This window comes from Rhodococcus maanshanensis NBRC 100610 (assembly GCF_001894865.1).
Lineage (GTDB): Bacteria > Actinomycetota > Actinomycetes > Mycobacteriales > Mycobacteriaceae > Rhodococcus_G > Rhodococcus_G maanshanensis.
On record NZ_BCXA01000029.1, the window covers coordinates 1 to 114185 of the forward strand.

At 69.6% G+C, this 114185-nt stretch carries 109 protein-coding genes (1 of these 109 running past the window's edge); 71 read left to right on the forward strand and 38 right to left on the reverse strand.

Annotated features, from left to right (window positions below):
• Nucleotides 1-88 precede the first annotated feature (88 nt).
• The 8 genes from RM1_RS14720 (at nucleotide 89) to RM1_RS14755 (ending at nucleotide 9083) form a co-directional block, all read left to right on the forward strand.
• The gene (locus RM1_RS14720) at nucleotides 89-763 is read left to right on the forward strand and encodes a TetR family transcriptional regulator (protein ID WP_072752441.1); all 675 of its coding nucleotides are present in this window, start codon (nucleotides 89-91) and stop codon (nucleotides 761-763) included.
• Between the two features lie 121 nt (nucleotides 764-884).
• Entirely contained in the window at nucleotides 885-2045 is a 1161-nt protein-coding gene (locus RM1_RS14725) for an acyl-CoA dehydrogenase (RefSeq protein WP_072752292.1), read from the forward strand.
• 68 nt (nucleotides 2046-2113) lie between these two features.
• Entirely contained in the window at nucleotides 2114-3304 is a 1191-nt protein-coding gene (locus RM1_RS14730; protein ID WP_072752294.1) for a sensor histidine kinase, read from the forward strand.
• 1 nt (nucleotide 3305) lies between these two features.
• The gene (locus RM1_RS14735) at nucleotides 3306-4001 is read left to right on the forward strand and encodes a response regulator (protein WP_072752296.1); all 696 of its coding nucleotides are present in this window, start codon (nucleotides 3306-3308) and stop codon (nucleotides 3999-4001) included.
• Between the two features lie 168 nt (nucleotides 4002-4169).
• Nucleotides 4170-5021: a type IV toxin-antitoxin system AbiEi family antitoxin domain-containing protein gene (locus tag RM1_RS14740; protein WP_083576733.1), complete on the forward strand. Its 852-nt coding sequence runs from the start codon at nucleotides 4170-4172 to the stop codon at nucleotides 5019-5021.
• A gap of 158 nt (nucleotides 5022-5179) precedes the next feature.
• Complete coding sequence (locus RM1_RS14745) at nucleotides 5180-5935, forward strand: ABC transporter ATP-binding protein (RefSeq protein WP_072752298.1); 756 nt, start codon at nucleotides 5180-5182, stop codon at nucleotides 5933-5935.
• Nucleotides 5929-8379, forward strand: a complete 2451-nt coding sequence (locus tag RM1_RS14750; RefSeq protein WP_072752300.1) for an ABC transporter permease — start codon at nucleotides 5929-5931, stop codon at nucleotides 8377-8379. The genes RM1_RS14745 and RM1_RS14750 overlap by 7 nt, the downstream gene beginning before the upstream one ends.
• 203 nt (nucleotides 8380-8582) lie before the next feature.
• Complete coding sequence (locus RM1_RS14755; RefSeq protein WP_245816353.1) at nucleotides 8583-9083, forward strand: pyridoxamine 5'-phosphate oxidase family protein; 501 nt, start codon at nucleotides 8583-8585, stop codon at nucleotides 9081-9083.
• On the opposite strand, the gene RM1_RS14760 is transcribed toward RM1_RS14755, so the two are convergent.
• Both RM1_RS14760 and RM1_RS14765 read right to left on the reverse strand, forming a co-directional pair.
• The gene (locus RM1_RS14760) at nucleotides 9067-9771 is read right to left on the reverse strand and encodes a TIGR03089 family protein (RefSeq protein WP_072752445.1); all 705 of its coding nucleotides are present in this window, start codon (nucleotides 9769-9771) and stop codon (nucleotides 9067-9069) included. The genes RM1_RS14755 and RM1_RS14760 overlap by 17 nt on opposite strands.
• Before the next feature lie 38 nt (nucleotides 9772-9809).
• Nucleotides 9810-11336: an LCP family protein gene (locus RM1_RS14765; RefSeq protein WP_083576734.1), complete on the reverse strand. Its 1527-nt coding sequence runs from the start codon at nucleotides 11334-11336 to the stop codon at nucleotides 9810-9812.
• Nucleotides 11337-11442: 106 nt separating this feature from the next.
• Here RM1_RS14765 and rfbD point away from each other — a divergent pair, with 106 nt between their 5' ends.
• The 5 genes from rfbD (at nucleotide 11443) to RM1_RS14790 (ending at nucleotide 16592) form a co-directional block, all read left to right on the forward strand.
• On the forward strand, nucleotides 11443-12303 hold the full coding sequence (gene rfbD / locus RM1_RS14770; protein WP_072752303.1) for a dTDP-4-dehydrorhamnose reductase: 861 nt from the start codon (nucleotides 11443-11445) through the stop codon (nucleotides 12301-12303).
• A gap of 10 nt (nucleotides 12304-12313) precedes the next feature.
• Nucleotides 12314-13207, forward strand: a complete 894-nt coding sequence (locus RM1_RS14775; RefSeq protein ID WP_072752450.1) for a glycosyltransferase family 2 protein — start codon at nucleotides 12314-12316, stop codon at nucleotides 13205-13207.
• Nucleotides 13197-14291, forward strand: a complete 1095-nt coding sequence (manB, locus tag RM1_RS14780; RefSeq protein ID WP_072752305.1) for a mannose-1-phosphate guanylyltransferase — start codon at nucleotides 13197-13199, stop codon at nucleotides 14289-14291. Before RM1_RS14775 ends, manB begins: the two co-directional genes overlap by 11 nt.
• Before the next feature lie 43 nt (nucleotides 14292-14334).
• Nucleotides 14335-15120, forward strand: coding sequence for an SGNH/GDSL hydrolase family protein (locus RM1_RS14785; RefSeq protein WP_072752307.1), 786 nt, complete (start codon nucleotides 14335-14337; stop codon nucleotides 15118-15120).
• Between the two features lie 176 nt (nucleotides 15121-15296).
• A complete protein-coding gene (locus tag RM1_RS14790; protein ID WP_072752309.1) occupies nucleotides 15297-16592 on the forward strand; it encodes a hypothetical protein in 1296 nt (431 codons plus the stop codon).
• A gap of 104 nt (nucleotides 16593-16696) precedes the next feature.
• Here RM1_RS14790 and RM1_RS14795 read toward each other — a convergent pair whose 3' ends face one another.
• Genes RM1_RS14795 through cofD form a run of 3 tightly spaced genes read right to left on the reverse strand, consistent with a single transcriptional unit; the run spans nucleotide 16697 to nucleotide 19556 of the window.
• Nucleotides 16697-17245: an NUDIX hydrolase gene (locus tag RM1_RS14795; RefSeq protein ID WP_072752311.1), complete on the reverse strand. Its 549-nt coding sequence runs from the start codon at nucleotides 17243-17245 to the stop codon at nucleotides 16697-16699.
• On the reverse strand, nucleotides 17242-18585 hold the full coding sequence (locus tag RM1_RS14800) for a coenzyme F420-0:L-glutamate ligase (protein WP_072752313.1): 1344 nt from the start codon (nucleotides 18583-18585) through the stop codon (nucleotides 17242-17244). The genes RM1_RS14795 and RM1_RS14800 overlap by 4 nt, the downstream gene beginning before the upstream one ends.
• Entirely contained in the window at nucleotides 18582-19556 is a 975-nt protein-coding gene (cofD, locus tag RM1_RS26850; protein WP_072752314.1) for a 2-phospho-L-lactate transferase, read from the reverse strand. The genes RM1_RS14800 and cofD overlap by 4 nt, the downstream gene beginning before the upstream one ends.
• Before the next feature lie 475 nt (nucleotides 19557-20031).
• On the opposite strand from cofD, the gene RM1_RS14810 reads away from it, so the two are divergent.
• A complete protein-coding gene (locus RM1_RS14810; protein WP_027500199.1) occupies nucleotides 20032-20265 on the forward strand; it encodes a WhiB family transcriptional regulator in 234 nt (77 codons plus the stop codon).
• A gap of 28 nt (nucleotides 20266-20293) precedes the next feature.
• Here RM1_RS14810 and RM1_RS14815 read toward each other — a convergent pair whose 3' ends face one another.
• Nucleotides 20294-20788 carry a metallopeptidase family protein gene (locus RM1_RS14815; protein WP_072752316.1) on the reverse strand — a complete coding sequence of 165 codons (495 nt, stop codon included), beginning with the start codon at nucleotides 20786-20788 and terminating at the stop codon, nucleotides 20294-20296.
• A gap of 81 nt (nucleotides 20789-20869) precedes the next feature.
• On the opposite strand from RM1_RS14815, the gene RM1_RS14820 reads away from it, so the two are divergent.
• The 18 genes from RM1_RS14820 (at nucleotide 20870) to secA (ending at nucleotide 41266) form a co-directional block, all read left to right on the forward strand.
• Nucleotides 20870-21262: a DUF3499 domain-containing protein gene (locus RM1_RS14820; RefSeq protein WP_072752318.1), complete on the forward strand. Its 393-nt coding sequence runs from the start codon at nucleotides 20870-20872 to the stop codon at nucleotides 21260-21262.
• A 71-nt stretch (nucleotides 21263-21333) separates the two neighbouring features.
• Nucleotides 21334-22698 carry a phosphomannomutase/phosphoglucomutase gene (locus RM1_RS14825; RefSeq protein ID WP_072752319.1) on the forward strand — a complete coding sequence of 455 codons (1365 nt, stop codon included), beginning with the start codon at nucleotides 21334-21336 and terminating at the stop codon, nucleotides 22696-22698.
• A 59-nt stretch (nucleotides 22699-22757) separates the two neighbouring features.
• The gene (locus RM1_RS14830) at nucleotides 22758-23870 is read left to right on the forward strand and encodes a tobH protein (RefSeq protein WP_072752321.1); all 1113 of its coding nucleotides are present in this window, start codon (nucleotides 22758-22760) and stop codon (nucleotides 23868-23870) included.
• Nucleotides 23870-25102 carry a mannose-6-phosphate isomerase, class I gene (manA, locus tag RM1_RS14835; RefSeq protein WP_072752323.1) on the forward strand — a complete coding sequence of 411 codons (1233 nt, stop codon included), beginning with the start codon at nucleotides 23870-23872 and terminating at the stop codon, nucleotides 25100-25102. The genes RM1_RS14830 and manA overlap by 1 nt, the downstream gene beginning before the upstream one ends.
• Before the next feature lie 103 nt (nucleotides 25103-25205).
• Entirely contained in the window at nucleotides 25206-26735 is a 1530-nt protein-coding gene (locus RM1_RS14840) for an amino acid permease (protein WP_072752325.1), read from the forward strand.
• Nucleotides 26736-26959: 224 nt separating this feature from the next.
• Complete coding sequence (locus RM1_RS14845) at nucleotides 26960-28174, forward strand: alkane 1-monooxygenase (RefSeq protein WP_072752327.1); 1215 nt, start codon at nucleotides 26960-26962, stop codon at nucleotides 28172-28174.
• Between the two features lie 2 nt (nucleotides 28175-28176).
• Nucleotides 28177-28341, forward strand: coding sequence for a rubredoxin (locus RM1_RS14850; RefSeq protein ID WP_072752452.1), 165 nt, complete (start codon nucleotides 28177-28179; stop codon nucleotides 28339-28341).
• Nucleotides 28341-28514, forward strand: a complete 174-nt coding sequence (locus RM1_RS14855) for a rubredoxin (protein WP_027500191.1) — start codon at nucleotides 28341-28343, stop codon at nucleotides 28512-28514. Before RM1_RS14850 ends, RM1_RS14855 begins: the two co-directional genes overlap by 1 nt.
• The gene (locus RM1_RS14860) at nucleotides 28511-29749 is read left to right on the forward strand and encodes an NAD(P)/FAD-dependent oxidoreductase (RefSeq protein ID WP_072752329.1); all 1239 of its coding nucleotides are present in this window, start codon (nucleotides 28511-28513) and stop codon (nucleotides 29747-29749) included. The genes RM1_RS14855 and RM1_RS14860 overlap by 4 nt, the downstream gene beginning before the upstream one ends.
• Nucleotides 29750-29757: 8 nt before the next feature.
• Nucleotides 29758-30396, forward strand: coding sequence for a TetR/AcrR family transcriptional regulator (locus tag RM1_RS14865; protein WP_083576735.1), 639 nt, complete (start codon nucleotides 29758-29760; stop codon nucleotides 30394-30396).
• 67 nt (nucleotides 30397-30463) lie between these two features.
• Nucleotides 30464-31945, forward strand: coding sequence for an adenosylhomocysteinase (gene ahcY, locus RM1_RS14870; protein ID WP_027500188.1), 1482 nt, complete (start codon nucleotides 30464-30466; stop codon nucleotides 31943-31945).
• 11 nt (nucleotides 31946-31956) lie between these two features.
• Nucleotides 31957-32598 carry a dTMP kinase gene (locus RM1_RS14875; protein ID WP_072752333.1) on the forward strand — a complete coding sequence of 214 codons (642 nt, stop codon included), beginning with the start codon at nucleotides 31957-31959 and terminating at the stop codon, nucleotides 32596-32598.
• A 65-nt stretch (nucleotides 32599-32663) separates the two neighbouring features.
• Nucleotides 32664-33341 carry an MtrAB system response regulator MtrA gene (gene mtrA / locus RM1_RS14880; protein WP_072752335.1) on the forward strand — a complete coding sequence of 226 codons (678 nt, stop codon included), beginning with the start codon at nucleotides 32664-32666 and terminating at the stop codon, nucleotides 33339-33341.
• The gene (mtrB, locus tag RM1_RS14885; RefSeq protein WP_072752337.1) at nucleotides 33338-35071 is read left to right on the forward strand and encodes an MtrAB system histidine kinase MtrB; all 1734 of its coding nucleotides are present in this window, start codon (nucleotides 33338-33340) and stop codon (nucleotides 35069-35071) included. Before mtrA ends, mtrB begins: the two co-directional genes overlap by 4 nt.
• Nucleotides 35068-36819 carry an MtrAB system accessory lipoprotein LpqB gene (lpqB, locus tag RM1_RS14890; protein ID WP_072752339.1) on the forward strand — a complete coding sequence of 584 codons (1752 nt, stop codon included), beginning with the start codon at nucleotides 35068-35070 and terminating at the stop codon, nucleotides 36817-36819. Before mtrB ends, lpqB begins: the two co-directional genes overlap by 4 nt.
• A 30-nt stretch (nucleotides 36820-36849) precedes the next feature.
• Nucleotides 36850-37509 (forward strand): ComF family protein, encoded by a 660-nt coding sequence (locus RM1_RS14895; protein WP_072752340.1) that lies wholly within the window; start codon nucleotides 36850-36852, stop codon nucleotides 37507-37509.
• A 171-nt stretch (nucleotides 37510-37680) separates the two neighbouring features.
• Nucleotides 37681-38355 carry a ribosome hibernation-promoting factor, HPF/YfiA family gene (gene hpf / locus RM1_RS14900; protein ID WP_027500182.1) on the forward strand — a complete coding sequence of 225 codons (675 nt, stop codon included), beginning with the start codon at nucleotides 37681-37683 and terminating at the stop codon, nucleotides 38353-38355.
• A gap of 112 nt (nucleotides 38356-38467) precedes the next feature.
• On the forward strand, nucleotides 38468-41266 hold the full coding sequence (gene secA, locus RM1_RS14905) for a preprotein translocase subunit SecA (protein WP_072752342.1): 2799 nt from the start codon (nucleotides 38468-38470) through the stop codon (nucleotides 41264-41266).
• Nucleotides 41267-41272: 6 nt separating this feature from the next.
• On the opposite strand, the gene RM1_RS14910 is transcribed toward secA, so the two are convergent.
• Nucleotides 41273-41785, reverse strand: a complete 513-nt coding sequence (locus RM1_RS14910; RefSeq protein ID WP_072752344.1) for an Rv3235 family protein — start codon at nucleotides 41783-41785, stop codon at nucleotides 41273-41275.
• A 171-nt stretch (nucleotides 41786-41956) separates the two neighbouring features.
• Between RM1_RS14910 and RM1_RS14915 the strand changes: the two genes are divergently transcribed.
• The 6 genes from RM1_RS14915 (at nucleotide 41957) to RM1_RS14940 (ending at nucleotide 48141) form a co-directional block, all read left to right on the forward strand.
• Nucleotides 41957-42373, forward strand: coding sequence for an HAD-IA family hydrolase (locus RM1_RS14915; protein WP_072752346.1), 417 nt, complete (start codon nucleotides 41957-41959; stop codon nucleotides 42371-42373).
• Nucleotides 42373-43740, forward strand: a complete 1368-nt coding sequence (locus RM1_RS14920; RefSeq protein ID WP_072752347.1) for a WS/DGAT/MGAT family O-acyltransferase — start codon at nucleotides 42373-42375, stop codon at nucleotides 43738-43740. The genes RM1_RS14915 and RM1_RS14920 overlap by 1 nt, the downstream gene beginning before the upstream one ends.
• 9 nt (nucleotides 43741-43749) lie before the next feature.
• On the forward strand, nucleotides 43750-44256 hold the full coding sequence (locus RM1_RS14925; RefSeq protein ID WP_072752348.1) for a DUF6912 family protein: 507 nt from the start codon (nucleotides 43750-43752) through the stop codon (nucleotides 44254-44256).
• A gap of 74 nt (nucleotides 44257-44330) precedes the next feature.
• Nucleotides 44331-45446, forward strand: a complete 1116-nt coding sequence (locus RM1_RS14930) for a ferredoxin reductase (protein ID WP_072752349.1) — start codon at nucleotides 44331-44333, stop codon at nucleotides 45444-45446.
• 105 nt (nucleotides 45447-45551) lie between these two features.
• The gene (locus RM1_RS14935) at nucleotides 45552-46778 is read left to right on the forward strand and encodes a fatty acid desaturase family protein (RefSeq protein WP_072752350.1); all 1227 of its coding nucleotides are present in this window, start codon (nucleotides 45552-45554) and stop codon (nucleotides 46776-46778) included.
• Nucleotides 46779-46899: 121 nt separating this feature from the next.
• A complete protein-coding gene (locus tag RM1_RS14940) occupies nucleotides 46900-48141 on the forward strand; it encodes a fatty acid desaturase family protein (protein WP_072752351.1) in 1242 nt (413 codons plus the stop codon).
• 338 nt (nucleotides 48142-48479) lie between these two features.
• Here RM1_RS14940 and rsgA read toward each other — a convergent pair whose 3' ends face one another.
• Complete coding sequence (gene rsgA / locus RM1_RS14945) at nucleotides 48480-49385, reverse strand: ribosome small subunit-dependent GTPase A (RefSeq protein ID WP_245816355.1); 906 nt, start codon at nucleotides 49383-49385, stop codon at nucleotides 48480-48482.
• Between the two features lie 101 nt (nucleotides 49386-49486).
• A complete protein-coding gene (gene aroA, locus RM1_RS14950) occupies nucleotides 49487-50791 on the reverse strand; it encodes a 3-phosphoshikimate 1-carboxyvinyltransferase (protein ID WP_072752353.1) in 1305 nt (434 codons plus the stop codon).
• A 38-nt stretch (nucleotides 50792-50829) separates the two neighbouring features.
• Here aroA and RM1_RS14955 point away from each other — a divergent pair, with 38 nt between their 5' ends.
• Nucleotides 50830-51615 carry an SOS response-associated peptidase gene (locus RM1_RS14955; protein WP_072752354.1) on the forward strand — a complete coding sequence of 262 codons (786 nt, stop codon included), beginning with the start codon at nucleotides 50830-50832 and terminating at the stop codon, nucleotides 51613-51615.
• Here the strand turns inward: RM1_RS14955 and RM1_RS14960 are convergent.
• Both RM1_RS14960 and ybaK read right to left on the reverse strand, forming a co-directional pair.
• Nucleotides 51583-52596, reverse strand: coding sequence for an LLM class flavin-dependent oxidoreductase (locus RM1_RS14960; RefSeq protein WP_072752356.1), 1014 nt, complete (start codon nucleotides 52594-52596; stop codon nucleotides 51583-51585). The two genes, RM1_RS14955 and RM1_RS14960, sit on opposite strands and share 33 nt — an antisense overlap.
• 108 nt (nucleotides 52597-52704) lie before the next feature.
• Nucleotides 52705-53199: a Cys-tRNA(Pro) deacylase gene (gene ybaK, locus RM1_RS14965; protein WP_072752358.1), complete on the reverse strand. Its 495-nt coding sequence runs from the start codon at nucleotides 53197-53199 to the stop codon at nucleotides 52705-52707.
• Between the two features lie 181 nt (nucleotides 53200-53380).
• On the opposite strand from ybaK, the gene RM1_RS14970 reads away from it, so the two are divergent.
• Both RM1_RS14970 and rsrA read left to right on the forward strand, forming a co-directional pair.
• The gene (locus RM1_RS14970) at nucleotides 53381-54055 is read left to right on the forward strand and encodes a sigma-70 family RNA polymerase sigma factor (protein ID WP_072752360.1); all 675 of its coding nucleotides are present in this window, start codon (nucleotides 53381-53383) and stop codon (nucleotides 54053-54055) included.
• On the forward strand, nucleotides 54052-54330 hold the full coding sequence (gene rsrA, locus RM1_RS14975) for a mycothiol system anti-sigma-R factor (protein WP_072752362.1): 279 nt from the start codon (nucleotides 54052-54054) through the stop codon (nucleotides 54328-54330). The genes RM1_RS14970 and rsrA overlap by 4 nt, the downstream gene beginning before the upstream one ends.
• 122 nt (nucleotides 54331-54452) lie before the next feature.
• Here the strand turns inward: rsrA and RM1_RS26180 are convergent, their stop codons facing one another.
• Both RM1_RS26180 and RM1_RS27245 read right to left on the reverse strand, forming a co-directional pair.
• Nucleotides 54453-55088, reverse strand: a complete 636-nt coding sequence (locus tag RM1_RS26180) for a hypothetical protein (protein ID WP_072752364.1) — start codon at nucleotides 55086-55088, stop codon at nucleotides 54453-54455.
• Nucleotides 55089-55320: 232 nt separating this feature from the next.
• Nucleotides 55321-55395 carry a 50S ribosomal protein bL37 gene (locus RM1_RS27245; RefSeq protein WP_115967926.1) on the reverse strand — a complete coding sequence of 25 codons (75 nt, stop codon included), beginning with the start codon at nucleotides 55393-55395 and terminating at the stop codon, nucleotides 55321-55323.
• 95 nt (nucleotides 55396-55490) lie between these two features.
• On the opposite strand from RM1_RS27245, the gene RM1_RS14985 reads away from it, so the two are divergent.
• Complete coding sequence (locus RM1_RS14985; protein ID WP_072752366.1) at nucleotides 55491-55706, forward strand: biotin/lipoyl-binding carrier protein; 216 nt, start codon at nucleotides 55491-55493, stop codon at nucleotides 55704-55706.
• 17 nt (nucleotides 55707-55723) lie between these two features.
• On the forward strand, nucleotides 55724-57235 hold the full coding sequence (locus RM1_RS14990) for a sensor histidine kinase (protein WP_072752368.1): 1512 nt from the start codon (nucleotides 55724-55726) through the stop codon (nucleotides 57233-57235).
• Between the two features lie 76 nt (nucleotides 57236-57311).
• Here RM1_RS14990 and RM1_RS14995 read toward each other — a convergent pair whose 3' ends face one another.
• Together RM1_RS14995 and RM1_RS15000 are read right to left on the reverse strand one after the other, a co-directional pair.
• The gene (locus tag RM1_RS14995; RefSeq protein ID WP_027500159.1) at nucleotides 57312-57566 is read right to left on the reverse strand and encodes a WhiB family transcriptional regulator; all 255 of its coding nucleotides are present in this window, start codon (nucleotides 57564-57566) and stop codon (nucleotides 57312-57314) included.
• Nucleotides 57567-57852: 286 nt separating this feature from the next.
• Nucleotides 57853-58809 carry a diacylglycerol/lipid kinase family protein gene (locus tag RM1_RS15000; protein WP_072752370.1) on the reverse strand — a complete coding sequence of 319 codons (957 nt, stop codon included), beginning with the start codon at nucleotides 58807-58809 and terminating at the stop codon, nucleotides 57853-57855.
• A 100-nt stretch (nucleotides 58810-58909) separates the two neighbouring features.
• Here RM1_RS15000 and RM1_RS15005 point away from each other — a divergent pair, with 100 nt between their 5' ends.
• On the forward strand, nucleotides 58910-59272 hold the full coding sequence (locus RM1_RS15005) for a hypothetical protein (RefSeq protein ID WP_072752372.1): 363 nt from the start codon (nucleotides 58910-58912) through the stop codon (nucleotides 59270-59272).
• Nucleotides 59273-59275: 3 nt separating this feature from the next.
• On the opposite strand, the gene RM1_RS15010 is transcribed toward RM1_RS15005, so the two are convergent.
• Together RM1_RS15010 and RM1_RS15015 are read right to left on the reverse strand one after the other, a co-directional pair.
• Nucleotides 59276-59749 (reverse strand): GNAT family N-acetyltransferase, encoded by a 474-nt coding sequence (locus tag RM1_RS15010; protein WP_072752374.1) that lies wholly within the window; start codon nucleotides 59747-59749, stop codon nucleotides 59276-59278.
• 22 nt (nucleotides 59750-59771) lie between these two features.
• Entirely contained in the window at nucleotides 59772-60359 is a 588-nt protein-coding gene (locus RM1_RS15015) for an acid phosphatase (RefSeq protein ID WP_072752375.1), read from the reverse strand.
• 72 nt (nucleotides 60360-60431) lie between these two features.
• Here RM1_RS15015 and RM1_RS15020 point away from each other — a divergent pair, with 72 nt between their 5' ends.
• Nucleotides 60432-61226 carry a ParA family protein gene (locus RM1_RS15020; protein ID WP_072752377.1) on the forward strand — a complete coding sequence of 265 codons (795 nt, stop codon included), beginning with the start codon at nucleotides 60432-60434 and terminating at the stop codon, nucleotides 61224-61226.
• 18 nt (nucleotides 61227-61244) lie between these two features.
• Here the strand turns inward: RM1_RS15020 and RM1_RS15025 are convergent, their stop codons facing one another.
• Together RM1_RS15025 and RM1_RS15030 are read right to left on the reverse strand one after the other, a co-directional pair.
• Nucleotides 61245-62459, reverse strand: a complete 1215-nt coding sequence (locus RM1_RS15025) for an Rv3212 family protein (RefSeq protein ID WP_072752379.1) — start codon at nucleotides 62457-62459, stop codon at nucleotides 61245-61247.
• A gap of 9 nt (nucleotides 62460-62468) precedes the next feature.
• Nucleotides 62469-64076, reverse strand: a complete 1608-nt coding sequence (locus tag RM1_RS15030; protein WP_083576737.1) for a DEAD/DEAH box helicase — start codon at nucleotides 64074-64076, stop codon at nucleotides 62469-62471.
• Nucleotides 64077-64394: 318 nt separating this feature from the next.
• On the opposite strand from RM1_RS15030, the gene RM1_RS15035 reads away from it, so the two are divergent.
• Nucleotides 64395-65075, forward strand: a complete 681-nt coding sequence (locus RM1_RS15035) for a ferritin-like fold-containing protein (RefSeq protein ID WP_072752381.1) — start codon at nucleotides 64395-64397, stop codon at nucleotides 65073-65075.
• A 111-nt stretch (nucleotides 65076-65186) separates the two neighbouring features.
• Nucleotides 65187-65420: a DUF3107 domain-containing protein gene (locus RM1_RS15040; RefSeq protein WP_027500150.1), complete on the forward strand. Its 234-nt coding sequence runs from the start codon at nucleotides 65187-65189 to the stop codon at nucleotides 65418-65420.
• A 96-nt stretch (nucleotides 65421-65516) separates the two neighbouring features.
• Here the strand turns inward: RM1_RS15040 and fasR are convergent, their stop codons facing one another.
• Nucleotides 65517-66161, reverse strand: a complete 645-nt coding sequence (gene fasR, locus RM1_RS15045) for an HTH-type transcriptional activator FasR (RefSeq protein WP_027500149.1) — start codon at nucleotides 66159-66161, stop codon at nucleotides 65517-65519.
• 253 nt (nucleotides 66162-66414) lie between these two features.
• Between fasR and RM1_RS15050 the strand changes: the two genes are divergently transcribed.
• Nucleotides 66415-67542: a DUF3152 domain-containing protein gene (locus RM1_RS15050; protein ID WP_072752383.1), complete on the forward strand. Its 1128-nt coding sequence runs from the start codon at nucleotides 66415-66417 to the stop codon at nucleotides 67540-67542.
• Nucleotides 67543-67551: 9 nt separating this feature from the next.
• On the opposite strand, the gene RM1_RS15055 is transcribed toward RM1_RS15050, so the two are convergent.
• Nucleotides 67552-67998 carry an acyl-CoA thioesterase gene (locus RM1_RS15055; protein WP_072752385.1) on the reverse strand — a complete coding sequence of 149 codons (447 nt, stop codon included), beginning with the start codon at nucleotides 67996-67998 and terminating at the stop codon, nucleotides 67552-67554.
• A 125-nt stretch (nucleotides 67999-68123) separates the two neighbouring features.
• Between RM1_RS15055 and moeZ the strand changes: the two genes are divergently transcribed.
• Both moeZ and RM1_RS15065 read left to right on the forward strand, forming a co-directional pair.
• Complete coding sequence (gene moeZ / locus RM1_RS15060) at nucleotides 68124-69308, forward strand: adenylyltransferase/sulfurtransferase MoeZ (protein ID WP_072752456.1); 1185 nt, start codon at nucleotides 68124-68126, stop codon at nucleotides 69306-69308.
• A gap of 57 nt (nucleotides 69309-69365) precedes the next feature.
• The gene (locus RM1_RS15065) at nucleotides 69366-70214 is read left to right on the forward strand and encodes a TIGR02569 family protein (RefSeq protein ID WP_072752387.1); all 849 of its coding nucleotides are present in this window, start codon (nucleotides 69366-69368) and stop codon (nucleotides 70212-70214) included.
• 4 nt (nucleotides 70215-70218) lie between these two features.
• On the opposite strand, the gene RM1_RS15070 is transcribed toward RM1_RS15065, so the two are convergent.
• Entirely contained in the window at nucleotides 70219-70896 is a 678-nt protein-coding gene (locus RM1_RS15070; protein ID WP_072752389.1) for a FadR/GntR family transcriptional regulator, read from the reverse strand.
• A 173-nt stretch (nucleotides 70897-71069) separates the two neighbouring features.
• On the opposite strand from RM1_RS15070, the gene RM1_RS15075 reads away from it, so the two are divergent.
• The 8 genes from RM1_RS15075 (at nucleotide 71070) to RM1_RS15110 (ending at nucleotide 82478) form a co-directional block, all read left to right on the forward strand.
• On the forward strand, nucleotides 71070-72242 hold the full coding sequence (locus RM1_RS15075) for an MFS transporter (protein ID WP_072752458.1): 1173 nt from the start codon (nucleotides 71070-71072) through the stop codon (nucleotides 72240-72242).
• A 263-nt stretch (nucleotides 72243-72505) separates the two neighbouring features.
• Nucleotides 72506-73885, forward strand: a complete 1380-nt coding sequence (locus RM1_RS15080; protein ID WP_245816364.1) for an MFS transporter — start codon at nucleotides 72506-72508, stop codon at nucleotides 73883-73885.
• Nucleotides 73882-76023 (forward strand): molybdopterin oxidoreductase family protein, encoded by a 2142-nt coding sequence (locus tag RM1_RS15085; protein WP_072752392.1) that lies wholly within the window; start codon nucleotides 73882-73884, stop codon nucleotides 76021-76023. Before RM1_RS15080 ends, RM1_RS15085 begins: the two co-directional genes overlap by 4 nt.
• On the forward strand, nucleotides 76020-77540 hold the full coding sequence (locus RM1_RS15090) for an FAD-dependent oxidoreductase (protein WP_072752394.1): 1521 nt from the start codon (nucleotides 76020-76022) through the stop codon (nucleotides 77538-77540). The genes RM1_RS15085 and RM1_RS15090 overlap by 4 nt, the downstream gene beginning before the upstream one ends.
• Nucleotides 77537-80047, forward strand: coding sequence for a nitrite reductase large subunit NirB (gene nirB, locus RM1_RS15095; RefSeq protein ID WP_072752396.1), 2511 nt, complete (start codon nucleotides 77537-77539; stop codon nucleotides 80045-80047). The genes RM1_RS15090 and nirB overlap by 4 nt, the downstream gene beginning before the upstream one ends.
• 108 nt (nucleotides 80048-80155) lie before the next feature.
• A complete protein-coding gene (gene nirD, locus RM1_RS15100; protein ID WP_027500139.1) occupies nucleotides 80156-80575 on the forward strand; it encodes a nitrite reductase small subunit NirD in 420 nt (139 codons plus the stop codon).
• Nucleotides 80572-81732 (forward strand): uroporphyrinogen-III synthase, encoded by a 1161-nt coding sequence (locus tag RM1_RS15105; protein WP_072752398.1) that lies wholly within the window; start codon nucleotides 80572-80574, stop codon nucleotides 81730-81732. The genes nirD and RM1_RS15105 overlap by 4 nt, the downstream gene beginning before the upstream one ends.
• Nucleotides 81732-82478, forward strand: coding sequence for a sirohydrochlorin chelatase (locus RM1_RS15110; RefSeq protein WP_083576739.1), 747 nt, complete (start codon nucleotides 81732-81734; stop codon nucleotides 82476-82478). Before RM1_RS15105 ends, RM1_RS15110 begins: the two co-directional genes overlap by 1 nt.
• Before the next feature lie 10 nt (nucleotides 82479-82488).
• Here RM1_RS15110 and RM1_RS15115 read toward each other — a convergent pair whose 3' ends face one another.
• Both RM1_RS15115 and RM1_RS15120 read right to left on the reverse strand, forming a co-directional pair.
• Nucleotides 82489-83169 (reverse strand): response regulator, encoded by a 681-nt coding sequence (locus tag RM1_RS15115; protein WP_072752400.1) that lies wholly within the window; start codon nucleotides 83167-83169, stop codon nucleotides 82489-82491.
• Complete coding sequence (locus RM1_RS15120; RefSeq protein WP_245816357.1) at nucleotides 83166-84230, reverse strand: sensor histidine kinase; 1065 nt, start codon at nucleotides 84228-84230, stop codon at nucleotides 83166-83168. Before RM1_RS15120 ends, RM1_RS15115 begins: the two co-directional genes overlap by 4 nt.
• A gap of 258 nt (nucleotides 84231-84488) precedes the next feature.
• Between RM1_RS15120 and RM1_RS15125 the strand changes: the two genes are divergently transcribed.
• On the forward strand, nucleotides 84489-84926 hold the full coding sequence (locus tag RM1_RS15125; RefSeq protein ID WP_072752404.1) for a DUF6223 family protein: 438 nt from the start codon (nucleotides 84489-84491) through the stop codon (nucleotides 84924-84926).
• Nucleotides 84927-84952: 26 nt separating this feature from the next.
• Here RM1_RS15125 and RM1_RS15130 read toward each other — a convergent pair whose 3' ends face one another.
• Complete coding sequence (locus RM1_RS15130) at nucleotides 84953-86722, reverse strand: NTP transferase domain-containing protein (protein ID WP_072752406.1); 1770 nt, start codon at nucleotides 86720-86722, stop codon at nucleotides 84953-84955.
• A 79-nt stretch (nucleotides 86723-86801) separates the two neighbouring features.
• Here RM1_RS15130 and RM1_RS15135 point away from each other — a divergent pair, with 79 nt between their 5' ends.
• Nucleotides 86802-87305, forward strand: coding sequence for a VOC family protein (locus tag RM1_RS15135; RefSeq protein WP_072752408.1), 504 nt, complete (start codon nucleotides 86802-86804; stop codon nucleotides 87303-87305).
• A gap of 7 nt (nucleotides 87306-87312) precedes the next feature.
• Here RM1_RS15135 and RM1_RS15140 read toward each other — a convergent pair whose 3' ends face one another.
• Together RM1_RS15140 and RM1_RS15145 are read right to left on the reverse strand one after the other, a co-directional pair.
• Nucleotides 87313-87657 carry a zinc ribbon domain-containing protein YjdM gene (locus RM1_RS15140; protein ID WP_072752409.1) on the reverse strand — a complete coding sequence of 115 codons (345 nt, stop codon included), beginning with the start codon at nucleotides 87655-87657 and terminating at the stop codon, nucleotides 87313-87315.
• Between the two features lie 9 nt (nucleotides 87658-87666).
• Complete coding sequence (locus RM1_RS15145; protein ID WP_072752411.1) at nucleotides 87667-88896, reverse strand: NAD(P)/FAD-dependent oxidoreductase; 1230 nt, start codon at nucleotides 88894-88896, stop codon at nucleotides 87667-87669.
• Between the two features lie 128 nt (nucleotides 88897-89024).
• Here RM1_RS15145 and RM1_RS15150 point away from each other — a divergent pair, with 128 nt between their 5' ends.
• The 3 genes from RM1_RS15150 to RM1_RS15160 all read left to right on the forward strand — a co-directional run bounded on the left by RM1_RS15150 (nucleotide 89025) and on the right by RM1_RS15160 (nucleotide 92148).
• Entirely contained in the window at nucleotides 89025-89888 is an 864-nt protein-coding gene (locus tag RM1_RS15150; protein ID WP_072752413.1) for a tryptophan 2,3-dioxygenase, read from the forward strand.
• A gap of 113 nt (nucleotides 89889-90001) precedes the next feature.
• Entirely contained in the window at nucleotides 90002-90910 is a 909-nt protein-coding gene (locus RM1_RS15155; RefSeq protein WP_143069481.1) for an amidohydrolase family protein, read from the forward strand.
• A complete protein-coding gene (locus RM1_RS15160; protein ID WP_072752417.1) occupies nucleotides 90907-92148 on the forward strand; it encodes a kynureninase in 1242 nt (413 codons plus the stop codon). The genes RM1_RS15155 and RM1_RS15160 overlap by 4 nt, the downstream gene beginning before the upstream one ends.
• Nucleotides 92149-92151: 3 nt before the next feature.
• On the opposite strand, the gene RM1_RS15165 is transcribed toward RM1_RS15160, so the two are convergent.
• Genes RM1_RS15165 through RM1_RS15175 form a run of 3 tightly spaced genes read right to left on the reverse strand, consistent with a single transcriptional unit; the run spans nucleotide 92152 to nucleotide 93648 of the window.
• A complete protein-coding gene (locus RM1_RS15165; protein ID WP_072752419.1) occupies nucleotides 92152-92553 on the reverse strand; it encodes an ACT domain-containing protein in 402 nt (133 codons plus the stop codon).
• A gap of 12 nt (nucleotides 92554-92565) precedes the next feature.
• Nucleotides 92566-92862, reverse strand: a complete 297-nt coding sequence (locus tag RM1_RS15170; RefSeq protein WP_072752421.1) for an MGMT family protein — start codon at nucleotides 92860-92862, stop codon at nucleotides 92566-92568.
• Nucleotides 92863-93648 (reverse strand): alpha/beta hydrolase, encoded by a 786-nt coding sequence (locus RM1_RS15175; protein ID WP_072752460.1) that lies wholly within the window; start codon nucleotides 93646-93648, stop codon nucleotides 92863-92865.
• Nucleotides 93649-93728: 80 nt separating this feature from the next.
• Here RM1_RS15175 and RM1_RS15180 point away from each other — a divergent pair, with 80 nt between their 5' ends.
• Nucleotides 93729-97031, forward strand: coding sequence for an ATP-dependent helicase (locus RM1_RS15180; RefSeq protein ID WP_092667891.1), 3303 nt, complete (start codon nucleotides 93729-93731; stop codon nucleotides 97029-97031).
• The gene (locus RM1_RS15185; RefSeq protein WP_072752464.1) at nucleotides 97028-100402 is read left to right on the forward strand and encodes an ATP-dependent helicase; all 3375 of its coding nucleotides are present in this window, start codon (nucleotides 97028-97030) and stop codon (nucleotides 100400-100402) included. Before RM1_RS15180 ends, RM1_RS15185 begins: the two co-directional genes overlap by 4 nt.
• Before the next feature lie 30 nt (nucleotides 100403-100432).
• Here RM1_RS15185 and RM1_RS15190 read toward each other — a convergent pair whose 3' ends face one another.
• On the reverse strand, nucleotides 100433-100813 hold the full coding sequence (locus RM1_RS15190; protein WP_072752466.1) for a DoxX family protein: 381 nt from the start codon (nucleotides 100811-100813) through the stop codon (nucleotides 100433-100435).
• Between the two features lie 120 nt (nucleotides 100814-100933).
• Between RM1_RS15190 and RM1_RS15195 the strand changes: the two genes are divergently transcribed.
• Complete coding sequence (locus tag RM1_RS15195) at nucleotides 100934-102001, forward strand: potassium channel family protein (RefSeq protein WP_072752423.1); 1068 nt, start codon at nucleotides 100934-100936, stop codon at nucleotides 101999-102001.
• Nucleotides 102002-102039: 38 nt separating this feature from the next.
• Nucleotides 102040-102924, forward strand: a complete 885-nt coding sequence (nudC, locus tag RM1_RS15200) for an NAD(+) diphosphatase (protein ID WP_072752425.1) — start codon at nucleotides 102040-102042, stop codon at nucleotides 102922-102924.
• A 7-nt stretch (nucleotides 102925-102931) separates the two neighbouring features.
• Here nudC and RM1_RS15205 read toward each other — a convergent pair whose 3' ends face one another.
• Nucleotides 102932-103189, reverse strand: a complete 258-nt coding sequence (locus RM1_RS15205) for a mycoredoxin (protein WP_072752427.1) — start codon at nucleotides 103187-103189, stop codon at nucleotides 102932-102934.
• An 88-nt stretch (nucleotides 103190-103277) separates the two neighbouring features.
• On the opposite strand from RM1_RS15205, the gene RM1_RS15210 reads away from it, so the two are divergent.
• Both RM1_RS15210 and RM1_RS15215 read left to right on the forward strand, forming a co-directional pair.
• Nucleotides 103278-105422: an ATP-dependent DNA helicase UvrD2 gene (locus RM1_RS15210; protein ID WP_072752428.1), complete on the forward strand. Its 2145-nt coding sequence runs from the start codon at nucleotides 103278-103280 to the stop codon at nucleotides 105420-105422.
• 506 nt (nucleotides 105423-105928) lie between these two features.
• Nucleotides 105929-106207 carry a WhiB family transcriptional regulator gene (locus tag RM1_RS15215; protein WP_051636997.1) on the forward strand — a complete coding sequence of 93 codons (279 nt, stop codon included), beginning with the start codon at nucleotides 105929-105931 and terminating at the stop codon, nucleotides 106205-106207.
• A 22-nt stretch (nucleotides 106208-106229) separates the two neighbouring features.
• Here the strand turns inward: RM1_RS15215 and RM1_RS15220 are convergent, their stop codons facing one another.
• The 3 genes from RM1_RS15220 to RM1_RS15230 are packed head-to-tail and all read right to left on the reverse strand — an operon-like array spanning nucleotide 106230 to nucleotide 108905.
• Nucleotides 106230-107144 (reverse strand): exodeoxyribonuclease III, encoded by a 915-nt coding sequence (locus tag RM1_RS15220; protein WP_072752430.1) that lies wholly within the window; start codon nucleotides 107142-107144, stop codon nucleotides 106230-106232.
• A gap of 32 nt (nucleotides 107145-107176) precedes the next feature.
• On the reverse strand, nucleotides 107177-107695 hold the full coding sequence (locus RM1_RS15225) for a nitroreductase family deazaflavin-dependent oxidoreductase (protein WP_425528716.1): 519 nt from the start codon (nucleotides 107693-107695) through the stop codon (nucleotides 107177-107179).
• A 37-nt stretch (nucleotides 107696-107732) separates the two neighbouring features.
• Nucleotides 107733-108905, reverse strand: a complete 1173-nt coding sequence (locus RM1_RS15230; protein ID WP_072752470.1) for an aromatic ring-hydroxylating oxygenase subunit alpha — start codon at nucleotides 108903-108905, stop codon at nucleotides 107733-107735.
• Nucleotides 108906-109079: 174 nt separating this feature from the next.
• Between RM1_RS15230 and RM1_RS15235 the strand changes: the two genes are divergently transcribed.
• On the forward strand, nucleotides 109080-109697 hold the full coding sequence (locus tag RM1_RS15235; RefSeq protein WP_072752432.1) for a TetR/AcrR family transcriptional regulator: 618 nt from the start codon (nucleotides 109080-109082) through the stop codon (nucleotides 109695-109697).
• A 15-nt stretch (nucleotides 109698-109712) separates the two neighbouring features.
• On the opposite strand, the gene RM1_RS15240 is transcribed toward RM1_RS15235, so the two are convergent.
• The 3 genes from RM1_RS15240 to RM1_RS15250 all read right to left on the reverse strand — a co-directional run bounded on the left by RM1_RS15240 (nucleotide 109713) and on the right by RM1_RS15250 (nucleotide 113412).
• The gene (locus tag RM1_RS15240) at nucleotides 109713-111053 is read right to left on the reverse strand and encodes an ABC1 kinase family protein (protein ID WP_072752434.1); all 1341 of its coding nucleotides are present in this window, start codon (nucleotides 111051-111053) and stop codon (nucleotides 109713-109715) included.
• Nucleotides 111050-111940: a hypothetical protein gene (locus RM1_RS15245; protein ID WP_072752435.1), complete on the reverse strand. Its 891-nt coding sequence runs from the start codon at nucleotides 111938-111940 to the stop codon at nucleotides 111050-111052. Before RM1_RS15245 ends, RM1_RS15240 begins: the two co-directional genes overlap by 4 nt.
• Before the next feature lie 98 nt (nucleotides 111941-112038).
• Nucleotides 112039-113412, reverse strand: coding sequence for a zinc-dependent metalloprotease (locus RM1_RS15250; protein ID WP_072752437.1), 1374 nt, complete (start codon nucleotides 113410-113412; stop codon nucleotides 112039-112041).
• Between the two features lie 90 nt (nucleotides 113413-113502).
• Here RM1_RS15250 and RM1_RS15255 point away from each other — a divergent pair, with 90 nt between their 5' ends.
• A protein-coding gene (locus RM1_RS15255) for a YlbL family protein (RefSeq protein WP_072752439.1) crosses the window boundary here: on the forward strand, nucleotides 113503-114185 show its 5' portion. Its footprint extends 340 nt past the window's final position; the window shows 683 of its 1023 coding nt (coding positions 1-683); it begins with the start codon at nucleotides 113503-113505; the stop codon falls past the right edge of the window.

Consider the following 114185-nt stretch of genomic DNA (forward strand, 5'->3'; position numbering starts at 1 on the left):
CCTAGGCCGCTCCGCGGCCCGTGCGCGGTTGACGGGTGCAGGGACTCGTCAACCGCGCACGGGCGGCGCAGCCGCCTACGCTGTGCTCATGCCCGACGACACAGACCGGTTCCGTCTCCACGTGGTGTCGGAGGCGTTGCGGCTCTTCTCCGAGAAGGGCTACGAGGCGACCAGTGTGGACGAGATAGCCGAGGCGGCCGGCATCTCGCGTCGCACCTTCTTCCGGCAGTTCCGCTCCAAGGAAGACGTGGTGTTCGCCGACCACGAGATCCTGCTGGCCCAGGCGCAGGAATACCTCGCCGCCGACCATGACGATCCGTGGGACGCGGTCTGCGACGCCGCGATGATCGTCTTCGAGCGGTTCTCGCAGTGGAACGACATGGCCACCCGGCGCTACGCGGTGGTGCACGAGGTGCCCGCGCTGCGGGACCGGGAGATCGTGACCGGATTCCGGTACGAGCGACTGTTCGTCGACTACCTGCGTCGCGCGTTGCCCGGTGAGCCGGACCTGTCGATGGTGCAGTTCTCCGCGTCGGTGACCGCCACCCACAACTACCTGCTGCGCCGGATGGTCCGCGACGGAGCCGAGGCCACCTCCGAGGACCTGCGCGCGGCATTGGCCGACATCCGGCGGGGTGTCGGCAGGCGCGACGCCCCGGCCGCCGACGGGGACGGCGAGATGGTGGTGGCGGTGTTCCCGCGCGGCACCGCGCCGCGCCGGGTGGCGGAGCTGCTGCGTCGCAGGCTCGAGGAGGACGAGTAGGGGTGGCACTCGGTGCCGCAGTGTGGCACGTCTTACCGGCGACTCGTCGGGAGTGTGCGGTATGATGGCCCGTGAATGGCACTGAGTGCCGCGCCCCGAGACGTCTACGAGGAGCAACCAGATGGCTGGCAACCCCGACTTCGACCTGTTCAAGCTCGCCGACGAGCACGATGAGCTGCGGGCAGCGATCCGCGCGCTGTCGGAGAAGGAGATCGCGCCCTACGCAAAGGATGTCGACGAGAACTCCCGGTTCCCCGAGGAGGCTCTCAAGGCGCTCGTCAACTCGGGCTTCAACGCGATCCACGTCCCCGAGGCCTACGACGGCCAGGGCGCCGATTCCGTGGCCACCTGCATCGTGATCGAGGAGGTGGCCCGCGTCTGCGGTTCGTCCTCGCTGATCCCCGCCGTGAACAAGCTCGGCACCATGGGCCTGATCCTCAACGGCTCGGAGGAGCTCAAGCAGCAGGTGCTCCCGTCGCTCGCCGCGGGCGAGGCGATGGCCTCCTATGCGCTCTCCGAGCGCGAGGCGGGCTCCGACGCCGCCAGCATGCGCACCCGCGCCAAGGCCGAGGGTGACGACTGGATCCTCAACGGCTCCAAGTGCTGGATCACCAACGGCGGCAAGTCGACCTGGTACACCGTCATGGCCGTGACCGACCCCGACAAGGGCGCCAACGGCATCTCCTCCTTCATGGTCCACAAGGACGACGAGGGCTTCGTCGTCGGCCCGAAGGAGAAGAAGCTCGGCATCAAGGGTTCGCCCACCGCCGAGCTGTACTTCGAGAACTGCCGCATCCCCGGCGACCGCATCATCGGCGAGCCCGGCACCGGCTTCAAGACCGCGCTGCAGACCCTCGACCACACCCGCCCGACCATCGGCGCCCAGGCCGTCGGCCTTGCGCAGGGCGCGCTCGACGCGGCCCTGGCCTACACCAAGGACCGCAAGCAGTTCGGCAAGTCGATCTCCGACTTCCAGGCCGTGCAGTTCATGCTCGCCGACATGGCGATGAAGGTCGAGGCCGCTCGCCTGATGGTGTATACCTCCGCCGCCCGCGCCGAGCGCGGCGAGAAGAACCTCGGCTTCATCTCCGCGGCGGCCAAGTGCTTCGCCTCGGACGTCGCGATGGAGGTGACCACCGACGCCGTGCAGCTGTTCGGTGGCGCCGGTTACACCACCGACTTCCCGGTCGAGCGGATGATGCGCGACGCCAAGATCACCCAGATCTACGAGGGCACCAACCAGATTCAGCGTGTCGTGATGTCGCGCGCGCTGCTCAAGTGAGCTGACGTATGAGTCGACCTGTGGCCGGTGAGCGAGCTCACCGGCCACAGGTGTTTACGCTGGGGTCCATGCCCCGATTCCCGCTGAGCGAGCGCTGGTACCGCTGGAGCGCCGATCACGCCGTCGGGATCGACCGCACCGTCGCGGCGTTCTTCGCGCTCATCGGTCTGGCGGCGTCGGTCGGCCTGGGGCCCGTCGATGTGGTGATCGCGTTGGGACTCACGGTGCCCCTGGCCTGGCGCCGCCTCCGGCCGGTCGCGGCCGCCGCGGCGGTGGCGTTCTTCTCGGTGGCGTATCTGATCGTCTCGGGTGATCAGACCAATCTCGTCATGCCCGGCATCTGCGTGCCGATCGCGCTGTACGCGCTCGCGGCATACGGACCGAGGTGGGCGAGCGGCTGGGGCCTGGCCGCGGCCATCGTCGGTGTGACCGTGGCCGGCTTCCGGTATTTCGGCGGCGAGCAGTCCACGTGGCAGGCCCACGCGTTCCTGATCGCGTTCCTGATCGTGTACATCACCGCGGTGTGGGCGTTCGGCGACCTGCGCCGGGTGCGCAACCAGGAGCTCGAGGGACTCACCGAGCGGGCCCGGCTGCTCGAACTGGAGCGGGCGCAGGAGGCGGAGATCGCCGCCATCAACGAGCGCACCCGGATCGCGCGGGAGATGCACGACATCGTGGCGCACTCGCTGACCGTCGTGATCGCGCAGGCCGACGGCGGTCGGTACAGCGCGGCCGCCGACCCCGCAGCTGCGGTCACGGCGCTGGAGACCATCTCCCAGACCGGGCGGCAGGCGCTGACGGACATGCGTGCGTTGCTGTCCGTGCTGCGCGAGGACCGGCCGCGTGAATATTCCTCGACCCCAGGGGTTTCCGATATCGACACGCTGATCGAGGAGGTCCGCAAGGGTGGCCTCGGCGTACAGCTCACCACCGACGGCGAGCGGCGCGTGCTGTCCACGGGCGCCGAGCTGACGGCGTACCGGATCGTGCAGGAATCGCTGACCAACGTGCTCAAGCACGCGGGACCCGCGGCCAGTGTCGAGGTCACCGAGCGCTGGACCGACGAGGCACTGGAACTGACGGTCGTCGACGACGGCAGGGGAGCGTCCGGCGCCCTGGTCGCACCGTCCGCGGGCGGGCAGGGTGTGCTCGGGATGCGCGAACGGGCAGAGTTGTACGGCGGCAGCTTCGAGGCCGGACCCGCCCCTGGAGGCGGTTACCGGGTGCACACCGTGCTGCCCTATTCGAGAGGTGAATGACATGTCCGATGCCGCAACGGGTCCGATCCGAATCGCGATCGTCGACGATCAGCAGCTGGTCCGCGCCGGGTTCCGGATGGTGATCGATTCCCAGCCCGACATGAGCGTCGAGGTCGAGGCCTCGGACGGTGAGCAGGCGCTGCGCGAGCTCGCGCGGGTTCCGGTCGACGTGGTCCTGATGGACGTGCAGATGCCGAACCTGGACGGCATCGAGGCCACCCGTCGCCTGACCGCGCTCGAGCACTCGCCGAAGGTGGTGGTGCTCACCACCTTCGACAACGACGAGTACGTGGTGGCCGCGATCTCCGCGGGTGCCAGCGGCTTCCTGCTCAAGGATGCGCAACCGGAGGACCTGCTCGCCGCGCTGCGAACCGTGTACCGAGGCGACGCGGTGATCGCCGCGCGGTCGACCCGTCGGCTGCTCCAGCACGTGGGTCCGATGCTGGCAGGCACGTCAACGGTCGAGCGCCCCCAGCTGCCCGAGGACCTGACGCCAAGGGAGGTGGAGGTGCTCGAGGCGATGGCGCACGGATTGTCGAACACCGAGATCGCGACGAAGTTCTTCGTCTCAGAGGCGACCGTGAAGACGCACGTGGGACGCGTGCTGGCGAAGACGGGGTCGCGGGACCGGGTGCAGGCGGTGGTGTTCGCGTACCAGACCGGGCTGGTGCAGCCGGAGGATCTGCTCGGCGGGTAGCCCGGAGTCACGTCACAGTCTGTGAGTGAAATGCGCGAAACCTCGCGAAACGCGCACAGAGTGTGGGCTCGGTCCGGGTTGTCCACACCCGGGACTGCATCCACAGGCCGTGGCATTCGCCCAGGGCGCCGCTGATGGACATCCCACACAGGGCGCGAAGGTCGTGCCATGAACCCCTTCGGAGTACGGACCCGAGTCGAACTGCTCGAGGCGGGTGTCGCGAGCAGCACCATCCACGACCGGTGCCGCAGCGGCCGGTACACGCGGCTGGCGCCGGGCATCTACTGCATCTGTGAACCCACCCCGCACGCACTGTGCTCGGCGGCGGTCCTGTGGCAACCGACCGCGGTGCTGAGCCACCGCACGGCTGCCTGGATCTGGAACATGCTTCCGGCTCCCAGCATCATCGAAGTCTCCGTGCCCGCCCATGTCAGCGTCCGACCACCGAGTTGGCTTCGGCTATACCGTCGAGCGGTCGCGGCCGAGAACGTCACGTCGGCATGGTCGATGCCGACGGTGGATCCCGAACGCGCCATGCTGGATTCGGTGGCGGTGCTGCCGCGACACGAGGCCGACGTCATGGTCGATGGGCACATCCGGACCAACGTGAACGCAAGAAAGCTGCAGCTGATGTGCGACGAGGACGCCGGACGGGTCGGGGTCCGGGAGCAGCGGAGGCAACTGTATGTGGCCGCCGGCTGGGCGGCCTCCGAACCGGAGCGGAAGTTCGGCCGCGCGCTCGCCGCGCGTCGTTGCAAGCTGGTGCCGAACCACAGCGTCGGCGCGTACTACTGTGACTTCGTCGACGAGCGCTCCCGAACGATCGTCGAGATCGATGGCCGCGAGTTCCACAGCGAACCCGAGGTGTTCCGAAAGGATCGGCGCCGCCAGAACTGGCTCGTTCTCCACGGTTGGCTGGTGTTGCGGTACGCGGCGTATGACGTGTACCAGCACCTGGACGAGATTGCGGATGAGACGGTGCGGGTGGTGAGGAAACGCAGACGGGCGCGTCCGGACTGAGCGCACACTCTGTGTGCAACTCGACAGCTTTCGCGCATTCGAGGGACAGAGTGTGAGAAGAATCCGGGCCCCGTCCTACCCAGGTATGACGACCTCGCCTCGAGGATCCGTCCGCACGCCGACGCGCCGAGACGGCGGTCGTTCGTAGCGTCGAGGACATGAATGCACCCACCATCACACGAACCGCCGCGGTCCGCGCCGTCGGCCTGAGCAAGAGCTACGGCGAGGGAGAGGCGGCCGTGCGCGCCCTCGACGGCGTGCACACCGAGTTCATGGGCGCGGCCTTCACCGCGATCATGGGACCCTCGGGGTCGGGCAAGTCCACGCTGATGCACTGCCTGGCAGGTCTCGACACGGCGACGTCCGGTCTGGTGTACCTCGGGGACACCGAGTTGACCGGCCTGAGTGACCGCGAGCTGACCGAATTACGCCGTCACCGAATCGGATTCGTGTTCCAGGCCTTCAACCTCCTGCCGGTGCTCACCGCGGAGGAGAACATGCTGCTGCCCATGCGTCTGGGCGGGGTGGACCCGGATCCGGAGTGGATGGCGGAGATCGTCGGACGACTGGGGCTCACCGAACGACTCGGACACCTGCCACACGAGCTCTCCGGCGGCCAGCAGCAGCGCGTCGCGGTCGCAAGGGCCCTGCTGCCCCGGCCCGACGTCATCTTCGCGGACGAGCCGACGGGAAACCTCGATTCACGATCGGGCACGGAGGTTCTCGAGTTGCTCCGCTCCAGCGTCCGGGAGTTCGGGCAGACGGTCGTGATGGTCACCCACGACCCGGTGGCGGCGTCCTATTCGGACCGGGTGGTGCTGATCGCCGACGGGCGGATCGCCGGTGAGATCGACCGCCCCACCACCGATTCGGTGATCGAGACGATGCGCGAACTCGGGGCGAGGGCATGCTGAGGCTCACCCTCGCGCAGGCGCGCGCGCACTTCGGGCGGTACCTGGCCGCGATGCTCGCGGTGCTGATCGCGGTGGCCTTTGTCGTCGCGACCCTCGTGCTCAGTTCGACCGCCACCGCAGGCGTCACCAATTCCCTTGCCGGACAGTATCGGAGCACCGACTTCGTGGTCTCCGATCTCGGGGACGGTCTGCAAGCCCAGCGGGCGGCGGACGCGGTCCGCTCGGTGCCGGGGGTGCGGGCGGTGACCACCGACATGTCCACCCCGGTGAAGGTGACGGCGCCGGGTTCGGACAAGTCGTTCGGCGGGGCCACCTCGGTGGCCGCGGATGCGGACCTGCGCTGGCAGAAGCTGGCGGACGGTCGCTTCCCGAGTGCACCGGGCGAGATCGCGGTCGGCTCGAACTCGGATCTGCCCATCGGAACCCGCGTCGCGGTGACGGCCATGGGCGAGAGCACGGGCCCGGATGCCGGCGAGGCCACCGTCGTCGGCACGGTGGACCTCGACGGCACCGCGCAACGTATGGACGGGATCTCGGTCTATGCGACCGCGGCCGACATCGAGGCATGGACCGACGGCCAGGCCGCCAGGGAGCTGCGTGTCGCGGGCGGCGACCGCGACGCCGTCGCCGCTGCGCTCCCGCCCGGAGCCACGGTGATCACCGGGGCCGACAAGGCCGACGAGGTCTCGGCGAGGTTCCTCGGCAGCAGCGACATGCTGCGCAACGTGCTGCTCGCGTTCGGTGCGCTCGCGGTGGTGGTGTCCGGGCTGGTCATCGCCAACACGTTCGCGGTGCTGCTGGCGGCGCGCACCCAGGAGCTGGCGTTGCTCCGCTGCGTCGGCGCGACGAGCGACCAGATTCGCCGCAGCGTCCGCATCGAGTCGCTGGTGGTGGGCCTGCTGGCCTCGCTGGCCGGGCTTGCGACGGGCGTGGCCCTTGCCGCGGCCGTGACCCGGGTCGCTGGCGCGCTCGACGTTCCCATCCCGCTGGACGATCTCGCCGTCTCGCCCACCGCGCTCGCGGTCGGCCTGCTGGTCGGGGTCGTGGTCACCTACCTGGCGGCGGTCGCTCCGGCGCGGTCGGCCACCGCCGTGTCGCCGCTCGCGGCCCTGACCCCTGCCGAGGCCAAGCCCGAACCGATGGGGGCGTCGCGCTTGCGACGGTTCGTCGGTGTCGCGGGCCTGGTCGGCGGAGGCGCGGTATTGACCGCCGGTGTGCTGGGAAAGCAGGTGCTGGCGGCGGCAGGCGGTGCGCTGGTCTTCTTCGTCGCGGTGGTCCTGCTGTGCCGATACATCGTGCCGCCCGCGGTGGCGGCGTTCGGAAAGGTGCTGGGACGTGTGTCGGGTCCGTTGGGGGATCTGGCGGCGGGAAACGCGGGCCGCAATCCCCGCAGGACCACGGCCACGGCGACGGCGCTGCTGATCGGCGTCTGCGTGACCGCGACGATGATCGTCGGGATCGCGACCGTCAAGGCCAGCGCCCCGAGCGCGCTCGACGAGCAGTTCCCCATCGACGTCTCGGTGTCGGGCGAGGCGGGTTCCGCGCTGCCTGCGACGCTGGGCGAGCGGATCGGCGAGGTGGATCGGGTGACCGCGGTGGCGGCGCTCTCGAGCGGCGACGTGACCACCGGTTCCGGGCAGGAGCTGACCGTGATCGGGGTGGATCCGGCGGATGCGGCCGCGGCGCTCCGTGTGTCGATCACGCTGCCGCGGCCCGGCCAGATCGCGGTGTCGCCCGAACAGCTCGAGGAGTTGGGGGCGCGCGCGGGGGAGTCGATCGACGTCCGCGGTGACGGCGCGGTCCGGAGCCTGACGGCGGTGGCCGGAGTGGACGGGCAGCCGCCCCTGATGGTCCGTGCGGACCTGGCGGCGGTGACGGCGAACGCGGCATCGGATTCGCTGTGGGTCCGATTCGCGGATGATCTCACCGACGACGAGATCGCGACCGTGCAGCGGGAGGTCACCGCGCTGGCCACCGACAGCGTGCCGACCGCGGAGATCGGCGGGGCGGTGGCCATGCGGGCGGCTCTGAACTCGGTCCTGGACACCATGCTGATGATCGTGGTGGGGCTGCTGTCGGTGGCGATCCTGATCGCGGTCATCGGGGTCGGCAACACGATGGCGCTGTCGGTGATCGAACGCAGGCGAGAGAGCGGTCTGTTGCGATCGATCGGTGTCACCCGCGCGGGACTGCGAACGCTGCTGATCTACGAGGCGGTCCTGGTGTCGGTGGTCGCGTCGGTGCTCGGCGTGGTGCTCGGGCTGGCCTTCGGGCTGGCGGGTACGGCCTCGGTGTTCGGTGTCGACGACCTGGTGCTGCCCTCGCTGCCGTGGCCGGAGCTGGCGGCCACGGTGTTGGTCGGCGGGATCGCCGGGGTGATCGCGGCGCTGCTGCCTGCGAGGAGCGCCGCCAGGGTGTCGCCCGTCGAGGCGATGGCGGCCTGACCTGGACGTGTGCCAGCGGGAGGCGAGTTCGCTGCGACGCGAGGCCCGGGCCGGTCGAGTTCGACCGGCCCGGGCCTCGCGCGGCCGGTCCCGGCCGGTTCCCGCGCGGTAACCGGGTGTCGCCGAAGTGCCTTCTTCCCCTTCCCTTTCCGCTGATCCATGCTGGTGTCGGTTACGAAAAGGTACCGAGACAGGAGATGGTCATGAAGGTGACGTCGTTTGCGGCGATCGAGGAAGAATTCGACGCGTTCGTCGGGTCGATCGTCTACTCCACGATGGTCACGGTCGACAGCAAGGGGCGGCCGAGGACGAGAGTGCTGATCCCGGTATGGGAGGTGGTCGACGGCCGCCCGCTCGGCTGGTTGGCCACCTATCGGACCCCTGTCAAAGCCGCGCACCTGCGCGGGAACCCGCACACCAACTTCTCCTACTGGGCGCCCGGCAACAATTCCGTGGCGATCGACACGGTCGCGGACTGGGTCGACGACGGCGCCACCAAACGCAAGGTGTGGGACCTCTATCGCCGGACCAGCCCGCGTGGGGCGGGATACGACCTGGGCAACTTCTGGCGGTCGCCCGAGGATCCGGAACTGCACGTGCTGCGCCTGGATCCCTGGCGAATCCAGGTGATCCGGGGGCGGGATCTGCGCAGCCGGATCTGGACGGCCGAGCCCGCCGGGGATCGGCTCAGCGTCGGATCGTGATCTTCTCGGAGGTCATCCGCCTGGTCATCGCGTCGTCGGAGGGGCGCGCGACCTGGACCAGCGAGGCGCCGACGGACAGGGTGGCGAGCAGACCCTCGATCAGTTCGGTCGCGGTACCCCACTCGGAGCTCGAGAGCACGCGATCCGCGCGGCCGATGGACTGGGCCGAGGCGGAGTCCGTTGCCGCGGTGAGCACCTCGGCGATCGACAGACCGTCGAGCGCCGACGATGCGCCGGAGTCCGGCCGGAACTGGTCGCCGTGCACGCGCACCGAGGTGGCGTAGTCGGTGACGCCGACCGGGAGCCCCTCGGCGGGGCGACCGAACGCGTCGAGCGAGAGCACCGCGACCTCGGGCGCGTCCTCGACCTCGGCGAGCCGGTCCGCCGAGACCAGGGCGAGCTCCGCGTCGTCCGCGGGCGCCAGCAGCACCTCGGCGCCGGCCCACCAGCAGCCGAGCAGCACGGCGGCGCTCTGCCAGTGCGCGGGGAGCAGCACACAGATCCGGGCGCCCGGCAGCAGGCCGAACTCGTCACGAATCAGGTTGGCGGTCTTGGCGGCCCAGTTGGCGAGGGTGAGGGCGGACAGTTCGATCCGCTCACCGCTGACGTCGTCGTAATAGGTGATGCGGGGGCCGGCCGGGTCCTGCTGCAGGATCGGATCGAGAAGGGCCGCAGTCAGGTTGGTCACGGATGTGTTCGGATCGGGCACTTCCATCGCCGTTCTCGCTAGTTGACGCACCGCGGGCCCTTGCTCCCGGCGTCGATCGCCGGTCCGGGGGGCGCGGGGGTGGGACTGGTGCCCATGTCGACGATATCCGAGGTGGGCCCCGCGGCGGAGTCCGAGCCGGGACCGGTGTAGTCGGCGGCGATCAGGACCTTCACGGCGCCGGTGGGCAGCGAGCTGTCGCCGACGATGGTCAGGCCGCCGAGGGCCGCCGCAACGGCTTTCGCCGCGTCGGACTCGGGGTCGGCCGTGAGGACGCGGCTCGTGCTCACCGTGGTGCCGGTGTTGTTCCCGACCTCGCCCTGCACGTAGCCGCGCTCGGTCAGTGCCTCCGACACCCGGGAGGCGAGACCGCCGATCCCGCTGTCATTGGACACGTCGACGGTGACCTTCGAGGTGTCGATCGACGGCAGCTCGCTGCCGGTGGTGGCCTCGCTGTCGCTGTCGCTGTCGCTGTCGCTGTCGCTGTCGCTGTCACTGTCGCCCACCAGTCCGGCGACGAAGGTGCGGACGGCCTTCGGGTCCACCTGCACGATCGACTCGCCGTAGTCGGTCATCGCGTTGAGGTCGACGACCGGGATGGTCTGGAACTTGACCTCCCCGCCCGCGAGGCCCTGCAGTTGCCGGGCGAAATCGATGATGTCCCAGTTGTCGTCGAGGACAACCGAACGCTGCACGGCGGAGGTGAGCTGCGCGAGCTTGCCGGGATTGCTCAACGTCTTGGCATTGAGGACCTCGTGCACCAGAGACGCCATGAAGACCTGCTGGCGGACGATGCGGTCGAGGTCGCCGCGCGGGAGGTCGTGCCGCTGCCGGACGAAGGACAACGCGTTCGACCCGCTGAGGGTCTGTTCGCCCGCCGGGAACTTCGCACCGGACATCCACTCGTCGACCGGGTTGTTCAGGCACACGTCGACGCCGCCAACGGCATCGGTGAGCAGGACGAATCCCAGCAACCCCACCTCGCCGTAGTGGTCGACCGTGATGCCGGTGAGGTTGGCGACCGACTTGATCAGGGCCTCGCGGCCGGCCTGGGTCGCCTCCTTGTCGGCCGTGTCCTCGGAGTCGCCGTCGTCGAGCAACCGTTGCCGCTCGGTGGCCCGGGTGGCCCCGAAGGCCGCGTTGATCTTCGAACGGCCGATGCCGGGGACCTCGACATACGAGTCACGGGGGATCGAGACGGCCGTCGCCGAGCTGCCGTCGGTCGGCACCCGGATGAGCACGATGGTGTCGGTGTTGTCGGCCTCGGCCTCGCCCGCTCGGAGCGAGGCCAGTTCGTCGGCGGAGAGCGGATTGCCGTGCGCGTCGGTGCGACTGTCGGTGCCGACCATGAGGATGTCCACCGCGCCGTCCTTGCCGCCGTCGCCCAACTCCAGTCGCGCGGTTGCGAGGTTCGACGTGAGCGCATCGACGCTGCGCCACGCGAATCCGGTGATGAGGAGGACGAGGACCGAAGCGGCGGCGACGGCGATCTGGCCCCGACCGAAGGCGGTACGCCCCGTCGTCGGAGCTTCCTCGTTGTCCGGCACCTGATGCCCCCTAACTCTGCATGTGGTTCACCCCGACCGTGGTCCAGGCTACTGGTGGGGACGCGTGGTTCCTGTGTCCGCGGACCGGCGTGCCAGACTTTCCTCTGTGAGAAAGATCCTTGTGACCGGGGCCGGTGGCCAGCTCGGCACGCAGTTGCTGCGCCGCGGTGCCGCGGCAGGTCTGGACGTTGTCGGATTCGGGTCGAGAGACCTCGACATCACCGATGGTGAGGCGGTCGACAGGTTCGTCGAGCCCGGCACCGTCGTCATCAACTGCGCCGCATACACCGCGGTCGATGCGGCCGAATCCGACGAGCAGGCCGCCGAGAGGGTGAATGTGCTCGGGCCGCGGAATCTGGCGTTGGCGACCGCGCGTGTCGGCGCCCGCCTGATCCACGTGTCGACGGACTACGTGTTCGCGGGCGACGCGGACCGACCGTACGAGACCGACGCGGCCACCGGTCCGAGGACCGCATACGGTCGGACCAAGCTCGACGGTGAGGGCGCGGTGCTCGCCGCGGACCCGACGGCCCTGGTGGTGCGGACCGCGTGGGTCTACACCGGCGTCGGCGCGGATTTCGTGGCCACGATGAGGCGCCTGGAGCGCGAACGTGACACGGTCGACGTGGTCGACGACCAGATCGGGTCGCCGACCTATGCGGGTGACCTCGCCGACGGTTTGTTGCAGCTGGCCGGTTCGCCCGCGGTGCCGGGCGGGGTGCTGCACGCGACGAACTCCGGCCAGGCGAGCTGGTTCGATCTAGCCAGGGCGGTGTTCGCCGGGGTCGGGGCCGACCGGGATCGGGTGCGCCCGTGCACCAGCGCCCAGTTCGTGCGGCCCGCGCCGCGGCCTGCGTACTCGGTGCTGTCGGGGGCGTCATGGGTCGGCGCCGGCCTGACCCCGCTTCGGCCGTGGCAGGAGGCGCTGACGGCGGCCCTGGCACAGTTGCCGCCGGCCAACGACTAGGGTTGCCGGCGTGAGTTCGCAGCTGGCCGTGGTGACGGTGACCTATTCGCCGGGCAAGCACCTTCAGAGTTTCCTCGACACCCTCGAGGGAGCCACGACCTTGCAGACCCAGGTCATCATGGCCGACAACGGGTCGACGGACGGTGCTCCCGAGGCCGCACTGGAACAGAATTCGAATGTGCGCCTGCTGCGCACGGGCGGGAACATCGGCTACGGCGGTGCCATCAACCGCGCGGTCGCCGAGCTGGACCCCGATGTCGAGTTCGTGGTGATCGCCAATCCCGATCTCCGCTGGGGCGCCGGATCCCTCGATCTGCTGCTCGAAGCGGCACAGCGCTGGCCGCGCGCGGGCGCCCTCGGTCCGATGGTGCTGGAACCGGACGGCAGCGTGTACCCGTCGGCGCGTCAGGTCCCCGGGCTCGTCTCGGGCGCAGGCCACGCCCTCCTCGGCAGCGTCTTGCCGTCCAATCCGTGGACCCAGCGGTACCGCCAGGAGAACGAGCAGGTGTCCGAGCGCCCCGTGGGGTGGCTCTCGGGATCCTGCCTGCTGGTGCGTCGAGCCGCGTTCGACTCGATCAACGGGTTCGATTCCCGGTACTTCATGTACATGGAGGACGTCGACTTCGGCGATCGACTCGGCCGCGCGGGCTGGCACAACGTGTTCGTGCCCTCGGCGGAGGTGACCCACGCCAAGGGACATGCGGCAGGGCGGCATCCGGAGCTGATGCTGCCTGCACATCACCAGAGCGCCTACCGCTTCCAGGCCGATCGGCATCCGCATTGGTGGCAGGCGCCGCTCCGGTGGGCGCTGCGCGGCGGTCTCGCGGTGCGGTCGAAGGTGGCCGTCGCCGCGGCGGTACGGAACAGGGCGAAGAACGAGGGGACTGCAGACGATGGTGAATGACCAAGTGGCGAGCGAACCGAACGTGGACGCGGTGGTTCTCGTCGGAGGCAAGGGCACCAGGCTGCGGCCGCTGACGCTCTCCGCGCCGAAGCCCATGCTGCCGACGGCGGGTCTGCCCTTCCTGCAGCACCTGCTGGCGCGCATCGGCGCGGCCGGGATCAAGCACGTCGTGCTCGGTACCTCGTTCAAGGCCGAGGTCTTCGAGGAGTACTTCGGCGACGGGTCGTCGATGGGTCTGGAGATCGAGTACGTCACCGAGACCGAGCCGCTCGGCACCGGAGGCGGTATCAGGAACGTGCTGCCCAAGCTCCGCGCGGACAACGTGATCGTCTTCAACGGCGACGTGCTCGGCGGCACCGACCTGCGGGCCGTGCTGGACACGCACCGGCACACCGAGGCGGACGTGACCATGCACCTGGTCCGGGTGGGGGATCCGCGTGCCTTCGGTTGCGTGCCGACCGACGAGGACGGCCGCGTCACGGACTTCCTCGAGAAGACCCAGGATCCGCCGACCGACCAGATCAACGCCGGTTGCTACGTCTTCAGGCGCGAGATCATCGAGAAGATCCCCGCCGGGCGCCCGGTCTCGGTGGAGCGCGAGGTGTTCCCCGGGCTGTTGGCCGAGGGTCGACGCGTCTTCGGGCATGTCGATGCGGCCTACTGGCGCGACATGGGCACGCCGGAGGACTTCGTCCGTGGGTCCGCGGATCTGGTGCGCGGCATCGCGCCCTCGCCCGCGCTGGACGGCCCGCGGGGAGAGTCGCTGGTGCACCCGGGTGCGGGCATCGCGCCGGGAGCGGTGCTGATCGGCGGCACTGTGGTCGGACGCGGCGCGGAGATCGGCGCGGGTGCGCGTCTCGACGGTGCGGTCGTCTTCGACGGCGCGGTCATCGAGGCGGGCGCGACGGTGGAGCGATCGATCGTCGGATTCGGCGCTCGGATCGGTCCGCGTGCGCTGGTGCGCGATGCGGTGATCGGGGACGGCGCGGACGTCGGTGCCCGCTGCGAACTGTTGCGTGGCGCGCGGGTGTGGCCGGGTGTGGCCCTGCCCGACGGCGGGGTGCGGTTCTCCACCGACGTGTGACCCCAGCCGGTGTGAGCTGGCCCATGGTGGCAAAATCTATGCGATGAATTCGCCGGAACCTGTCTTCAATCGCTACGTCGCCCTCGGGGATTCGTTCACGGAGGGACTCGGCGATCACGACCCGGATCGGCCGAACGGCCTGCGCGGTTGGGCGGATCGTGTCGCCGAGCAGCTCGCGGCGAAGGGCGAGGATTTCCGGTACGCCAACCTCGCGGTCCGCGGCAAACTGCTGGGGCAGATCATCGACGAACAGGTCGATCAGGCGCTGGCTCTGGGCCCGGATCTGGTCACGATCTACGGCGGCGGGAACGACCTGCTGCGCCCGTCGGTGGACATCGACGCGATGGTGGACCACTACGACGAGGCGGTCGGCAAGCTCACCGCGAGCGGGGCCACGGTCGCGATGTGGACCGCATACGACGCCGGATGGTCGGCGGTGTTCGGCAAGGTCCGCGGCCGCACCGCGATCTACAACGAACTGGTGCGCGAGGTCGCGGACCGGCACGGCGCGGTGGTGGTCGACTTCTGGCGTTTCGACGGCTACGACGACGAACGGATGTGGGACTGGGACCGCCTGCACATGTCGACTGCCGGGCACCAGAGGATGGCGGTCGAGACCCTCGACGCGCTGGGTGTCGGTCATACCCTCGAGGCCCCGGACCTGGGTCCGGCGCCGGAACTGAGCAAGGCCGAGCGGCGCCGGGTGAACTACGTCTGGACCAAGGATTTCGTCGGTCCGTGGATCGGGCGGCGGCTGACCGGTAAGTCGTCCGGCGACACCGTGGCGGCGAGAAGGCCTGTCCTGGAGCCGATCTCCGCGGAGGTGTAGCGGACTTTCGGCTATCGGTCACCGCACCCTGGGTGGAGCAGATCCAACCCGAAGGGGGTCATCGGTCATCCCTTGGGGAGGTGCCGGTGGGCCGGCGGCAGGACGAGGGTGGTGGGGGCCCACGAGGTGTTCCGCAATCCGAAGGAGTGCCCGGGGCTCTCTCAGAGGAAAGGCTCATGACGAACCCCGCCCCTATCAATTGGGCTGACGTCGTTTACAAGATCCGGTACGGGCAGGAGGGTTTCGCCAACGTGGCCGAAGCCGCCAGAACGCTCGGTATGTCGGTGAAGCAGGTTCAGGCGCAGCTGGAGGTGGCGCAGCAGCTGGGTGGCAGCAGCGGCAAACTCGCCGCCGAGATCATCGAAAGGTCCAACACCTCCGCGCTCAAGCGGGTCGCGCAGCGAGCGCTCGGTAAGGTCGTCGAAGGGACCGGCCGCGCATTCATGGGCGTCGCGAGCCTCAGCACCGGCTTCTGGGTGGTGCTCGCGATCGGTGCGGGCGCCCTCCTGGTCGGCGGCCTCGTCTACGCGAACAGCGGCGACGAGCCCGTCAAGCTCGGGCCGAGATTCGACCGCATGCCTGCCGCGGTGGCCGGTGAAGAGCAGGGCGGACAACCCGCGGTTGCGCCCGCGGCCGAACCCGGGTTCGCGCCGCCGGCGCCGCCCGCGCCCGTGAACGGTGCTGCCGTCCCCGGCGAGCCCGGCCACCTCGGCGCGCCTCCGGCCGTGCTCGTTCCGCTGCCCCCGAAGCCCGCACCGGCCGCCGAGCCTGGTCCAGCGGCCGCTCCGGCGCCTGCCGTGCCGGCTGCCCCCGCCCCTGCCGTCGACGGTCCCGCGGCCCCCGCTCCGGCGCCTGCGCAGGCAGCTCCGGCCCCCTCGGTCCCGATTCCCGATTCCCCGCAGGGTGGCAGCGGCTCGGCCATGGGCGGGCAAGCCGCGCCGGGACAGCTAGCACCCGCTCCGGCCGATCCCATGGCGGATCCCACGCATGACGGGAATGCCTTGGCGGGCGCCGGAGCCTCCGGTGCCGGCACCGGAGGGGACGACGGGAGCGCGCCGGCCCAGGTAGCGCCTGCTCCCGCAGATCCGATGTCGGGTCCCGGGCACGAGGGCACCGCCCCCGCGGGCACCGCGTCCGGTGATGCTGTGACCTCTGATTCGGGTGCCGGTGGCTCTTCGGATCCTGCCGCGGTGAGCCCACAGGCAGGGCCGGTGACGAGTGATGGTGTGGCGGACGGGCCTGGCGCCGGTGGTGACGTCGGAGGAACCGGGGCCGATCAGGGCGGGGCTGCGGCAGTTCCCAACGGGTACACCTACTCCGATCCTTATGCCGGGCTGCCCCGGGATGACGATGGGTGGGCCGTCGACGGCGATGGGAACTATGTCGACGCCGAAGGGTATGTCCCCGATCCTTCTCAGATCACTCCGTTGGACTCGACTGCGGATGGATCGGGTTCCGGAGCCGCGAACTGACCGATCCACCCGAGGCCGCTCGACATTTCGGCCTACCACCTACTGCCGGTCCTCTTCCTGCCGGCAGTAGGTGGTTGCCTACGCCCGCGCCGTGCACGGAGGTCTCAGCGCAGCGATGCCAGCGCCACCAGGTGATCGATGGTCTCCCGCTCGGCCGTCTCCGGAAGCGCGTCGACGGGCCACCACCGCAGATCGGTCGACTCGTCGCTGACGACGATCGGTGCGTCGTTCGGTGCCCACACGAGAAACCGCAGGTCCAGGTGTCGGGTCGGCACGCCCAGCGAACACGTGATGGGGTGTGTGTGCGCGGAGAGCAGGACCGGGTCGATCCGCAGGGCCTCGATGCCGGACTCCTCTGTTGCCTCGCGCAGCGCAGCGCCGACGACCGTCTCGTCGGACGCCTCGCAGTGACCGCCGAGCTGGATCCAGCGCCCGACCCTCGGATGCAGGGTCAGCAGCACCTGCCGTCCGTCCTCGCTCAGGACAAGGGACGACGCGGTGATGTGGCCGGGGGCGTGCTCGCGCAGGCAGCCGAGCGGCGCCGAGTCGAGGAACGCCAACATGGTGTGCCGCAGCGACTCGTCGGCGGTGCTCGGGGTCCGCCAGCCCAGCAACGCCTCGCGCGCCGATCGATGCAGGGACTGTGCGCTCACATTTCCACCAGCAGGTCGCCGGGCTCGTTCGGCACGCGCGGCACCAGGGGCTCGAGCGGATGACCGACGGCGATGGCGCCGAGGGCCTGCCAGTCCGCGCGCAGGCCGAGTTCGGCACGCACGAGGTCCGCCGCGAAGATGGTCGACCCGATCCAGCAGCTGCCGATTCCCTTGGTGGCCAACGACACCAGCAGCCCCTGCACGGCCGCGCCCGCGGCGACGGTGAACATTGTCTGTTCGGCCCTCGTCCTGGCCTCGTCGGGGTAGCTGTGCGCGCCCTCGGGCACGCAGAACGGGATCACCAGCTCCGGCGCATCGAACAGGATGTTGCCCCGGTCGAGCCGTGCGTTGATCTTCTCCAGGCTCAGCCCGTCCGCGGTGAGATCCGAGCGCCACTGCTCCCGCATCGCGTTCAGCAGTCGTCTGCGGGTCGCGGCCGTGCGGATCCACACGAAACGGACGGGTCGGGTGTGGTGCGGTGCCGGTGCCGTCAGGGCCTCCGCGATCGCCTCCCGAAGGGCCTGCGGATCGATCGATTCGGAGGAGAACTCGCGCACCGAGCGACGCAGCAGCAGGGCCTCGTTCCTGCCCCGCTCCAGTGCCTCTCCGGAGCCGAGCCAGAACAGGTCCTCCTCGCCCGGCCGCACCAGATCCCGTGCCACCGAACCGTCGTCCTCGAACTCGAACCCGCGGACCACGGCGATCGGCACGCTCCCGACCTTGCCCTTCACCAGATCGCCTGCGGCGGCGAGCTCGTCCGCGACCGCGACCTCCGTCACGTAGAGCTCGTTGCCCTTGGCATCGACGGATCCGGCGTAGCCGTGCAGCACGGGCAGACCGGAGGCGCCGATCGCGGCGTCCGTCTGCCCGACCCGCCACGCTCGCCCCATGGTGTCGGTGATGACAACGGCGACACTGACACCAAGCAGTTCGGCCAACCGTTCACGCAATAGCCGGGCGCTCGCGTCTGGATCCTCCGGCAGCAGAGCCAGTTCGGCCGGGTCCACGTTCGAACCGTCGATGCCCGACGCCGCCTGGATGATGCCCAGTTTGTTCTCGGTGATCAGGGTGCGGCCCTTGCGGGCGACGACCCGGACCGCTTCCTGGTCCACCAGGCGCCGGCGAACGGCATCGCGTTCGTCGGGATCGGTTGGAGAGGCCACGATTCGGCCCTCGACCTTGGAGACGACCTTGCTCGTCACGACCAGTACGTCGCCGTCGACCAGCCACGGCGCCTGTGCCGCGATCGCGGCGGCCAGGTCATCGCCCGGCCGGAACTCGGGAAGTCCTGGCACGGGAAGGATCTCGATGGAACCGCGGGCTCCGTGATCGCCGATCACACCGTGACCCCGGCCAGGCGCAGCGCGGCGCGCGCCATCTCGGCTGTCGTCTCCGGGTCGGTCATCAGCAGCGGGACCGCCTCGACCTGCACCCCGGGGACCTGCGCGGTGTCGGTCTCGTGGACGAGCCAGCCGTCGAGGATCCCGGTGTCCGAGCGGGCGCCGTAGTAGCGGCCGATCGCCTCGGCGGTGGTCTCCACCCCGATCACCTCCAGGCATTCGTCGGCCATGCCGCGCAACGGCTTTCCGTCGATGACGGGGGACAGGCCGACGACCTTCGCCTTGCCGGTTCGCAGCGCGCCCCTGATCCCGGGGACCGCGAGGACGGCGCCGACGCTCACCACCGGGTTGGACGGTGCCAGGAGCACCGCGTCCGCGTTCTCGATCGCGTCGATGACCCCTGGAGCCGGGGTGGCCTTGTCGGCGCCGACGTGCACGAAGCTGTGGGTCGGGACCTGGGCGCGGTGGCGGACCCACCATTCCTGGAAGTGGATCGCCCGCTGCTCGTCGTCGGCCGGATCGGTGATGACCACATGTGTTTCGCTGCGGTCATCGGTCACAGGGAGCAGTCGCACTCCTGGTTGCCAGCGATTGCACAGTGCCTCGGTGACCGCCGACAACGGATAACCGGTACGCAGCATCTGGGTCCGGATGAGGTGCGTGGCGATGTCGCGGTCGCCGAGGCCGAACCAATCCGGCTTCGCGCCGTACGCCGCGAGTTCCTCTTTCGCGTTCCACGTTTCGCCGACGTGACCCCAACCCCTCTCGGGGTCGATGCCGCCGCCCAGCGTGTACATGCAGGTGTCCAGGTCGGGACAGATGCGCAGACCGTGCATCCAGACGTCGTCGCCGACGTTCACGACCGCGGTGATCTCGTGTGCGCCCGCGGCATCCGATTTCTCGAGCAGGCTCCGCACACCTTGCAGGAAACGGGCTCCACCGACGCCGCCGACCAATACTGTGACTCTCACAGCTCAAGAGCCTAGGCGTCCTGCGCCGGTGCGGCGGACTTGCACCGGCAGATCGGTGACAGCCGGTGCGACACGCTGGTGACGCGCACGAATGCGCCGTCGAGGCGATTCCGCCGCGTGTGGTGGTAAGGGGAATTGCCCAACAGCTTGACCCCAGCGCTCGGTGCCGTGTCTAATCACAGGTATGTCATTCCATCTTCGCCACGCGAGATCAGTTGTGGCGAACCTTGATTCGAACGTTCGTTCGGGGTGGATGACATTGTCGGGGAACGAAAGTGACCGGAATTTTCTGCGCAATCCAAGGTGAGGAGGCGGAACGATGCCCAACCAGTACGAGGGATCACGACTTCTGAGCGCGCTTGATTACGAACCGCAGACCGATTTCACAGCGAACGCAGTGGAGGGTGTTGGCGAACTTTTGGGGGAGAGGGAGCCGGTACGGCCTCAGCTGAGCCTGGTCACCGGATTTGATGAGATGTTCGAGAACATCGAAGATCAGTGGCAGGAGCGCGCCCTGTGTGCGCAGACCGATCCTGAGGCGTTCTTCCCCGAAAAGGGCGGCTCGACCCGCGAGGCCAAGCGAATCTGCCTCGGTTGCGAGGTTCGCGACGAGTGCCTCGAGTACGCGCTCTCCAATGACGAGCGATTCGGCATCTGGGGCGGGCTCTCGGAGCGCGAGCGTCGTCGGCTCAAGCGTGGGATCATCTAGAGCCGAATCGTTTAGGGCTCAAGTACTTTCAGTCCTCCGGCTCGCCACCTAGCTCCGGGTCGATGACTTCGGGGTCGACCCCGAGGTAGGTGGCGACCTGCCGGACCAACACCTCGTTCAGCAGATCGACGAGGTCTTCCTGACGCTTGGCGCGCAATTCGAGGGGCCGGCGGAACAGGACCAGTCGCGCTCTTGTCGCGGCGCCGTGCCGGTCCACGCCTGCCGGTACCAGTCGCGAGAGCGGCACCGGTCCCTCCGCCACCACCTCCGGCGGCCAGGTGACCGAATCGGGGTCGAGCGCGCGGATCTTCGGCACCTCGTCGACGGCGATGTCGAGCTTGGTGATCCGCTCGTGCCAGCGGGCGTCGATCGGGGCGAACGCCTCCAGGACCAGCATGTCGAACTTCTCCGCCCTGCTGCGCCATGCGGGCACGCTCACCGGGAGCACTGGTCCGCGGATCCCGCGTCCCCGTCGAGCGGCCGATCGGGAGGTCAACGGTCGTCCGTGTCGGGCTCTGCGCATGAAGGTCAATCCTACCGACACCCATCGGCTTCCGGTGTGTCCGAGTAGGAGCCTGCGGGTCCGCCAGCTACCCTCATCTGCGTGAGAGCACTGCGTCGATGCTGCCGGCCTGGGTGTAAGAACCCCGCCGTTGCGACGCTGACGTATGTCTATTCGGACTCGACGGCAGTGGTCGGTCCGCTCGCCACCGTCGACGAGCCGCATTCCTGGGACCTGTGCGAGACGCACGCCTCCCGGATCACCGCACCGAAGGGCTGGGAGCTGGTCCGCTACGAGGGCGGTTTCTCCACCAGCACCCCGGACGAGGACGACCTCACGGCACTCGCCGAGGCCGTCCGCGAGGCCGGCATGCCCGAGCGTGGATCCGTCGATGCCGCGTCGTCGGGTTCGGTGGATACGGTGCACGCGCCCGCCCAGGCCCCGCGCACCGGTCGTCGCGGGCATCTGCGGGTTCTGCCCGATCCCACGAACTGACCCTCGTGGCACCTGGCACTAGGCTGGCGGTGCACCGATCAAGACCGTCCCCGAACGCAGGAGTTATCGCAGTGTCACGTCCCGCCGAATCCGTCCATGCCGTCATCAAGGCATACGACGTCCGCGGAGTGGTGGGCGAACAGATCGATGTCGACTTCGTGCGTGATGTCGGCGGCGCGTTTGCGCGCCTGGTCCGCGATGACGCCGGCCGCGTGGTCATCGGTTACGACATGCGGGAGTCGTCGCCGGAGCTCGCGAACGCGTTCGCGGGGGGCGTGACGGCCCAGGGGCTCGACGTCGTCCTGATCGGCCTCGCCTCCACCGATCAGCTGTATTTCGCTTCCGGGCTGCTCGATTGCCCTGGCGCCATGTTCACGGCGAGCCACAACCCGGCGAAGTACAACGGGATCAAGCTGTGCCGTGCCGGTGCCAAGCCGGTCGGTCAGGACACCGGGCTGGCGACGATCTCGGCAGAGGTCATCGAGGGCGTGCCCGGCTTCGACGGTGAGGCCGGGTCGGTCAGCGAGCAGGATGTGCTCACGGAGTACGCCGACTTCGTCCGCGGACTCGTCGACCTGTCGTCCATGAAGCCGATGTCGGTCGCGGTGGACGCGGGTAACGGCATGGGCGGGCACACCGTCCCCGCGGTGTTCGAACCGCTGCCGCTGTCGGTGGATCCGATGTACTTCGAGCTCGACGGGAACTTCCCGAACCACGAGGCCAACCCGCTCGACCCGAAGAACCTGGTGGACCTGCAGGAGCGGGTCCGGCTGACCGGCGCGGACATCGGCCTCGCGTTCGACGGTGACGCGGACCGCTGCTTCGTCGTCGACGAGCTCGGCAACCCGGTGTCGCCGTCCGCCGTCACCGCGCTGGTCGCGGAGCGGGAACTCGCCAAGGAGCCCGGCGCCACGATCATCCACAACCTGATCACCTCCAGGGCGGTGCCAGAGCTGGTGATCGAGCTCGGCGGCACCCCCGTCCGAACCAGGGTCGGGCACTCGTTCATCAAGCAGCAGATGGCGGAGACCGGGGCGATCTTCGGCGGCGAGCATTCGGCGCACTATTACTTCCGCGACTTCTGGGGCGCCGACTCCGGCATGCTCGCCGCCCTGCACGTGCTCGCGGCGCTCGGTGAGCAGGACCGCCCGCTGTCCGACCTGATGAAGAGCTACGAGCGCTACGAGGCCTCCGGCGAGATCAACTCGACGGTCGCGGACGCCGCCGAACGGACCGCCGCCGTCCTCGCCGCCTTCTCGGGCCGCACGAAGTCCGTCGACCGTCTCGACGGCGTCACGGTCAACCTCGGTCAGGGCGCGTGGTTCAACCTGCGCGCCTCGAACACCGAGCCCCTGCTGCGGCTGAACGTGGAGGCGCGGACGGTGGAAGAGGTCGATGCGCTGGTGGCTGAGATACTTGGTGTCGTGCGCGCCTAGCGGACACGGGAACAGCCGTAGAATTCTTGCCCCGGGCAGAGCGAGAGAGGAAGGACGCCATGACGGCTCCGTCACACCTTCTCGACCTCGATGATTCCGCCAGCGTCACCGCAGCCGATTCCGAGGGATCGCTGCGGTCCGCCGCGCTCGGTGGGGCGCAGGTGCGGGCCACCGCGGAGGCGGTCGGCGAGGGTGCCCTCGATCGGATCAGGGACCTCCGCCCGCGCAGCATCGTCCTTGTGACCGGCGGTGGCCGCGCAGGCCGCGCCGCGTCGGTGCTCACCAGCGCGATCGGCGCGCGGATTGGCGTGCCGATCCTGCATCTGCCCGCGGTCCCGCCGTGGGTCGGCTCGCTCGATGTCGTCGTCGTGGCGGGGGAGGACGCGGGGGATCCACGGTTGCTGACCGCGGTCGACTCGGCGCTGCGCCGGGGCGCCGAGGTGGTGATCGCCGCGCCGGACGAGGGGCCGCTCCGAGCCGCGGGGGCCGGTCGCGCGATGCAGCTGCCGCCGCGCATTCGCGTCGCCGACCAGCACGGGTTCCTGCGATACCTGTCCGCCGGTCTCGCGGTGCTGACCGTTCTCGGACCGTCGCGCACCGACAACCTGCTGCCCGACCTGCACGATCTCGCCGACGCGGTGGACGCGGAAGCGCTGCGCGGTCACCCGGCCAACGAGGTTTTCCACAATCCCGCGAAGTCGCTGGCGGTGCGCATGCGTGGACGCCGGGTGGTGCTCGCGGGCGACGGCCCGTCCACCAGTGCGCTCGCGCGGCACGGAGCCGAGGTACTCATGCGTACCGCGGGCGTGGTGGTCGCGGCGGCGGACCTCGGTGATGTGGTGGCCTCGGCCACACGATTCGCGTCCGGCGGATCCGCCGCGCAGGCCGCTGGATACGATCCGATCTTCCATGACGAGGAACTCGACGGTCCGCCACCGAGCAATCCGGTGCGGGTCTTCGTGCTGTCGAGCGCGGCCACCAAGGTCGCGACATCACGCCGGATCGCCGTCCTGACGGATGCCGAGCTGGTGCTCGCCGTGGAGGACGACGAAGAGATCGACAAGGGGGGCCGGGAGATGGCTGGGGAGCGCACCGAGATCGAGCAGCTGGCGGTGACGGCCGTACGCCTTGAGATGGCCGCGGCCTATCTGCAGTTGATCGGCGGTAGCTAGTGCGGTTGCTTGAAGGCGCGCTGCGCACCTACGCCTGGGGCTCGCGCACCGCGATCGCCGAACTGTGCGGCAGGCCCGTGCCGTCGAACCATCCGGAGGCCGAGGTCTGGCTGGGCGCCCATCCGGCCGACCCGGCACGCCTGCTCGGCGGCGCGGACCCGGTCTCGCTGCTCGATGCGGTCGACGCCGACCCGGCCGGCCAGCTCGGTGACCGGGCGCGGGCCGAGTTCGGCGACCGGTTGCCGTTCCTGCTCAAGCTGCTAGCGGCCGAGGAACCGCTGTCGCTGCAGGCCCACCCGAGCGCCGTTCAGGCCAAGGAGGGCTTCCAGCGCGAGGAGTCCGCGGGGATCCCGCTCGACTCGCCGGTGCGTAACTATCGCGACGACAGTCACAAGCCGGAACTGGTGGTGGCCCTGACCCGGTTCGAGGTGCTCGCCGGGTTCCGGGATCCGCATCGGACGGTCGAGTTGCTCAGGGCCCTGGAGGTGCCCGCGCTCGACCACTACATCGCTCTCCTTGCGGGACAGCCCGATTCGTCGGGACTGCGGGCGCTGTTCACAACCTGGATCACGCTGCCGCCGCCCGCGCTCGAAGCGCTGCTCCCGCAGATTCTCGAGGGTTGTGTGCGGTACCTGTCGGGTGGTCCTGGCACGCGACCGTACACCGCGGAACTGCGGACCGTGCTCGGCCTTGGCGAGTCCTACCCGGGCGATGCGGGCGTGCTGGCCTCGCTGCTGTTGAACCGGATCACCCTGCAGCCGGGCGAGGGTCTCTACGTCGCGGCCGGAAACCTGCACGCGTACCTGCACGGGCTCGCCGTCGAGGTGATGGCGAACTCGGACAACGTGTTGCGTGGCGGGCTCACCCCCAAACACGTCGACGTGCCGGAACTGTTGCGGGTGCTCGACTTCGAGCCGCTCACCGGTCCGGTGCAGACGCCGTCCGCGCTCCCCGGTACCGCCACCGTCGTCTACGAGACGCCCGCCCCCGAGTTCGCGCTGACCCGGGTTGACCTGGACCGGTCCGGCGATCGGCACCCAGCCTCGGTGGAGTTCGAACTCGCCGGTCCGCGGATACTGTTGTGCACCTCCGGATCGGTCACCCTTCGGAGCGGCGGAACGACCCTTGAGCTCGAGCAGGGCGGCGCGGCGTGGGTCGCGGCCTCGGATCCAGAGCTCGTGGCCGTCGCCAGGACCGCGACCGCGCAGGTGTTCAGCGCCGCAGTCGGGTGAACACCCGGCGCCGGCCTCGCGACCGGCGCGCCAGTGCGGCGAAACTCGTGTGAGGCGTGCCCGGCGCAATAGGCTTGCCGCATTCCCTCACGAGGAGGCAGCGATGGGATCCGGGATTTTCAGAACGAAGTCGGTCGAGCAGTCGATCGCGGACACCGACGAGCCGGACAGCAAGCTCCGGAAGGATCTGACGGCCTGGGACCTGACGGTCTTCGGCGTCGCGGTGGTGGTCGGTGCGGGCATCTTCACACTGACCGCGCGCACCGCGGGCAACGTCGCAGGGCCCTCGGTCTCACTCGCGTTCGTGCTCGCCGCCATCGCGTGCGGCCTGGCCGCGCTGTGTTACGCGGAGTTCGCCTCGACCGTCCCGGTCGCGGGCAGCGCGTACACCTTCTCCTACGCCACCTTCGGCGAGTTCATCGCCTGGATCATCGGCTGGGACCTGATCCTGGAATTCGCCCTAGCCGCCTCGGTGGTGGCCAAGGGGTGGTCGCTGTACCTCGGCAACGTGATCGGCGCCGAGGGATCGACCGTCGTCGAATTGGGGCCGGTCGACTTCGACTGGGGCTCGGTGCTGCTGATCGCGGCGCTGACGGTGATCCTGGCGACCGGTACGAAGCTGTCGTCCCGGGTCTCCGCCGTCATCACCGGGATCAAGGTGGGTGTCGTCCTGCTGGTGATCGTGGTCGGCGCGTTCTACATCAGCAAGGACAACTACTCGCCGTACATCCCGCCGTCGCAGCCCGGTGACACCGGCGAGGGCATCCACCAGTCGCTCTTCTCCTACCTCACGGGCGCGGGCGGCAGCACCTACGGCTGGTACGGCCTGCTCGCCGCCTCCAGCCTGGTCTTCTTCGCGTTCATCGGATTCGACGTCGTGGCCACCACGGCGGAGGAGACGAAGAATCCGCAGAAGTCGTTGCCGAGGGGCATCCTCGGATCGCTGGCCATCGTCACCGTCCTGTACGTCGCGGTGACCCTGGTACTCACCGGAATGGTCAAGTACACCGATCTCGCGGGGGAGAACTCGACGCTGGCAACGGCATTCGAGATCCACGGAATCACCTGGGCTCAGTGGGTGATCAACCTGGGCGCCCTCGCCGGTCTCACCACTGTCGTCCTGGTGATGTTGCTCGGTCAGACCCGGGTGTTGTTCGCGATGTCCCGGGACGGACTGATGCCGAGGAGGCTGGCACACACCGGTCCGCACGGCACCCCGGTGCGGATCACCGTCATCGTCGGCGTTGTCTCGGCCGTGCTGGCCGGTTTCTTCCCGATGGGCACGCTCGAGGAGATGGTCAACATCGGCACCCTCTTCGCGTTCGTGCTCGTGTGCGTCGGGGTGATCATCCTGCGTCGCACGCGGCCCGACCTGCCTCGCGGCTTCAAGGTTCCGCTGGTGCCGCTGGTCCCGATCCTCGCGGTGCTCGCCTGCCTGTGGCTGATGCTCAACCTGTCGGTGGAGACCTGGATCCGCTTCGTCGTCTGGATGGCCATCGGCATCGTCGTCTATTTCCTGTACGGATACCGGCATTCGATGGTGGGCCGACGGGCCACCCCGCAGCCGGGAGTGGAGGCCGAGGCGCTCGGTCACCTCGGCGGCCCCGAGGGGCCAGGAGGGGTCGGGCTCTGACCCCGGCCGATCAGGCCGAACCCTTGTGCTGCGAACACCCCGCCGGATGCCACCGGCGGGGTGTTCGGCGTTTACCGGGCACCGTGTCCAGTTCGTGAGCCCGGCCGCGACGTGTACAAATCTTCAAGTTTGTATAGACGGCAGACAAGATATGGCATATCGTCCATATCTACGTGGTTCACCTCACAGTCGTGGGCCCCGCCGCAGAGGAGGCAGTCGTGGCAATGCAGGTCGATCCGGGGGCGCAGGCGCCCGCCGAGCAGTGGCGAGACAAGAAGCGGCATCTGTGGCTGCTGGGGCTGATCCCGCCGACTGCCGTCTTCCTCGCGGCCGCACTGGTCTGGGGGTTCAACGAGCTGGGCTGGTCCGCGGTCTCGCCGGTGTGGTGGTGGATCGGGCCGATCCTCGTCTACGGGCTGCTGCCGGTGCTCGACATCTTCTTCGGGCCGGACGGGCAGAACCCGCCCGAGGAGGTGATGGAGCAGCTCGAGAACGACAAGTACTACCGGTACTGCACGTACGTCTACATCCCGTTCCAGCTCGCGAGCCTGGTGTTCGCCTGCTACCTGTGGACCGCGGACAACCTCGCCTGGCTCGGCATCGAAGGCGGGCTGGGGCTCGCCTCCAAGATCGGACTCGCCCTCAGCATCGGCGTCATGGGCGGGATCGGCATCAACACCGCCCACGAGCTCGGCCACAAGAAGGACGAACTCGAGCGGTGGCTGTCCAAGATCACCCTGGCCCAGACCTTTTACGGGCACTTCTACATCGAGCACAACCGCGGCCACCACGTCCGCGTGTCCACCCCGGAGGATCCGGCCAGTGCCCGATTCGGCGAGACCTTCTGGTCCTTCCTGCCGCGCAGCGTCTGGGGCAGCCTGAAGTCGTCGTGGGAGCTCGAGAAGACCCGCATGGAGCGCCTCGGCAAGAGGACGTGGAGCATCCAGAACGACGTGCTCAACGCCTGGCTGATGTCGGCCGTCCTGTACGCGGCGCTCGTCGCCGGGTTCGGCTGGGAGGTGCTGCCCTTCCTGCTGCTGCAGGCTGTCTACGGCTTCTCGCTGCTGGAGACCGTGAACTACCTCGAGCACTACGGACTGCTTCGTCAGAAGACCGCGAGCGGCCGCTACGAGCGCTGCGCCCCGGTGCACAGCTGGAACTCGGATCACATCTGCACCAACATCTTCCTGTACCACCTGCAGCGGCACAGCGACCATCACGCCAACCCGACGCGGCGCTACCAGACGCTGCGCAGCATGGACGGCGCGCCTAACCTGCCCAGCGGATACGCCAGCATGATCTCCCTCGCGTACTTCCCGCCGGTCTGGCGCAAGGTGATGGACAAGCGCGTCCTCGACCACTACGACGGCGACATCACCCGGGTGAACGTCCAGCCTGCCAAGCGCGAGCGGATCCTCGCCCGCTACGGGGCGGCGTGATCATGGCTGCCTACCAGTGCCCGGTGTGTGACTACGTCTACGACGAATTGAAAGGTGCTCCGAGAGAAGGGTTCCCGGCCGGCACCGCATGGGACTCGGTTCCCGACGACTGGTGCTGCCCGGACTGTGGAGTGCGGGAGAAGATCGACTTCGAGAGGACTGCGTGATGAAGCTCTACCGCTGTGTCCAGTGTGGGTTCGAGTACGACGAGGAGCTGGGGTGGCCCGAGGACGGTATCGCGCCCGGCACCCGCTGGGACGACATCCCCGATGACTGGAGCTGCCCCGACTGCGGCGCCGCCAAGGCCGATTTCGAGATGGTCGAGGTTGCCCGCTCGTGAGCTCGATCGTGATCGTCGGCACCGGGATCGCCGGGATCACCGCTGCCGAAACGCTACGGGCCGAGGGCTTCTCGGGAGCGGTGACCGTGATCGGGGACGAATCCGCGCATCCGTACCGTCGGCCCGCCCTGTCGAAGGACCTGTTGCTGGGGACGATGCCGGCCGAGAAGGCCCGGCTCCGCGGCGCCGACTACTGGAACGAGCGCGGGATCGAGTTCCGCGTGTCGGTGGCCGTCATCTCGATCGACGTGGCCGCACGCACGGTCCGGCTCGACACGGGCGAGGAGCTGCCGTACGACGCCCTGCTCCTCGCGACCGGCGGCCGGGCCCGCGGCCTCGAGCACTCGGCCGGTGACGCCGTGCTGGCGCTGCGGTCGATGCACGACGTGGCACCCCTGCGCGCCGCCATCGAACGGACCAACTCGATCCTGGTGATCGGGGCGGGCCTGATCGGTTCCGAGGTCGCCGCAACCGCCCGCGGACTCGGCGCCGAGGTGACGATGCTCGAAGCGGCACCCGCGCCGCTGCATCGGGTACTCCCGCCGCAGGTCGGCGAGCTGTACGAGCAGATCCACCGCGAACAGGGCGTGGCACTGCACACCTCGGTACGCCTCACCGGGCTCGCCTCGGACGGCACCGGCGGGGTGCGTGCCACCGCCGCCGACGGGAGGGTGTGGTCCGCGGGCGCGGCGCTGCTCGCCGTCGGAATGGTGCCGAACACGCTCCTCGCGGAGCGGGCCGGGCTCGCCACCGCGGACGGGATCGTGGTGGACGAGGGCTACGCCACCTCCGCGCCGGGTGTGTATGCGGCCGGGGACGTGGCCAACTGCCCGAACCTCGTGCTGGGCGGTCGGCATCGAACCGAGCACTGGAACTCCGCGCAGACGCAGGGCGCCGCCGCCGCGCGCGCGATGCTCGCGGGTATGGAGGGCGCATCGCCAGCGCCGGCACCCGAGGTGCCCTGGTGCTGGTCCTCGCAGTACGGGCTCAATCTCCAGATCGCGGGGTGGCCACAGGCGGACGACGAGACCGTCGTTCGGGGCAGCATCGCCGGGCGTGACTTCGCCCTGCTCGCGCGGCGGGCAGGCAGCCTGGTCGGCGCGGTGACCCTCGGTCGGCCCAAGGACCTCCGCGCGGCGCGGGTCCTGATCGGCGAGCACCCGACGATCGACCCGGCGCTCCTGGCGGACGAGAGCCAGGACCTGACGGCGTTGAGTCAGCGGGTCCCTGTTTGACGGCCAGGATGCTTGCTGCCACTCTCGCCACCATGGCACCGACGAACCGAATCCCGTTCCAACAGGCGACCCGTACGCTGCTGCGGGATTCGGTTCTCGGCGCGATGCGGGACCTGCTGTCGGTCAAGGACTGGTCCGAGGTGACCATGACCGACGTCGCGGCCGGAGCAGGGGTCAGCAGGCAGACTGTCTACAACGAGTTCAAGTCCAGGCAGGGCCTCGCGCAGGCGTACGCGTTGCAGCTGGCGGACCGCTTCGTCGGAGCCATCGAGGACTCCATCTACGGCAACGCGGGTCGTCCGCATGTGGCCCTTGTCGAGGCGTTCACCACGTTCTTCCAACAGAGTGCCTCCGATCCGCTGGTCCAGTCGTTGCTCACCGGTGAGGCCAAGCCGGATCTGCTGCGCCTGATCACCACCGACAGTGCCCCGTTGCTCGACCACGCCTCGGGCAGGCTCGCGGAAACATTGGAGCGCAGCTGGATTCAGGCCTCGCCCGACGAGGCCGGGATCCTCAGCAGGGGAATCGTCAGGTTGGCGATCAGCTACATCTCGATGCCACCGGATTCCGATCGCAACGTGGCCGAGGACCTGGCCCGGATCTTCGTGCCCTTCATCGAGGCGATCGTCGGCACGACCGAGGCGTAACTCGCGCGCCCGCCCCGGGAGGAAACCCGATAGCCTTACCCGAGATATCGGCAACCAGGAGAGGCAGATGACGACCTCAGTGTCTGAGAACAAGCTCGAAGCGGATACCCGCAACGGAATCGACTACAAGGTGGCGGACCTTTCGCTCGCCGAGTTCGGCCGCAAGGAGATCCGTCTCGCCGAGCACGAGATGCCGGGCCTGATGGCCCTTCGTCGTGAGTACGCCGAGGTCCTGCCGCTCAAGGGTGCCCGCATCTCCGGGTCGCTGCACATGACGATCCAGACCGCCGTGCTGATCGAGACGCTGGCCGCGCTCGGTGCCGAGGTCCGCTGGGCGTCGTGCAACATCTTCTCCACCCAGGACCACGCCGCGGCCGCGATCGTCGTCGGCCCGCACGGCACCCCCGAGGAGCCCAAGGGCATCCCCGTGTTCGCCTGGAAGGGCGAGACGCTGGAGGAGTACTGGTGGGCGGCCGAGCAGATGCTCACCTGGCCGGGCGAGCCCGCGAACATGATCCTCGACGACGGTGGCGACGCCACCATGCTGGTGCTCAAGGGTGCGCAGTTCGAGAAGGCGGGCGTCGTGCCGCCCACCGACGACGAGCACGACTCCGACGAGTACAAGGTGTTCCTCGCGCTGCTGCGCAAGTCGCTCGAGGCCGACAAGTCCAAGTGGACCACGATCGCGGAGTCCGTCAAGGGCGTCACCGAGGAGACCACCACCGGCGTGCTCCGCCTGTACCAGGTGGCGGCAGCCGGTGAGCTGACGTTCCCGGCGATCAACGTCAACGACTCGGTCACCAAGAGCAAGTTCGACAACAAGTACGGCACGCGGCACTCGCTGCTCGACGGCATCAACCGAGGCACCGACGTGCTGATCGGCGGCAAGGCGGCGCTGGTCTGCGGCTACGGCGACGTCGGCAAGGGCTGCGCCGAGGCCCTGCGCGGCCAGGGCGCCCGGGTCGCGGTCACGGAGATCGACCCCATCAACGCCCTGCAGGCGCTGATGGACGGCTTCGAGGTCAAGACCGTGGAGGAGGCGATCGGCTGGGCCGACATCGTCATCACCTCGACGGGCAACAAGGACATCATCACCTTCGAGCACATGAAGCAGATGAAGCACCAGGCGATCCTGGGCAACATCGGTCACTTCGACAACGAGATCGACATGGCGGGCCTGGAGCGGGCCGCCGACGTCACCCGCGTCAACATCAAGCCGCAGGTCGACGAGTTCACGTTCGCCGACGGCCACTCGATCATCGTGCTGTCCGAGGGACGCCTGCTGAACCTGGGCAACGCCACCGGCCACCCCTCGTTCGTGATGAGCAACAGCTTCTCCAACCAGGTCATCGCGCAGATCGAGCTGTGGACGAAGCCGGACGAGTACGACAACGAGGTCTACCGGCTGCCCAAGCACCTGGACGAGAAGGTCGCGAAGATCCACGTCGAGGCACTCGGTGGCTCCCTGACCAAGCTCACCAAGGACCAGGCCGAGTACATCGGCGTTGACGTCGAGGGCCCGTACAAGCCCGAGCACTACCGGTACTGAGCAACACCGCAGTGGGAACACTGATCGCGCTGGAGGGTCTCGACGGCGCGGGCAAGCGGACGCTGGTCGACAAGCTCGTCTCCGAGCTCACGTCGGCCGGCGTCCGCGTCGCGGTGCGCACCTTCCCCCGCTACGGCGCCTCGATCCATGCGGATCTCGCCGCCGAGGCGCTCAAGGGGGCGCACGGCGACCTGGCCGGGTCGGTCAACGCGATGGCCGTGCTCTTCGCGCTCGACCGAGGCGGCGCGGTGGCGGAACTGACGGAACTGCTCGAGCGCCACGACATCGTGTTGCTCGACCGGTACGTGGCCTCCAACGCGGCCTATGGGGCGGCGCGGCTGCGGCAGGGGCCGGACGGCGAGTTCGTCGAGTGGGTGCGCGAGCTGGAGTTCGAGCGTCTCGGACTGCCGCGACCGGCGCTGCAGATGCTGCTCGACGTACCAGTCGAGCTGGCGCGGGCGCGGGCGCTGGCCAGGGAGGCGTCCGACTCCACCCGCGAACTCGACGCCTACGAGCGGGACTCGGACCTGCAGACCAGGACCGGTGCGGTGTACCGGGGACTGGCTCAGCAGGAGTGGGTCTCGAGCTGGAAGCGGATCGACCCGGACGTCGATCCGGCGGCACTCGCCGCGGATCTGGCACAGTGGATATGACGACACACTGCGCCGGACCTCACGCAACGACGGGTTCCGGCGTCCTGAGATGACACGATAGGGATATGAAGCCACGCATTCTGGTTGTCGATGACGACACGGCTCTGGCCGAGATGCTCACCATCGTGCTCCGTGGGGAGGGCTTCGAGCCCTTCGTCGTCGGGGACGGCACGCAGGCGCTGACCGCGGTCCGAGAGATCCGGCCCGACCTGGTGCTCCTGGATCTGATGCTGCCGGGGATGAACGGCATCGACGTGTGCCGGGTGCTGCGTGCCGATTCCGGGGTCCCGATCGTGATGCTGACCGCGAAGACGGACACCGTCGACGTGGTCCTCGGACTCGAGTCGGGTGCCGACGACTACATCATGAAGCCCTTCAAGCCGAAGGAGCTCGTGGCCCGGGTGCGGGCACGGCTGCGGCGTACCGAGGACGAGCCGGCCGAGCTGCTCAGCATCGCCGACATCGTCATCGACGTGCCCGCGCACAAGGTCACCCGTGAGGGCCAGCTCATCGTCCTCACCCCGCTGGAGTTCGACCTCCTCGTCGCCCTGGCCCGCAAGCCCCGCCAGGTCTTCACCCGCGAGGTCCTGCTCGAGCAGGTGTGGGGATATCGCCACGCCGCCGACACCCGCCTTGTCAACGTGCACGTCCAGCGGCTGCGCGCGAAGGTCGAAACCGATCCTGAGAATCCTGAAGTGGTGCTCACGGTCAGGGGGGTCGGCTACAAGGCCGGACCGCCGTGATCCGTTTCTCTCGTACGCGGCGGCGTATCAACGGAACGTTCACGCCGCTGCTGCGCCGCGGTAGGGAACTGAGTCATTCGCTCGGGCACCTGTGGCGGCGCTCACTGCAGCTCCGGGTCGTGGTGTCGACCCTGACGCTGTCACTGGTGGTCATCACCATTCTCGGCGTGGTGCTGACCAGCCAGATCACCGATCGGCTGCTCGAGGCGAAGATCACCGCCGCCACCGAGGAGATGGATCGGGCCAGGGGCACGGTGCAGGCCGAGTTGGCGGGAGCCGACGACAGCACCTCGCTCGGGACCCAGCTCGACCAGGCCCGAGCGGCGCTGACGAACCGGGAAAGCGATGCGGGCACGGCCTCGGGCGCGGCCGGCACCTTCGACTCCGTGCTGGTGGCACCGGCGGAACCGCCGCGTCAAACCGAGGCCAGCGGTCCGATCGAGCAGATCCCCGGCAACCTCAGGGAGTTCGTCAGGAAGGATCAGGTCAGCTACCAATTCGCGACCGTCTCGGATCCGGACGGGTACTCCGGTCCGGCGCTGATCGTCGGCAGCCCGGTGTCGTCCGATGTCGCCGGCCTGCAGCTGTACCTGGTGTTTCCGCTGGCGGCCGAGGAGAAGAGCCTGTCGCTCATGCGCGGGACCATGCTCATCGGCGGCGCGGTGCTGTTGGTGTTGCTGGCCGCGATCTCGATGCTCGTCGCCCGGCAGGTGGTGCTCCCGATCCGGTCGGCATCGCGGATCGCGGAGCGTTTCGCGGACGGCAGGCTCAAGGAGCGGATGCCGGTCCGTGGCGAGGACGACATGGCCAGGCTGGCCGTCTCCTTCAACGACATGGCGGAGAGCCTGTCCAAACAGATCACCCAGCTCGAGGAGTTCGGCAACCTCCAGAAGCGGTTCACCTCGGACGTCAGCCACGAGCTGCGGACCCCGCTGACCACCGTGCGGATGGCCGCGGAGCTGATCCACGACGGCAGCGCGGATCTGGATCCGGCCATGCGCCGTTCCTCCCAGCTGCTCGTCGCCGAGCTGGACCGGTTCGAGTCGCTGCTGAACGACCTGCTGGAGATCAGCCGCCACGACGCGGGCGTCGCCGAATTGTCCAACGAGCAACTGGATCTGCGGATGAGCGCGCGGGCCGCGGTGTCGACGATCCGTCACCTCGCCCGCGAATCCTCGACCGAGCTGATCGTCGATCTGCCGGATGAGGCGGTGATCGCGTCCGTCGATCCCCGCCGGGTCGAGCGCATCCTGCGGAACCTGCTCGCGAACGCGATCGACCACAGCGAAGGACAGCCGGTGTTGCTGCGCCTGCGCGCGGACGCCGATGCCGCGGCGTTCATCGTGCGGGATCAGGGGATCGGACTTCGCCCTGGCGAGGAGAAGCTGGTGTTCAACAGGTTCTGGCGGTCGGATCCGTCCCGGGTGCGCCGCTCCGGTGGTACCGGGCTCGGCCTGGCGATCAGCCTCGAGGACGCGCGGCTGCACGACGGCAGGCTCGAGGCGTGGGGCGAGCCGGGACAGGGGGCGTGTTTCCGGTTGACGCTGCCCCTGGTGCGCGGCCACAAGATCACCAGCAGCCCGCTGCCGCTCAAGCCCTCGACCCGCAAACACGCTCAGGGACAGCCGATTCCGGGGACCGCCCGATCCGACGACGGACTCGAGGTACGGAGCGAGTCGCTCGACCCCGATGAGGCGAGCAGCGTGCCGATGCTCAGGGAGCGGCCATGAAGATCCGGATTGCCGCGGCGCTGGCGTCGGTTCTCCTGCTGGCCGGCTGTGCCAGCCTCCCCGACTCGTCCACCCCACAGGCGATCGGCACCATCGCGCCAAGCCCGGTCACAGGGGAGGTGCCGGTGCCGATGCCGGGCCGCGAGCCGAATCTGCTGCTGCGGGACTTCTTCGCGGCCAGCACGGACCCCGAGAACCGTCATGCCGCGGCGCGCCAGTTCCTGACCCCGGCCGCGGCGGAGCGGTGGGACGACGCCGCGAGCACGACCATCGTCGACAAGGTGGACGTGCTCGCGGAACAGCGCAACGGCGACACGGCCACCTTCACCATCCGTGCGAACAAGGTCGGCCAGCTCGAACCCGGCGGGTCCTTTCAGGCGACCGAGGGGAACTTCGAGGCCAAGATCCACCTTCGCCGAGCCGACGGCCAGTGGCGGATCGACGAACTCCCGCCGGGCGTCATCATGGACCGGCCGCAGTTCCTCAAGACCTATCAGCGCAACGCCCTGTACTTCCTCGCTCCGAGCGAGAACCTGGTGGTGCCCGACCTGCGCTGGATTCCGGCCCGCCAGGAGAACCTGCCGGAGCGGCTCGTGGACCTGCTCATCGCCGGCCCCAAGTCGGTGCTGGCGAACGCGGTTGGGAACGAGCTGGCGGGTCTGTCGCTGCGCGCGCCGGTCACCAAGGCGGACGGTCGGACCGAGGGCGTCGGCATCGGGTTCGGCGGCGTCCGCATCGACTTCGAGGGCGCGCAGGGACTCGACCAGCGTCAGCGCGAGCTGCTCGCGTCGCAGGTCGTGTGGACCCTCGCCAACGCCGAGATCTCCGGGCCGTACGTGCTGCTCGCGGACGGCAAGCCGCTCGATGAGCGGTTCCCCCAGGGTTGGAGCACCACCGATGTCGCCTCGACCAACCCGACCGCCTCGGTGAGCGCGGCCGTTGGCCTGAACGCGTTGCGGGACGGGGCGTTGGTCAGTGTGACCGATACCGGCGCGCAGCCGAGGCCCGGCTACTTCGGCTCGGCGACGAGCCTCGAGTCGATCGCGCTGTCCCGCGACGGGAAATCGGCCGCAGGCGTGTCGGCCGCTGGACAGGCCTCCGGGACGGTTCGGACGCTGATGGTGGGCCCGATCGACGGTGACGCGGTGCCGCTGCTCCAGGGCGGCTCCATCACCAGGCCGACCTGGTCGCCCGACAGCGGATCCGTCTGGGCGGTGGTGGACGGTTCCAGGGTGATCCGCGCCGAGCGGGATCCGGCAGGCCAGATGTCCGTTCAGCCCGTCGACTCGAGCGCGATCGCGGGGCTTGGTGCGTCCATCACCGAGCTGCGACTGTCGAGGGACGGGGTGCGGGCGGCGATCATCGTCGACGGCAAGGTGTACGTGACCACCGTCGAGCGGAATCCGGACGGCCACTACCAGCTGGTGAACCCGCGGCCCGCAGCGGTCGGTCTCGGTAGCCCGGCGGTGGCGCTGGACTGGAGTGGTGGCGACTCCGTGGTGGTTGTGCGGGCGGCGTCGGAGATCCCGGTGGTCATGGTGTCGCAGGACGGCTCCCGGATGGACGCGCTGCCGAGCCGGAATCTGACCTCACCGGTCGACTCCGTCGACGCCTCCCCGACGACGGTGTTCGTCGGCGACGCGCGCGGGGTGTTCCAGCTCAACAACAACGACCCCGCGGGCGACAGGTACTGGCGTGAGGTGCCAGGACTGACCGGGGTCAAGGCCACGCCCGTGCTGCCGGGCTGACTGTCGTAGCGCGGGTGCACACTGCGGTGCATGCGCGCGCTCGTCGACCTGATCCTGCCCCGTGAGTGCGGCGGCTGTGGGGTGGCAGGCACCGACTGGTGTGACCGGTGCCGGGCGGAGCTGTCGGCCGACCCGGTGCGGCTCGCGCCCCGGTTCGATCCGGGGGTTCCTGCCTGGGCGCTGGGGCGGTACACGGGTCCGCGCCGCGGCGCGGTGATCGCCGCAAAGGAGCGCGGACGCAGGGACCTCGCGAGGCCGCTCGGGCACGCATTGGCCGGTGCCGTGCGGCGGCTTCGGGAACTCGGCGAGATCGACCCGTCGGAACTCGCCGCATTGGCCTTGGTGCCGGCGCCGACCCGGGCGAGGGCAGCGCGGGCGCGTGGGGGAGATCCGGTGACCCGGGCGGTGCTCGCGGCGGCGTCGGCGCTGTCGCCCGAACCGGTTGCGGTGGTGCCCATGCTGAAATTTGCTCGGGGAGTTCAGGATTCGGTCGGTCTTTCGGCGCGGTCGCGCATCGAGAACCTGTCGGGCCGGATCATCGCGACACCGGGTTCGCGAACCGGCCGGTCTTCTTGCGTGGTTCTCGTCGACGACGTTCTGACGACAGGGGCGACGGTCTCGGAGTCCGTCCGGGTCCTCGCCGGGAGCGGTGTCAGGGTCGATGCCGTGCTTGTGATCGGCGCCGCATGAATCAATCGGGGAGAACGCTGGCACTCGCGTCCAACTCGGACTAGCGTCGCCAACACAACCGACGACACGGGTGGGAGGTGATACCCCAAACCTGGCGCCGGGCGGTCCCCTCCCGGCGCAGATCACCCGCCGACCGTCACCGCGGTGACTCGGCCGTAACCTGGAGGTACCGTGACGAACCCTTCAAAAGCCTCGGTTTTTTTCGAAGAAGAGACGGACTCGGCCGGGCAGCCTGACGGCCCGCGCGCCGACATTGTGGTGAAGGGCCGCAATGTCGAGGTCCCCGACCACTTCCGTGTGTATGTCTCAGAGAAGCTGGCTCGGCTCGAGCGCTTCGATCCCACGATCTACCTCTTCGACGTGGAGCTCTATCACGAGCGCAATCGACGGCAGGCCAAGAGCTGCCAGCGCGTCGAGATCACCGCCAGGGGCAAGGGCCCCGTCGCCAGGGCTGAGGCCACCGCCGACAGTTTCTACGCGGCATTCGAGGGCGTCACCGCCAAGCTGGAGAGCAGACTGCGCCGCACCAAGGATCGGCGCCGCGTCCACTACGGCGACAAGACACCGGTCTCGGTGGCAGAGGCCACCGCGGTCCTCGCCGAGGACGATTCCCTGGCGATCTCGCCCGACCTGTCGCTCGAATCCGAGACCGAGCCGCCCGACGGCCCAGGTCAGGTAGTGCGAACCAAGGTGCACACCGCAGCGCCGATGAGCGTCGACGACGCTCTGTACGAGATGGAACTGGTCGGCCACGACTTCTTCCTGTTCCATGACAAGGAATCGGATCGGCCCTCTGTCGTCTACCGACGGCATGCGTTCGACTATGGCCTGATCCGACTGGCCTGAGCCCGGTCAATTGAGTTAACGCCTACCATGGAGCCGGTCGGGGGAGAACTCTCCCGACCGGCTCCACCGTGTACACCCACCTGCCCGCCGAGGATTGAGGACGTTTAAGCCCGTGCCGTCGTTGTCGCTTACGAAGCTGCTCCGTGTTGGTGAAGGTCGCATGGTCAAGCGGCTCAAGCACATCGCGGAGCACGTATCCACCCTCTCGCCCGACGTGGAAGCCCTGTCCGACGCCGAACTCCACGCGAAGACGGGGGAGTTCAAGGAGCGGTACGCCCGAGGGGAGTCCCTCGACGAGCTGCTGCCAGAGGCGTTCGCGGTGGCCAGGGAGGCTTCCTGGCGGGTGCTCGGCCAGAAGCACTACACCGTCCAGGTCATGGGCGGCGCGGCGCTGCACTTCGGGAACGTGGCCGAGATGAAGACCGGTGAGGGCAAGACCCTGACCTGTGTGCTCCCGGCCTACCTCAACGCGATCGCAGGCGACGGCGTGCACGTGGTCACGGTCAACGACTACCTGGCCAAGCGTGACTCCGAGTGGATGGGCCGCGTGCACCGCTTCCTCGGCCTGGACACCAGCGTGATCCTGTCCGGGATGACCCCGGCCGAGCGGCGCTCGGCGTATGCGGCCGACATCACCTACGGCACCAACAACGAGTTCGGCTTCGACTACCTGCGCGACAACATGACGCACTCGCTCGACGATCTCGTGCAGCGTGGGCACAACTTCGCCATCGTCGACGAGGTGGACTCGATCCTCATCGACGAGGCGCGTACCCCGCTGATCATCTCGGGACCCGCGGACGCGTCCTCGAAGTGGTACGGCGAGTTCGCGCGGATCGCGCCGCTGCTCAAGCGCGATGTGCACTACGAGGTCGACATCAAGAAGCGCACCGTCGGCGTGCACGAGGCGGGCGTCGAACTCGTCGAGGATCAGCTCGGCATCGACAACCTCTACGAGGCCGCGAACTCGCCGTTGGTCAGCTACCTGAACAACGCGGTCAAGGCCAAGGAGCTTTACCAGAAGGACAAGGACTACATCGTCCGCGACGGCGAGGTCATCATCGTCGACGAGTTCACCGGACGCATCCTGGTCGGCCGCCGCTACAACGAGGGCATGCACCAGGCCATCGAGGCCAAGGAAAAGGTCGAGATCAAGGCCGAGAACCAGACCCTCGCCACGATCACCCTGCAGAACTACTTCCGCCTGTACGACAAGCTCTCGGGCATGACCGGTACGGCCGAGACGGAGGCCGCCGAGCTGCACCAGACCTATGGCCTCGGCGTGATCCCGATCCCGACGAACCGTCCGATGGTCCGCGTCGACCAGGGCGACCTGATCTACAAGACCGAGGAGGCGAAGTTCGCCGCCGTCGTCGACGACGTCGTCGAGCGTCACCAGAAGGGCCAGCCGGTCCTCATCGGCACCACCAGCGTCGAGCGGTCCGAGTACCTGTCGAAGCAGTTCACCAAGCGAGGCGTCGCGCACAACGTCCTCAACGCGAAGTTCCACGAGCAGGAGGCGACCATCGTCGCCGAGGCCGGCCGCACCGGTGCGGTCACCGTGGCCACCAACATGGCAGGCCGTGGCACCGACGTCGTGCTGGGCGGAAACCCCGACATCCTCGCCGACCTGCACCTGCGCAAGCAGGGGCTGGACCCGGTCGAGACCCCCGACGAGTACGAGGCCGCGTGGGAGCCCGCGCTCGAGGAGGTCAAGGCTCAGGTCAAGGCCGACGCCGAGGATGTGCGGGATGCCGGCGGACTGTACGTGCTCGGTACCGAGCGGCACGAGTCCCGCCGCATCGACAACCAGCTCCGTGGCCGTTCCGGTCGTCAGGGCGACCCGGGCGAGTCCCGCTTCTACCTCTCGCTCGGCGACGAGTTGATGCGGCGGTTCAACGGTGCGGCGCTGGAGTCGATCATGACGCGCCTCAACCTGCCCGACGATGTGCCGATCGAGGCGAAGATGGTCTCCAAGGCCATCAAGAGCGCGCAGACGCAGGTCGAGCAGCAGAACTTCGAGATCCGCAAGAACGTCCTCAAGTACGACGAGGTGATGAACCAGCAGCGCACGGTCATCTACGCCGAGCGTCGCCAGATCCTCGAGGGCGAGGACATGGAGGGCCAGGTCGAGGGCATGATCACCGACGTGGTGACCGCCTACGTCGACGGCGCCACGGCCGAGGGCTATGTGGAGGACTGGGACCTGGAGCAGCTCTGGACCGCACTCAAGACGCTGTACCCGGTCGGCATCGACCACAAGGACCTGACCGGCGAAACCGAGATCGGCGAGCGCGGCGATCTCACCCGCGAGGAACTGCGCGAGGCGCTGCTGGCGGACGTGCGGGCGGCCTACGACGCGCGCGAGCAGCAGATCGACGAGATCGCAGGCGAGAACGGGATGCGTGAACTCGAGCGCCGCGTGCTGCTGTCGGTGCTCGACCGCAAGTGGCGCGAGCACCTCTACGAGATGGACTACCTCAAGGAGGGCATCGGCCTGCGGGCGATGGCCCAGCGTGACCCGCTGGTCGAGTACCAGCGTGAGGGCTTCGACATGTTCACCGCGATGCTCGAGGGGCTGAAGGAGGAGTCGGTCGGATTCCTGTTCAACCTGCAGGTCGAGGCCGCGCCCGCGGCGGAACCTGAGCATTCGGGTTGGACGGCCGCCGCGACCGCGGCGCGTCAGGCGCCCGCCGCGCTGCCCACCGAGGAGCCCGCCCCCGCGGCGCCCGCGGCCCCGGCCGCGCTGCGCGCAAAGGGACTCGACGCGTCGGAGGAGACCAGGCTGACCTACTCGGGTCCCGCCGAGGACGGCAACGCGCAGGTCCGTCGCACCGCCGCCGGTGCCGGTGCCGGTGAGGGTTCCCGGCGCGAGCGCCGTCAGGCCGGACGGTCCAAGCGCAAGAAGTGACCGGCCTCAGCCGACCTGAAGTGATGTGACACGCCAGCCGCCGAGAGCTTTCCCGGCGGCTGGCGTGCGTTCGAGGCGGGCCGCGACGGCGAACATCCGCGGCCCGCGCGAGTAGCTGCCGAACACCTCGACGGAGTCGGCACCGCTCGGCCGCAGGTGCACGCGGCCGAGGCAGGCGACGCCCAGTCCTCGGGCGGGCACGGGTCGCTGGGCCAACGCCCCGACGAGGCCGACGAGCGCAGGCGCCAGCAACGGCCGCAGCAGTGCGGGCGGGCGCCGACGGTCCACGACCTCCAGCGTCAGCCGGAGCGCGTGCTCGGCGAACCGTTGCGCCTCGGGGTCGATCGCGACGGTCTCGGCCGGTGGCCGCGCCACCTGACCGCGGCCGCTGACGGGTGATCGACCGCTGTGCGGCGAGCGGGCCGGAGCGCGGTGCGCGGTGGCGCGCGACTCCGTCCGGCCCGCAATGGGTGGTTCGCATCGCGGGGCCTGGGTCAAGAACCTGTGGGTGTCACGCATGAGGGACGTCTCCTGTCTCGACGGGGGCGGCTCGTGACGAGTCGCCGCGCGGCGGTGCCGAGTCCGAGGAGAGGCCGGACGGTCTGAAGGATTGCACGGATCAGGAAGCGGCGCGCGGGTTCTCGCGAACTTCATCGCGCGCGGATGTCCCCGGAGCCATAGGGTGGGCGGATGCGAGGGTTGGTGGTGGATTTCGGCGGCGTGCTGGCCGGGCCGGGCTCGGACCGTGCGGGACTGACCGCGATCATCGGGGCACTGCGTGGGGTCGGCGTCCGCTCGGCCATTCTCAGCAACGATCCCGGCGGTCCGGCGGGCGCGGACCTGCGCGGGCTCGGCGACGGGGTCCTGGTCGACGAGGTGGTGCTCTCCGGTGACGTCGGGATGGCCAAGCCCGACCCCCGGATCTATCGGCTGACCGCGGATCGTCTCGGACTGGCCGCCGCGGACTGTGTGTTCGTCGACGATCTCGCGGTCAACGTCCGCGGCGCCGCCGCGTCCGGGATGGTCGGGGTACATCATGTGGATCCGGAGACCACGGCAACGGAACTGCGGATACTCTTCGATCTCGGGCAGGGGGTGCGGGCGTAATGGTGACCAGGTTGACCACCGTCGACGCGTCGTTCTATTTCCTCGAGGCGAGCAACACCCCGATGCATCTCGGCTCGCTGTCGATCCTGCAGCCGCCGCGGTCGGGTCTCGACTACGAGGATCTGCTGACCCGCGTCGAGAACCGGCTCGCGCTGGTGCCGCGCTATCGGCAGCGGGTGCGGGAGGTGGCATTCGGCATCGCCCGGCCGGTGTGGGTGGACGACCGGGACTTCGACATCACCTATCACGTCAGGCGTTCGGCACTCCCGAAGCCGGGGTCCGACGAGCAGCTGCACGACCTGGTGGCGCGGCTGACCTCGCGGCCGTTGGACCGGTCGCGGCCGCTGTGGGAGATGTACCTCGTGGAGGGGCTGTCGAAGAACCGGGTGGCGATCTTCACCAAGTCGCACTCGTCCCTGGTGGACGGCGAGCATGCGCTCGAGATCGGTCAGGTGCTGCTCGACCCGACGAAGACGCCCCCGCCACCGACCGAGGAACTGTGGATGCCGCGCCGCGAACCGCGCGAGGCGGAACTGGTGCTCGATGCCGTCGCGGAGATGGTCGCGCGACCGAGCGAGGGCGCGGCCACCCTCCGGATGGCGGTCGGCGACCTGATCGGGACGGCGGCCGAGGTGGCCGGCAACATCGCCGCGGTGGTCCGGACGGCCGCGCACACGGCGCCGACCAGCCCGTTGAACGCGCCGATCTCCCGGAACCGGCGCTTCGCGGTCGCGAAGACGCCCCTCGCGGACTACCGGGCCGTCCGTGACAAGTACGCGTGCACGGTCAACGACGCGATCCTGGCGGTACTGACCGGGGCGCTGCGGAACTGGTTGCTCTCCCGCGGCGAGCCGGTCACCGCGTTCACCACGGTGCGTGCGCTGGTACCGATGGCTGTCGACTCCGGGGTCGCCGAGCGCGGGGTGTCCTCGTTCCTGGTCGACCTGCCGGTGGGGGAGCTGAACCCGGTGGTGCGGCTCTCGCACATCGCGCACGCCACCGAGGCGCACGCGAAGCAGAATCGGCCTGCCGCGCTGCCGCTGGCCCGGATGTCGGGGCTCGCGCCCGCGACCCTGCACGCGATGGGCCTTCGGGTGGCCAGCGGGCTCTCCCAACGCGTGTTCAACCTGATGATCACCAATGCGCCCGGCCCACAGTCTCCGCTGTACCTGGGTGGGGCCAAGGTCCTCGAGATGTATCCGGTGTCGCCGTTGCTGAAGAATCAGACGCTCAGTGTGGGCCTGACGTCATACAACGGCCACGTCTACTACGGTTTGAATGCCGACCGCGATGCGATGTCCGATGTGGATGTGGTGACGGCGCTTCTGTACGAGTCGCTCGAGGAGCTGTTGGATGCCACTACATAAGGATTGCGCATGAGGGTCTACATCCCGGCGACCATCGCGATGTTGCAGAGGTTGGTCGCGGATCAGGAGTTCGATCCGGTGAGCCGCACCGCGTTCGCGGTCACCCCGGCGCTGCGCGAGGCCTACGCCTCCGGTGACGACGAGGAGTTGGCCGAGGTCGCGATGACGGAGGCGGCACGTGCCTCGCTGCGACTGCTGGCGGCCGAGGCGGATGACGAGGGCACGGCGAGCGTCCAGCGCCGTGCGGTGATCGCCGCGGACGTGGACGAGGTGAAGCTGCGGCCGGATCTCGACGACGCCGTCGTGCGGTTGGCGGCGCCGGTGAGCCTGGCCGAGGTCGCCTCCGTCCACGTCGATCTGGCGGAGGCGGAGTCGGCGATCGCCAAGGCCGCCCTGGCGATCGACGCGGCCGATCTGGGCGATGCGGACGCCGAGTTCGTGCTCGGTGACGCCGAGGATCACGAATTGGCTTGGTATGCCACCCAGGAGCTCGCATTCTTGCTCGATCTGTTGTGACGGTCCGCGTGACAGCAGGGCAGCCGTGTAGGTAACCTACGGTTCCGTAACCTACGCGAGTGGATGGATTGTTGATGGGTTTGAGGAACTGGCTCGAGGCGCCTGCTGCCGACATCTCGGCGCCCCGCCGGCCGAAGCTGAACATGCTGCGCGGAGCGGTGACGCGGGTGACCACACCCCTGCTGCCGGACGACTTCCTGCATCTGGCGAACCCGCTGTGGTCGGCGCGCGAGCTGCGGGGCAAGGTCATCGAGGTCCGTAAGGAGACCGCGGACTCGGCAACCCTGGTGATCAAGCCTGGGTGGGGCTTCGACTTCGATTACCAGCCGGGCCAGTACATCGGCATCGGGCTGCTCGTCGACGGTCGATTCCATTGGCGGTCGTACTCGCTGACCTCCCCGCCGAACTGGGAGAAGAAGCGGATCTCGATCGCGGTCAAGGCGATGCCGGAGGGCAAGCTGTCGAGCCACCTGATCAACGGTGTCCCCTCGGGAACCGTGATCCGGCTGGCCGCGCCGCAGGGCAACTTCGCGCTGCCGGAGCCGCCGCCGGAGAAGATCCTCTTCCTCACCGCGGGCAGCGGCATCACCCCCGTGATGGCGATGTTGCGCGCGATGGTGCGCCGCGACGAGCTGCCGGATGTGGTGCACGTGCATTCCGCGCCGACCGCCGAGGACGTGATGTTCGGCGAGGAGCTGTCGGCGCTGCACGAGTCGCACCCCAATTTCGTCTCCCAGGTTCAGCACACCAGGACAGGCGGCCGGTTCCGGCTCGCGGACCTCGACGCGCTGTACCCGGATTGGCGTGACCGGCAGACCTGGGCGTGCGGGCCGACACCGATGCTCGACGAGATCGAGCGCGTCTGGCAGGAGGAAGGTCTCGCCGACCGGCTGCACACCGAGCGGTTCGCGATCTCGCGCGCGGACGACGCGGGGCAGGGCGGCACGGTGACCTTCACCAAGACCGGCCGCAGCATCGAGATCGACGGCGCGACCACGCTGCTCGAGGCCGGGGAGAAGGTCGGGGTCCAGATGCCGTTCGGGTGCCGGATGGGCATCTGCCAGACCTGTGTTGTCCCTCTCGTCGCCGGTCACACCCGGGATCTGCGGTCCGGGCGGGAGCACGGCGAGGGGGAGCGGGTGCAGACCTGTATCGCCTCGGCTGCAGGCGACTGCACCTTTGACCTCTAGATCTTTCGTCATCTCGAGTTCACGGATGTCGGCTATCGTTGTCGGTATCGGATACGCCGCGGGGGCCTCCGCAGGCAATCTATCTATCCCCATCGGAGGGCCCTGATGGCCATCACGGACATCAAAGAATTCTCACACCTCACCGAAGCCGACATCGAGGCGCTCGGGCGCGAACTCGACGAGATCCGCCGCGACATAGAGGATTCGCGCGGCGAGCGCGATGCGCGGTACATCCGCAACGTCATCCGGCTCCAGCGCGTCCTGGAGGCCGGCGGCCGGCTGACCCTGTTCGGCAGCAAGTACCGGCCGGCCTGGTTCGCGGGCACGACCATGCTGGCCCTGGCCAAGTGCATCGAGAACATGGAGCTCGGCCACAACGTGGTGCACGGGCAGTGGGACTGGATGAACGATCCGGAGATCCACTCCACCACGTGGGAGTGGGACATGACCGGACCGACCTCGCAGTGGAAGCGCGCGCACAACTACTCGCACCACACGTACACCAACATCGTCGGGATGGACGATGACGTGGGATTCGGGATCCTCCGGATGACCCGCGACGAGCAGTGGCGGCCGATCAACCTGCTGCAGCCCGCGGCGAACGTGCTCCTCGCGACCACGTTCGAGTGGGGCATCGCGATGCACGACCTGGGCAATGCCAAGGCCGAGGACGAGAAGCGTGGCGGTGCCAACATCGCGCAGCTGAATCGTGAGTTCTACGCGAAGGCCGCCAAGCAGGTCGCGAAGGACTTCGTGCTGTTCCCGGCGCTGACCGGTCCGGCGTGGAAGCACACCCTGACCGCGAACGCGACCGCCAACCTCGCCAGGAATCTGTGGGCGTACGCGGTGATCTTCTGCGGGCATTTCCCGGACGGGGCGGAGAAGTTCACCGTCGAGCAGTACCGCACCGAGACGAAGCCCGAGTGGTACCTGCGGCAGATGCTCGGCAGCGCCAACTTCAAGGCGGGCCGGGTGATGGCGTTCATGAGCGGCAACCTCAGCTTCCAGATCGAGCACCACCTGTTCCCGGATCTGCCGAGCAATCGGCTCCGTGAGGTGTCGGTCCGGGTCCAGGCGCTGTGCGACAAGTACGACCTGCCGTACACGACGGGCTCGCTGGCGCGCCAGTACCTGTTGGCGCTCAGGACGATTCACAAGCTGGCCCTGCCGGACCGGTTCCTGACGGCCACCTCCGACGACGCGCCGGAGACCAGTTCGGAGCGCAAGTTCCGCGCGGTGGGTTCGCTGAATCCGCTTCGGGTCGACCCGGTCAGCGGCAGGCGCAGCGGCCTTCGGTCGGCGTTGCGTGAGCTCCGCGAGCGTCGTCGCTAGCGGCCCCTCCGGCGCCCGCAGTGAGTTGGGTCACACCTCGATTCTGGCAACCTACGGAGCCGTAACTTACGGTACGGTAGGTCGGAACCAAGGCAACTGATCGACTGCGGGGAGAGCCGGAATGGCGATTGCGGACGTCAAGGAATACGCGCACCTTACCGAGGCGGATGTGGAAGCGCTCGGTTTCGAGCTGGACGCCATCCGTCGTGACATCGAGGCGTCGCGCGGCGAGCGCGACGCCCGCTACCTGCGCAACACCATCCGCCTGCAGCGTGGCCTCGAGGTCGCGGGCCGGGCCGTCCTCTTCGGCAGCCGCAAGCGCCCGTTGTGGCTGCTTGGCGCCGGACTGCTCGGCACGGCGAAGATCATCGAGAACATGGAACTCGGCCACAACGTCATGCACGGCCAGTGGGACTGGATGAACGATCCCGAGGTGCACTCGAGCACCTGGGAGTGGGACGTCGTCGGACCCTCCGCGCACTGGAAGCAGACGCACAACTACCTGCATCACAAGTACACCAACATCCTCGGCATGGACGACGACGTGGGATACGGCCTGCTCCGCGTCACGCGCGACCAGCGATGGAAGCCGTTCAACGCAGGCAACGTCGTCTACAACAGCCTGCTCGCCCTGTTCTTCGAGTTCGGCATCGCCGCGCAACACGTCGAGCTCGGCAAGGTCGCCAAGGGGCGCGACGACCGCGAGGAGACCAAGCGCAAGCTGCGCGAGGTCGGCGAGAAGGTCGGCAAGCAGCTCGTCAAGGACTACGTCCTGTTCCCGGCCATGACCGGCAAGGCGTGGAAGTCGACGATGACCGCGAACCTGACCGCGAACATGATCCGCAACGTGTGGACCAACGCCGTGATCTTCTGCGGGCATTTCCCGGACGGCGCCGAGAAGTTCACCAAGGACGACGTCGACAACGAGACCCAGGCCCAGTGGTACCTGCGGCAGATGCTCGGCAGCGCCAACATCAGCGGCGGCCCGGTGATGGACTTCATGACCGGCAACCTCAGCTACCAGATCGAGCACCACATCTTCCCGGACCTACCGTCGAACCGGTACGCCGAGATCGCGGTGCGGGTGCGCGCGCTCTGCGACAAGTACGACCTGCCGTACACCACCGGCCCGCTGCTGGTGCAGTACGGGAAGGCCTGGCGCACGATCGCCAAGCTGTCGCTGCCCAACAAGTACCTGCGCGACACCACCGACGACGCGCCGGAGACCGCCTCGGAGCGCAGGTGGGAGGGGACCGCGGCGGTCCTGACCGTGGATCCGGTCACCGGGCGCAATCGCGGGTTGCGGACAGCGATCCGCGAGGCGAAGGAGCGTCGGAGCGTGAGGGGTCTGTTCTCCCGCTGAAGCGAGTCCGGAAGGTGACGTGAGTGCCCCGCCGTGACGGGGCACTCACGTCACTGTCATTGCTAGGACCCGACCAATGCCGAGCCGGTGTCGAGCAACGTTCCGAAGATGCTCTGGATGTCGCCGACGATGGCCGATCCGGCGTCGATGATCAATTGTGCACTACCCATTTGAAACTCCTTGTGTCGTGACGGTGAGATCGGGTGATCCCGGTGTGTCTTGACCATGAGTTGATTCGAATCAGGTCGAGCCCAAACAGTGTAAAAACCCGATTACTACAAACTTGGGATTTCGCCGGCTAGTTGACCCGACCGTGACCTTGTTCGGTGACGAAACCGTTACCAGGCCTCGTTGGAGTTGAGGGCCACCAGCAGCAATCGCACGGCGGCGACCCGCCTCGCGGCCTCGCCCTCGAGGCGGTCGAGCGCGCACTCGGGGTCAGCAGGCGGGCCGAGGTGGCTGCATCCGCGCGGGCAGTCCTCGATGGCCGCGGCCAGATCGGTGAACGCCCCGAGGACGTCGTCGGGCGAGATGTGGGCAAGGCCGAACGACCGGATGCCGGGCGTGTCGATCACCCAGCCACCGGAACGACCACTGTCCGTCAGGTCGGGTAGCGGCAGGGCAACCGACTGGGTCGAGGTGTGCCGCCCCTTGCCCACGCCCGAGACCACGCCGGTGGCCCGATCGGCATCGGGCACAAGGCGATTGACGAGCGTCGACTTCCCGACACCGGAGTGGCCGATCAGCGCGGTGACCTTCCCGGCAAGCGCCTCCTGGACCGGATCGAGTGGATCGTCCTGACCCGCAAGGATCACCGGCACGTCCAGATCGGCGAAGGCGGCGGCGAATTCCGCGTGATCGGCCAGATCGCCCTTGGTCAGGCAGAGGATCGGCGCCAGCCCGCCGACGTAGGCGGCGACCAGCGCCCGCTCGACGAATCCGGTGCGGGGCGGCGGATCCGCGAGGGCGACCACGATCAGCAGCTGGGAGGCGTTGGCCACCACGATCCGCTCGAACGGGTCGGTGTCGTCGGCCGTTCGCCGCAACACCGTCGAGCGGTCCTCGACGCGCACGATGCGGGCCAGCGTGTCGGTGCGGCCGGAGACGTCGCCGACCACGCCGACCTGATCGCCGACGACGATGGGCGTGCGGCCGAGCTCGCGGGCGCGCATGGCGACCACAAGGCGGTCCGGGTCGTCGCCGAGCACGCAGCCCCATCGGCCGCGATCGACCGAGACGACCATCGCGGTCTCGGCGCTCTTGTGTTCCGGCCTGGTCTTGGTGCGCGGTCGCGAACCCTTGCCCGGGCGGACCCGGACATCGGACTCGTCGTACCGGCGCGCACTCAGGAGGGCGCTCCGGTCTGGTCGGCGCCGTTCGGCTTCAGCATCGTCTCCCAGAGCGACTCGAACCCGGGCAGGGTCTTGGCCGTTGTGCCGATGTCCTCGATCTCCACGCCCGGCACCACCAGGCCGAGGATCGCTCCTGCGGTCGCCATCCGGTGGTCGGCGTAGGAGTGCCAGGCGCCACCGTGCAGCGCTCGCGGCTCGATGTGCAGGCCGTCGTCGGTCTCGGTGACGGCGCCGCCGAGGTTGTTGATCTCGGTGCGCAGGGCGGCGAGGCGGTCGGTTTCGTGGCCGCGCAGGTGGGCGATCCCGCGCAGCGTGGACGGCCCATCCGCCAGCGCCGCGAGGGCCGCGACGGTGGGGGTCAGCTCGCCGATGTCGTGCAGGTCCACGTCGATGCCACGAAGGCTACGCGGCCCGCGCACCGTCAGCGTCGAATTCGCCAGCGACACTTCGGCACCCATCTTGGTGAGGATGCCGCGGATGGCGTCGCCCGGCTGCGTGGTGCGGGCGGGCCACAGCGGCACGCTGACCGAGCCGCCGGTCACCGCGGCCGCCGCGAGGAACGAGGTGGCATTCGACAGGTCGGGTTCGATCACCCAGTCGACCGCGTCCACGGCCCCGGGGGACACCCGCCAGGTGTCGGGATCGCCACCGTCGCCGGGGGTCTGGACCCGAACGCCCGCCTCCCGCAGCATCTCCACCGTCATGTCGATGTGCGGCATCGAGGGCACCGAGCGCCCCTCGTGTCGCACGGTGATGCCGTCGTCGAAACGCGCGGCGGAGAGTAGGAGTCCGGAGACGAACTGGGACGAGCCCGACGCGTCGATGGTGACGACGCCGCCCGAGACCTTGCCGTGCCCGTTCACGGTGAACGGCAGGCCGTCGCCGTCGATGTCGACGCCGAGTCCGCGGAGCGCGTCGAGAATCGTGTTCAGGGGCCGGGTGCGGGCCTGCTCGTCGCCGTCGAACTCGACCGTTCCGTCGGAGAGTGCCGCGAGCGGCGGCAGGAACCGCATGACGGTGCCGGCCAGGCCGCAGTCGACCGCGGCCGATCCGAGGGTGCCTGGGGTCACGCGCAGGGTGGTGGCGTCGCCGTCGATCCGCACGCCGAGGGCGCGCAGCGCGTCGATCATCAGGTCGGTGTCGCGACTGCGGAGCGCGCCGGTGATCGTTGACGGGCCCGAGGCGAGCGCGGCCAGGATCAGCGCCCGGTTGGTGATCGACTTGGACCCGGGCAGGGTCACGGACGCGTGCACGGGCGATGCGGCGACGGGCGCCTTCCACAGACTCACGTGCACCATCTTCCCAGAGTGTCGGTGGTGGGAGACACAATGGTCGTATGTGCGGCAGATACGCGACGACGGTCGACCCGGCGCTGCTGGCGGTCGAGTTGGACGCGCTCGACGAGACATCCGGCCCCGGGGGCTCCAGGGAGCCGGCCGAGAACTACAACGTGGCGCCGACCGACCCGGTGCTCGCCGTGGTGAGCAGGCACTCGCACGAGCACCCCGACGACATTCCTGCCCGCCGGATCCGGCGGATGCGGTGGGGCCTCCTGCCGTCGTGGACCAAGGCGTCCGAACCGGGCGTGCCCGCCAGAGGGGCGCCGCTGTTCAATGCGCGTGCGGACACCGCCGCCACCAAGCCTGCCTTCCGCAGCGCGCTCAAGACCAAGCGCGCCCTGGTGCCGATGGACGGCTGGTACGAGTGGCTGACGGAGCCTGCCACGACGGGCAAGGCGGCGAAGGTGCCGTACTTCATGACCCCCGCGGACGGCTCACGGCTCTACGCGGCAGGCCTGTGGTCGGTGTGGCGGGACCGCGAAGCCGACACCGCGCCGCTGCTCAGCGTCACGATCCTCACCACCGACTCGGTCGGCGAGCTGCAGTCGATCCACGACCGGATGCCGCTGATCCTCACGCCCGACCGGTGGGACCGCTGGCTCGATCCCGACGCGGACGCGCCAGGCGACCTGCTCGATCCGATCGACGCGGCGGTCGCGGCCGGCATCGAGATCCGCCGGGTGTCGGACCGGGTGAACAGCGTCCGCAACGACGGCCCGGAGCTGATCGCGCCGGTCGCGGCGCCCGGGTCAGCGGTCGGCGAGCAGATCACCCTGCTGTGAGGGCAGGTCGCTGAGCTCGGCCACCAGCTCGAGCGAGCGCAGCCAGGCCGTGCGATCGGTCGCCGAGGAGACGACCATCAGCTCGTCGGCGGCGGTCTCCTCACCGAATCGGTCCAGGTACTCGCGCACCACGGTCGGTGTGCCGACGGCCGAGTACCGGACCATCTGCAGCACCTGCTGGCCAGCGGGGGACTCGAGGATCATGTCGGCCTCGTCGGCGGTGAAGGTCCGGCCGCGGCCGACGAACAGCCCGACCCGTTTGCGCTTGGTCTCGAGGAACAGCCGGTCCGCCTCGTCCTGGGTGTCCGCCGCGATGACGTTGACGGCGGCGATCACGTACGGCTGCGCGAGCTGGGCGGAGGGCCGGAACTCGCGGCGGTAGATCGCGAGGGCGTCGAGCAGGGCGTTCGGTGCGAAGTGCGATGCGAAGGCATACGGAAGTCCCAGCGCGGCAGCCAGTTTGGCTCCGAACAGGGACGATCCGAGGACGTACAGCGGCACATTCGTGCCCTTGCCGGGCGTCGCCTCGATCCCCGGGACGCGCGACGGGCCGGTCAGGTAGCCCTGCAGCTCCAGCACGTCCTGCGGGAACGATTCCGCGGACGCGGGGTCGCGTCGTAGCGCCCGCATCGTCTTCTGGTCGCTGCCCGGTGCGCGGCCGAGCCCGAGGTCGATCCGGCCGGGGTGCAACTCGGCGAGGGTGCCGAACTGTTCGGCGATCGTCAGCGGCGCGTGGTTGGGCAGCATGATGCCGCCTGCGCCGAGACGGATCCGCTGCGTGTGCGCCGCGACGTGCGCGATCAGCACGCTGGTGGCGGAGGAGGCGATGGAGGGCATGTTGTGGTGCTCGGCGTACCAGATGCGCCGGTAGCCCCACCGCTCGGCGGATTGCGCCATGTGCACGCTGGACCGGAAGCTGTCGGCGGCCGTTTCCCCGTCCCCGATGTGGGCGAGATCGAGGATGGAGAGTGGAACCGTCACGGTGGTACCGCCTTCTTTCGATGACAACAGTCGTTCGTGGAGACAAGTCGTTGTGTTGTGCAACAGTCCGTGGCCGAAAAGTAATTCCCCGTGCACAGATATTCGGGCTCAGCCCGCGGTGATCGGGGCGAGCACCGCGCCGGTCAGCCGGACCAGGTCGGCCGGGTCCAGGTCGATCTCCAGACCGCGCCTGCCCGCGCTGCACAGCACCCGGTCCCAGTTCGCGGCGGAGGCATCGATCACGGTCGGCAGCCGCTTGCGCTGACCGAGCGGGGAGATGCCGCCGAGCACGTATCCGGTGGACCGCTGTGCCTCCGCCTGCTCGGCCATGACCGCCTTGCTCGACCCGAGCGCGGCCGCCGCGGCCTTGAGGGAGAGCTTCGCGGGGACCGGGAGCACGGCGACCGCCAGCTTGCCGTCGGAGGTCTTGATCACCAGCGTCTTGAGGATCTGTGCCGGCTCGAGGCCCAGCTGACCGGCCAGCGCGTCCACCGCCTCGGCGCCGTAGGAGGCGCTGGCGGAGTCGTGCTCGTAGCTGTGCACGCGGTGCGAGATCTTGCCCTTGGTGAGCGCCTGGGTCGCGGGGGTGGAGGTGCCGGCCATGGCGCCGACTCTAGTTCTCCGGGAACACGCTGTGACGAGACCGTGGGAACACTTCGCGATGGGCCGGCGTTGCACCCAGCACGTTGGTCCATCTCGAAAGGAGTCGTAGGTGTCGGTGCAGTGCCTCGAGCGCCCCGCTGACCGCAGTCCCCTCGACCGGGTAGCGGTAGCCTTGATCCCTATGGCGAGCGAAGGGATCAGCGTGCCTGACGACCGGCCCGAGAACGATCAGCCACCCCAGGACGAGTCCGGCGGCGATCTGACCGCGCGGTTCGAGCGCGATGCGCTTCCGCTGCTGGACCAGCTCTACGGTGCGGCGCTGCGGATGACCCGCAACCCGGCCGATGCGGAGGACCTGGTCCAGGAGACCTACATCAAGGCCTACTCGGCGTTCCGCTCCTTCAAGGAGGGCACCAACCTCAAGGCCTGGATGTACCGGATCCTGACCAACACCTACATCAACTCGTACCGCAAGAAGCAGCGTCAGCCGGCGCAGTACCCGACGGACGAGATCACCGACTGGCAGCTCGCGGCCACCGCCGAGCACACCTCGCAGGGCCTGCGGTCCGCCGAGGTGGAGGCGCTCGACACGCTGCCCGACGACGACATCAAGGCGGCTCTGCAGGAGCTGCCGGAGGAGTTCCGGATGGCGGTGTACTACGCCGACGTCGAGGGCTTCCCCTACAAGGAGATCGCGGAGATCATGGGCACGCCCATCGGCACCGTGATGTCCCGCCTGCATCGCGGGCGCAAGCAGCTGCGCGGGCTGCTGGCCGACGTGGCACGAGAGCGTGGATTCAACCGGAGCGGCGCAGCGGCGGCGACCGCGGCCCAGGAGCAGGAGGCGACCCGGTGAGCGAGCAGGACGAGTTCGAGCGGTTGGACTGCTCCGCGGTGATCGCGGACGTGTGGCTGATGCTCGACAACGAGTGCGACGAGACGACGCGCGCCCGGCTGAAGCGGCACATGGAGGACTGCGGATCCTGCTTCGAGGCCTACGGCATCGAGGAGAAGGTCAAGTCGCTGCTCGCCCGCAAGTGTGGCGGCGAGCACGCGCCTGAGGGCTTGCGGGAGCGGCTGACGATCCAGCTGCACCAGACCACGTTCATCACCAGGATCGATCCCGAGTAGTCGGAGCGCATACGAAAAGAGAGCCGCCCCAGCGAATTTCGGGGCGGCTCGCTTTCGTTCGGAGCCCGGCCAACGAGGACAACCCGGGGGTTCTCGGGCTGCCCTCATTGCGAAGTGTTGGGTCAGCCGCCGGTGATGAAGCCCCAATCACACCCTACGCAGCGCGTCTGGGCTTTCATCGAACGGAAGTCCTGGGTGCCGAGCCCCGAGATATCCGCTATGACACCTGTGCCCTGAACATCGCCGGTTACCGCCTGCTTCTCGGTTCTGTACCAGGTGTAGGTGACCTCGAGGACGACGGTGGCACCGGCTCCGGTGATCGGCCACCCTGCGCCGGCCGCCACGTAGATGCCTGCCCCATTCGGGGTGGACGTGACCGTCTCGGTGGCCCTGTCGCCGTTCGCCTTGGTGTAGGTGATCTCGGCGGAGGGGCTCGCGGCGGGGAAGGGATCTTGGTCGTCGATCCGGGTGATCAGGCGATCTGGCGCCCCGGTCGCGGCGAAGGTGGTGCGGAAGGTCACCTGCTCGCCCTCCGTGCCCACGTTTGGGCCGACCACCTCACGGGTGACTGTCACGTTGTCGACGGTGGCGGTGTCCAAACGCTGCAAGTCGGGGTCGAACCGGGGGAAGTCGACGCTGCCACCGCTGCTGCCGGTCGCGCCTGCGGTTGCGGTGCCGGTCAGCAGGCCTGCGGCGAGTAGGGCGGCGGTGGTGGCGACCGCGGCGAGACGGCGGGCGGGTGTTGACGAGCGGGACACGGGACTCCGTTCGGGGAGGGCGACTGGGCGCGCGTGTCGGGGGAGTCGAACTGTGCGCGCCCCCCAACCGCGTGTGCGGTCATCGTATGGACGGCCGGCCGGTTCCGTCGGATAATGCGAATACTGTTGTGCATAACGGTATTTCGGAGCGTCCGATCCCTGGGTCCGTGAGACGCAACGAGGGCCGGGACACAGTGTGTCCCGGCCCTCGTGAGGCTTCGCCTACGGCGCGTCAGCTGTTTGGACGCTTGCCGTGGTTGGCCTTGTTGCCCTTGCGGCTGCGCTTCTTGCGACCACGCTTACCCATGGTTGTCTCCTTCCCTCTGATCTCGCTCCGGGACATTCTTCCATGTGTGGTTGGCTGTACTTCCATTGGCAGGTCTAGAACAAGCGAGGTGCTCGATGGCAGAAGACGTGCGTGCCGAGATGGTTTCCACCGTCTTCCAGGTGGTTGTCACCGAAGGCGACGAGGTGAAGGAGGGGGACACCCTCGTGATCTTGGAGTCGATGAAGATGGAGATCCCGGTGATCGCGGAGGTGAACGGCCGCGTGACCTCGGTGGATGTCACGGTCGGCGACGTCATCCAGCAGGGCGACCTGATCGCCGTCATCTCCTGACCGTCACGCCCTGATCGATGTCCACCCTCAGCGATCTGCTCGCCGAACACACCGACCTGCCGGGCAGCGCCGTCGACCACCTGCAGCGGGTGGTCGGGGAGTGGCAGCTGCTCGCCGACCTGTCGTTCGCCGACGTGCTGCTGTGGGTGGGCGCGGACAGCGGCAACCCGGAGGTCTCCGGCCACGGTGAAGTGGTCTGCGTCGCGCAGTGCCGGCCGACAACCGCCCCCACCGCGTTCGCCGAGGACGCCGTCGGCACGGTGGTCTCGGACGCCGAGCACCCGCACGTGCGGCAGGCGCTGACGGAGTGGCGGATCGTGCGCGTCGAGGACGGACCGCCCGGCGAGGGGACGCCGGTACGCCGCGAGGCCATCCCCGTGCGGTGTGCGGGGGACGTGATCGCCGTCCTCAGCCGCGATACCAACCCCACCCAGCATCGGCAGTCCAGCCCGCTCGAGGTCGCGTACCTCGACTGCGCTGCGGACCTGTGCCAGATGATCAGCGAGGGGACGTTCCCGACGCCGGAGGAACACAGCGAGATCCTCTCCAGCCCGCGCGCGGGCGACGGCTTCATCCGGCTCGACTCCGACGGGACGGTGGTCTACGCCAGCCCGAACGCGCTCTCGGCCTACCACCGGATGGGCCTGACGACGACGACACTGACGGGCAGCGACCTGGCCTCGGTGACCAGGACGCTGGTCACCGACCCGTTCGACTCCCAGGACGTGGCCAACGACATCAGGGCCGCGCTCGCGGGCAAGGCGGGCAAGCGGATGGAGGTGGAGGCCCGCGGGGCCACCGTGCTGCTGCGCACCCTGGTGCTGCGGCCGGGCGGACTGCCTGCAGGCGCGGCGGTGCTGATCCGTGACGTCACGGAGGTCAAGCGTCGCGACCGTGCGCTGCTGAGCAAGGACGCGACCATCCGGGAGATCCATCACCGGGTGAAGAACAACCTGCAGACCGTCGCCGCGCTGCTGAGGTTGCAGGCCAGGCGGACCAACAACGACGAGGCGCGCCAGGCGCTGAGCGAGTCGGTGCGCCGGGTGACCTCGATCGCGCTGGTCCACGACACCCTGTCCATGTCGGTGGACGAGGAGGTCAACCTCGACGAGGTGGTCGACCGGCTGGTGCCGATCATGGCCGACGTCGCGATGGTGGGCAGCGCGGTCCACATCCGTCGTGAGGGCAGCCTGGGGGTGTTCCCGGCCGAACGGGCGACCCCCCTGGTCATGGTGCTGACCGAGCTGGTGCAGAACGCGATCGAGCACGCCTTCGAGCCGGGGGAGCCCGGCACCGTGACGCTTCGGGCCGAGCGGTCGGCGCGCTGGCTGGACGTGGTGATCCACGATGACGGCAACGGCCTGCCGCCCGGCTTCAGCCTGGAGCGGTCCGACCGCCTCGGCCTGCAGATCGTCCGGACCCTGGTCTCTGCCGAGTTGGGTGGTTCGCTCGGCCTGCATCCCGCCGAGGGCGGCGGAACGGACGCCGCGCTGCGGGTGCCGCTCGGGCGGCGCGCGAACCGCGTGTAGTCGCGGATCGACCCCTGGAAACGACTGAGGCCCGGCACCATCATGGTGCCGGGCCCGTTCGTACGGTGCTGTGTGACTAGACCGTGGTGCGGGCGCGGGTGCGCGCGTTGCGACGCTTGAGTGCGCGGCGCTCGTCCTCGCTCATGCCGCCCCAGACGCCTGCATCCTGGCCGGACTCGAGTGCCCAGGACAGGCAGTCGGCGGTGACGGGGCAGCGGTTGCACACCAGCTTGGCGTCAGCGATCTGGGCGATGGCCGGACCGCTGTTGCCCACGGGAAAGAACAATTCCGGGTCTTCATCCCGACAAATTGCGTTGTGGCGCCAGTCCATCCTTCTGCTCCTTAACCGGGTGCGTTCTGCACCGTTTCGTATCGCTGAGTTCATGCGCATTGTGGGAAATGTTTCCGCGCTGTTGCTTGTGAATGCTTTCACGAACTAGCGGGATGTCAATGGATTCAGACCGCTTCGTGGGGTAACTCACTCTGTTAGGTTGCCCTATGTGGTCTGGGCTACTTTCTACCCCGGTTGCGGCGAGAATGCACTAGTCCCGTAAGATTTCTTGGCATTTTCTCATGTTCGGGGCGATCGCGCAGGACGGCGACAGCGGGGCGACGCGTCAGACGCCGCTCGGCGCCACAACGGAGATGGCGTCGGGCACCGAGACGAACTCGACCTCGGTGCGCATGCCGATGTAGTCGCCGTCCATCTGCAGGGCGATCGGCGTACTCGACCGGATCAGGATCCGCGGCACGTCGTCTACCCGAAAAAGGTTGCGCGCCTTCGGTTGTGCGCCGGGCGTGAGAAGCTGCCGGACCAACTTCAGGGTCTTGGGGACGCTCATCGTCCGCATCGCGAAGACGCCGAGGCCGGTGCTGAACGTGGTCTCCGGATTGATCTGGACGGGACGGTCGTTCAGGTAGGTCCACGGGCTGGAGTTCGACACGAATGCGTAGTGCACGCCCTCGACGGGGTCGTGGCCGGGCACCTGGACGGTCAGGGTCGGTTCGGTGCCCCGGTTGCGGAAGAAGGCGCGGATGGCGGTCCGGACGTAACGCGACGGCGTCGCCGGGTGGCCGTTGCCGCGGCTCGCGTCGATCGCCTCGCACACCTGCGCGTCGAGGCCCATGCCTGCGTTGAAGGTGAACCACCGGTTGTCGCAATGGGCCAGCCCGATCCGCCTGTGCTGGCGCAGCGCGAGCAGCTCGATGAGCTGATTGGTCGCGGCGACGGGATCCGCGCTGATGCCGAGCGAGCGGGCGAACACGTTGGCCGACCCGCCGGGGACCACCGCGATGAGCGGGATCGGCCCGATCGCGACCTCGCTCATCGAATCCGGCCGGGGCGCGCCGAGCAACCCGTTGATGACCTCGTTCACGGTGCCGTCGCCGCCGTGCACGACGATCAGACCGATGCCCTCGATGGCAGCGCGCCGGGCGAGCTCGCCCGCGTGACCGCGGTGGGTGGTGTGCGCGACCCGCACCTGGACCCGGCTCGAAACCGCGTGCGCGAGCAGATCACGCGCCGCTGGGGTCGTCGAGGTGGCATTCGGGTTGACGATCAGCAGCGCGCGCACAGGACACCACCCTAGCGGGGAGCCACGCGTTCTATAGGCTGGCGCGGTGTCAGAACAGCCCACACGCCCCAGCCCGCCCGCCACGGTCCGTTGGGCCGGAATGCTGGTGACCCTCCAGGGCACCGTCGCGGTCGGCATCGCGATCGTGCTGCTGATCCGCGGCCTCCTCGGTCACGATCAGACCGCGACCAGCGGATACGGCACCGCGGCGTGGTTCGCGATCCTCGGTGGCGCGGTCCTGGCCGCGGGCATCGCGCTGATCACCGGCAGGCGATGGGGGCGCACGATCGCCGTCGTGGCCCAGCTGCTGCTGCTCCCGGTGTCCTGGTCGCTGCTGACCGACTCGCACCAGCCGGCGTACGGGGTGTTGCTCGCGGTGGTCGTCGTCGCCGCGCTGGTGTTGCTCTTCAGCAGTCCCTCGTCGCGGTGGATGGCCGACGAATACGGCGACGAGGTTTCCTAGCCGCTACGCCTGCTTGGCGAGGCTGCTGAGGGCGTCGCCGGACAGGCGGTAGGTGGCCCACTCGTCCTGGGCGGTCGCGTCGAGCGACTCGTAGAACGCGATCGACGGGGCGTTCCAGTTCAGCACCGACCAGCTGAGCCTGCTGTAGTCGTTGTCGGCACACTCCTTGGCCAGTGCGGCAAGCAGGGCCTTGCCGTGGCCGGCGCCGCGCCGCTCGGGCAGGACGAACAGATCCTCCAGATAGATCCCGTGGACGCCGTCCCAGGTGGAGAAATTGCGGAACCACAGCGCCATTCCGATGACGGTCCCGGCCTCCTCGGCCACGTGGCAGAAGGCCGCCGGGTTCTCGCCGAACAGTGCGGCGGTGATCTGCTCGACCGTCACGGTGCACTCGTGCCTGGCCTTCTCGTACTCGGCCAGGTCGTAGATCAGGCCGGTGATGGCCGTGGCGTCGTCGGGGGTGGCCCGCCGGATCATGATTGCTCGCTCTCGAATCGGGTCACCAGGTGACGTTGTGTGAATTGATCTGCTGGACACCGCGATCGAAGCCGAGCACGGAGATCGCCGCCGGGTCCATCGCGAACCGCCTGCCCTCGGAGACCGGGAGCTCGGCCCACCGGGCCAGCAGAGCGCGGGAGAAGTGCGCGTGGCCGACGAGGATCACATCACGTTCGTCGAGCTGAGACAACGCCGTCGACAGGACCATGTCGGCGCGCGCCGCCACCGACTCGGCGCTCTCCCCGCCGGGGCACGGGTGCGACCACACGGTCCAGCCGGGCACGCTCTCGCGGATCTCGGGAGTGGTCAGGCCCTCGTACCGGCCGTAGTCCCACTCCGCCAGCGCGTCCCACGCGGTCGCGGTCGCGAGCCCGGCGAGCTCGGCGGTCCTGGTGGCCCGGCTGCGCGGACTGGTCAGGACCAGCGGGTCCCGCAGCCCGAGCCGGGCGATCCGGTGCCCGGCCTCTCGCGCCTGCTCCTCACCCTCCGCGGTGAGCGGGATGTCGGTGCTGCCGGTGTGCCTGCCGTTCAGTGCCCACTCCGTCGCGCCGTGTCTGACCAGGGCGATGCGGGGGCGTGCGGTGCTCATGGCGCAATGATGCCAGGGTGATCTGGGCCCGACCGCTCGCCACATCCGGCGAATTGCGCAAAGATCACCCCCGTGACAACTGTGCTCGCTGTGGCGAATCAAAAGGGTGGGGTCGCCAAGACCACGACGGTTGCCTCGCTCGGGGCCGCACTCGCGGCTATCGGGCGCAAGGTGCTGGTGGTGGACCTCGACCCGCAGGGCTGCCTGACGTTCTCGTTGGGCCACAACCCGGATCGGGTCGAATCGTCGGTGCACGAGGTGCTCACCGGCGAGGCGGCGTTGCGCGAGGTGATCCTCGACACCGAGGAGGGCATCTCGCTGGTGCCCGCGACCATCGACCTGGCGGGCGCGGAGGCGATGCTGCTGATGCGGCCGGGGCGAGAGTTCGCGCTCAAGCGCGCGCTGGCGACGCTGGACAACGACTACGACATCGTGCTGATCGACTGCCCGCCGTCGCTGGGCGTCCTGACGCTCAACGGGCTGACCGCGGCCGATTCGGTCCTGGTGCCGCTGCAGTGCGAGACGCTGGCGCACCGCGGTGTCGGACAGCTGCTGCGGACCGTCGGCGAGGTGCAGCAGATCACCAACCCCGACCTGCGCCTGCTCGGCGCGCTGCCGACGCTCTACGACGCCCGCACCACGCACAGCCGCGACGTGATCTCCGACGTGGCCGATCGCTATGAGATGCCCGTGCTGGCGCCGCCGATCCCGCGCACGGTGCGGTTCGCGGAAGCCACGGCCTCGGGCGCAACGGTGCTCGCGGGCAGGCGCAACAAGGGTGCGCTCGCCTACCGTGAGCTGGCCGAGCAGCTGGTGGCGCACTGGGACACCGGCGCGGACCTGGTGACGTTCAGCCCCACGGCCTGAATGGTCGGCGCGGGGCCGTCAGCGCAGGGCGACGAGCTCGTCTCCGCGCTGCTCGAGCAGCACCGTGCCGACGACCGCGCTGGTCACCGGCGCCTGCTCGCCCGCGCGGTCAACCGCGATCCGGCGCACCTCGGCTCCGGTCGACAGGTCGTGCACGGCGATGGCGCCGTCGACGGGGACCAGGATCTGGCCCGCCATCAGCGCGCCGGGTCCGATGGCACCCTCGATGGTCCATCGGGGCGTGAAATCGGTTGCGCCAAGGGCGATCACCCGTGAACCCGTCCACCACGAGTACACCGAACCGACCTTGACCACCTTGGAATCGGGGGAGACGTCGGCGGGCACCGGATGCATGGCAACGGGCGTGCCCGCGCCGTCGAAGACGCCGACCCTTGCCCCCGTCGAGGGTCCGGCGGGCAGGTAGACGGCGGTGCGGTCGCCCGCGACGGCGAGGACCCTCGCGCCGGTGACGCCGGGGTCGAGATCGGCGAGCACGCTCGAGCCGTACTCGTCCGGTTCGGTGTTGTCCTTGGGGGCGGGGTTCAAGATGCTGAGCCGGTCGGCCGGCTCGTCCGGGCAGCGCTCGAGTACCGCGAGCCGGGTGCTGCTCGAGGCCGACGAGAGCAGCTCGCAGCCCGACCGCGGCTGGGTGTTCGGGTTGACCGGAGCGTCGACACGGCCGAATTCCAGGGTGCGCACCAGGTCGGAACGCCACAGCTCCATCCGGTGCATCCCGCGCGAGGTCACATAGGTGCCGTCCTCGGACAGGACCACGGCGTCGTCGGCATCGCTGGTGCGTTGGGCGACCCGGGCGCCGTTCGCGCCTGCCAGCTCGGTGACGGATCCGCAGCCGCGGCCGTCGCGGTACACCGAGACGACGGAGTTCCACGCCCCGATCACCCCGCACAGCGGCAGGTCCCTGGTGTAGCTCCACAGCTGCGCGCCGGTGTCGCGGTCGCGACCGATGACCGCACCGCCCTCTGCGGTCACCACGGCGCCGCCCGCGATGACCGGACGGCCGGTCGACGCGCTGTCGGCACGCCAGATCTCGGTGACGCTCTCCGGGATCGAGAGCGCCGTATCTGCCGGTGTGGCAGGGGTTTCCGCGGTGACCGAGGTGGTGCCCCTGGCGTCGCTGCGCAGCCAGATCACACCGGCGGCGAGCACCACGACGACCGCGATCGCGGCAGCGGCGATGAGGTCGGCGCGGGTGCGCCGCTCCGGTGCGACCACGGCGGTCGGCTACTCCGAGGCCACGGCCACGGAGGGTGCTGCGGCCGCTGCCGCGGGCTTGCGCCGACGCCGCCGACGACGCGCAGGCGCGGTGCCGTCGCCCGAGGGTGCTGTGGTGTCCGTCGCCGGGGCGTCGGAAACCGCTGCGGTGGTGTTGGTTTCGGTGGTGCTGCGACCGCCGCGGGTGCGCTTGCGGGGGGCGCGGGTGCGAGCGGGGCGCTCGGACTTCTCGGCCCGCTCGGTACCGGCGGCGTCGTCGGCGTTACCGCCGGCCTCCGTCGCGCGCTCGGGCTTGGCCCGCTTGATCGAGCCCTTGGCATCGGTCGGGATGTTCAGCTCGGAGTAGAGGTGCTCGGAGCTGGAGTAGGTCTCGGCCGGCTCCGGGGTGCCGAGTCCGAGCGCCTTGTCGATGAGCTGCCAGCGGGGGATGTCGTCCCAGTCGACCAGCGTGACGGCGATGCCGGTGCGGCCCGCGCGACCGGTGCGGCCGATGCGGTGCACGTAGGTCTTCTCGTCCTCGGGGCACTGGTAGTTGATCACGTGGGTGACGTCGTCGATGTCGATGCCACGGGCGGCGACATCGGTGGCGACCAGCACGTCGATCTTGCCGGTGCGGAAGGCCTTGAGGCCCTTCTCCCGCGCCACCTGGCCGAGGTCGCCGTGCACGGCGCCGACGGAGAACCCGCGCTCGGCGAGGTCGTCGGCCACCTTCTGCGCGGTCCGCTTGGTGCGGGTGAAGATCATGGTGGCGCCGCGACCCTCGGCCTGCAGGACGCGGGCGACCATCTCGGCCTTGTCGAGCGCGTGCGCCCGGTAGATGTGCTGGCTGGTGCGGTCGTGCACCGCCGACGATTCCGGCTCCTCGGCGCGGATGTGCGTCGGCTGGGTCAGGAAGGTGCGGGCGAGGGTGATGATCGGTCCCGGCATGGTGGCCGAGAACAGCATCGTCTGGCGCTTGTCGGGGACCATGCCCAGGATCCGCTCGATGTCCGGCAGGAAGCCGAGGTCGAGCATCTCGTCCGCCTCGTCCAGGACCAGCACCCCGACCTTGCCGAGGATGAGGTGGCCCTGCTTGGCCAGGTCGAGCAGGCGGCCAGGGGTGCCGACGACGACGTCGACGCCCTTCTGCAGCGCGGCGATCTGGGTCTCGTACGGGCGCCCGCCGTAGATCGAGAGCACCTCGAGCTTGCGGTCACCGGCCTTGAGGAACTTGCTCGCGTTGACCAGGTCCTCGGTGACCTGGATGCACAGCTCACGCGTCGGCACGATGACTAGTGCGCGGGGGGTGCCGTCCAGCGTCGCGGTGCCCGTGTCGCCGGTGGCGATGCGGTGCAGCAGCGGGACGCCGAACCCGAAGGTCTTGCCCATGCCGGTTCGGGCCTGGCCGATGAGGTCGTCGCCCGCGAGCGCGAGCGGCAGCGTCAGCTCCTGGATGGCGAAGGTGCGGTCGATGCCGATCTCCGCGAGGGCCCGCACGATCTCGTCCCGGACGCCGAGTTCGGCGAAGGTCGGTGCGGTGTGGGTCTCGTCGAGCTGGGCGGAGAGGGTGGTTTCGGTCGCGTCGTCTTCATGGTCGATCGTGATCTTGCTCAGGGGTCTGGCCTTCCTCGTTGGCACGCGCGCACGAGGTGGGGCCAGGCCGATTGTCGGCCGATGTCGGTGCCCTCGTCCGTGAGTCGCGCTTCCTGCTGCCTGAGCGCGGAAATCGTGGGATCTCGGCGCGGCGCGGGAAGGGACTTCAAGATCAGGTGCGCGCACATTATCTGCGGGTAGCCGCGTTGTCGTGTCGGCCCATTTGCTCGGGCTACGGGCGGCTGCCCGCGTCCATGGTAGCTTGCGTGACCGCCTGAGCCGGTATTTGCATGGCCAATCTCACCGCCTTCGCCCCGGCGCGGCCCCGATCGGCGGGCACCGCGTGACGTCTAGGCTGTCCCCATGGGAGCCAATTCGCCGGATTCTTTGACGCCAGCCATTGCCGCCGATCATCCGGGAGTGGGCGAGCTCTTCGCCGCGCTCGCGTACGGCGAGATCTCGGCTTTCTATCGCCTCGCAGAGGACGCGCAGATGTCGCCGACCCTGCAGGGCAAGGTCGCCCTGGCGAGCATGGCGGCCGCGGAGATGAGTCACTTCGAGACCCTCCAGTCGGCGTTGACCGCACGGGGGCACGACGTCTACTCCGCGATGAAGCCGTTCGTGGCGGCGCTGGACGACTACCACGCCTCCACACACCCGTCGACCTGGCTGGAATCGCTGGTCAAGGCGTACGTGGGCGACGGCATCGCCGCGGACTTCTACCTGGAGATCGCGGACTCCCTCGACCCCTCGGTGGCCGCCGTCGTGCGCGAGGTGCTCGCCGAGACCGGGCACTCGGAGTTCGTGGTGCACGAGGTCAGCGCGGCGGTCCGCTCGAGCACGCAGGAGAAGGACCGGCTGATGCTGTGGGGCCGCCGGCTGCTGGGGGAGGCGATCACCCAGGCGCAGTACGTGATGGCTCAGCGCCAGGACCTGACCGAGCTGGTGATCACCGCGAGTGGCGACCTCAGCGGCATCGCCGCCATGTTCGACCGGATGCAGGAACGGCACGCCGAGCGGATGACGGTGCTCGGACTGGTGTGAGTTCGGTCCGTCGCTGTTCGCTCTCAGCACAGGCACAGCGCGGGCGCGGCAGCGAGCGGCTGCACTAGCCTGGGCTTCGGTAGTGATGGCACGAGATTTCGGAGGTTGGCCGTGGAGGTCAAGATCGGTGTTTCTGACAGCCCGCGCGAGCTCATCGTGAACAGCGAACAGACACCCGAAGAGGTCGAGGCCCTGGTCGCGGGCGCGCTCGGCGGCGAGGGCGGTGTGCTGGCGCTCGTCGACGACAAGGGGCGCAAGTTCCTGATCCAGGCCAGCAAGGTGGCGTACGTGGAGATCGGACCGTCGGACAGCCGCAAGGTCGGGTTCGCGGCGACCAGCAGCTGATCTGCTGAAGCAGACGAAGAAACGGGGCGCGGTCATCCGCGCCCCGTTCTCGTTGGTGCCCCTCTGGTTCGTGCCCCGTGGTTCCTGTCGTGCGGGTCAGTGCTGCAGCGGCACGTGTGACAGGCCGCCCCATGCGAGCACGACGGTGGTGTCGACGGCCTCCTCCTTGGGGATCGGCCGGTTCGCCTGCAGCCAGTAGCGCGCGGTGAACTGGCTGGTGCCGACGAGCCCGACCGCGAGGATGCGGGCGCGATAGGGATCGAGTCCCGAGTCGTGGCTGACCAGGTCGAAGACGGCGTCCACGCAGGCCTCGGTGGCCTGGTCGACGCGGGCCAGGACCTGTGGGTCACCCATCACGTCCGACTCGAACACCAGCCGGTAGCCCTGGCTGTCGTTGTCGACGAAATCGAAGAAGGCCTGCACGGCCGCACGGACCCGCTGCCTGTTGTCGGTGGTCGAACGCAGGGCCTGCCGCACGCCGGAGATCAGGCTGTCCACGTAGCTCTGCAACACCGCGAGGTAGAGGTCGAGCTTGCCGGGGAAGTGCTGGTACAGCACGGGCTTGCTGACGCCGGCGCATTCGGCGATCTCGTCCATGCCCGCAGCGTGATAGCCCCTGGTGACGAAGACCTCGCTCGCGGCCTGGAGCAGCTGCAACCGTCGCGCGTCGCGGGGGAGGCGGGTGCTGCGTTTGGTGGTCTGGCCTGCGGGTGCTGCGGCCCGATCCGCGAGTTCTGTCATCGTGCTCCCAATCTGCTGCCTATCCACCATCACTGACCCGTGCGGTGCGGTGAGGGTGCTCACTGCACTGAGTGCACAAAGTCATCGAACGATACCCGGACGATCGCCGGGCCACCCTCACAATGGCGCATGCTGTGTAGGTGAGTATTCCAGGTGATGCGGTCGGTGTCGGCATGTCGCCGTCGGGCGCCCGGTCGGGGCGACGTTCGGCGCGCCGAATCGCCGTTGCGCCGGTCTGTGAGATTCTGGCTCCGTGACAGATCGAGGTGGACCGCGGTTGCGGGGCGACGCTCCACGTCGCTCAGGCGGCAGTGGCTACCCCGACGACCGCTACCCGGCACCGCAGCCGGGCGACGACTACCAAGACGATCGGTACCCCGACGACGAGCGTTACGAGCGGCGCGAGGGCGGTGCCGTCGGATCTCATCAGCCGCTGCGAGCGCAGTGGGATCCCACCAGCCGCGAGCCGGGGCGCCCCCGCACCCCCAGGCCCGAACGTCAGGCGCGAAAGCAGAGCAAACTGGGCAAGTTCGTCTCCGTGTACGGATGGCGGGCGTACGCGATCCCGATCCTGTTGGTGGTCACCGTGCTCGTTGCCGTCGACGCGATCCGCGGCGGCGGCAGTTCCCCCGAGTCCGAGACCGGCGACGGTCCCGGCCTCGGCGCGCTCAGCACCGCCACCGACGGCACCGATGTGATCGGCGTACCGCCGCAGGCCGACGGCAACTTCGCCGGGACGATCCCGTCCGGCGCGCTCCCGGACGGCGGACCCTTCACCGCCCAGGGTGCAGGCGCGTGGCACGTGATCCCCGGCACCACCGCGCAGGCGGGGCAGGGCACCGATCAGGTCTTCACGTACACGGTCGAGGTCGAGGACGGCGTCGACACATCCGGTTTCGGCGGCGACGAGGCATTCGGCCGGATGGTGGACCAGACGCTCGCCAACCCGAAGAGCTGGACCAAGGACCCGAGGTTCGCGGTCCGCCGGATCGACAACGGGGAACCGACCTTCCGGGTGTCGCTGACCTCCCAGATGACGGTTCGCCAGGCCTGCGGATACGACATCGAACTCGAGGTCTCCTGCTTCAACCCGTCGATCAACCGGGTGGTCCTCAACGAGCCGCGCTGGGTCCGCGGCGCCATCGCCTTCCAGGGCGACATCGGCTCCTACCGGCAGTACCAGATCAACCACGAGGTCGGCCACGCCATCGGCTACCAGGACCACCAGCCCTGCGAGTCGGACGGGGGGCTGGCGCCGGTGATGATGCAGCAGACCTTCGGCACCTCGAACAACGACATCGCGAAGCTCGACCCCGAGGGCGTGGTGCCGATGGACGGCAAGACGTGCCGCTTCAACCCCTGGCCGCACCCGCGCGGCTGAGCTGAGCGACTAGCCGCGCACCCAGGTCGCGAGGAGCGCGCGTTCGTCGGCGGTGAGGCGGCGTAGCCGCTGGGTGTGCGGATCGCCGAGGGCCAGCTGGGTCACGGCCTCGACGGCGGGGCGGGAATCGGCAGGCGCCGATGCCGCGCGCACCTCATAGCGGACGGTCACGTCGACGGTGCGCAGTCGCTCGATCCACATCGTGACCGACAGCGGGCTGTCCGCGTGGGTGAGCGGGGACCGGTACCGCACATCGATGTGCGCCACCACCGAGGTCCCGAGCAGCTCGGACGCCTCCGGCCCGACGCTGCGCAGCCAGTCGATCCGGGCCTCTTCCAGCAGGGTCACCATCCGGGCGTGGTTGACGTGCTGGAAGACGTCCATGTCCGACCACCGGACCGGCACCTCGGCGCGGTAGGAGACCGGATCGGTGGTCGGGGTCGGGGCGGTGCTCATCGGGACTCCTCGCGAACGTCGTGCGTACCAGGGCGACCGACCGTAACCGGCCGGGGGAAGAATGGACTCGTGCGGAGCGTTGTAGCTGCGTGAGCGCGTAGACCGTAGGAGCCGTCGTGTCTGACCTGAAGTCCAAGAACTCATTGCCGCCGCTTGTCGAACCCGCGGCCGAGCTGAGTCGCGCCGAGGTGGCGCGCTACAGCAGGCACCTGATCATCCCCGATGTCGGCATGGTGGGGCAGAAGCGGATCAAGAACGCCCGGGTGCTGGTGATCGGGGCAGGCGGGCTCGGGTCGCCCGCGCTGCTCTATCTGGCCGCCGCGGGTGTCGGGACCCTCGGCATCGTCGAGTTCGACGAGGTCGACGAGTCCAACCTGCAGCGCCAGGTCATCCACGGGCAGGCCGACGTCGGCAGGCCGAAGGCCGAGAGCGCTCGCGACTCCATCCTCGAGATCAACTCCAACGTCGAGGTGCGGCTGCACCAGTTCCGGCTCGAGCCCGACAACGCCGTGGAACTGTTCGAGCAGTACGACCTGATCCTCGACGGCACCGACAACTTCGCCACCCGCTACCTGGTCAACGATGCCGCGGTGCTCGCGGGCAAGCCGTACGTCTGGGGCTCGATCTACCGGTTCGAGGGGCAGGCGTCGGTGTTCTGGGAGGACGCCCCGGACGGACGCGGGCTGAACTACCGCGACCTCTACCCGGAGGCGCCGCCGCCGGGGATGGTGCCGTCGTGCGCCGAGGGCGGCGTGCTCGGCGTGCTCTGCGCCTCGATCGGGTCGATCATGGCAACCGAGGCGATCAAACTGATCACCGGGATCGGGGAGTCGCTGCTCGGCAGGCTCATGGTGTACGACGCCCTCGAGATGAGCTACCGGACCATCAAGCTCCGCCGTGACCCGGCCAGGGAGCCGATCACCGAGCTCATCGACTACGACGCGTTCTGCGGCGTGGTGTCCGATGAGGGGGTCGCCGCGGCCGCGGATTCGACGATCACGGCGCCCGAACTGGCCGCGATGCTGGCCGCGGGAAAGGACATCGAGATCGTGGACGTCCGCGAACCGGTGGAGTGGGACATCGTCCACCTGCCGGGCGCGACGCTGATCCCCAAGGACCGCATCCTGTCCGGCGAGGCGCTCGCGGAGCTGCCGCAGGACAGGCCGATCGTGCTGCACTGCAAGACCGGTATCCGGTCCGCCGAGGCGCTGGCCGCGCTGAAGAAGGCGGGCTTCGCGGATGCGACCCATCTGCAGGGCGGCGTCATCGCCTGGGCGAACCAGGTGGACAGGTCACTGCCGGTGTACTGACGCGGACCCGGCGCGTCAGGGGACGGCGAGGGGGCCGACGGCGGTAGCGTTGGTGACGTGAGCTCTGTCGAACCTCCCGAGCACGTGCGCTCCACCTTCGGTCTGCGCGAGACGGTTCCGATTCCGCTCGGAGCCGACTGGGACGGCGGTTGGCGTTGCGGCGATGTCGTCCTCTCGCCGGTGGCCGACCACGCCCGCGCCGCATGGTCGGCAAAGGTGCGCGAGACGCTGACCGCGGACGGGGTGCGGATCGCGCGGCCGGTCCGGGCGACCGACGGACGCTATGTCGTATCGGGCTGGCGGGCAGACACATTCATCGGCGGGTCGCCGGAGCCGCGGCACGACGAGGTGGTCTCGCTGTCGATGCGGTTGCACGCGGCGACCGCGGCCCTCGAGCGGCCGCGGTTCCTTGTGCAGCCCCCGGTGGCGCCATGGGCGGACGTCGACGTGTTCGTCGCGGCCGATCGGGCCGCGTGGGAGCAGGTTCCCCTGAAGGCGGTGAAGGGCCAGTTCGAGGCGGTCACCGACGACGGCAGGACCAGCGTCGAGCTGATCGGGCAGCTGGCGACGCTGCGCAAGCCGGTGCGCAGCCCCGACCAGCTGGTGCACGGCGACCTCTTCGGCACGGTGCTGTTCTCCGGCTCGGAGGCGCCTGCCATCACCGACATCACCCCCTACTGGCGGCCCGTCGGCTGGGCGGCCGGGGTCGTCGTCGTGGACGCGCTGTCATGGGGTGGAGCCGACGCCGAGCTGATCGCCCGGTGGGAGGATCTGCCGGAGTGGCCGCAGATGCTGTTGCGCGCCCTGATGTTTCGTCTGGCGGTCCACGCGCTGCATCCGCGCTCGACGGCCGAGGCGCTGCCCGGCCTGGTCCGCACCGCGGACCTGATCCGGTTGATGCTCTAGGTCCTCAGGTCCGCTGGGCGAGGAGCTCGGTCAGGAACCGGCGAGCCGCGGTCGCGGCGCGCTCGCTGTCGCCCTCGATGACGGCCTGCACGAGCTCGTCGTGCTCGGGCTCGTAGGAGTTCTCGGCCGCCACCCGGTGGCGAAGGATGGTCTGCTCGATGGCGGGCAGTAGCGAGTCGTAGAACTCGAGGTACACCTCGTTGTGGCTGGCCGCGACGATCGCGCGATGCAGGGCCAGGTCGGCCGCGACGGCCGCGGTCGTGTCGGCGGCACCCTCGACGGGCGACCAGAGCAGGTTCCTGCGGGCGAGCAGGTCTCGGAGGGTCGCGATGTCGGTGTCGTCCCGGCGCCGCGCGGCGAGGGCGGCGGCCGTGACGTCGAGGGCCTGACGCAGCTCGAGGATGTCCCGTTCGTGCGCGGCCGCGAAGTACTTGCCGAGCGTCCCGCCGAGGTCGCTGGTGGTGATCACGTAGGTGCCCGAACCCTGACGTCGTTCGAGCATGCCCGCGTGCACGAGTGCCTGGACGGCCTCGCGCACGGTGTTGCGCCCGGTCCCGGTCAGCTCGGCGAGCTCCGGCTCGGTCGGAATCCGCGTGCCGGTCGGCCAGCGGCCTGCCGCGATCTCCGCGCGCAGCTGGTCGGTGACCTGCGCGATGAGGCTTGTCCGTCGTACGGGTTGCACGCGATCCCTCTCTGTTAAGACGTGTGCGCATCATACTCAGTTGCATCGGATCATCCATTCATCCTATGATTTTGCGATCATTTGCTGAGGGAACGAGGTGTGCGGTGTCCGTGCAGGCGACCGAACGGCATCGACACCCGATCGACCGGCGCGCACTCGTCGCAGGCCGGCTGATGGTGCTCGTCGCGATCGTGCTCTCGGCGCTCACGCTCCGCACCGCCGTCACCTCCCTGACCCCGCTGCTCGACGAGATCGGCAAGGAGGTCGGGTTCGGGTCGACCATCGTCGGCGTCTTCGGGATGCTGCCCACCGCGATGTTCGCCGTCTTCGGCCTGCTCACGCCCCGGTTGGCCCTGGCGTTCGGTCTGGAACGGGTGGCGCTCGGGGCCATGCTGATGACCGGGATCGGCATCGCGACCCGCTCGATGGTGTCCGACACCGCGGCCCTGCTCGCGCTCTCCGCGCTGGCTCTCGGCGGCATGGGGATCGGCAACGTGGTGATCCCGCCGCTGGTCAAGCGCTATTTCTCGGACCGCGTCGCGATGATGAGCACCATCTACATCACCTGTGTTCAGGTGGGCACCTTCCTTCCGGCGCTCGTCGCGGTGCCGGTCGCGGACGTGTACGGGTGGCGTGTCTCGCTCGGCCTGTGGTCGTTGCTGGCGTTCGCCGCGGCGCTGCCGTGGGTCGGCATCGTGATCAGCAGGCGCGGCCGAGACCGTGTCGACACCTCCGCCGAACCGCACGCCGAGCCCGGCGAGCGCGGTCGGGCCTGGCGATCCCCTGTGGCATGGGGGATGGCCGGGATGTTCGGCATGACCTCGCTGATCACGTACTCGATGTTCACCTGGGTGCCCAAGATCCTGACCGAGGCGGGTGCGAGCGCGGCATTCGGCGGCGCGATGGTCGCGCTGTTCTCCGCGGTCGGCTTCATCGCGGCGATCGGGGCGCCGACCCTGTGCGCGCGGATCGCCAACCCGTACCCCGTCGTGATCGCCTGTGCGGTGTTCTACCTGGCCGGATTCGCCGGCCTGCTGTTCGCTCCCATGGCGGCCCCGGTGCTGTGGATCCTGCTGGTCGGCCTCGGTCCGAGCACGTTCCCCATGTCGCTGACCCTGATCAACCTGCGCACCAGGACCGCGGCAGGCTCGGCCGCGCTGTCCGGATTCACCCAGGGGCTCGGGTACGCGGTGGCCTGCATCGGACCCCTGCTGTTCGGCGTCCTGCACGACCTGACCGGCGGCTGGACCTGGCCCTTCGTCCTGTTGCTCGGTGCGGTCGCGGTCATCCTCGTGGCGGGCTACGTGGCGTGCAAGCCGAGGTTCCTCGAGGACAGCTGGACGTGACCCGTGTCACATGGTGACCAGGTTGTGACCGCGCGTCACATGTCGTAACAGCCTGTTTACCTGCGGAAACATCCTCACTGTCGGGTTAACGCGCGCGTGAGCGCAAGTTCATTCCGGAGTCATTACCGGCATCACCTCGGCAACATCCGACTCGTACCTTTAGGTCTCCCACGCACAGAGGAGGCCCGGTGACCACACGTTCGGACGAAGCCACGGCAGCAGCCGGCGCGCTCGAGGACAAGACCTCGAATCGCAAGCACTACATCGCGGAATGGGATGCCGAGGACGTCGAGGCCTGGGAGGCCGGCGGCAAGGACATCGCCAAGCGAAATCTCGTCTGGTCGGTAATCGCCGAGCACGTCGGCTTCTCGGTGTGGTCCATCTGGTCCGTGATGGTCCTGTTCATGCCGACCGACGTCTACGGCATCGACCCGGCGGGCAAGTTCTTCCTCGTGGCGGTCCCGACCCTCGTCGGCGCCGTCCTCCGCATCCCCTATACCGTCGCCACGGCACGGTTCGGCGGCAGGAACTGGACGATCTTCAGCGCGCTGGTGCTGATGGTGCCGCTGGTCGGGACCCTGTATCTGATGCTCAACCCCGGCTTCTCGTACACGACGTTCCTGCTCGTCGCGGCGATCGCAGGCGTCGGCGGCGGCAACTTCGCCTCATCGATGGCGAACATCAACGCCTTTTACCCGCAGCGGCTCAAGGGTTGGGCACTCGGCCTCAACGCGGGCGGAGGCAACATCGGCGTGCCCGTCATCCAGCTCATCGGTCTCGTCGTCATCGCGACGGTCGGCAACACCGAAGCGTGGATCGTCTGTGCCATCTACCTGGTCTTCTGCGGTGTCGCGGCGGTCGGTGCCGCACTGTTCATGGACAACCTGGGCAACCAGAAGGCCGACATGAAGGCGATGGGAACCGCGCTCAAGTACCGCGACTCCTGGGTGATCGCCTTCCTGTACATCGGCACCTTCGGTTCGTTCATCGGCTACAGCTTCGCCTTCGGCCAGGTCATGCAGATCAACTTCATCGCAGGCGGCGACACCCCCGCCCAGGCCGCCCTGCACACCGCTCAGATCGCGTTCATCGGCCCGCTGCTCGGGTCGATCGCCCGCCCGTACGGCGGCAAGCTCGCCGACCGCATCGGCGGCGGCAAGATCACGCTCTACACCTTTGCTGCGATGACGCTCGCGTCAGGCGTCCTGGTCACGGCGAGCACCATCGACGACAGCACCGCGGGAGCCGCCAGCACCGGCATCATGGTGGCACTGGTCCTCGGCTTCGTCGCACTGTTCCTGCTGTCCGGACTCGGCAACGGTTCGGTCTACAAGATCATCCCGTCGATCTTCGAGGCCAAGGCCCAGGGACTCGATCACCTCAGCGCGGAAGAGAAGGCCAGCTGGTCGCGCAACATGTCGGGTGCACTCATCGGCTTCGCGGGCGCGATCGGCGGGCTCGGCGGCGTGGGCATCAACCTGGTGCTCCGCGCCTCGTACCTGAGCCCGGCCAAGTCCGCGACCATGGCGTTCTGGGTCTTCCTCGGCTTCTACCTGGCCTGCATCGTCGTCACCTACGTGGTGTTCCTGCGCCGCCCGGCGGCCAGGGGCGTCACCGAGACCGAGGAGTCGGTGCTGGTATGACCCTCGCAGTTCCGTCCCTGGTCTCGACCCCCACCCACTGCCCGTACTGCGGACTCCAGTGCGCGATGAACATCGCGCGGGACTCCTCGGCCGCGGATCAGGCCATGACCGCGACGGTCACGGGCCGGAGCTTCCCCACCAACAGGGGCGGGCTGTGCCAGAAGGGCTGGACCAGTGCGGAACTGCTGCGGAACCCGAACCGGCTCACCGCGCCGCTGGTGCGCCGGGACGGGGAACTGCGCCCCGCGAGCTGGGACACCGCCCTCGACATCGTGGCCGACGGCTTCGCGGCAGCGCAGGCCGAGGGTGGGCGCGATGCCGTCGCCATCTTCGGAGGCGGTGGGCTCACCAACGAGAAGGCTTACCAACTCGGCAAGTTCGCCCGGGTTGCGCTTGGCACCTCGAACATCGATTACAACGGCCGGTTCTGCATGTCGTCGGCGGCGGCGGCGGGCGGCAAGGCCTTCGGACTAGACCGCGGACTGCCCTTCCCGGTGTCCGATCTCGGTGCCGCACGGGCGATCCTGATCCTGGGTGGCAACGTCGCCGAGACCATGCCGCCGTTCCTCGGTCACCTCGCCACTGCGGCGGACGCGGGCGGACTCGTCGTCGCGGACCCCCGGCGCACGGCCACCGTGGAGCGCGCGCTCGCAGGCGGCGGGGTGCACCTGCAGCTGAGCCCCGGCACCGACCTGCCGCTGGCCCTCGGCCTGCTGCACCTGGCCGTGCTCGACGGCCGGATCGACCACAACTTCGTCGGTGCCCGCACCGAGGGATTCGACGATGCCTGGCTGGCAGCCGCCCAGTGGTGGCCCGAGCGCACCGAGCGGGTCACCGGGGTGCCGGTGAGCGCGCTGCGCCGCACGGTGGAGATCCTCTGGCGCGCACAGCAGTCCGATGCTGGTGCCTACATCCTGACGGCCAGGGGGGCCGAGCAGCACGCGACCGGGACCGACACCGTCTCGGCCGTGATCAACCTGGCCCTTGCCCTCGGGCTGCCCGGTCGCAGGGGCAGCGGTTACGGCGCCATCACCGGGCAGGGCAACGGGCAGGGCGGTCGCGAGCACGGGCAGAAGGCGGATCAGCTGCCCGGCTACCGCAAGATCACCGATCCCGCCGCGCGGGTGCACGTCGCGCAGGTGTGGGGCATCGATCCCGCCGAGCTGCCCGGCCCGGGGAAGAGCGCATACGAGCTGCTCGAGTCGATCGGGACGCCCGGCGGGCCGACCGCGCTGATGGTGCACGGGGCGAACCTCGCGGTGTCCGCGCCCCGCGCGGGACATGTCGTGGACCGGCTGTCCGCGCTGGAGCTGTTGGTCGTCAACGACTTCCTGCTCTCGGAGACCGCGGCCATGGCGGACGTCGTCCTGCCGGTCCTGCAGTGGGCCGAGGAGGAGGGCACGATGACCAGCCTTGAGGGCAGGGTGCTGCGCCGCAAGGCCGCCGTGCCCGCTCCCGAGGGGCCGCGCTCCGAGCTCGAGGTGCTCGCCGGGCTCGCCCGCCGACTCGGCCAGCCGGCTTGGCGGTTCGGAACCGATCCCGAGGCCGTCTTCGAGGAGCTCCGGTTGGCCTCCGCTGGCGGGGTCGCGGACTACTCCGGGATCAGTTACGCCCGGCTGGACGAGGGTGCCGCGCTGCACTGGCCGTGCCCGGCAACACCCGCAGGCGAGCCCGAGCATCCAGGGACACCGCGGTTGTTCCTGGATCGATTCGAGACCCCGAGCGGCCGAGCGCGTTTCGTCGCGGTGGAGCACCGCGGACCGAGCGAGGGGATGGACGCCGAGTTCCCGCTGGTGGCCACGACGGGTCGGGTCCTCGCCCACTATCAGTCCGGCGCGCAGACCCGCCGGATCGACGAGCTGGTCCGTGCCGCGGGCGAGATGTTCGTGCAGGTGCATCCCGACACCGCGCGTCGGATGGGCCTCGTCGAGGGTGCGCCTGCCGCCGTGGTGAGCAGGCGGGGACGGACCGAGGCGATCGTGCGTTGTGACGACAGCATGCGGCTCGACACCGTGTTCCTTCCGTTCCACTTCGCCGGGTCCGGCCGGGCGAACCTGTTGACCAATCCGGCTCTCGACCCGACGAGCCGGATGCCGGAGTTCAAGGTATGTGCGGTGAAGCTGGAGGCGGTGGCATGAAAAGGACCCGAATCGTGGTGGTGGGCAACGGCATGGCCGGCTCGCGACTGGCGGAGGAACTGCGGCGCCGCGACCCCGACGGAGAGCGGCTCGACATCGTGGTGATCGGCGCCGAGGCGCACCCCGCGTACAACCGCATCCTGCTCTCGAATGTGTTGGCGGGCAGTATCACCGGCCGTGACACCCGCCTCAAGCCGGACGGCTGGTGGGAGCGGCAGGGGATCGACGTCCGGTCCGGCGTCCGGGTGACCGGCATCGACACGGCCGCGCGGACCGTGCGCTGCGACGATGGCACCGGGGCCGGTCACGACGAGATCGGCTACGACGAGCTGGTGCTGGCGACCGGTAGCCGATCGTTCATCCCGCCGATCGCGGGCGCGGTGGACGAGTCGGACGCGCTGGTCGACGGCGTCGCCGCGTTCCGCACCATCGGCGACTGCGACCAGATCATCGCCGCGGCCACTGGCGGATCCAGCGCCGTGGTCCTCGGCGGCGGCCTGCTCGGGCTCGAGGCGGCCCGCGGACTGCTGATGCGCGGCATGGACGTCACGGTGGTGCACCCCAAGGACTTTCCGATGGAGCGCCAGCTCGACCCCGCTGGCGGCGCGGTGCTGACCAGGGTGCTCACCGAGCTCGGCATGCGGATGGTGCTCGGACGCAGGGCGGTCGCCCGCGACGCCGAGAACCGGACCGTGGTGCTCGACGACGGGACCGAGCTGCCCGCCGACCTGCTGGTGTTGTCCGCGGGGATCCGCCCCGAGGTGTCGCTGGCCGAGGCCGCGGGCATCGCCGTCGATCAGGCCATCGTGGTCGACGACCTGCTGCGCACCAGCGCCCCGCGCGTCTCGGCCATCGGGGAGTGCGCGCAGCATCGCGGCGAGGTGTACGGCCTGGTGCAGCCGGGCTGGGAGCAGGCCGCGGTGGTGGCCGAGCGGCTCGCGGGCGAGAATCGATTCGCCACCTACCACGGGACCGCGAACGTGACCCGGCTCAAGGCCCACGACATCGACCTCGCCTCGATGGGCGACATCAGTGCCGAGATGCACTGCAGCCACAGCGAGGTGCTGACCCTCGCCGACCCGACACGGGGGCGCTACGCGAAGGTCGTGGTGCGCGAGGACCGGGTCGTCGGGGCGGTGCTACTGGGTAACCCCGACGTGGTCGGCACGTTGACCCAGCTCTTCGATGCGCAGCTGCCGGTCCCGGTGGACCGGATGTCGCTGCTCATCGGCCGCGGATCGGGAGCGGGCGTCGAGGTGGCCAGCCCGGCCACCATGCCGGGGTCTGCGGTGGTCTGCCGATGTAACTCGGTGACCAAGTCGCAGCTGACCACGGCGTGGAAGGCGGGCGCGCGCGGCGTGGCCGCCATGGCCACCGAGACCAGGGCGACCACCGGCTGCGGCGGCTGCAGCTCCGTCGTCCAGGGCATCTGCGAATGGCTACGAAACTCGGATCCGGAACCACGAGACCAACCAGCACACGAAACACCATCGATCGAAGAAGAGGGCGCAGCATGAACAACAAGTCGGTAGTGGTGATCGGGCACGGAATGGTCGGCCATCGATTCGTCGAGGCGCTGCGCGCGCGGGACGAGGACGCCCAGTGGCGAGTGACCGTCCTGTGTGAGGAGACGCTGCCCGCCTACGACCGCGTCGGCCTGTCCTCGTACGTCGGATCCTGGGACGCAAAGGAACTGGCGCTCGCGGGCAACGACTATGCAGGCGACGCGCTGGTCGAGCTGCGGACCGGTGAGCGGGCCGTCGAGATCGACCGCGCCGCGCGCACCGTCACCACCGGTTCCGGCGAGACCCTCGGCTACGACGCCCTCGTCATGGCCACCGGCTCGTACCCGTTCGTGCCGCCGATCCCGGGCCACGACCGCCCCGAGTGCTTCGTGTACCGCACCATCGACGACCTCGACGGGATCCGTGCCACCGCGGAGAAGGCGGGCCAGGGTGCGGTCGGCGTCGTCGTCGGTGGCGGCCTGCTCGGCCTGGAGGCGGCCAACGCGCTCCGGCTGATGGGCATGACCCCGCACGTGGTCGAGTTCGCCCCCCGGTTGATGCCGCTGCAGGTCGACGAGGGCGGCGGGGCGTTGCTGGCGCGGCTGGTCACCGACCTCGGTGTCACCGTGCACGCGGGCGTCGGCACCGCCGCCATCACCGAGGGCCCGGACGGCGTGAGTGTCGAACTCTCGGACGGGTCGGTGATCGAGGCGGCGCTGCTGGTGTTCTCGGCAGGCATCCGGCCGCAGGATCAGCTGGCCCGTGCGGCCGGGCTCGAGATCGGCGAACGCGGCGGCATCCTCACCGACCTCGGCTGCCGGACCTCGGACGAGGCCGTCTTCGCCGTCGGTGAGTGCGCGGCCGTCGAGGGCGTCGCCTACGGCCTGGTCGCGCCCGGCTACACCACCGCCGAGATCGTGGCCGATCGACTGCTCGGTGGCGCAGCCGAGTTCCCCGGTGCGGACCTGTCCACCAAGCTCAAGCTGATGGGGGTGGACGTCGCCAGTTTCGGTGATGCGCACGCTCAGACGCCCGGTGCCCTCGAGGTGGTCCTCAGCGACGCGGCCAAGGGCACCTACGCCAAGCTCGTGGTGTCCGATGACGCCAAGATCCTGCTCGGCGGCATCCTCGTCGGCGACGCGTCCGCATACGCGTCGCTGCGCCCCCTGGTCGGCCGCGAGCTCCCGGGTGACCCGGCGTCGCTGATCTCGCCCGCGGGCGAGAAGCCCGGTGCCGGATCGCTGCCCGACGATGCCGAGGTGTGCTCGTGCAACGGCGTCACGAAGGGCGCCATCTGCGGTGCGATCGCCGAGGGCGCCTGCGACATCGCCTCCGTGAAGAGCTGCACCAACGCGGGAACCACCTGTGGCGGCTGCCTGCCAACGATCAAGCAGCTGCTGGCCTCGTCCGGCGTGGTGATGTCGAAGGCGCTCTGCGAGCACTTCGAGCAGTCGCGGGCGGAGCTGTTCGAGATCGTGATGGCGACGGGAACCCGGACGTTCTCCGCGCTGATCACCAAGTTCGGCACGGGAACCGGATGTGACATCTGCAAGCCGGTCGTGGCCTCGATCCTGGCCTCGACCGATTCGGATCACATCCTGCACCGGAACCAGGCCTCGCTGCAGGACACCAACGACCACTTCCTGGCCAACATCCAGAAGAACGGCACCTACTCGGTGGTGCCGCGGATGCCCGGCGGCGAGTGCACCCCCGAGCAGCTGATCGTGATCGGTGAGGTGGCACGGGATTTCGGTCTGTACACCAAGGTCACCGGTGGCCAGCGCATCGACCTGTTCGGTGCCCGCGTCGAGCAGCTGCCCGCGATCTGGAAGCGTCTGGTCGATGCCGGCATGGAATCCGGTCAGGCATACGGCAAGTCGCTGCGCACGGTGAAGAGCTGTGTCGGGTCCACCTGGTGCCGATACGGCGTCCAGGACTCCGTCGGGATGGCCGTCGGACTCGAGAACCGTTACCGCGGTCTGCGTTCCCCTCACAAGATCAAGTTCGGTGTCTCCGGTTGCGCGCGTGAGTGCGCGGAGGCCCGCGGCAAGGACGTCGGCGTCATCGCCACCGAGAACGGTTGGAACCTCTACGTCGGCGGCAACGGCGGGCAGTCGCCCAAGCACGCGCAGCTGCTGGCGGGCGGTCTCGACGACGAGACGCTGATCCGCTACATCGACCGGTACCTGATGTTCTACGTCCGCACCGCCGACCGGTTGCAGCGCACCGCGCCGTGGGTGGAGGCGATGGAGGGCGGCCTCGATCACCTCAAGGCCGTCGTCTGCGAGGACAGCCTCGGTATCGCCGCCGAGCTCGAGGCGGCGATGGCCAAGCACGTCGAGGGCTACCAGGACGAGTGGGCGGGCGTGCTCGACGACCCGGAGAAGCTCTCGCGCTTCGTGTCCTTCGTCAATGCACCGGAGGAGGCCGACCCGACAGTGGTGTTCGACGAGTCCGGCGATCGCAAGATCCCGGTCCTGATGGGGATGCCGCCGATGCCGGCCACGACCTCCCAGTAGCGGGTGGGGACCGCTCAGTATCTGCTTACCCCGAGGGAATCGCGGCTTAACGCCCAGGAAACACCGGATAAGTAGAAAGTAAGCCTGCATTACAGGAGGACCGCGATGATGACCGTTATCGAGATGAAGGCGCACAACGTGACCGGACCCGGACGCGAGAGCGTCAACGACGGACGACTCGAATGGACCTCGGCCTGCCCGCTCAGCCACCTCATCCCGGGGCTCGGCGTCGCGGTGCTGATTCGGGGGGGTGAGCAGGCAGCCCTGTTCCTCATGGAGGACGGCTCGCTCTACGCAGTGGGGAACATCGACCCCTTCGGGCGCGCGGCGGTGATGTCGCGCGGCCTGGTCGGGGACAGGGCAGGCGAGCCCATCGTGGTCTCGCCGCTGCTCAAGCAGGTGTTCTCGCTCGTCGACGGGCGCTGCCTCGACGACGAGTCCGTCCGGCTGCCGGTGTACGACGTGCGGGTCTGGGCCGGCATGGTCCAGGTCCACAGCACCTCGGCTGCCGCGGCGGACAGCGCATGAGCGAGGGGAGGGCGGTGCCGCAGGTCGGTGAGCCGCTGTCCGGTTTCACCGTCGGGGTCACCGCGGCCAGGCGGTCGGAGGAGTTCACCACTCTGCTGACCCGGCGCGGCGCCACCGTCGTGCACGCGGCCGCGATCCGGATCATCCCGCTCGTCGACGATGCCGAGCTGGAACGGGTGACAAGGGAACTGATCGACAACCCACCCGAGATCGCGGTCGCGACCACAGGAATCGGCTTTCGCGGCTGGATGGAGGCCGCCGACGGGTGGGGGCTCGCCGAGCAGTTGGGCGAGGCGCTGTCGAGGGCGCGGCTGCTGGCCCGAGGTCCGAAGGCGAAGGGAGCGATCCGCGCCGCGGACCTGCGTGAGGAGTGGTCGCCGGTCTCCGAGTCCTCGGCCGAGGTGATCGATCACCTGCTCGCCGAGGGCGTCGAGGGCAAGCGGATCGCCGTGCAGCTGCACGGCGCCACCACCGAATGGGAGCCGCTTCCCGACTTCTGCGAGGTGCTCCGGGTGGCCGGGGCCGAGGTCGTCCCGGTGCCGGTGTACCGCTGGACCCAGCCCGACGACCCGACCGCGATGGACCGCCTCATCGAGCTGACCGTCAGCGGGGGCCTGGACGCGCTGAGTTTCACCAGCGCGCCCGCGGTGGCGTCGATGCTGATCCGCGCCAAGGAGATCGGCCTCGTCGACCCACTGCTGAACTCGTTGCGCACCCGGGTGCTCGCGGTGTGCGTCGGGCCGGTCACCGCGGCGCCGCTCGAGGCGCTCGGCGTCCCGAGCACCATGCCGGGGCGGGCCAGGCTCGGGTCGCTCGCCCGGCACATCGCCGAGGAGCTGCCGCGGCGTTCGGTGCGCCTGCGCGCGGCGGGTCACGACGTGAGCGTGCGCGGCGGATGTGTCGTCGTGGACGGCGAGGTTCGCCAACTCGCACCTGCCGCAATGGCTTTGATGCGAACACTGGCGCATCGACCCGGACGCGTGGTCTCTCGGGAGGAACTGCTCTCCGTGCTCCCCGGCGGCGGCGAGGACACCCATGCCGTTGAGACCGCCATCGCACGGCTGCGGACCTGTCTCGGCGCCCCCAAGATCGTGCAGACGGTGGTCAAGCGTGGCTACCGCCTCGCCCTCGACCCGGTCGATTGCGGGGACGACTAGTGAGCGGGCCCGCGCTGGTGCTCGTCGCGCACGGCACCAGGAGCCCACGCGGCGTCGACATGGTCGCCGCGCTCGCCGACGCGGTGGCGGATGAGGTGGGCACGACCCGCGTCGCCTTCGTGGACGTGCTCGGGCCGTCGCCCTCGGAGGTGCTCCGCGACCTCGGCGGCCCCGCCGTCGTGGTGCCCGCGTTCCTGGCCTCGGGGTACCACGTGCACACCGATGTCCCGCGCGAGGTCGCGGATTCCGGGCACCCCGACGTGACCGTGACCAGGGCGCTCGGGCCGGACCCGGTGCTGGCCACGGTGCTGTTCGAGCGCCTGCGCGAGGCGGGCTGGCGGCCGGGCGACGCGGTGGTGCTGGCTGCGGCCGGATCCTCGGATCCGCGGGCACTGGCCGATGTGCGCTGCGGCGCCATGATGCTCGCGGAACTGGTCGGGAGCTCGGTACACATCGGCTACGTCGCGACCGCGGAGCCGCGGGTGCCCGAGGTGGTCGAGGGACTGCGGGCGGCGGGTCACCGTCGGGTGTTCATCGCCTCGTATCTGTTGGCGCACGGCCTGTTCCACCGGAGGCTGGTCGATGCCGGATCGGACGGGGTGGCCGAGCCGCTCGGCGTGCACCCGGCATTGGTTCGGCTGCTTGCCGACCGCTACCGGTCCGGCTGCGTGCGACATGGGAGGAACGAGTCCGCCCACGCACCTGTGCTGGCGACAACGCCAGGAGGGGGGACTCGCCTGGCGTGAGTCTGGCGAATCACCCGGACCGTGGATGTCGCGAGTCGCGCGGGGTCACCAGGCCGGATTCGTAGGCGAGCACCACGAGTTGCGCGCGGTCGCGGGCGTGCAGCTTGGTCATGGCACGGTTGACGTGGGTCTTCGCGGTCAGCGGACTGATCACCATGCGGTCGGCGATCTCGTCGTTGGATAGGCCCTGCGCGACCATGGTTACGGCCTCGCGTTCGCGGGTGGTCAGTTCCTTCAGTTCCGCGCCGGTTCCGGGGTTGAGCGGCTGGGTGACGTACTGATCGATCAGCCGACGGGTGATCGATGGCGCGAGGAGGGCGTCGCCGCGCGCGGCGACGCGGACGGAATGGAGGAAGTCCGCCGGCTGAATGTCTTTGACGAGGAATCCTGCCGCCCCCGCGCGCAGCGCGTTGAAGACGTACTCGTCCAAGCCGTAGTTGGTCAGGATGACCACATGCACACCAGCCAGGGTCGGGTCCGCCGCAATGAGTCGCGTCGCTTCGATGCCGTCGATGACCGGCATCTGAATATCGATGAGCGCGATGTCGGGCAGGTGCTGCCTGGCCATGGCGAGGCCCTCGCCCCCGTCTGCGGCCTCGGCCACGACCTCGATGTCGTCCTCGAGGTCGAGGAGCGCGCGGAATCCGCTGCGAATGAGTGGCTGGTCGTCGACCAGCAGGACCCGGATCACGACGTGCGGTCCACGGGTAGTTCGGCCTGTACCGAGAAGCCGCCCGCGCTGCGCGGTTCCGCCCGCAGGCGACCGCCGAGGGCGGTGACGCGCTCGCGCATGCCGAGTAGCCCGACGCCGGCTACTGAAGCGGTGTCCGGTGTTGCCTTGCCGTCGTCGTCGACCCGTATGACCAGGGCATCGGGACGGTAGTCGATCCGAATAGACGCCGTCGCGGCGGCGGCGTGCCGGGCGATATTGGTCAGCGACTCCTGCACGATCCGGTAGCCGGTGCGGTCCACCGTGGCCGGCACACCCTGACATTGCCCTTCGATCGTCAGCGTCGCGTTCAGACCGGTCGTCCGTGCCCGATTCACAAGGTCCGGGACGTCTGCGAGCCCTTGCGGCGGGCTCTTGCCGTCATCGCGCAGCGCCTCGAGGGTCGCCCGCAGTTCCCGGGCCGCCTCGCGGCCGGCCTCCCGGATCGCCAGCAATGCCTCGGGCACATCTTCGCCCCGCTTACGGGCCACGTGGACGGCGGCCTCGGACTGCACCTTGATCACCGAGATCTGGTGGGTCAGCGAATCGTGCAGTTCCCGCGCGATGTGCAGCCGCTCCTCGTCCGCGCGACGCCGTGCGGTTTCCTCCCGGGAGCGCTCGGCTTCGTCCGCCCGCCGCTCGGCCTGTCGCAGCGCTTCTCCCGCTGCACCGGCCGCGATCAACCATGCGATTTCCAGGGCGCCCCGAGCCTGCGCGAACGCCTCTTCCGTGTCGTCTAGGGAGGCCAGGCCAGCGAGCGGGAGAGCGGCCAGCAGGGTCACCGACGCTGCCACGGTGATCATGCGGTGCCCCGCCCGGACCGAGGCGTACACCGCGAACACGAAGGCGGCAGCAGGAACGTCGAATCCGATCGCCTGGTAACCCAGCGCGCACAATCCGGTCACGGCCAGTACGGTGACTGGAGCCCGGCGGCGCGCGGCGAGCGCCAGACCGCTGGCTGTCAACAACGCGTAGCCGAGCGGGTCGAGGTCAGTCGGGGCGTGTTGCCTGGACAGCCCGCCGGCCAGCAGGATCGCGGCCACACCGACGGCGAGGGCCCAGTCTCCGATCCGTCCCCGGTTCATGCCTGAACCCTAGCCGGACGTTTGTACAGGCAACAGACTGCACGTGGACGATCAGTCGCTACCGCATCCGCGGTATCTCCTCGGCTCAATGCTGCGTCCGTGGTAACCCGCTACGGCAGCGGTGGCAATGTGAAATATCTTCGCTCGCAGGATGACTGACGGCCGCCCAGTGGACATGATCGAGCCAGGTCCAGTCATACGAAGAAGGAGCATCCCGTGTCTGTTCGTAACCTGTTTGCCGCCGCCGCAGCCGCCTTGCTCGGCGGTGTCGCGCTCGCAGCACCGGCCCTCGCGGACGTTTCGGTCCAGTCGGTCGCCGCCAGTGACGGCATGACCTCCGGCCGGCTCGGGCCCACCCTGACCGCGCTGGTGGGGTTTACCGCCGTGGTCATCGGTGCGCTGGCCCTCCGTTCTGCCGGTCGTATCGGGTCCTGGGGAAACGGGCCGGTGGTGGCCCTGGTGACGGGGCTCATCAGCGTGGTCGTCGGTGGGCTGTTCGCGGTCACCGCCGACGGTGGTCCCGGCACCGGCAACGGGATTGTCGGGGCGTTCGCGGCCGTGCTGTTCGGCCTGATCGGGGTGCTCCTCGGTGCGCTGGCTCTAGCCCGCAACCGCCGCGCCGGGCTGACCGCAGCGAATACCAACGCGCGTTAGGGACGGTCGGACGCCCGCCCATTCCATCAGCGGGGCAACGGCAGCAGTTCCGCGGAGCCACCGTCAGGCGTTGCCGGTTCGATGATCGCGAGGGCGTCGGCCCCGATCAGCGCGGCGAGGTGAGCCGTCCCCACCGGCGCGGCCGCGTACCAGCGGCCGTCTGACCGTCGGGTGGCCGTGACCACCCGAGGGGCGTCGGAGGCGAGTTCCGCGGCGTTCTCGATCGGCGCCCGCGGTGGGGTCGGGGCGGGTGCACCGGTGAGCGCGGCGACAACGGCAGGCGCCGTCATGAGCAGCGTGGCGACCGCCGCAAAGGGGTTGCCGGGCAACCCGAGCACGATGCGGCCGTCCGGCAGCGCCGCGACCACCTGTGACCCGCCCGGCCGGCACCGCACCCGCCCCACCACGAGACGGGCGCCGCAGCGGGTGAGCGCCATCCTCAGGTGATCGGCGGCACCGCCCCCGGTGGCGCCGACGATGACGATCAGGTCGGGTCGTGTGTCCATTTCGGAAACCGGCTGCGCCAGCAGCTCATCGAAGCCCCCTGGGGTGTCGCGTAGGTGCGACTCGGCGGCCGTGCGGATCCCGCACCAGGACAGGAAGTGCGGCATCACGGGCCCGAGGCTGTCGCGGGTCTGCCCGGTGCGCAGCGGGCCGTCGCGGCGGATCTCGTCCCCGGTCACCACGACGTGGGCCGTGACGGGCCCGCGGACCAGCAGTTCGGGGACCTCGCCGCTCAGTGCCACCGAGACCACGGCGGGGGTCACCGGTTCGCCCGCCTCCGCGAGCCGTGCGCCCGGCTGCCAGTTCTCACCGCGCCTGCGGGTGTCGTCGCGGACCGGCGCGTCCAGGCGCCTGCGCAGCGTGGTGTTCGCGAGTTCGACGTGCTCGTCGCGGACGACGGCGGTGGCACCGGACGGCACGTGGGCGCCGGTGGCGATGCGCACGGCGTGCCCGGGTTCGAGTTCGACCTCGTCCTCGGAGCCGGCGTAGCGGATGGCGGTGTCGAGTTGCCATGGGCCGTCGCCGGATACGGCGTAGCCGTCCATCGCCGAGATGTCGATCCGGGGCAGCGCGTCGGCGGCGAGCATCGGTCGCGCCAGCACCCCGCCGATCGCGGCGAGCGGGGCTGCCGCGCGAGTGGGCAGGGTCGTGACGGCGTCGCGGACTGCACGCCTGGCCTCGTCGAGGTCGACGGCGGGGGAGGAGCTGCGCGCGCGGGCGGCGGCGACATCGGCCTCGGTGTCGCAGTCGGAGATCCCGGTCATGGGAACGGTCACATACCCGGCCGGGATCAGTGTCTTCATCGGCCTGTTGGCCAGGTCGGCGCGCCCGAGTCCGTCGAGCCCGGCGGACAGCGCATCCCTGCGCCACACGCCGAGGAGGAACTGCACCCGGCCGGATTCGTCGAGCGCATAGGCCGCGGGCGCACTCGGCTCGCGGTCGAGTGCAGAGACGAGGCTCTCGATCGCTGCCGCGGACAGGAACGGCAGGTCGGCGGCGAGCACCACCACGGGTGCGGTGCCGCCGCCCAGCTCGAGCAGGCCCGCGTCCATCGCGAGGACCGGGCCGCCGCCCGCGGGTGATTCCTGGGTCTGGGCGATCGAGGGGGCGAGGTCGTCGCGATGCGGTCCGACCACGACCACCCGCTCCGCCCGTGCGACGGCGTCGAGGGCAGTGCGCAGCATGGATCGGCCCGCGATGACGATCGCGGGCTTGTCGACACCACCCATCCTGGTGGCGGATCCGCCGGCGAGAATCACTGCGTCGTATGCCGAGGGAGCGCCGGTGGTCATCGACAGATTCTCCCATTGATCTGCAGGTGTTTCGAATCGAGGACGCTCGTTGTCCTAGATCCTCCCTAGCGTCGGCAGCATGGAAAAGACGACGAAATCCACACCGGTCCTGCCCGTCCCCGAGGGCTACGCCACCGTCACGCCCTGGATCATCTCCCGGGACACCGCGCGGCTGCTCGACTTCGTCCGGGATGCCTTCGACGCCGAGGAACTGGCCCGCGTCGAGTACGGGGGCGCGATCGGACACGCCGAGGTGCGGATCGGGGACTCGGTGGTGATGATGTTCGACGGTCGCCCGGACTGGCCGGACACGCCTGGCTTCCTGCGGCTGTACGTCGAGGACGCCGATGCCACCTTCCGGCAGGCGCTCGAGGCGGGGGCGACTCCGGTCACGAAGGTGACCGAACTCTTCTTCGGGGACCGCGTCGGGCGCGTCCGCGACCCGCTGGGCAACCTGTGGTGGATTCAGACCCGCGTGGTGGACCTGACGCCCGAGGAGCTCGAGATCCGTTCGCAGCAGCCGGAATTCGTGGCCGCTATGGAATATGTCGCGGGCGCCCCGCTCGTGCAACCGTCGACGTAGCCCCGGTTCAGGCCTTCTTGACCACGCTCGACTTGAGCTGCATCGGACCGATGCCGTCGACCTTGCAGTCGATGTCGTGGTCGCCGACACCCTTGACCAGACGGATGTTGCGCACCTTGGTGCCCGACTTGATACCGGTCGGACTGCCCTTGACCTTGAGCGTCTTGATCACCGTGACGGTGTCGCCGTCGGCGAGCACGTTGCCGACGGCGTCACGGATCACGTCGGTGCCCTCGTCGTCGACCGCGCCCGCCGCCCACTCGTGTGCACACTCGGGGCAGACCAGGAGCGAGCCCATCTCGTAGGTGAACTCGCAGGAGCACTGGGGGCACGGGGGCAGGGTCTGATCCACCGGGCAATCCTATTCGGACCGGCCCGCGCGCCTGGCTCGCGCTGCACGGGCCAGCATTCGTGGCGAGAACATGACGAAGGGCGAACGGTTGCGTGTGCCGTAGGCGTAGAACCGGTCCGCCACCCACGGATCGCGGGCGGCGCCTGCGAACAACAGGCGCTGCAGCCGATTGAATCGAGGGCGCTGGCTGAAATCGATCGCGAAGAACTGGTGCGGCCACAGTCGCACCCGGTGACGACGCTGGTAGCGGCGTGCCGCCAGGTCGATCTCTCGGTCGGTACCGGTCACGAGGGGTTTCGCGACGGCGTCGCTCAACCACTCGGCCGTCTGCAACGCCCAGCCACACCCGGCGCCCCAGACCGGGTCGAGAACGAGGGCGGCGTCCCCGACGAGTGCGACGCCGGGAGTGGCGATACGGCGCCGGGTGATGCTCGGGTAGTCGCGGACACCGACCACATCGGACACGAGCTCCGCGTCGGTCAGGTCCGGGGCGTCCGGCAGGTCCTCGAACATGCGCAGCAGCGCCGCTTCCCGGTCCTCGACGAACTCCGGCAGTCGGCTCTTGTCGGGCACGGCGGTGAGGACGGTCACCCCGGCATCGTTGCCGAACGCATATGCCGCGTCGGGCTCGAGCAGCCACAGCTGAACCGGTTGCCCACGGGGGATCGTGACGTTCCGGAAAGAGGCGAAGTAGGCGAAGCGGTCGTTCCGCGATTCCCGGCCGGGGAGTCCGGCCAGCCGCGCCACCTTCGAGGACCGGCCGTCCGCGCCGACGACGAGTCGACAGGAGAGCCGTCCCACGTGGTCGGCGACAACGCCGTCGACGCGCCCGTCGGGACCTCGGGTCAGCTCGCGGAGCTTCGCGCCCAACATCAGATCGACGCCAGGCACCTCGGCGGCGGCTCTGCGCATCAGCGGATCGAGGATCTCGCGCCGGAGGTTGTAGCCGTGCGTTGGCCGGTCCGTGGGTTCCGGTTCCTCGACCCAGCCGAATCGGCTCCAGGCGTAGCCGTGGTTCCTGACCGCGCCTGCGGCCTCGAGCTCGGAGTCGAGACCGAGCCGCTGGAGTGTGGGCAGTGCGCTCGACTGGATGAAGTGTGTGCACATCCGCTTGTACGCCGCGGGATTGCGATTCGCTTCCAGCAGTGCCACCCGCAGACCTCGGCGTCCGAGCAGGATCGCGGCCGTGCACCCGGCCAGGCTCGATCCCACGATCGCGACGTCGTACTCGTCGCCCATATCGCTCACCGCGATTCGGTCGTGGATGTACGCCGTTTCTCAGTGTCGCAGTTGCCCGGTGCGGATGTAAACACAACGATTCGGCCACGGACCCGGAAGGTATCCGCAGGTCGGCCGACAATCACACGATGACGCGTGGCGGTGATCCGAACTTCCGTGAACTCGAGCCCGGCATCGTCACGGACTTCAGCGCCAGGATGAGCTACGGCTCCTACCTCGACCTCGGCACGCTGCTCAGCGCGCAGAACCCGGTCAGCGAGCCGCAGCATCACGACGAGATGCTCTTCATCATCGCGCACCAGACCACCGAGCTCTGGCTCAAACTCGTCCTGCACGAGATCCGGGCGGCCCGCGCGGCATTCGCCGAGGACTCCATCGGGGTCGCGCTCAAGTGCATCGCCCGCGTCAAGCACATCCAGAAGTCGATGACCGAGCAGTGGTCGATCCTGGCGACGCTGACGCCGACCGAATACGCCGAGTTCCGGGGCTTCCTCGGCAGCGCGTCCGGGTTCCAGTCGCACCAGTACCGCGCCGTCGAGTTCATCCTCGGCAACAAGAACGCGGACCTGCTCAGGGTGTTCGAGGCGGACCCGCCCTCGCATGCCGTCCTCGACGATCTCCTGGGTGAGCCGACCCTGTACGACGAGTTCTGGCGCTGTCTCGCCCGCGCAGGCTACGACCTGCCCGGTTCGGCGCTCGACCGCGAGGTCAGCGCGGCCTATGTGCTGAACCCCGACCTGATGCCGCTGGTCAAGTACGTCTACGAGCATCCGGGGGACTGCTGGCCCGCGTACGAGTCCTTCGAGGAACTCGTCGACCTGGAGGAGAGCTTCCAGGTCTGGCGGTTTCGCCACCTGCGGACAGTGCTCAGGGTGATCGGGATGAAGACCGGCACCGGTGGCTCCTCCGGTGGTGCGGGGTACCTGCAGCGCGCGCTCGAACTCAGTTTCTTTCCCGAGCTGTTCGCTGTGCGCACCGAGCTGGGGAACTGACGGGCCGCGAAATGGACGTCGACGTCGCGAATCTGTGGTGCGGGGCGTGGCTGGGGCGCTGCCGACTGACGGTGCGCGGGGATCTGCTGGTCTCGGCTCGGCGGAGGAGCGCAATGGACGGGTGCGCCGACCTCGAGATTCCCGGCGTGGTGTTCGCGGGTCTGCGGGACGCCCACGTGCACCTCGGGCTGGTCGACGCCCACGCCCTCTTCGCGGGTGGGCTGGCGGTGGTGCACGACCTCGGGTCGCCGCCATCGGTCCTCGAACCGTTCGCGGACGCGGCGGTGCGCGTCGGACTACCCGAGGTGAGCTTTGCGGGTCAGTTCCTCACCGCCCCCGGCGGGTACCCAACCGACCGGTCATGGGCGGCGGCCGGCTCGGTGTGCGTGGTCGACGGACCGCAGGAGGCGGCGAGCGCCGTCGACGCGCAGATCCGAGCGGGAGCGTCCTTCGTCAAGGTCATGCTGAACAGCGTGGCCGGCCCCGTGTTCGTCGACGCGACGCTCGACGCACTGGTCGGCGCCGCGCATGCGGTCGGGCTTCCCGTCGTCGCACACGCGGAGGGGCAGGGCCAGGCGGCGCGCGCTTTCGAGTCCGGAGTGGATCGACTCGCGCACACCCCGTGGACCGAGCGCCTGCCCGATGAGCTGCTCGCGGCGATGGCGTCGTCGATGCGGTGGATCAGCACGCTCGACATCCATGGCCGCGGAAGCGAATTCGACGTTGCCACCGACAATCTTCGCCGGTTTCGTGCGGGTGGCGGGGTCGTGACATACGGAACCGACCAGGGCAACGGCCCCCAGCCGGTCGGACTCAACCCCCGTGAGCTCGACGCCCTGCTCGACGCCGGTCTCGATCGGGCGGCGGTGCTGGAGTCGATCACGATCCCGTGGCCGTCGGGCACCTCGACACGGCTCGCGTGGACGCCGGGCACCCCGCCTGCCGATGAGAGACACTGGGCCGCGTGGCTCGCCTCCACCCGCAACCTCGACCCGGGCCAGATCAAGGAGCAGTTCGGATGAGCGTCTCCAATCCTGTCCCACAGAGATTCTCGGTGCGCGCCGCCGAACTCGACGACGCCGATCCGCTGAGTTCGTACCGGGACCTGTTCGTCGATGCCCCGTCCGTCGTGTCCTACCTGGACGGGAACTCACTCGGTCGGCCGACGAAGGCGGGGGCCGAGCGGGTGGCCCGTTTCGTGGCCGAGTCCTGGGGCGGCAGGCTGATCCGTGGATGGGATGAGGAGTGGTTCGACCTGCCGCTCACGGTCGGCGACGACCTGGGCCGGGTGGTGCTAGGGGCGGCCGCGGGCCAGACGGCGGTGGGCGACTCGACAAGCGTGCTGCTCTACAAGCTGGCAAGGGGTGCCGTCGCGCTGCGGCAGGGGCGCGACGAGATCGTCCTGGACACAGACAATTTCCCCACCGACCGCTACGTCCTCGAGGCGGTCGCGTCCGAGCTCGGGATGACCCTGCGGTGGATCGAGTCGGATCCACGCAGCGGGGTGCACGCGGACGAGGTCGCCGCGGTGGTCGGGGACCGGACCGCGCTGGTGGTGCTCAGCCACGTCGCGTATCGGTCGGGCTACCTTGCCGACGCCGCCTCGATCACGCGGATCGCCCACGGCGCGGGCGCGCTCATGCTGTGGGACCTGTGCCACTCGGCCGGGTCGGTACCGATCGAACTGGACGAGTGGGGCGTCGACCTCGCGGTCGGCTGCACCTACAAGTACCTCAACGGCGGGCCCGGTTCGCCCGCGTTCGCCTACGTGCGCGCGGGACTGCTGGAGGAGTTCGTGCAGCCGATCTGGGGGTGGATGGGCCGAGAGGACTGCTTCGAGATGGCGCCCGGCTACCGGCCAGCCAAGGGCATCCGGCGGATCCTCAGCGGCACGCCCGCGGTGCTGGGGATGATCGCGATGCGCGACACCGTCGAGCTCATCGACCGGGCCGGGATCCGCGCGATCAGGGCGAAGTCGGTGCTGCTCACCGAGTTCGCGCTCGAGCTCGTCGCCGAGTCGCTGGTGCCGCTCGGAGTGACGGTCGCGTCGCCGGTCGACCCGAGTCTGCGCGGCGGCCACGTCACCATCGATCATCCGCACTTCCGTGCCGTGACCCCGGCGCTGTGGGAGCGCGGGGTGATCCCCGACTTCCGTGCGCCCGAGGGACTTCGGCTGGGGCTGAGCCCGTTGAGCACGAGCTTCGCCGAGGTGGTCGTCGGTGTCGAGGCGATCAGGGCCGAGCTGGCGGCCGGGAGCTGATGGTCAGCCCCGACCGTCGGCGGCCAGCGCCTTCAACTCGGCGACGGCGCGCGATGCGTCATCGACGGGTACCAGCAGATGGTCGTGGTGATAGCCGGCGATGACGTTGCAGCTGATGCCGACCGCGGCGAGCCGCGAGCTCACCGCCGCGGTCAGGCCGACCGCGTCCAGTGCGGAGTGCACCCGCAGCGTGAGCCATGCCGCCTCGAAGTCGTAACCCCAGCCGTGGGCGTCCGCCTCCGTCTTGGTGATCACGAGGGTGACGCCCTCGTCCTCGGTGATCGTCGCGGCCGCCCGGATCCCGGTGGCCGCCGCCTCCGGCACCGAGACGAACACGAAGGTGCCCGGTCGGCGGACCGGGTTCATCGATGAGATCAGGACCTCGAGGTCGCGTTCGCCGCTCACCGCTCGACCATCTCAGAATTCGTGCCGCGCGGCGGCCAGGTCGACCCGGCCGTCGCGGATCGGTACGCCTTCGAGTGCCAGCTTCGAGATCTGCCGGTGCGCGAGGTGGGCTGCCGGTCTGCCGCTCGCGCCGAGCACCCGGTGCCACGGCAGGTCGGCCGCGTCGGTGCGCATGATCCAGCCGACGGTCCTCGGGCTCGACAGTCCCGCGGCCGCCGCGATGTCGCCGTAGGTCGCCACCTTGCCGGGCGGGATCGCCGCGACCAGCTCGCGGACCCGCTCGATCTGCGCCTCGGTGGTGGCGGCCACCTACAGCAGCTTCCCGATCAGTTCCGCGACATCCGCCGGCCTGGCCTGCCCGACCATGTGATCGACGTCCATCTCGACCACGGTGAGGCGATCGCCGAGGTGCGCCGAGAGCGCGGTCCGGAACGCGGGGGTGACGTAGGGCGGCTGCACCCGCATCGCCTGGACCAGGATCGTGGGCAGGTCCGCGGGCGGCAGCACGAACGGCCGGGCCAGTTCGCCCCAGGACGCCACGATCGCGGGGATCGACATCCGCCAGCCGACCCGGCCGCCCTCGCGGTCGATCAGGTGCTCGGTGAGCTCGGCGTCGAGCACCTCGGTCGCCACGTCTGCCCACGCTCCGTGCACCTTCTCCGAACGCGCCTCCGCGGCGTCGGTGTAGTCCGGGAACCGGACGGTCAGGTCGGCGACCTCAGCCATCAGCGCCGGTTCGAGCCCGAGCGCGGGGTCGAGGAGAACCAGGGCACGCACCCGTTCCGGTACCCGGCGGGCCAGGTGCACGGCGATGGCGCCGCCGTACGAGTGGCCGACCAGCACGACCGGCTCGGTGGTCTCGGACTCCAGGACGGCGACGAGGTCGTCGACGTGGTCGGCGATGCCCCATGGCGGCGACCACGTCGAGCGGCCGTGGCCCCGCAGGTCAGGCGCGATCACCCTGGCCTCGGGTAGGTGCGCTTCCGCGAGGTGCTGCCAGCGCCGGCCGTGGCCGGTGAGGCCGTGCAGCGCCAGGACCGGCCGGCCTGCCGGGGGACCGAAGCGGTGGATGTGGATCTCGCCCATGCCGGACATCTTGCCGGATCCCGGCGATCGCGGCCGACGTGGCGGATGCGCGGCGGTGGTTGTCGGCCAGCCGTGATGGAATGCCACCCATGTCGGTCGATCGGGAACAGTCGCGGCGGGCCACCGCCACGCTGGTCCGTCGGTCGACGGAGGCAGGACCGCGCCGGGTGTGGGGTCCCGCGGCGCAGCGGCTGCTCACCGAATCGCAGCCGGGCCGGGGGCGACGGCCATGGCAGGTGCTCGGCGGACCCGGCACGGGCAAGACGTCGCTGTTGGTCGATCTGGCGGTCTCGCGGATAGCTGACGGCGGCTGCGACCCGGAATCCATTCTCGTGCTGACTCACTCACGCCGCGCCGGCACCGTGGTCAGGGAGGCGATCACCGCGGGTCTGCTCGGGTCCGCCGGTCCCGACGCGCTACGGGCCACCCGTGAGCCGCTGGTCAGGACCGTGCACTCGTACGCGTTCGCGGTGCTCCGCCTGCAGGCCGCCGTTCATTCCAACCCGCCGCCGCGGCTGATCACCGGGGCCGAGCAGGACGCGGTGCTGCGCGAGATGTTGCGCGGTGACGTCGCGGACGGTGCCCACCACTGGCCGGAGCGGCTGCGCCCCGCGCTGTCGATGACCGGCTTCGCTGTCGAGCTGCGAGACCTGATGCTGCGGGCGGGCGAGCGTGGCCTCGGCCCCGAGGACCTCATCGCGCTCGGCCGGACACACTCGCGGCCGGAGTGGGTGGCGGCCGGACGCTTCGCCGCCCACTACGAGCACGTGATGCTGTTGCGCGGTGCCGTCGGGGTGGAGGCCCCCGAGGCCACGGCGCCCGCGCTCGACGCGGCCGAACTCGTCGGCGCGGCGCTGACCGCGTTCGCCACCGACCCGGAGCTGCTGCAGCAGGAGCGTTCCCGGATCCGGTACCTGCTCGTCGACGACGCCCAGCACCTGGACCCGCAGGCCGCCGAGTTGGTCCGGTTGATCGGCGCCGGCACCGATCTGGCGGTCGTGGCGGGCGATCCGGACCAGGCCGTCTTCGGATTCCGGGGGGCCGACCCGCGGTTCCTGATGGACCTCGCCGAGGCAGGCGCGGAGAATCAGCTGATCCTCGACACCGATCATCGCAGCGCGGAACGGATCTCGGCGGTCACGGCGGCGATCGCGGGCCGACTGCCCGGCAGGCCGCCGCATCGGGGTGCCGCGGCAGCGACCGAGGAACCGGGCCGGGCCCAGGTGCAGGTGCTCGGCACCCAGGGCAAGGAGGCCGCGCTGATCGCGGACACCCTGCGCCGCGCACACCTGCACGACGGCGTGCCGTGGTCGCGGATGGCGGTGGTGGTCCGATCGGTTCCGCTGGTGCTCGCCCCGCTGCGCCGCGCCCTGCTGGCCGCGGGTGTCCCCGTCACCACATCGGCCTCCGAACTCCCACTCGCCCGGCAGTATTCGGTCGGCGGCCTGCTGCTGGTGCTGCGCGCGGTCGCGGGCGTCGAGTTCACCGGCGAGGATGCGCTGGCGCTGGTGTCCGGACCGATCGGCGGGTCCGATCCGGTGACGCTGCGGAGGTTGCGCCGCGGCCTGCGCCGGGTGGAGCTCGCCGCAGGCGGTCAGCGTGACTCCGCGGACCTGTTGCGGTCGTTGATCGTCGACGGTGAGGACGAGCACAGGGGGCTGATCGCCAAGCTCAGCGACGGCGAGTCCGCCGCCCTGCGTCGGGTCCTCTCGATCCTCGGTCAGGCCAGGGCCGCCCATCGGAAGGGACGCGGCGTCGAGGGTGTGCTCTGGGCGAGCTGGCAGGCGACCGGCCTGGAGAAGCGATGGGCCGCGGCCTCCCTGCGCGGCGGGCCGATCGGCGCGCAGGCGGACCGCGACCTGGACGCCGTGGTCGCGCTCTTCGACGCCGCCGCGAGCTATGTCGACCGGTTGCCGCGTGCCACCCTCGCCGGGTTCGTGGAATACCTCTCCGAACAACAGATCTCGAGCGACTCGAGGTCAGGCGCGGCGATCCCGGGAGAAGCGGTGACGGTGCTCAGCGCGCACTCCGCGGCCGGCCGGGAATGGGATGTGGTTGCCGTCGCCGGGGTCCAGGAGGGGCTGTGGCCGGGCCTGCGCGCCCGCGGCACGCTGCTGGGAACCGAGGTTCTGGTCGATCTCACCGCTGGCGTCGGCGACGCCTCTCCCGCGAGCGAGTCGCAGCTCTCGCGGACCGCCCCGCTGCTGGCCGAGGAGCGGCGACTGTTCCTGCTCGCCTGCAGTCGGGCCCGTCGGTCCCTCCTGATCACCGCCGTCGAGTCGGCGACGGGGGAATCGGACCTGGTGCCGTCGCGGTTCGTGGACGAGCTCATCGGCCGGGTCGAGGGCGACGACGGGCCCGGTGAGGCAGTGGTGGACCAGCCGGTGCCCGCGGGGCGGGTGCTGTCGCTGCCATCGCTGGTCGCGGAGCTCCGCAGGGCGGTGTGCGACCCGGACCTCGCCGAGCACGATCCGCAGCGGCAGGCCAGGGCGGCTCGGCAACTGGCCCGGCTGGCCAGGGATGGGGTGCGCGGTGCGCATCCGCAGAATTGGTGGGGTGTCGGCGGGATGAGCACCGACGCACCGCTGTGGGAACCGGACGACGGTCCCGTCCCGCTGTCGCCGTCGACGATCGAACAGCTGAGCGCGTGCCCGTTGCGGTGGGCGCTCGAACGCAACGGCGGCACCGACGGCGACAACACCCATGCGGTGACCGGAACCCTTGTGCACACCCTGGTCCAGGCCGTGGCGGGCAAGCTGCCGCCCGACCAGGTACGCCGGGCGCTCGCCACCGCATGGGACGCGGTCGATCTCGGCTCGCAGTGGTACTCCCGACGGGAGATGGACCGCACCGGGCAGATGCTCGACAGCTTCTCCGAGTGGCTGCGGCTCTCGCGCGGCGAGCTGACGGAGGTCGGCGTCGAGGTCGCCGTCGACGGCGTGCTCGAGGCACGGGAGGAGGGCGGACCCGAGGTCCGGCTGCGCGGCCGGATCGACCGACTCGAGCGTGACGCCGAGGGCAGGCCGGTGATCGTGGACGTGAAGACCGCGCGCAACCCGGTCAGCAAGGAGGCCGCGCAGCAGCACGCGCAGCTGGCGACCTATCAGGTGGCGGCACTGGCAGGCGCGATCGAGGGCGAGCCGCCCTCGGAGCCGGGCGGGGCGCGCCTGGTGTTCGTGGCGAAGCCGAACAAGAAGGAGGGCGCCACCCAGCGCCTGCAGGCCCCGCTCGGCGAGGACGGCGAACAGGAGTGGCTCACCGTGGTGCACGACGCGGCCGCGGCCACCAAGGGCCCCGGCTTCCGTGCGCAGCCGAACGACGGGTGCAGGCACTGCCCGGCCAGGTCGAGCTGCCCGGCACAGGAAACCGGACGGCAGGTGACCGAGGGATGAGCCGCGACGTCGTGGCCCGGGTGAGCCCGGCCGACCTGGCGGTCGCGCTCGGCCAGCATCCGCCGACCGCCGAGCAGGCCGCGGTGATCGCGGCACCGCTCGGGCCGACCCTGGTGGTCGCGGGCGCAGGCGCGGGCAAGACCGAGACGATGGCGGCCAGGGTGGTCTGGCTGGTGGCCAACGGCCTTGTCGACCCCGAGCAGGTCCTCGGCCTCACCTTCACCCGCAAGGCCGCCCAGCAGCTCACCACCCGGATCCGGCAACGCCTTGCGCGCCTTGCCGGTTCGGCCCTGTTGCGCAAACTCGATCCGAGCGGGGACCTGCGCGGACGGATCCTCGGCGGCGAGCCGGAGGTGAGCACCTACCACTCGTACGCCGGCAGGTTGCTGTCCGAGCACGGGCTGCTGCTGCCCATCGAACCGTCCGCCGAACTGCTGTCGGAGACCGAACTGTGGCAGCTCGCCCACCGGGTGGTCAGTTCCTGGGACGGCGACCTGGAGACGGACCGCACCCCCACCTCGCTCACCGAGGCGGTGCTCGCACTGTCCGGGCAGCTGGCCGAGCACCTCGTGGAGCCGGAGGACTTGCGCGAGGCGCACACCGAGCTGGACAAGCTGATCCACACGTTGCCCGCGGGCCCGAAGCAGCGCGGGGGACCGAAGAAGGAACTGCTCGACATCCTCGAGACCCAGCACGAGCGGGTCGCCCTGCTGCCGCTGGTGCAGCGGGTCTCCGAGGTGCTCAGGCGGGAGGGCGCGCTCGATTTCGGCAGCCAGATGTCGCTGGCGGCCCGGGTCGCAGCCGAGCATCCCGAGGTGGGGCGCTCGGAGCGGCAGCGTTTCCGGGTGGTGCTGCTCGACGAGTACCAGGACACAGGGCACGCCCAGCGGGTGCTGCTGTCCTCCCTGTTCGGCGGAGGCGAGGACGGTGACCTCGCGCTGACCGCCGTCGGCGACCCGATGCAGTCCATCTACGGCTGGCGGGGCGCGTCGGCGGCCAACCTGCCCCGGTTCGCCACCGACTTCCCGCTGCCGGGAGGCGATCCCGCGCCGCGCCTCGAGCTCCTCACCAGCTGGCGGAACCCGCCGGAGGCGCTGACCCTCGCGAATGCGGCCTCGGAGTCGCTGCGCGAGCGCGGGGTTCCCGTGCAGCAGCTGCGACCGCGACCCGGTGCGGTCGCCGGCGACATCCGCCTCGCGCTCACCGAGGACGTCGAGAGCGAGCGGGACTGGCTCGCGGCCCGGATCGCCGAGGAGTACGCCGCCGCGGCCGTCGCCGGCCAGGCCCCGCCCACCGCGGCCGTCCTGATCCGCCGCAACGCCGACGCCGCGCCGATCGCGGCCGCGCTGCGCCGTCACGGCCTGCCGGTGGAGGTGGTCGGGCTCGGCGGACTGCTGCACACACCCGAGGTGGCGGACGTCATCGCCATGCTGCGGATGGTCGCCGACCCGTTGGCAGGCAGCGCGGCGATGCGGATCCTGACCGGGGCCCGGTGGCAGATCGGGGCCGCGGACCTGGCCGCGCTGTGGCGCCGGGCGCGCGAGCTGGCGATCGGGTCGACACACGGCACCGGGGGAGCGGTGACCGACGCGGCCAGCCTCGACCAGGCGCTCGAGGCCGCGCTTCCCGGTGAGCACGCCGAGCTCGCGGGGCTGGCCGACGCGATCGCGGACCCCGGTGGGCCGCAGCGCTACTCGCCCCTCGGCTACGCCCGGATCGGGGCGTTGGCTGCCGAGCTGGTCTCGTTGCGCGAGCGGATCGGTCAACCGCTCACGGAGCTGGTGGCCGAGGTGGAGCGGGTGCTGGGGGTCGGGATCGAGGCTCAGGCCCGGCTGCGGTTCACAGGCGACGGCGGGGCGGGCCGCGAGCATCTCGACGCCTTCGCGGATGCGGTCGCCGGGTACTCCCGCAATTCCACGGCGACGTTGACCGGGCTGCTGGCCTTCCTGTCGGCCGCCGAGACGATCGAGAAGGGCCTGGCCCCCGGGGAGGTCGAGGTCGCGCCGGATCGGGTGCAGGTCCTGACGGTGCACTCCGCGAAGGGGCTCGAGTGGCAGGTCGTGGCGGTGCCCCATCTGGTGGAGGGCGTCTTCCCGTCGAAGACCGCCTCCGGTAGCTGGCTGGGCGCCGTCGGGGAGTTGCCGCCCGCGCTGCGCGGCGACCGGGCCAGGGTCGGCGATGGCGCGGACGGTGTCCCGGTGCTCGATCTCGAGGACCTGTTCAACCGCAAGGACCTCGAGGACGCCCTCGCCGACCACAAGGCCGCGCTGGGTCGGCGCAGGCTCGACGAGGACAGACGTCTGTTCTATGTGGCGCTGACCCGTACCGAGCGCGCGCTGTACCTGTCCGGCCATCACTGGTCGGAGTCGGGCAGCGCGCCGAGGGGCCCGTCGGAGTTCCTGCTGGAGATGCGTGAATTGGTCGACGGCGCCGACGCGGCGGAATCGATCGGGACCGTGGAGCTGTGGGCGCAGGCGCCCGAGGAGGACGCGGAGAACCCGCTCACCGCCGAGCCGGTGACCGCACAGTGGCCGAGCGATCCGCTCGGGAACAGGCGTGATCCGGTGCAGCGCGGCGCTGAGTTGGTCCTGGCCGAGCTCATCGCGCTCGGTCCCGAGGACGAGGACGAGGACGGTTCCGACGACGAGGCGGACCCGGAGGGCTGGGCCGCCGACGTGGACGTGCTGCTGGCCGAGCGCAGGCAGCGGGCGCTGACCCGCGCAGAGGTCGCGCTGCCCGCGCAGTTGTCGGTCAGTCAATTGGTGGAACTGGCCGCCGCACCGGACGAGCTCGCGGCCAGGCTGCGCCGCCCGCTGCCGTATCCGCCGAATCCGCTGGCGCGCAGGGGAACCGCGTTCCACGCCTGGATCGAGCGCAGGTTCGGCGCCACCCGGCTGCTGGATCTGGACGAGCTGCCGGGCGCCGCGGACACCGGGGCTGTGGGCGACGCGGACCTGGAAGGGTTGCAGGAGGCGTTCCTGCGCTCGGATTGGGCGAACCGCAGCCCGGTCGAGGTGGAGGTCCCGTTCGAGACGTCGATCGCGGGCACGGTGATCAGGGGGCGCATCGACGCGGTCTTCGCCGACCCGGACGGCGGGTGGACCGTGATCGACTGGAAGACCGGTGCCGAGCCGTCGGCTGCCAACGAGCGGGCCGTGGTGATGCAGCTCGCGGCCTATCGGCTGGCGTGGTCGGAGCTGATGTCGGCGCGGTCCGCCGCAAGGGGCGGTCCGCCGGTGCCACTGGGCAAGGTCCGCGCGGCGTTCCACTATGTGCGCACCGGCCGGACCATCGCGCCGACCGAGCTACCCGATGGCGCCGCGCTCGCCCGACTGATCGACTCTGCGGGGGCCAGCGCCCAATCCGGATGAGGCACGTGCGCAAGATCTGTGCGGAACGGGTCAGGCCCCGGCGTCGCCCTTGCGGACCTTCAGGGCGGCGAGGATCAGTGGGATCTGCAGTGGCAGGCGACCGACCGCGATCGCCTTGAGCGGCAGCGGCGTCGAGCTGCGGCCGAGCCAGTCCGCGGCCATCTGCACGTTCGCGGGGAAGACCGCGACGAACAGTGCCGCTGCCAGCCCGCCGCCGAGCCGCCTCGTCCGGGGCACCGCGATGGCCGCTCCGATCGCGAGTTCGGCCGCACCGGAGAGGTGGGTGTAGGTCCGGGCACGGCCGGGCAAAACGCGCGGGACGATGCTGTCGAAGGGTTTGGGGCTGACGAAATGCAGGGTGCCCGTGCCCAACAGGAGGGCGGCGAGTCCGGTGGCCGGGGAGATCTTCATGCCGCCAGCCTGCCCCACCGGAACCGGGTGCGCCAGACGCGCCGCGCGCCGTCGTGCCGGGCCCTTTGCCGGGGCGGGGGTTAGGCTGCCAGCCGATGTCAGCGAACTGGAGAACACGTCATGGCCGGTAAGTTGCGCGCGAGGCTGCGCAATCACGAGGTACTGACCGATCGGCCGGACTACGCGTTGGTCGGGGTGTTGCGTATCCCGGAGGTGGTCCGGAGCCCTTACCAGTTGATCTTCCGTCGCGTGATGATGGCCGTCGCGGTCCTGATGCTCGCGGTCCTGGTGGTCTATCTCGACCGGGACGGCTACCGGGACGTGCAGGAGGACCAAATGTCCTTCCTGGACTGCCTGTACTACGCCACCGTCTCGCTCTCCACGACCGGATACGGCGACATCACGCCGCTCACCCCGAGCGCCCGGCTCATCAACGTCATCGTGATCACGCCATTGCGGGTGTTGTTCCTCATCATTCTCATCAGCACGACCATGGCCGCGCTCACCGAACGATCGCGCCAGGCATTCAAGATCCAGCGTTGGAGGCACACCATGCGCAATCACACCGTCGTCGTCGGGTACGGCACCAAGGGCCGGACCGCGGTCGACGCGATGCTCGGCGACGGCATCGCCCCGTCCGAGATCGTGGTCGTCGACACCGACCAGGCCGTGCTGGAGTCCGCCGCGAGCCTCGGTCTGGTGACCGTCCACGGTTCCGCGACCAAGTCCGACGTACAGCGATTGGCGGGAGTGCAGAACGCGGCATCGATCATCGTGGCCACGAACCGCGACGACACCGCGGTGCTGGTGACGCTCACCGCTCGTGAGGTCGGGCCGAACGCCAAGATCGTCGCCGCCATCCGCGAGACGGACAACGCGCATCTGCTGCGGCAGTCCGGCGCCGACTCGGTGGTCGTCTCCTCCGAGACCGCCGGACGCTTGCTCGGCATCGCCAGGACCACGCCGACCGTCGTCGAGATGATCGAGGATCTGCTCACTCCCGAGGCCGGGTTCGCCATCGCCGAGCGCGAGGTCGAACGCGACGAGATCGGTGGGTCGCCACGTCACCTGTCCGACATCGTGCTCGGGGTGGTGCGCGAGGGCCGCCTGGTCCGGGTCGGCAGCCCCGAGGTCGACGCCGTCGAGGAGAACGACCGCCTGCTCTACATCCGCCGGGTGAGCAACTAGCGGCGACACCTAGGGTTGGGGTCGTGGCCAACTTCGAAATGACCGACGTGCCGTTGCTGTCGCGGTCGGCGCTGGACCGCGCGGAGGAATTGCGCACGGACAGTGAGGCGTTGCGCGCCGGTTGGGCCGACGCGCTGGTGCTCCGGGTCAACCACCGCGGTCAGGCCAGGCTCGACGGTTCCGAGTTGGTTCTCGACCCCGCGACCGAACTCGGGCCCGAACCGGTCTCCGGCGCGGTCTTCCTCGGGCGCCGCGACGGCAGGCATCTGTGGGCGATCCGGGTGGCCGCACTGACCGGCGAGCTCGGCGACCTCAGGTTCATCGGGCAGCAGTTGGCCGATTCGAGTGCCGGTCTGCTGACGACGGCCATCGCGATTCTGAACTGGCACGACAGCGCCGGGTTCAGCTCCATCGACGGGGCCGCGACGATGCCGACGATCTCCGGTTGGTCGCGGCACAGCACCAGCACCGGTCACGAGGAGTTCCCGCGGACCGATCCAGCGGTGATCTGTCTGGTCCACGACGGCGCCGACCGGGTGCTGCTGGCGCGGAACGGGAACTGGCCCGAGCGGCGCTTCTCGGTGCTCGCCGGTTTCGTCGAGGCGGGCGAGTCGCTGGAGGCCTGCGTGGTCAGGGAGATCGCCGAAGAGGTCGGGATCGTGGTCAGCGACGTCCGGTACCTGGGCAGTCAGCCGTGGCCGTTCCCCCGGTCGGTGATGATCGGGTTCTCCGCCGTCGGCGATCCCGACGCCCCGATCACCTTCGCCGACGGCGAGATCGTCGAGGCGCACTGGTTCGGCCGGGACGAGGTCAGGGCCGCCCTCGAGGCGGGGGACTGGAGCGCGGACACGGACGCCCGGCTGCTGTTGCCGGGGTCCGTCTCGATCGCCCGCGGGATGCTCGAGGCGTGGGCCAAGGCCTAGCTAGCCCTCAGAGACCCAGCGCCTGCTTGACCTGGACCAGCGTCGGATTGGTTGCAGTGCTGCCGTCGGCGAACTTCACGGTCGGGACCACGTGGTTGCCGCCGTTCACGCTGCCGACGAAGTCGGCGGACGCGGGATCGTCCTCGATGTCGATCTCGACATAGCTGATGCCGGACTCGTCGAGCTGCTTCTTGAGGCGTCGGCAGTACCCGCACCAGGTGGTGGAGTAGATGGTCAGGTCGGTGGCGGTCTCTGTAGCGGTCACGGCGGATATAACACCACGGCCGTCGGCTCTGTTCCACGCCGGTTTGTGATCCCGACGGCTCGATGCGGCGCTGTCGGTGCGCCCTGCCATGATGGACGCCATGTCAGCGGACGATACGGGCCTGGACCCCCAGCAGTCGGCCGCGGTGCTCGCGCCACGGGGACCGGTGTGCGTGCTGGCCGGCGCGGGTACGGGCAAGACCAGGACGATCACCCGCCGGATCGCGCACCTCGTCGCGGGCGGGCACGTCTCCGCCGGGCAGGTGCTCGCGGTCACGTTCACGGCGCGGGCCGCGGGGGAGATGCGGGGCAGGCTTCGCACCCTGGGCATCGGCGACGGCGCCAACCAGGTGCAGGCCCGCACGTTCCACGCCGCGGCGCTGCGTCAGCTCCGCTACTTCTGGCCGCAGGTCGTCGGCGACACCCAGTGGGACCTGCTCGACCGCAAGTTCGCGATCGTCGCGCAGGCGGCCAACCGGGTCGGCCTGTCCACCAGCACCGAATCCGTCCGCGACCTGGCGGGCGAGATCGAGTGGTCGAAGGCGTCGCTGATCGCGCCCGAGGACTATCCGGCGGCGGCCGCGCGGTCGCGACGGGAACCGCCTGCGGACGCGGCCAAGGTCGCCGACGTCTACGCCGCCTACGAGGCGCTCAAGGTCCGCGACGGCGCCATGCTCCTCGACTTCGACGATCTGCTCCTGCACACCGCCGCCGCGCTGGAGGAGCACTCGACGGTCGCCGAGGAGTTCCGCGACCGGTATCGCTGCTTCGTGGTCGACGAGTACCAGGACGTGACGCCCCTGCAGCAGCGGGTGCTCGACGCCTGGCTGGGTGAGCGCGACGACCTCACCGTCGTCGGCGACGCGAACCAGACCATCTACTCGTTCACCGGGGCCACCCCGCGGTACCTGCTGGACTTCTCCCGGCGGTTCCCCGACGCGGCGGTGGTCCGCCTCGAGCGCGACTATCGCTCGACGCCAGAGGTGGTGTCGCTGGCGAATCAGGTCATCGGCGCCGCGCGCGGCCGGATCGCGGGCACCCGGCTCAAGCTGATCGGGCAGCGCCCGCCGGGCCCGGCGCCCGAGTTCGTCGAGTTCGACGACGAGCCAGCCGAGGCAGCGGGGGTCGCGAAGGCGATCCAGAAGCTCATCGCGGGGGGCACCCCTGCCGCGGAGATCGCGGTGCTCTACCGCATCAACGCGCAGTCCGAGGCGCACGAGCAGGCGCTGACCGAGCTGGACATCCCGTTCCAGGTGCGCGGCGGCGAGGGCTTCTTCACCCGGCCCGAGGTGCGCCAGGCCGTGTCCGCACTGCGGCAGGCCGCGGGTCGCGACGACCTGCCGCAGGAGGCGGGGCGCGGGAGGGAGCTGATCACGCTGGTCCGCGCGATCCTGGTGCCGCTGGGGCTGACGGACTCCGAGCCGGTCGGTGCCCAGGCCCGCGAGCGCTGGGCCTCGCTCGGAGCGCTGGTCTCGCTCACCGAGGACCTGCTGGTGCACGAGCCGGAGCTGGACCTCGACGGTCTGCTCAGGGACCTGGCCGCGCGTGCCGAGGCCCGACACCCACCGACGGTGCAGGGCGTCACGCTCGCCTCGCTGCACGCGGCGAAGGGGCTCGAGTGGGACGCGGTGTTCCTGGTCGGACTCGCGGACGGCACCCTGCCGATCGCCCACGCGCTCGGCGACAGCAAGTCACCGGACGACGAGGCGGCCGTCGAGGAGGAACGCAGGCTGCTCTACGTCGGGGTCACGCGGGCACGCGAGCACCTGCAGCTGTCCTGGGCTCTCGCCCGCAACGAGGGAGGACGAAAGTCCAGGCGCCGTTCTCGATTCCTGCACGGCCTCATCCCCGAGGAGTCGCCCGCCTCCCGGATCGCGGCGCCCGCCGCGACACAGAAGAAGCGACCGCGCTGCCGGGTGTGCGGCAAACCGCTGCTCGGCACCGCCGCGACAATGCTCGGTCGCTGCGAGACCTGCCCGTCGAACCTCGACGCCGCGCTGTTCGACTCGCTCAAGGCGTGGCGGTCCGCGAAGTCGAAGGAGCTGAAGGTGCCCGCCTATGTGGTGTTCAGCGATGCGACGCTCACCGCGATCGCCGAGCAGCAGCCGCAGGACGACCGCGGGCTGGTGGCGATCCCCGGGATCGGCGCGGCGAAGCTCGAGCGGTACGGGGCTGACGTCCTCGCGGTGGTACGGGGCGAGTCCCCGGTCGGCGACCCGGAACTGGCACCGTGACAGCCGGACGCGGGAAACCGCAGGTCAAAAATAGGTTGTGCGGTTTGTAGGAGACCGCATACCCTGGTTTCCGACGCAGCGAGCCCCGGCTTGCCGTCGCGACAAGCCCGCAGGTGCCTCGGCGCCGGCGGGACCGCACGAACGAAAGGGGAGGTGAACGACAGATGATCGATTGGAACCGCAGCGCGAACGCGTACGCGGCGACCGCTCGTGTCGCAGGCGCCGTTCACCTGCCCGCAGCTACGTGGGCGGTGGCGCCGAAGCGCGTCGTCCGCCATCGCGCACACGCAGCAGCCCTCTCGTCCGTGCCCCGGAGTAGAAGCCGAACCACCATTCGGTAGGGACTCCTTCCTCTCGGCCACGGACGCACCAGCGGACCGTGGCCTTTGTTTTTGAGCTCGTTGCTCCAAAGCCCGGTTTTCGGTTCGCACCACGACCTGAATCCATCGCAGAGCTTTAAGGAGAACGACGTGTCTACCGCGACATGCCGAGACGATTTCCGGACCGTGACCGCCATCAGCGAGCCGACCGTGATCGCACCCGCGCGACGCGAACTGCCGTGCCGAGCCGACAATCCCGATCTCTGGTTCGGTGAGACCCCAGCAGAGCTCGAGCAGGCGAAGACGCTCTGTGCTCAGTGCCCGATCCGCGCCCGCTGCCTCAGCGCTGCGCTGGACCGCGCCGAACCGTGGGGCGTGTGGGGTGGCGAGATCCTCGATCAGGGCGTCGTCATCGCGCGCAAGCGTCCCCGTGGTCGCCCGAGGAAGGTGGCCGTGTGCGCGTGACCGGGTGGACCGGGCGGCCGGCTCAGAGCTCGTAGTCGACGACGACCGGGGCGTGATCGCTCATCCGCTTGTCCGCGGCGGGTTCGCGGTCGGTCCCCGCGGAGACGGCCGCCCGGGCGAGCCCGGGTGTCGCGAGGTGGTAGTCGATGCGCCAGCCGACGTCGTTGGCGAACGACTGCCCAAGCCACGACCACCACGAGTACGGCCCGTCGGTGTCCGGATTCCGGCTGCGGACGACGTCGACCAGGGTGCGGGGGGACAGGATCGAGCCGAACCACTCGCGCTCCTTGGGGAGGTAGCCCTCGACCTGGTTGCTGCGCCGCCAGTTCCGCACGTCGTGGCGGGTGTGCGCGATGTTGAGGTCGCCCATGAGCAGCAGGTCCCTGCCGCGCGCCCCGGCGTCGCGGCGGGAACGCGTCAACTGGCGTGCGAACCCGTCCAGGAAGCGCATCTTGCGCTCGTAGCGGGCGCCGCCGTCCGGCGCCTCCCGCATCCGCCCCGGCTTCTGGAGATGGGCGGGGAGGCCGCCCTTGGGCAGGTAGAGCGACGCGACGGTGATCGGTGCGTCGGCGAGGTCGACCTCGACGTACCGACCATGGGCGGCGAACTCGCGGAGCCCGCGGGCCAGCGGCACCGGATCGAGTTCGGCTGTGTCGGTGTGGACTTCACCGGGACCCCGAACCAGGGCGGTGCCGCTCCACGTCCGGATCGCGTCGGGGGCGTGCCTGGTCAGGATCGCGACGCCGTTGCGGCCGGCGTGCACGCCCTCGTCGTAGGCGAGGTGATAACCGCCGAACACCCCGGGGGGAATCGCGGCTGCCCGGGCCCGCACCTCCTGCAGCGCCACCACATCCGGGTCGCGCTCGCGCAGCCACTGCTCGAATCCCCGCCGCCTGGCCGCCCGGATGCCGTTGATGTTGAAGGTCGCGATCCGCACGGTCGACCAGTGTAGGCAGTCGAGCTACGCCGTCACCCGGGTGACCCGATCGGGCTGCGTGGCCGCAGGAGGACCACCGGAATCTCCCGCTCGGCCCACGACTGGTAAGTGTCGAAGTCGGCGTAGGCGTCGACCAGCAACGGCCAGAGCCGGTCCCGCTGACGGGAGTCGGCCGTGGCCGCGGTGACGTCGCGGCACTGCCTGCCTACCTGGATGCGTGTGTGTGGGTTTGCGCACAGGTTGCGGTACCACTGCGGATGCTTCGGCAGCCCACCCTGCGACGCGACCACGACGACGTCCGATCCGTCCTCGATGTAGAGCAACGGAGTGGTGTACACGGTGCCGGACTTACGGCCGCGGTGCTCGAGCAGCAGGGTCGGGACCGGCTTGCGGAAACCGGCGCCGATGCGCCACTTTCCCCCGATGCGGCCCCCGGTACGGCGGTAGAGCCAGACCTGGCACCTGCCGACGAACTTGAAGATCCTTGGCAGAAGAGGGGAATCGAGCTGGCGCGGCCGGGGTGGGATCGCGCGGGTCGTGCGTTCGGTCACGGGTGTTGGCTCCTTCGTCTCTCGCGTACCGTCGAGCTCAGCCGAGGGCCACGCCGAGTTCGGTGGCGAAGGTCCTGATCATGTGCTGGACGCCGATCTCGTTGCGGCCGATGATCATGTGGTCGTGCTGGCCGCGCCGCACACCCTCGCCGCACTGGGGCAACATCGCGAAGTCCTCGTCGCGGACCGCGCCGTGCACCTGCGCGAAGACGGTGTCGTACAGGTCGCGCTGTTCGTCGGTGGTCGCGGGGATACGGGCCATCCAGCTGTGGCGAAGCGTGCAGCGCGTCGGGGATCCGGCGGGGAGCATGTCGAGGACCTCGACGCCGACCGGGCTGTTCGCGAGGATGAGGTTGGGATAGATCCAGTAGATCACCCCCATGTTCGCCGATGGGTCCCACGTTCCCTTGGCATCGGTGTCCAGGTCGGTGATCCAGTTGAACGGGAAGCCCATGCGGTGGTGCCTGCCGAACGCATCGTGAATCGAGGTGTTCGCGACCGTGTTCTGGCCGATCACGCTCTCGGAGTGGACGAAAGGGAAGTGGTAGCTCTCGGCGAAGGCCTCGAGCGCACCCTTCCAGCTCACGTCCGACTCGAACTCACGCTCGTCGTGGTACCCGTAGGACGCGTAGTCGAACTGGGCGAGCTCCGCGCCCATGGGGCCGAGATGGGTGTCCACGTCGATGGATTCGTCCGCGGTCAGCACCGCCCAGATGAATCCGTGCTTCTCCTCGCTCGGCAGTTCCACCAGTCCGTAGTCGCCGCGCTCCATGCCGGCGAAGCCCGCCTTGCCCGGTACGCCGACCAGATTCCCGGTGTTCTTGTACGTCCACGCGTGATAGGGGCAGGTGAAACGGGTTGCATTGCCGGAGCCGCAGGCGGGCATCGCGCCGCGATGCCTGCAGTAGTTGAGGAAGACGTGCGCGGTTCCGCCGCTGTCGCGGGTGACCAGTAGCGAGTCGCCGAGCACGCTGCGCACGACATAGTCGTTCGGTCGTCCCACCTGGGCACTGGGCACGATCGCCAGCGGGGTGCGCCGCAGGATCTGTGCCTCCTCGACCTCGGTGATCTTCGGGTCTCGGTAGTAGTGCAACGGCACGCGCAGCGTTGATTCGGCCATGTCGGTCGTGCCGCCCTGCACATGTCGGAGTGCGCGCCGGGTGAGGTCGTCCGTCAAACCGGTGTGACGGGTGTCGGGCTGTGTGGTCATCGTCTGGTCCTTCCCGCGCCCCCGGGTCGGGCCGCCGATGCGGAGACCATACAACAGGCATCATTTGTACGGTCAGGCTTTCCGGGATCCGAACCCTGTCGACGACCACTCCCTGTGTCGGCGCGGGTAGGGTTCGACCGACAACTGCCTGGCCACAGGAGGGATGACGGGTCGATGCGCACACACGGTTGGTCGGGCGCGACACCCGCCGACGACGACGAGGCGATTGCCCGCATCCTCGAAGCGGCCCGCCGCGCCGTTGACCGGTCCGGCGGCGACATCAGCATCACGGCGGTCGCCCGGGATCTCGGTGTCACCCGACAGACCGTCTACCGGTACTTCCCGACCGTCGAGGCACTGCTCGGTGCCACCGCGATCGCCCAGGTCGACCCGTTCCTGGATCTACTCGCCGCGCATCTCGGCGGCATCCGCGACCCCACGGAGGCCGTCGTGGAGGGCATCGCCTACACCCTTGAGCAGATCCCCGAGGAGAAGTACCTGAGCATGGTGCTCGCGCCAGGGCGGGCCAGCGCCTTCTCGGCCGGCGTCACCTCCGACACCGCGCTGGCGTTCGGCCGGTCGATCCTCGAACGGTTCGGTGTCGACTGGGTCGAGGCGGGTCTGGCGGGCGCGAACCTCGACGAACTGGTCGAACACATGCTCCGCATCGTGCAGTCGTTCGTCATCGATCCAGGGCGCCCGCGCCGCAGCGGCGCCGAGCTGAGGAGCTACCTACGGAAATGGGTCGCACCGGCGGTGGATCGAATGCGGTCGCCTGCCGGTGCGCACTGACCGGGGACGGGTCCGCTACTCGGCCTGCCGCACGTCCTCGGTGAAGCCGGGCAGCCACTTCGTGAGGATCTCCATGTAGGGCGCGTAGGCGTCGAGCTGGGCGCAGATGCCGACCGAGCCGAGCAGCACCCGGAAGATCATCACGTACTCGGCTGGCATGTTCAGGGCCCGCGCGGTCCGGAACTGCGCGGAGGAGAAGTCCGTCGCGGTCCCGGCCGCCTTCTGCAGCCACGTCCTGGTGAAGTGGAAGGACTCGGTGTGGATGGGGTCGGTGAACGGACGGAGGTAGTCGGCGATCTCCTGATCGGTGACGTTGCGGCCGGGCAGCACGAATCCGTTGGTGCGCAGCAGTTCCGTCAGCTCGTCGAAGCGTTCCTCGAGTGCGAGCCGAACCATCCTGCCGAGCACAGGCGGCAGCCCGCCCGGCATCGGCGCGCATGCGCCGTAGTCGATGACCCCGAGCCTGCCGTCCTCGAGCATCATGAAATTGCCGGGGTGTGGATCGCTGTGCAGCAGTCCGACCCGGGCGGGCGAGGCGAAGTGGAACTCGGCGAGCAGGGCACCCGCGCTGTTGCGCTGTTCGGCGGTACCGCTGGCGATGATCGTCGACAGCGGTGTCGCCGACATCCATTCGGTGATCACCACTTTCGGCGAACTCGCGACCACCTTCGGGATCGCGAACCTGGGGTCGCCCGCGAACTCGGCGGCGAAGGCTCGTTGGTTGTTCGCCTCGATGCGGTAATCCAGCTCGTCCTCGGTGCGGGCGGTGAGCTCCTCGAGGACGGGCTTGACGTCGGCACCGGGGATCACCGAGCTGAACATCCCGGCGAAGCGCGAGAGCGTCCGCAGGTCCGCTCGCAGGGCCTCGTCCGCGCCCGGGTACTGCACCTTCACCGCGACCTCGCGGCCGTCGGACCACACCGCGCGGTGCACCTGCCCGATGCTGGCCGAGGCCGTCGGGGTGTCGTCGAAGGACGCGAACCGATCGCGCCACTTGCTGCCGAGCTGCTCGCCCAGCACCCGGTGCACCTTCTTGGCTGGCAACGGTGGCGCCTCCGCCTGCAGCTTCGTCAACGCCTCCCGGTAGGGCTCCGCGAACTCCTCGGGGACGGCGGCCTCCATCACGCTCAGTGCCTGTCCGAGCTTCATCGCGCCGCCCTTGAGTTCACCGAGCACGGTGAACAATTGCTCGGCCGCCTGTTGGGTCAGCTTGGCGTCGATCTCCTCGCGGTCGCCGCCGACGAGCTTGCGGCCGAACCCGACCGCCGCGCGTCCCGCGATCCCGAGCGGAATGCTCGCCAGTTTGGCGGTGCGGGCGGAACTGCTGCGGGGGATGTCTGACACGCCCACCATCATGGCTGACGATCCGCCGGTTCGCCCACAAGTCCGGCGCGGCGGCGGCATCCACAGCGCGGATGGGGCGGCCACGTCCGCCTGACCAGTCGATACGTTGTCAGGTTCAGTTCCAGGGTGGTGTCGAGACAGGCGGGTGAGCGCGCGGGCTGGGCGGCGATCAGCACGTTCAGCTCCGCGAGCGCGAGTGCCGTGGTGGCCAGGATCGCCGCCGGGTCCGCGTGCCCGACCGCGCCGAGCAACTGTGCGGCCAGGTGGGGCCACTCGTGGTCACGAGAGGTCCTGGTGAGGTCGGCGCAGCGCAGGCAGCTCGTGTGGCCGGGCAGCACCAGCGGCCCGACGACGCCTGCCCCGTCGCGGAGCCGGACCTGCAGGTGTGGCATCCGCGCCCCGACGAGCTCGGCCACGAATCCCGGATCGGGAACCAGCTCGTCGGCAAGGACCACGAGGGCCGATCGGTCGATGCGCGGGACTCCGCCGCCACCGAACGGTACGGACCGGGTCAGCCGCACCCTGCCGTCGGCGAGGGCGCGTGCGATGCCGTCGGAGAGCGGCCCGCGGCCGTGCACGTGCACGGCCGCGACGCAGCGGGGTGCCTGCGTCGCGGGCATCAAGAGCGCGGCTGCGGCCAACTCGGCCAGCAGGGCCGCGATTTCGGCCGTCGACAGTCCGATTTCCTGTGCGCGGCAGAGGATCTCGTCGCGACTGTGCTGACCGTCGAGCAGCCGCAGCAGCGCGGCAACCGCGTGCGGGGCGACCCCGGCCGGCACCGTGAGGAGCAGGGCGCGCTCGGGGTCCCAGCCCAGTTGGACGCTGCCGCTGGGCCGAACCAGGATCGGGATCCGCGGATCGAGCCGCGGGCCCGCGCTCAGTGCCGAGGCCGGTGTCATGTCCCGACCCTTGCAGGCGCGGCGACCCGGACGAGCTCGGCGCACCCGGTTATCCACAGGGCCGCGTGGCCGCCGGCCTGGGGTTTCGGTCCGGCCGGCTACTCCGTCGTCCGCCCGGGGCCCCCGCCCTCCTCGCGCTCGCGGGCCTCGGTGGCCTCGAGCTGAGCGATCGGGTCGTCGAAGGCGCTCGTGCCGCCGCCGACCACGCGGTCGACGAATCCGGCGGGGCTGTCCAGGTCCGAGGAGTCCGGCAGCAGATCGGGATGCGCCCACACCGCGTCGCGGCCGTCGATCCCGGCGCTCTCGGTGAGCAGATGCCACAGCCGGGACGCCTCGCGGACCTTGCGGGGCCGCAGTTCCAGGCCGACGAGGGTGGCGAAGGTCTGCTCGGCGGGCCCGCCGGTGGCGCGGCGACGCCGGAGCGTCTCGGAGAGTGCGGCCACCCCTGGCAGTCGGTCGCCGAGCGCCTCGGACACCACGGTCTCCACCCAGCCCTCGATGAGCGCGAGCATGGTCTCGAGGCGTTCGAGGGCCTGCTTCTGCTCGGGCGTCGTCTGCGGTTCGAAGGCGCCCTGCTGGAGGATCTCCTCGATCTTCGACGGATCGGTCAGCGCGCTCGGGTCGATGCCCTGGGCGGCCTCCTCGATCGCGGAGAAGTCCATCCTGATCCCGCGTGCGTACTCCTCGACGGTGGCGAGCAGGCGCTGCCGGAGCCAGGGCACGTGGACGTACAGGCGGTGGTGAGCGGCCTCGCGCGCGGCGAGGAACACCAGGATCTCGCGATCGGGCTGCTCGAGTCCCTCGCTGAACTTCTCGATCGCCGTCGGCAGCAGCGCCGCGACCCCACTGGGTCCGAGCGGGAGTCCGACGTCGGTGGAGGTCAGCACCTCCGAGGAGAGCTGACCGAGCGCCTGACCCAGCTGCGAGCCGAAGGCCAACCCGCCCATCTGTCCGAGCATGCCCATCATCGGGCCCGCCATCTGCTTGGCCTCCTCAGGGAGACCGGACACCCACATGCCCGAGATCTGTTCGGCCACCGGGTCGCACAGGCGCTTCCAGGTGTCGAGGGTGTTCTCGAGCCAGTCGGCCGCCGTCCAGGCGACCGCCTTGGATGCGCCCGCGGGCAGGGTGGTGGCGCCGTCCAGCCACACCTCCGCGAGGTGGGCGGCGTCGGCGACCGCGGTTCCGGTGCCGGTCGAGATCGGGGCGACGGAGCCGAGCTGCTGGAGGGCGAGCTTCTTGGCGAGGTCGTAGTTGACGGGGCCGCCACCGCCGGTGCCCATCGCGCTGCCCATGCCGCTGAGCATCTGCCCGAACTGCGTGAGCATCTGGCCGAGCTGCGTGGGGTCGAAGCCCTCGGGGGAGAAGCCGAACGGGATCCCGCCCGGACCGGGCGAACCCTCGCTGTCCCGACTCTTGTCTCGGTCGGGATCGTCGTCGGAGTTCGAGAAACCAAACGGCGGATTGCTCATGGCTCAACGGTACAAGGCATCGTGGGGGTTGGTGGCGGCGGAGATGACGCTCACGGCGAACACGCCGGGCCGCCCTCTACGCTGGGCCGGGTGAATCGACGGATGGTGACCCTGGCCGCTGCGCTGGTGCCGGTGGTGGCGCTCTTCACTCTCGGGACCGCGGTGACCGTGCCGTTCGTGGCCCTCGGACCGGGGCCAACGTTCAACACCCTCGGGGAGGCCGACGGCAAGCCCGTGGTCGAGATCGAGGGGACCGAGATCGATCCGACGTCGGGCAACCTCAACATGACCACCGTCTCGGTCCGTGACGGACTCAACATCTTCGAGGCCTTCGGGAACTGGATCAGCGGGCGCTATGGACTGGTGCCGCGCGCCGAGGTGTACCCGCCGGACAAGAGCAAGGACGAGGTCAAGCAGGAGAACGAGGCCGACTTCGCGCAGTCGGAGGACTCCGCGGAACTGGCCGCGCTGCACTATCTGGACCTGCCCGTCGCGCTGGAGGTGGTCGACGTCGCGAAGGACGGACCTGCCAAGGACGCGCTGCGGCCGGGCGACCAGCTGCTCGCGATCAACGGCGCGCAGGTGCAGACCGTCGGTGAGGTGCAGCGGGCGGTCGCCGAGCTCGACCCGGGCAGCGAGGTCAGCGTGCTGCTGCGGCGGGACGGCCAGGAGATGACCGTGCCGGTCACGCTCGGCGAGCGGCCGGGAGCCACGGACCACGGCTACCTGGGGATCACCCCGCAGGAGAAGCCCGAGGTGCCGTTCACGGTGGA

Coding starts and splice junctions, on each gene's coding strand:
- RM1_RS14720 (WP_072752441.1), top strand. CDS start 89: ATGCCCGACGACACAGACCGGTTCCGTCTCCACGTGGTGTCGGAGGCG.
- RM1_RS14725 (WP_072752292.1), top strand. CDS start 885: ATGGCTGGCAACCCCGACTTCGACCTGTTCAAGCTCGCCGACGAGCAC.
- RM1_RS14730 (WP_072752294.1), top strand. CDS start 2,114: ATGCCCCGATTCCCGCTGAGCGAGCGCTGGTACCGCTGGAGCGCCGAT.
- RM1_RS14735 (WP_072752296.1), top strand. CDS start 3,306: ATGTCCGATGCCGCAACGGGTCCGATCCGAATCGCGATCGTCGACGAT.
- RM1_RS14740 (WP_083576733.1), top strand. CDS start 4,170: ATGAACCCCTTCGGAGTACGGACCCGAGTCGAACTGCTCGAGGCGGGT.
- RM1_RS14745 (WP_072752298.1), top strand. CDS start 5,180: ATGAATGCACCCACCATCACACGAACCGCCGCGGTCCGCGCCGTCGGC.
- RM1_RS14750 (WP_072752300.1), top strand. CDS start 5,929: ATGCTGAGGCTCACCCTCGCGCAGGCGCGCGCGCACTTCGGGCGGTAC.
- RM1_RS14755 (WP_245816353.1), top strand. CDS start 8,583: ATGAAGGTGACGTCGTTTGCGGCGATCGAGGAAGAATTCGACGCGTTC.
- manB (WP_072752305.1), top strand. CDS start 13,197: ATGGTGAATGACCAAGTGGCGAGCGAACCGAACGTGGACGCGGTGGTT.
- RM1_RS14785 (WP_072752307.1), top strand. CDS start 14,335: ATGAATTCGCCGGAACCTGTCTTCAATCGCTACGTCGCCCTCGGGGAT.
- RM1_RS14790 (WP_072752309.1), top strand. CDS start 15,297: ATGACGAACCCCGCCCCTATCAATTGGGCTGACGTCGTTTACAAGATC.
- RM1_RS14810 (WP_027500199.1), top strand. CDS start 20,032: ATGTTCGAGAACATCGAAGATCAGTGGCAGGAGCGCGCCCTGTGTGCG.
- RM1_RS14815 (WP_072752316.1), bottom strand. CDS start 20,788: ATGCGCAGAGCCCGACACGGACGACCGTTGACCTCCCGATCGGCCGCT.
- RM1_RS14830 (WP_072752321.1), top strand. CDS start 22,758: ATGACGGCTCCGTCACACCTTCTCGACCTCGATGATTCCGCCAGCGTC.
- RM1_RS14840 (WP_072752325.1), top strand. CDS start 25,206: ATGGGATCCGGGATTTTCAGAACGAAGTCGGTCGAGCAGTCGATCGCG.
- RM1_RS14845 (WP_072752327.1), top strand. CDS start 26,960: ATGCAGGTCGATCCGGGGGCGCAGGCGCCCGCCGAGCAGTGGCGAGAC.
- RM1_RS14850 (WP_072752452.1), top strand. CDS start 28,177: ATGGCTGCCTACCAGTGCCCGGTGTGTGACTACGTCTACGACGAATTG.
- RM1_RS14855 (WP_027500191.1), top strand. CDS start 28,341: ATGAAGCTCTACCGCTGTGTCCAGTGTGGGTTCGAGTACGACGAGGAG.
- RM1_RS14865 (WP_083576735.1), top strand. CDS start 29,758: ATGCTTGCTGCCACTCTCGCCACCATGGCACCGACGAACCGAATCCCG.
- ahcY (WP_027500188.1), top strand. CDS start 30,464: ATGACGACCTCAGTGTCTGAGAACAAGCTCGAAGCGGATACCCGCAAC.
- mtrA (WP_072752335.1), top strand. CDS start 32,664: ATGAAGCCACGCATTCTGGTTGTCGATGACGACACGGCTCTGGCCGAG.
- lpqB (WP_072752339.1), top strand. CDS start 35,068: ATGAAGATCCGGATTGCCGCGGCGCTGGCGTCGGTTCTCCTGCTGGCC.
- RM1_RS14895 (WP_072752340.1), top strand. CDS start 36,850: ATGCGCGCGCTCGTCGACCTGATCCTGCCCCGTGAGTGCGGCGGCTGT.
- RM1_RS14910 (WP_072752344.1), bottom strand. CDS start 41,785: ATGCGTGACACCCACAGGTTCTTGACCCAGGCCCCGCGATGCGAACCA.
- RM1_RS14915 (WP_072752346.1), top strand. CDS start 41,957: ATGCGAGGGTTGGTGGTGGATTTCGGCGGCGTGCTGGCCGGGCCGGGC.
- RM1_RS14920 (WP_072752347.1), top strand. CDS start 42,373: ATGGTGACCAGGTTGACCACCGTCGACGCGTCGTTCTATTTCCTCGAG.
- RM1_RS14925 (WP_072752348.1), top strand. CDS start 43,750: ATGAGGGTCTACATCCCGGCGACCATCGCGATGTTGCAGAGGTTGGTC.
- RM1_RS14930 (WP_072752349.1), top strand. CDS start 44,331: ATGGGTTTGAGGAACTGGCTCGAGGCGCCTGCTGCCGACATCTCGGCG.
- RM1_RS14935 (WP_072752350.1), top strand. CDS start 45,552: ATGGCCATCACGGACATCAAAGAATTCTCACACCTCACCGAAGCCGAC.
- RM1_RS14940 (WP_072752351.1), top strand. CDS start 46,900: ATGGCGATTGCGGACGTCAAGGAATACGCGCACCTTACCGAGGCGGAT.
- rsgA (WP_245816355.1), bottom strand. CDS start 49,385: ATGGTCGTCTCGGTCGATCGCGGCCGATGGGGCTGCGTGCTCGGCGAC.
- aroA (WP_072752353.1), bottom strand. CDS start 50,791: ATGGTGCACGTGAGTCTGTGGAAGGCGCCCGTCGCCGCATCGCCCGTG.
- RM1_RS14955 (WP_072752354.1), top strand. CDS start 50,830: ATGTGCGGCAGATACGCGACGACGGTCGACCCGGCGCTGCTGGCGGTC.
- ybaK (WP_072752358.1), bottom strand. CDS start 53,199: ATGGCCGGCACCTCCACCCCCGCGACCCAGGCGCTCACCAAGGGCAAG.
- RM1_RS14970 (WP_072752360.1), top strand. CDS start 53,381: ATGGCGAGCGAAGGGATCAGCGTGCCTGACGACCGGCCCGAGAACGAT.
- RM1_RS14985 (WP_072752366.1), top strand. CDS start 55,491: ATGGCAGAAGACGTGCGTGCCGAGATGGTTTCCACCGTCTTCCAGGTG.
- RM1_RS14990 (WP_072752368.1), top strand. CDS start 55,724: ATGTCCACCCTCAGCGATCTGCTCGCCGAACACACCGACCTGCCGGGC.
- RM1_RS14995 (WP_027500159.1), bottom strand. CDS start 57,566: ATGGACTGGCGCCACAACGCAATTTGTCGGGATGAAGACCCGGAATTG.
- RM1_RS15005 (WP_072752372.1), top strand. CDS start 58,910: ATGCTGGTGACCCTCCAGGGCACCGTCGCGGTCGGCATCGCGATCGTG.
- RM1_RS15010 (WP_072752374.1), bottom strand. CDS start 59,749: ATGATCCGGCGGGCCACCCCCGACGACGCCACGGCCATCACCGGCCTG.
- RM1_RS15015 (WP_072752375.1), bottom strand. CDS start 60,359: ATGAGCACCGCACGCCCCCGCATCGCCCTGGTCAGACACGGCGCGACG.
- RM1_RS15035 (WP_072752381.1), top strand. CDS start 64,395: ATGGGAGCCAATTCGCCGGATTCTTTGACGCCAGCCATTGCCGCCGAT.
- fasR (WP_027500149.1), bottom strand. CDS start 66,161: ATGACAGAACTCGCGGATCGGGCCGCAGCACCCGCAGGCCAGACCACC.
- RM1_RS15055 (WP_072752385.1), bottom strand. CDS start 67,998: ATGAGCACCGCCCCGACCCCGACCACCGATCCGGTCTCCTACCGCGCC.
- RM1_RS15075 (WP_072752458.1), top strand. CDS start 71,070: ATGGTGCTCGTCGCGATCGTGCTCTCGGCGCTCACGCTCCGCACCGCC.
- RM1_RS15085 (WP_072752392.1), top strand. CDS start 73,882: ATGACCCTCGCAGTTCCGTCCCTGGTCTCGACCCCCACCCACTGCCCG.
- RM1_RS15090 (WP_072752394.1), top strand. CDS start 76,020: ATGAAAAGGACCCGAATCGTGGTGGTGGGCAACGGCATGGCCGGCTCG.
- nirB (WP_072752396.1), top strand. CDS start 77,537: ATGAACAACAAGTCGGTAGTGGTGATCGGGCACGGAATGGTCGGCCAT.
- nirD (WP_027500139.1), top strand. CDS start 80,156: ATGACCGTTATCGAGATGAAGGCGCACAACGTGACCGGACCCGGACGC.
- RM1_RS15105 (WP_072752398.1), top strand. CDS start 80,572: ATGAGCGAGGGGAGGGCGGTGCCGCAGGTCGGTGAGCCGCTGTCCGGT.
- RM1_RS15130 (WP_072752406.1), bottom strand. CDS start 86,722: ATGACCACCGGCGCTCCCTCGGCATACGACGCAGTGATTCTCGCCGGC.
- RM1_RS15135 (WP_072752408.1), top strand. CDS start 86,802: ATGGAAAAGACGACGAAATCCACACCGGTCCTGCCCGTCCCCGAGGGC.
- RM1_RS15145 (WP_072752411.1), bottom strand. CDS start 88,896: ATGGGCGACGAGTACGACGTCGCGATCGTGGGATCGAGCCTGGCCGGG.
- RM1_RS15150 (WP_072752413.1), top strand. CDS start 89,025: ATGACGCGTGGCGGTGATCCGAACTTCCGTGAACTCGAGCCCGGCATC.
- RM1_RS15155 (WP_143069481.1), top strand. CDS start 90,002: ATGGACGGGTGCGCCGACCTCGAGATTCCCGGCGTGGTGTTCGCGGGT.
- RM1_RS15160 (WP_072752417.1), top strand. CDS start 90,907: ATGAGCGTCTCCAATCCTGTCCCACAGAGATTCTCGGTGCGCGCCGCC.
- RM1_RS15175 (WP_072752460.1), bottom strand. CDS start 93,648: ATGTCCGGCATGGGCGAGATCCACATCCACCGCTTCGGTCCCCCGGCA.
- RM1_RS15180 (WP_092667891.1), top strand. CDS start 93,729: ATGTCGGTCGATCGGGAACAGTCGCGGCGGGCCACCGCCACGCTGGTC.
- RM1_RS15185 (WP_072752464.1), top strand. CDS start 97,028: ATGAGCCGCGACGTCGTGGCCCGGGTGAGCCCGGCCGACCTGGCGGTC.
- RM1_RS15190 (WP_072752466.1), bottom strand. CDS start 100,813: ATGAAGATCTCCCCGGCCACCGGACTCGCCGCCCTCCTGTTGGGCACG.
- RM1_RS15195 (WP_072752423.1), top strand. CDS start 100,934: ATGGCCGGTAAGTTGCGCGCGAGGCTGCGCAATCACGAGGTACTGACC.
- nudC (WP_072752425.1), top strand. CDS start 102,040: ATGACCGACGTGCCGTTGCTGTCGCGGTCGGCGCTGGACCGCGCGGAG.
- RM1_RS15210 (WP_072752428.1), top strand. CDS start 103,278: ATGATGGACGCCATGTCAGCGGACGATACGGGCCTGGACCCCCAGCAG.
- RM1_RS15230 (WP_072752470.1), bottom strand. CDS start 108,905: ATGACCACACAGCCCGACACCCGTCACACCGGTTTGACGGACGACCTC.
- RM1_RS15235 (WP_072752432.1), top strand. CDS start 109,080: ATGCGCACACACGGTTGGTCGGGCGCGACACCCGCCGACGACGACGAG.
- RM1_RS15240 (WP_072752434.1), bottom strand. CDS start 111,053: ATGATGGTGGGCGTGTCAGACATCCCCCGCAGCAGTTCCGCCCGCACC.
- RM1_RS15245 (WP_072752435.1), bottom strand. CDS start 111,940: ATGACACCGGCCTCGGCACTGAGCGCGGGCCCGCGGCTCGATCCGCGG.
- RM1_RS15250 (WP_072752437.1), bottom strand. CDS start 113,412: ATGAGCAATCCGCCGTTTGGTTTCTCGAACTCCGACGACGATCCCGAC.